Annotated in this window: 111 protein-coding genes and 7 tRNA genes (1 of these 118 only partly in view); 77 read left to right on the forward strand and 41 right to left on the reverse strand. The window is 36.1% G+C overall.

Features of this window, described 5'->3' with window-relative positions:
- From rocD to pdxA, 6 genes are all read right to left on the reverse strand, one after another.
- Positions 1-608, reverse strand: partial view of an ornithine--oxo-acid transaminase gene (gene rocD, locus BAZ10_RS09700; RefSeq protein ID WP_078771898.1) — the beginning only. Its footprint begins 628 nt before the window's first position; only the first 608 of its 1,236 coding nucleotides appear in the window; its start codon is at positions 606-608; the stop codon falls past the left edge of the window.
- Positions 609-788: 180 nt separating this feature from the next.
- Positions 789-2,147, reverse strand: a complete 1,359-nt coding sequence (accC, locus tag BAZ10_RS09705) for an acetyl-CoA carboxylase biotin carboxylase subunit (protein WP_078771899.1) — start codon at positions 2,145-2,147, stop codon at positions 789-791.
- Between the two features lie 90 nt (positions 2,148-2,237).
- Positions 2,238-2,714 (reverse strand): acetyl-CoA carboxylase biotin carboxyl carrier protein, encoded by a 477-nt coding sequence (accB, locus tag BAZ10_RS09710; protein WP_078771900.1) that lies wholly within the window; start codon positions 2,712-2,714, stop codon positions 2,238-2,240.
- Between the two features lie 104 nt (positions 2,715-2,818).
- On the reverse strand, positions 2,819-3,022 hold the full coding sequence (rpmF, locus tag BAZ10_RS09715; protein ID WP_034868008.1) for a 50S ribosomal protein L32: 204 nt from the start codon (positions 3,020-3,022) through the stop codon (positions 2,819-2,821).
- Between the two features lie 38 nt (positions 3,023-3,060).
- Positions 3,061-3,600, reverse strand: a complete 540-nt coding sequence (locus BAZ10_RS09720) for a YceD family protein (RefSeq protein WP_078771901.1) — start codon at positions 3,598-3,600, stop codon at positions 3,061-3,063.
- Between the two features lie 48 nt (positions 3,601-3,648).
- Positions 3,649-4,737, reverse strand: coding sequence for a 4-hydroxythreonine-4-phosphate dehydrogenase PdxA (gene pdxA / locus BAZ10_RS09725; protein WP_078771902.1), 1,089 nt, complete (start codon positions 4,735-4,737; stop codon positions 3,649-3,651).
- Between the two features lie 43 nt (positions 4,738-4,780).
- Here pdxA and BAZ10_RS09730 point away from each other — a divergent pair, with 43 nt between their 5' ends.
- The 3 genes from BAZ10_RS09730 to BAZ10_RS09740 are packed head-to-tail and all read left to right on the forward strand — an operon-like array spanning position 4,781 to position 7,512.
- The gene (locus BAZ10_RS09730) at positions 4,781-5,362 is read left to right on the forward strand and encodes a riboflavin synthase (RefSeq protein WP_034867999.1); all 582 of its coding nucleotides are present in this window, start codon (positions 4,781-4,783) and stop codon (positions 5,360-5,362) included.
- Between the two features lie 3 nt (positions 5,363-5,365).
- On the forward strand, positions 5,366-6,823 hold the full coding sequence (locus BAZ10_RS09735; RefSeq protein ID WP_078771903.1) for a sensor histidine kinase: 1,458 nt from the start codon (positions 5,366-5,368) through the stop codon (positions 6,821-6,823).
- Positions 6,823-7,512: a tRNA1(Val) (adenine(37)-N6)-methyltransferase gene (locus BAZ10_RS09740; protein ID WP_078771904.1), complete on the forward strand. Its 690-nt coding sequence runs from the start codon at positions 6,823-6,825 to the stop codon at positions 7,510-7,512. The genes BAZ10_RS09735 and BAZ10_RS09740 overlap by 1 nt, the downstream gene beginning before the upstream one ends.
- Before the next feature lie 55 nt (positions 7,513-7,567).
- Here the strand turns inward: BAZ10_RS09740 and BAZ10_RS09745 are convergent, their stop codons facing one another.
- Positions 7,568-8,278 carry a cell division ATP-binding protein FtsE gene (locus tag BAZ10_RS09745; RefSeq protein WP_009094372.1) on the reverse strand — a complete coding sequence of 237 codons (711 nt, stop codon included), beginning with the start codon at positions 8,276-8,278 and terminating at the stop codon, positions 7,568-7,570.
- A 171-nt stretch (positions 8,279-8,449) separates the two neighbouring features.
- Positions 8,450-8,605 (reverse strand): 50S ribosomal protein L34, encoded by a 156-nt coding sequence (gene rpmH, locus BAZ10_RS09750; protein WP_009085498.1) that lies wholly within the window; start codon positions 8,603-8,605, stop codon positions 8,450-8,452.
- 150 nt (positions 8,606-8,755) lie between these two features.
- Between rpmH and BAZ10_RS09755 the strand changes: the two genes are divergently transcribed.
- Both BAZ10_RS09755 and BAZ10_RS09760 read left to right on the forward strand, forming a co-directional pair.
- Entirely contained in the window at positions 8,756-9,760 is a 1,005-nt protein-coding gene (locus tag BAZ10_RS09755) for a DHH family phosphoesterase (RefSeq protein ID WP_078771905.1), read from the forward strand.
- Positions 9,761-9,876: 116 nt separating this feature from the next.
- Positions 9,877-12,975 carry a TonB-dependent receptor gene (locus BAZ10_RS09760; RefSeq protein ID WP_078771906.1) on the forward strand — a complete coding sequence of 1,033 codons (3,099 nt, stop codon included), beginning with the start codon at positions 9,877-9,879 and terminating at the stop codon, positions 12,973-12,975.
- A 66-nt stretch (positions 12,976-13,041) separates the two neighbouring features.
- On the opposite strand, the gene BAZ10_RS09765 is transcribed toward BAZ10_RS09760, so the two are convergent.
- The 4 genes from BAZ10_RS09765 to tilS all read right to left on the reverse strand — a co-directional run bounded on the left by BAZ10_RS09765 (position 13,042) and on the right by tilS (position 18,063).
- Entirely contained in the window at positions 13,042-13,809 is a 768-nt protein-coding gene (locus tag BAZ10_RS09765; RefSeq protein ID WP_078771907.1) for a hypothetical protein, read from the reverse strand.
- A 10-nt stretch (positions 13,810-13,819) separates the two neighbouring features.
- Positions 13,820-14,575 carry an alpha/beta fold hydrolase gene (locus BAZ10_RS09770; RefSeq protein WP_078771908.1) on the reverse strand — a complete coding sequence of 252 codons (756 nt, stop codon included), beginning with the start codon at positions 14,573-14,575 and terminating at the stop codon, positions 13,820-13,822.
- A 138-nt stretch (positions 14,576-14,713) separates the two neighbouring features.
- Positions 14,714-16,765, reverse strand: coding sequence for a protein-disulfide reductase DsbD family protein (locus tag BAZ10_RS09775; RefSeq protein WP_078771909.1), 2,052 nt, complete (start codon positions 16,763-16,765; stop codon positions 14,714-14,716).
- On the reverse strand, positions 16,762-18,063 hold the full coding sequence (gene tilS, locus BAZ10_RS09780; RefSeq protein WP_078771910.1) for a tRNA lysidine(34) synthetase TilS: 1,302 nt from the start codon (positions 18,061-18,063) through the stop codon (positions 16,762-16,764). The genes BAZ10_RS09775 and tilS overlap by 4 nt, the downstream gene beginning before the upstream one ends.
- Positions 18,064-18,197: 134 nt before the next feature.
- Here tilS and BAZ10_RS09785 point away from each other — a divergent pair, with 134 nt between their 5' ends.
- The 19 genes from BAZ10_RS09785 to BAZ10_RS09875 all read left to right on the forward strand — a co-directional run bounded on the left by BAZ10_RS09785 (position 18,198) and on the right by BAZ10_RS09875 (position 38,408).
- Positions 18,198-18,845 carry an O-methyltransferase gene (locus BAZ10_RS09785; protein ID WP_078772042.1) on the forward strand — a complete coding sequence of 216 codons (648 nt, stop codon included), beginning with the start codon at positions 18,198-18,200 and terminating at the stop codon, positions 18,843-18,845.
- Positions 18,845-19,564 (forward strand): C40 family peptidase, encoded by a 720-nt coding sequence (locus tag BAZ10_RS09790; protein ID WP_059325986.1) that lies wholly within the window; start codon positions 18,845-18,847, stop codon positions 19,562-19,564. The genes BAZ10_RS09785 and BAZ10_RS09790 overlap by 1 nt, the downstream gene beginning before the upstream one ends.
- A gap of 17 nt (positions 19,565-19,581) precedes the next feature.
- Positions 19,582-19,932, forward strand: a complete 351-nt coding sequence (locus BAZ10_RS09795) for a nuclear transport factor 2 family protein (protein WP_078771911.1) — start codon at positions 19,582-19,584, stop codon at positions 19,930-19,932.
- 25 nt (positions 19,933-19,957) lie between these two features.
- On the forward strand, positions 19,958-21,196 hold the full coding sequence (locus tag BAZ10_RS09800) for a 3-deoxy-D-manno-octulosonic acid transferase (RefSeq protein WP_245803789.1): 1,239 nt from the start codon (positions 19,958-19,960) through the stop codon (positions 21,194-21,196).
- A gap of 87 nt (positions 21,197-21,283) precedes the next feature.
- Entirely contained in the window at positions 21,284-21,736 is a 453-nt protein-coding gene (locus BAZ10_RS09805) for a lipocalin-like domain-containing protein (RefSeq protein ID WP_245803790.1), read from the forward strand.
- A gap of 117 nt (positions 21,737-21,853) precedes the next feature.
- Positions 21,854-24,673 (forward strand): leucine--tRNA ligase, encoded by a 2,820-nt coding sequence (leuS, locus tag BAZ10_RS09810; RefSeq protein WP_078771914.1) that lies wholly within the window; start codon positions 21,854-21,856, stop codon positions 24,671-24,673.
- A 320-nt stretch (positions 24,674-24,993) separates the two neighbouring features.
- The gene (locus BAZ10_RS09815; protein WP_009085523.1) at positions 24,994-25,866 is read left to right on the forward strand and encodes a MotA/TolQ/ExbB proton channel family protein; all 873 of its coding nucleotides are present in this window, start codon (positions 24,994-24,996) and stop codon (positions 25,864-25,866) included.
- A gap of 56 nt (positions 25,867-25,922) precedes the next feature.
- Positions 25,923-26,519, forward strand: coding sequence for an ExbD/TolR family protein (locus tag BAZ10_RS09820; RefSeq protein WP_078771915.1), 597 nt, complete (start codon positions 25,923-25,925; stop codon positions 26,517-26,519).
- A gap of 12 nt (positions 26,520-26,531) precedes the next feature.
- Entirely contained in the window at positions 26,532-27,074 is a 543-nt protein-coding gene (locus BAZ10_RS09825; protein ID WP_078771916.1) for an ExbD/TolR family protein, read from the forward strand.
- 29 nt (positions 27,075-27,103) lie between these two features.
- Entirely contained in the window at positions 27,104-27,940 is an 837-nt protein-coding gene (locus BAZ10_RS09830; RefSeq protein WP_078771917.1) for an energy transducer TonB, read from the forward strand.
- A gap of 130 nt (positions 27,941-28,070) precedes the next feature.
- A complete protein-coding gene (locus BAZ10_RS19365; protein ID WP_255412735.1) occupies positions 28,071-28,199 on the forward strand; it encodes a hypothetical protein in 129 nt (42 codons plus the stop codon).
- On the forward strand, positions 28,189-29,049 hold the full coding sequence (locus BAZ10_RS09840; protein WP_078771918.1) for a PstS family phosphate ABC transporter substrate-binding protein: 861 nt from the start codon (positions 28,189-28,191) through the stop codon (positions 29,047-29,049). Before BAZ10_RS19365 ends, BAZ10_RS09840 begins: the two co-directional genes overlap by 11 nt.
- A gap of 92 nt (positions 29,050-29,141) precedes the next feature.
- Complete coding sequence (locus BAZ10_RS09845) at positions 29,142-30,791, forward strand: tetratricopeptide repeat protein (protein ID WP_078771919.1); 1,650 nt, start codon at positions 29,142-29,144, stop codon at positions 30,789-30,791.
- A gap of 73 nt (positions 30,792-30,864) precedes the next feature.
- A complete protein-coding gene (bshB1, locus tag BAZ10_RS09850) occupies positions 30,865-31,593 on the forward strand; it encodes a bacillithiol biosynthesis deacetylase BshB1 (protein WP_078771920.1) in 729 nt (242 codons plus the stop codon).
- 39 nt (positions 31,594-31,632) lie between these two features.
- Positions 31,633-31,706: transfer RNA gene (locus BAZ10_RS09855), tRNA-His, on the forward strand.
- Between the two features lie 137 nt (positions 31,707-31,843).
- Positions 31,844-32,518, forward strand: coding sequence for a response regulator transcription factor (locus BAZ10_RS09860; protein WP_078771921.1), 675 nt, complete (start codon positions 31,844-31,846; stop codon positions 32,516-32,518).
- 1 nt (position 32,519) lies between these two features.
- Positions 32,520-33,875, forward strand: a complete 1,356-nt coding sequence (locus BAZ10_RS09865; RefSeq protein WP_078771922.1) for a sensor histidine kinase — start codon at positions 32,520-32,522, stop codon at positions 33,873-33,875.
- A gap of 110 nt (positions 33,876-33,985) precedes the next feature.
- Entirely contained in the window at positions 33,986-37,033 is a 3,048-nt protein-coding gene (locus BAZ10_RS09870) for a SusC/RagA family TonB-linked outer membrane protein (protein WP_078771923.1), read from the forward strand.
- Between the two features lie 10 nt (positions 37,034-37,043).
- The gene (locus BAZ10_RS09875; RefSeq protein WP_245803791.1) at positions 37,044-38,408 is read left to right on the forward strand and encodes a RagB/SusD family nutrient uptake outer membrane protein; all 1,365 of its coding nucleotides are present in this window, start codon (positions 37,044-37,046) and stop codon (positions 38,406-38,408) included.
- An 84-nt stretch (positions 38,409-38,492) separates the two neighbouring features.
- On the opposite strand, the gene BAZ10_RS09880 is transcribed toward BAZ10_RS09875, so the two are convergent.
- Together BAZ10_RS09880 and BAZ10_RS09885 are read right to left on the reverse strand one after the other, a co-directional pair.
- Positions 38,493-38,834 carry a DUF3276 family protein gene (locus BAZ10_RS09880; RefSeq protein ID WP_009085547.1) on the reverse strand — a complete coding sequence of 114 codons (342 nt, stop codon included), beginning with the start codon at positions 38,832-38,834 and terminating at the stop codon, positions 38,493-38,495.
- A 108-nt stretch (positions 38,835-38,942) separates the two neighbouring features.
- Positions 38,943-40,631 (reverse strand): ABC transporter ATP-binding protein, encoded by a 1,689-nt coding sequence (locus BAZ10_RS09885; protein ID WP_078403344.1) that lies wholly within the window; start codon positions 40,629-40,631, stop codon positions 38,943-38,945.
- A gap of 108 nt (positions 40,632-40,739) precedes the next feature.
- Between BAZ10_RS09885 and BAZ10_RS09890 the strand changes: the two genes are divergently transcribed.
- Genes BAZ10_RS09890 through yajC form a run of 3 tightly spaced genes read left to right on the forward strand, consistent with a single transcriptional unit; the run spans position 40,740 to position 42,596 of the window.
- A complete protein-coding gene (locus BAZ10_RS09890) occupies positions 40,740-41,645 on the forward strand; it encodes a transcription antitermination factor NusB (RefSeq protein ID WP_078771924.1) in 906 nt (301 codons plus the stop codon).
- A gap of 20 nt (positions 41,646-41,665) precedes the next feature.
- On the forward strand, positions 41,666-42,163 hold the full coding sequence (locus tag BAZ10_RS09895; protein WP_078771925.1) for a DUF1573 domain-containing protein: 498 nt from the start codon (positions 41,666-41,668) through the stop codon (positions 42,161-42,163).
- A gap of 28 nt (positions 42,164-42,191) precedes the next feature.
- Complete coding sequence (yajC, locus tag BAZ10_RS09900) at positions 42,192-42,596, forward strand: preprotein translocase subunit YajC (RefSeq protein WP_078771926.1); 405 nt, start codon at positions 42,192-42,194, stop codon at positions 42,594-42,596.
- A gap of 67 nt (positions 42,597-42,663) precedes the next feature.
- Here the strand turns inward: yajC and BAZ10_RS09905 are convergent, their stop codons facing one another.
- From BAZ10_RS09905 to BAZ10_RS09940, 8 genes are all read right to left on the reverse strand, one after another.
- Entirely contained in the window at positions 42,664-43,599 is a 936-nt protein-coding gene (locus BAZ10_RS09905) for a dihydroorotate oxidase (protein ID WP_059156721.1), read from the reverse strand.
- 63 nt (positions 43,600-43,662) lie between these two features.
- On the reverse strand, positions 43,663-45,417 hold the full coding sequence (aspS, locus tag BAZ10_RS09910; protein WP_078772044.1) for an aspartate--tRNA ligase: 1,755 nt from the start codon (positions 45,415-45,417) through the stop codon (positions 43,663-43,665).
- A gap of 128 nt (positions 45,418-45,545) precedes the next feature.
- Positions 45,546-47,072, reverse strand: a complete 1,527-nt coding sequence (locus tag BAZ10_RS09915; RefSeq protein ID WP_078771927.1) for a S41 family peptidase — start codon at positions 47,070-47,072, stop codon at positions 45,546-45,548.
- 17 nt (positions 47,073-47,089) lie between these two features.
- Positions 47,090-47,296 carry a helix-turn-helix domain-containing protein gene (locus BAZ10_RS09920; protein ID WP_078771928.1) on the reverse strand — a complete coding sequence of 69 codons (207 nt, stop codon included), beginning with the start codon at positions 47,294-47,296 and terminating at the stop codon, positions 47,090-47,092.
- 3 nt (positions 47,297-47,299) lie between these two features.
- Positions 47,300-47,875 carry a DUF2975 domain-containing protein gene (locus BAZ10_RS09925; RefSeq protein WP_078771929.1) on the reverse strand — a complete coding sequence of 192 codons (576 nt, stop codon included), beginning with the start codon at positions 47,873-47,875 and terminating at the stop codon, positions 47,300-47,302.
- 20 nt (positions 47,876-47,895) lie between these two features.
- Entirely contained in the window at positions 47,896-48,492 is a 597-nt protein-coding gene (locus BAZ10_RS09930) for a DUF2975 domain-containing protein (protein ID WP_078771930.1), read from the reverse strand.
- A gap of 142 nt (positions 48,493-48,634) precedes the next feature.
- Positions 48,635-49,312 (reverse strand): DUF937 domain-containing protein, encoded by a 678-nt coding sequence (locus BAZ10_RS09935; protein ID WP_260262807.1) that lies wholly within the window; start codon positions 49,310-49,312, stop codon positions 48,635-48,637.
- Positions 49,290-49,802, reverse strand: coding sequence for a DUF2480 family protein (locus BAZ10_RS09940; protein WP_078771931.1), 513 nt, complete (start codon positions 49,800-49,802; stop codon positions 49,290-49,292). The genes BAZ10_RS09935 and BAZ10_RS09940 overlap by 23 nt, the downstream gene beginning before the upstream one ends.
- 140 nt (positions 49,803-49,942) lie before the next feature.
- Here BAZ10_RS09940 and lpxB point away from each other — a divergent pair, with 140 nt between their 5' ends.
- From lpxB to BAZ10_RS09990, 10 genes are all read left to right on the forward strand, one after another.
- Positions 49,943-51,043: a lipid-A-disaccharide synthase gene (lpxB, locus tag BAZ10_RS09945; protein ID WP_078771932.1), complete on the forward strand. Its 1,101-nt coding sequence runs from the start codon at positions 49,943-49,945 to the stop codon at positions 51,041-51,043.
- 96 nt (positions 51,044-51,139) lie between these two features.
- Positions 51,140-52,915 carry a ComEC/Rec2 family competence protein gene (locus BAZ10_RS09950; RefSeq protein ID WP_078771933.1) on the forward strand — a complete coding sequence of 592 codons (1,776 nt, stop codon included), beginning with the start codon at positions 51,140-51,142 and terminating at the stop codon, positions 52,913-52,915.
- Positions 52,916-53,024: 109 nt separating this feature from the next.
- Positions 53,025-53,687, forward strand: a complete 663-nt coding sequence (locus tag BAZ10_RS09955; protein WP_078771934.1) for a succinate dehydrogenase cytochrome b subunit — start codon at positions 53,025-53,027, stop codon at positions 53,685-53,687.
- A 15-nt stretch (positions 53,688-53,702) separates the two neighbouring features.
- Entirely contained in the window at positions 53,703-55,712 is a 2,010-nt protein-coding gene (locus tag BAZ10_RS09960) for a fumarate reductase/succinate dehydrogenase flavoprotein subunit (protein ID WP_078771935.1), read from the forward strand.
- A 23-nt stretch (positions 55,713-55,735) separates the two neighbouring features.
- Positions 55,736-56,509, forward strand: a complete 774-nt coding sequence (locus tag BAZ10_RS09965; RefSeq protein ID WP_034867900.1) for a succinate dehydrogenase/fumarate reductase iron-sulfur subunit — start codon at positions 55,736-55,738, stop codon at positions 56,507-56,509.
- A gap of 172 nt (positions 56,510-56,681) precedes the next feature.
- Positions 56,682-56,900, forward strand: coding sequence for a hypothetical protein (locus tag BAZ10_RS09970; protein ID WP_078771936.1), 219 nt, complete (start codon positions 56,682-56,684; stop codon positions 56,898-56,900).
- Positions 56,901-57,227: 327 nt separating this feature from the next.
- Positions 57,228-58,739 carry a TlpA family protein disulfide reductase gene (locus tag BAZ10_RS09975; RefSeq protein ID WP_078771937.1) on the forward strand — a complete coding sequence of 504 codons (1,512 nt, stop codon included), beginning with the start codon at positions 57,228-57,230 and terminating at the stop codon, positions 58,737-58,739.
- Between the two features lie 6 nt (positions 58,740-58,745).
- Complete coding sequence (gene rlmD, locus BAZ10_RS09980; protein WP_078771938.1) at positions 58,746-60,158, forward strand: 23S rRNA (uracil(1939)-C(5))-methyltransferase RlmD; 1,413 nt, start codon at positions 58,746-58,748, stop codon at positions 60,156-60,158.
- A complete protein-coding gene (locus BAZ10_RS09985) occupies positions 60,155-60,643 on the forward strand; it encodes a DUF6452 family protein (protein ID WP_078771939.1) in 489 nt (162 codons plus the stop codon). Before rlmD ends, BAZ10_RS09985 begins: the two co-directional genes overlap by 4 nt.
- Positions 60,609-61,283 carry a DUF6048 family protein gene (locus BAZ10_RS09990; RefSeq protein ID WP_078771940.1) on the forward strand — a complete coding sequence of 225 codons (675 nt, stop codon included), beginning with the start codon at positions 60,609-60,611 and terminating at the stop codon, positions 61,281-61,283. The genes BAZ10_RS09985 and BAZ10_RS09990 overlap by 35 nt, the downstream gene beginning before the upstream one ends.
- Positions 61,284-61,482: 199 nt before the next feature.
- Here BAZ10_RS09990 and coaE read toward each other — a convergent pair whose 3' ends face one another.
- The 4 genes from coaE to ruvB form a co-directional block, all read right to left on the reverse strand.
- Positions 61,483-62,085, reverse strand: a complete 603-nt coding sequence (gene coaE, locus BAZ10_RS09995; protein ID WP_078771941.1) for a dephospho-CoA kinase — start codon at positions 62,083-62,085, stop codon at positions 61,483-61,485.
- Between the two features lie 5 nt (positions 62,086-62,090).
- Entirely contained in the window at positions 62,091-62,957 is an 867-nt protein-coding gene (locus BAZ10_RS10000) for an MBL fold metallo-hydrolase (RefSeq protein ID WP_034867882.1), read from the reverse strand.
- Between the two features lie 49 nt (positions 62,958-63,006).
- Positions 63,007-63,648, reverse strand: a complete 642-nt coding sequence (locus tag BAZ10_RS10005; RefSeq protein WP_078771942.1) for an FMN-binding negative transcriptional regulator — start codon at positions 63,646-63,648, stop codon at positions 63,007-63,009.
- A gap of 90 nt (positions 63,649-63,738) precedes the next feature.
- Positions 63,739-64,761, reverse strand: a complete 1,023-nt coding sequence (gene ruvB / locus BAZ10_RS10010; protein WP_078771943.1) for a Holliday junction branch migration DNA helicase RuvB — start codon at positions 64,759-64,761, stop codon at positions 63,739-63,741.
- 77 nt (positions 64,762-64,838) lie between these two features.
- On the opposite strand from ruvB, the gene hutI reads away from it, so the two are divergent.
- From hutI to BAZ10_RS10025, 3 genes are read left to right on the forward strand one after another with little or no spacing between them, the layout of a single operon-like run.
- Positions 64,839-66,062: an imidazolonepropionase gene (hutI, locus tag BAZ10_RS10015; RefSeq protein WP_078771944.1), complete on the forward strand. Its 1,224-nt coding sequence runs from the start codon at positions 64,839-64,841 to the stop codon at positions 66,060-66,062.
- A gap of 1 nt (position 66,063) precedes the next feature.
- Complete coding sequence (hutG, locus tag BAZ10_RS10020) at positions 66,064-66,981, forward strand: formimidoylglutamase (RefSeq protein WP_078771945.1); 918 nt, start codon at positions 66,064-66,066, stop codon at positions 66,979-66,981.
- A 19-nt stretch (positions 66,982-67,000) separates the two neighbouring features.
- Entirely contained in the window at positions 67,001-68,302 is a 1,302-nt protein-coding gene (locus BAZ10_RS10025; RefSeq protein ID WP_078771946.1) for an aldehyde dehydrogenase family protein, read from the forward strand.
- 60 nt (positions 68,303-68,362) lie between these two features.
- Here BAZ10_RS10025 and BAZ10_RS10030 read toward each other — a convergent pair whose 3' ends face one another.
- The 6 genes from BAZ10_RS10030 to BAZ10_RS10055 form a co-directional block, all read right to left on the reverse strand.
- Positions 68,363-69,820: an alanine/glycine:cation symporter family protein gene (locus BAZ10_RS10030; protein WP_078771947.1), complete on the reverse strand. Its 1,458-nt coding sequence runs from the start codon at positions 69,818-69,820 to the stop codon at positions 68,363-68,365.
- Between the two features lie 98 nt (positions 69,821-69,918).
- Positions 69,919-71,364, reverse strand: coding sequence for a pyruvate kinase (gene pyk / locus BAZ10_RS10035; protein ID WP_034867875.1), 1,446 nt, complete (start codon positions 71,362-71,364; stop codon positions 69,919-69,921).
- On the reverse strand, positions 71,357-71,827 hold the full coding sequence (locus tag BAZ10_RS10040) for an IPExxxVDY family protein (protein WP_009085607.1): 471 nt from the start codon (positions 71,825-71,827) through the stop codon (positions 71,357-71,359). Before BAZ10_RS10040 ends, pyk begins: the two co-directional genes overlap by 8 nt.
- Positions 71,799-72,569, reverse strand: a complete 771-nt coding sequence (locus BAZ10_RS10045; protein WP_034867872.1) for a ribonuclease III family protein — start codon at positions 72,567-72,569, stop codon at positions 71,799-71,801. The genes BAZ10_RS10040 and BAZ10_RS10045 overlap by 29 nt, the downstream gene beginning before the upstream one ends.
- Positions 72,569-73,816: a beta-ketoacyl-ACP synthase II gene (gene fabF / locus BAZ10_RS10050; RefSeq protein WP_034867870.1), complete on the reverse strand. Its 1,248-nt coding sequence runs from the start codon at positions 73,814-73,816 to the stop codon at positions 72,569-72,571. Before fabF ends, BAZ10_RS10045 begins: the two co-directional genes overlap by 1 nt.
- 26 nt (positions 73,817-73,842) lie before the next feature.
- Positions 73,843-74,082, reverse strand: coding sequence for an acyl carrier protein (locus tag BAZ10_RS10055; RefSeq protein ID WP_002976354.1), 240 nt, complete (start codon positions 74,080-74,082; stop codon positions 73,843-73,845).
- A gap of 193 nt (positions 74,083-74,275) precedes the next feature.
- Between BAZ10_RS10055 and folE the strand changes: the two genes are divergently transcribed.
- The 8 genes from folE (at position 74,276) to hutH (ending at position 83,581) form a co-directional block, all read left to right on the forward strand.
- On the forward strand, positions 74,276-74,941 hold the full coding sequence (folE, locus tag BAZ10_RS10060) for a GTP cyclohydrolase I FolE (protein WP_078771948.1): 666 nt from the start codon (positions 74,276-74,278) through the stop codon (positions 74,939-74,941).
- Positions 74,942-75,085: 144 nt separating this feature from the next.
- Positions 75,086-76,549 (forward strand): cysteine--tRNA ligase, encoded by a 1,464-nt coding sequence (gene cysS / locus BAZ10_RS10065; protein ID WP_078771949.1) that lies wholly within the window; start codon positions 75,086-75,088, stop codon positions 76,547-76,549.
- 10 nt (positions 76,550-76,559) lie between these two features.
- Positions 76,560-79,214, forward strand: a complete 2,655-nt coding sequence (locus tag BAZ10_RS10070; protein ID WP_078771950.1) for a 4-alpha-glucanotransferase — start codon at positions 76,560-76,562, stop codon at positions 79,212-79,214.
- 123 nt (positions 79,215-79,337) lie between these two features.
- Positions 79,338-79,796, forward strand: a complete 459-nt coding sequence (locus tag BAZ10_RS10075; RefSeq protein ID WP_078771951.1) for a hypothetical protein — start codon at positions 79,338-79,340, stop codon at positions 79,794-79,796.
- Between the two features lie 127 nt (positions 79,797-79,923).
- Positions 79,924-80,907, forward strand: coding sequence for a glycosyltransferase family protein (locus BAZ10_RS10080; protein ID WP_078771952.1), 984 nt, complete (start codon positions 79,924-79,926; stop codon positions 80,905-80,907).
- 100 nt (positions 80,908-81,007) lie between these two features.
- Complete coding sequence (locus BAZ10_RS10085) at positions 81,008-81,427, forward strand: hypothetical protein (protein ID WP_078771953.1); 420 nt, start codon at positions 81,008-81,010, stop codon at positions 81,425-81,427.
- Between the two features lie 78 nt (positions 81,428-81,505).
- Complete coding sequence (locus BAZ10_RS10090; protein WP_078771954.1) at positions 81,506-82,015, forward strand: ferritin; 510 nt, start codon at positions 81,506-81,508, stop codon at positions 82,013-82,015.
- A gap of 72 nt (positions 82,016-82,087) precedes the next feature.
- Entirely contained in the window at positions 82,088-83,581 is a 1,494-nt protein-coding gene (hutH, locus tag BAZ10_RS10095) for a histidine ammonia-lyase (protein WP_078771955.1), read from the forward strand.
- 59 nt (positions 83,582-83,640) lie between these two features.
- Here the strand turns inward: hutH and BAZ10_RS10100 are convergent, their stop codons facing one another.
- Positions 83,641-85,269, reverse strand: a complete 1,629-nt coding sequence (locus tag BAZ10_RS10100) for an acyl-CoA carboxylase subunit beta (RefSeq protein ID WP_078771956.1) — start codon at positions 85,267-85,269, stop codon at positions 83,641-83,643.
- Positions 85,270-85,588: 319 nt separating this feature from the next.
- A complete protein-coding gene (locus BAZ10_RS10105; protein ID WP_078771957.1) occupies positions 85,589-86,416 on the reverse strand; it encodes a TerC family protein in 828 nt (275 codons plus the stop codon).
- A gap of 58 nt (positions 86,417-86,474) precedes the next feature.
- On the opposite strand from BAZ10_RS10105, the gene BAZ10_RS10110 reads away from it, so the two are divergent.
- Positions 86,475-87,365, forward strand: a complete 891-nt coding sequence (locus BAZ10_RS10110; RefSeq protein WP_078771958.1) for a DMT family transporter — start codon at positions 86,475-86,477, stop codon at positions 87,363-87,365.
- Here BAZ10_RS10110 and BAZ10_RS10115 read toward each other — a convergent pair.
- Entirely contained in the window at positions 87,355-88,104 is a 750-nt protein-coding gene (locus BAZ10_RS10115) for a 4-hydroxy-tetrahydrodipicolinate reductase (RefSeq protein WP_078771959.1), read from the reverse strand. The genes BAZ10_RS10110 and BAZ10_RS10115 overlap by 11 nt on opposite strands.
- A gap of 192 nt (positions 88,105-88,296) precedes the next feature.
- Between BAZ10_RS10115 and BAZ10_RS10120 the strand changes: the two genes are divergently transcribed.
- On the forward strand, positions 88,297-89,100 hold the full coding sequence (locus tag BAZ10_RS10120) for a hypothetical protein (protein ID WP_078771960.1): 804 nt from the start codon (positions 88,297-88,299) through the stop codon (positions 89,098-89,100).
- A gap of 37 nt (positions 89,101-89,137) precedes the next feature.
- Here BAZ10_RS10120 and uvrC read toward each other — a convergent pair whose 3' ends face one another.
- The gene (gene uvrC / locus BAZ10_RS10125; protein WP_078771961.1) at positions 89,138-90,940 is read right to left on the reverse strand and encodes an excinuclease ABC subunit UvrC; all 1,803 of its coding nucleotides are present in this window, start codon (positions 90,938-90,940) and stop codon (positions 89,138-89,140) included.
- Between the two features lie 97 nt (positions 90,941-91,037).
- Here uvrC and BAZ10_RS10130 point away from each other — a divergent pair, with 97 nt between their 5' ends.
- Both BAZ10_RS10130 and BAZ10_RS10135 read left to right on the forward strand, forming a co-directional pair.
- Positions 91,038-91,871 carry a GLPGLI family protein gene (locus BAZ10_RS10130; protein ID WP_078771962.1) on the forward strand — a complete coding sequence of 278 codons (834 nt, stop codon included), beginning with the start codon at positions 91,038-91,040 and terminating at the stop codon, positions 91,869-91,871.
- A 137-nt stretch (positions 91,872-92,008) separates the two neighbouring features.
- Positions 92,009-92,830 carry a GLPGLI family protein gene (locus BAZ10_RS10135; RefSeq protein ID WP_078771963.1) on the forward strand — a complete coding sequence of 274 codons (822 nt, stop codon included), beginning with the start codon at positions 92,009-92,011 and terminating at the stop codon, positions 92,828-92,830.
- A 161-nt stretch (positions 92,831-92,991) separates the two neighbouring features.
- Here the strand turns inward: BAZ10_RS10135 and BAZ10_RS10140 are convergent, their stop codons facing one another.
- Positions 92,992-96,123, reverse strand: coding sequence for a UvrD-helicase domain-containing protein (locus BAZ10_RS10140; RefSeq protein ID WP_078771964.1), 3,132 nt, complete (start codon positions 96,121-96,123; stop codon positions 92,992-92,994).
- A gap of 92 nt (positions 96,124-96,215) precedes the next feature.
- On the opposite strand from BAZ10_RS10140, the gene rpsU reads away from it, so the two are divergent.
- The 11 genes from rpsU (at position 96,216) to nusG (ending at position 100,554) form a co-directional block, all read left to right on the forward strand.
- Entirely contained in the window at positions 96,216-96,413 is a 198-nt protein-coding gene (gene rpsU, locus BAZ10_RS10145) for a 30S ribosomal protein S21 (protein ID WP_034869620.1), read from the forward strand.
- Positions 96,414-96,492: 79 nt separating this feature from the next.
- Entirely contained in the window at positions 96,493-97,383 is an 891-nt protein-coding gene (locus BAZ10_RS10150) for a tyrosine-type recombinase/integrase (protein WP_078771965.1), read from the forward strand.
- Complete coding sequence (locus BAZ10_RS10155) at positions 97,380-97,670, forward strand: HPF/RaiA family ribosome-associated protein (protein WP_078771966.1); 291 nt, start codon at positions 97,380-97,382, stop codon at positions 97,668-97,670. Before BAZ10_RS10150 ends, BAZ10_RS10155 begins: the two co-directional genes overlap by 4 nt.
- A 113-nt stretch (positions 97,671-97,783) precedes the next feature.
- Positions 97,784-97,857: transfer RNA gene (locus tag BAZ10_RS10160), tRNA-Thr, on the forward strand.
- 22 nt (positions 97,858-97,879) lie between these two features.
- Positions 97,880-97,962, forward strand: a tRNA-Tyr gene (locus BAZ10_RS10165).
- Between the two features lie 88 nt (positions 97,963-98,050).
- Positions 98,051-98,123, forward strand: a tRNA-Gly gene (locus BAZ10_RS10170).
- A 47-nt stretch (positions 98,124-98,170) separates the two neighbouring features.
- A tRNA-Thr gene (locus BAZ10_RS10175) sits at positions 98,171-98,242 on the forward strand.
- Between the two features lie 228 nt (positions 98,243-98,470).
- Entirely contained in the window at positions 98,471-99,658 is a 1,188-nt protein-coding gene (tuf, locus tag BAZ10_RS10180; protein WP_078771967.1) for an elongation factor Tu, read from the forward strand.
- A gap of 53 nt (positions 99,659-99,711) precedes the next feature.
- A tRNA-Trp gene (locus BAZ10_RS10185) sits at positions 99,712-99,782 on the forward strand.
- 13 nt (positions 99,783-99,795) lie between these two features.
- Positions 99,796-99,999, forward strand: coding sequence for a preprotein translocase subunit SecE (gene secE, locus BAZ10_RS10190; protein WP_034869613.1), 204 nt, complete (start codon positions 99,796-99,798; stop codon positions 99,997-99,999).
- A 12-nt stretch (positions 100,000-100,011) separates the two neighbouring features.
- On the forward strand, positions 100,012-100,554 hold the full coding sequence (gene nusG, locus BAZ10_RS10195) for a transcription termination/antitermination protein NusG (RefSeq protein WP_009085655.1): 543 nt from the start codon (positions 100,012-100,014) through the stop codon (positions 100,552-100,554).
- Between the two features lie 631 nt (positions 100,555-101,185).
- On the opposite strand, the gene BAZ10_RS10200 is transcribed toward nusG, so the two are convergent.
- Together BAZ10_RS10200 and BAZ10_RS10205 are read right to left on the reverse strand one after the other, a co-directional pair.
- Positions 101,186-101,791, reverse strand: a complete 606-nt coding sequence (locus BAZ10_RS10200) for an OmpW/AlkL family protein (protein WP_059156757.1) — start codon at positions 101,789-101,791, stop codon at positions 101,186-101,188.
- 269 nt (positions 101,792-102,060) lie between these two features.
- Positions 102,061-102,432 carry a winged helix-turn-helix transcriptional regulator gene (locus tag BAZ10_RS10205; protein ID WP_024564732.1) on the reverse strand — a complete coding sequence of 124 codons (372 nt, stop codon included), beginning with the start codon at positions 102,430-102,432 and terminating at the stop codon, positions 102,061-102,063.
- Positions 102,433-102,510: 78 nt separating this feature from the next.
- Here BAZ10_RS10205 and BAZ10_RS10210 point away from each other — a divergent pair, with 78 nt between their 5' ends.
- The 5 genes from BAZ10_RS10210 (at position 102,511) to rplL (ending at position 106,252) form a co-directional block, all read left to right on the forward strand.
- Positions 102,511-103,920, forward strand: a complete 1,410-nt coding sequence (locus BAZ10_RS10210) for an MFS transporter (RefSeq protein ID WP_078771968.1) — start codon at positions 102,511-102,513, stop codon at positions 103,918-103,920.
- A 161-nt stretch (positions 103,921-104,081) separates the two neighbouring features.
- Positions 104,082-104,525 (forward strand): 50S ribosomal protein L11, encoded by a 444-nt coding sequence (gene rplK / locus BAZ10_RS10215; RefSeq protein ID WP_009085663.1) that lies wholly within the window; start codon positions 104,082-104,084, stop codon positions 104,523-104,525.
- 11 nt (positions 104,526-104,536) lie between these two features.
- Positions 104,537-105,229, forward strand: a complete 693-nt coding sequence (gene rplA, locus BAZ10_RS10220) for a 50S ribosomal protein L1 (RefSeq protein ID WP_009085665.1) — start codon at positions 104,537-104,539, stop codon at positions 105,227-105,229.
- 13 nt (positions 105,230-105,242) lie between these two features.
- The gene (gene rplJ / locus BAZ10_RS10225) at positions 105,243-105,833 is read left to right on the forward strand and encodes a 50S ribosomal protein L10 (RefSeq protein ID WP_009085668.1); all 591 of its coding nucleotides are present in this window, start codon (positions 105,243-105,245) and stop codon (positions 105,831-105,833) included.
- A gap of 50 nt (positions 105,834-105,883) precedes the next feature.
- Entirely contained in the window at positions 105,884-106,252 is a 369-nt protein-coding gene (gene rplL, locus BAZ10_RS10230; protein ID WP_047099697.1) for a 50S ribosomal protein L7/L12, read from the forward strand.
- Between the two features lie 70 nt (positions 106,253-106,322).
- Here the strand turns inward: rplL and BAZ10_RS10235 are convergent, their stop codons facing one another.
- Together BAZ10_RS10235 and lpxK are read right to left on the reverse strand one after the other, a co-directional pair.
- On the reverse strand, positions 106,323-107,420 hold the full coding sequence (locus BAZ10_RS10235; RefSeq protein WP_078771969.1) for a TlpA family protein disulfide reductase: 1,098 nt from the start codon (positions 107,418-107,420) through the stop codon (positions 106,323-106,325).
- A gap of 95 nt (positions 107,421-107,515) precedes the next feature.
- Positions 107,516-108,547 carry a tetraacyldisaccharide 4'-kinase gene (gene lpxK / locus BAZ10_RS10240; RefSeq protein ID WP_078771970.1) on the reverse strand — a complete coding sequence of 344 codons (1,032 nt, stop codon included), beginning with the start codon at positions 108,545-108,547 and terminating at the stop codon, positions 107,516-107,518.
- 245 nt (positions 108,548-108,792) lie between these two features.
- Between lpxK and BAZ10_RS10245 the strand changes: the two genes are divergently transcribed.
- From BAZ10_RS10245 to BAZ10_RS10285, 9 genes are all read left to right on the forward strand, one after another.
- On the forward strand, positions 108,793-109,650 hold the full coding sequence (locus BAZ10_RS10245; RefSeq protein WP_078771971.1) for a YicC/YloC family endoribonuclease: 858 nt from the start codon (positions 108,793-108,795) through the stop codon (positions 109,648-109,650).
- A gap of 81 nt (positions 109,651-109,731) precedes the next feature.
- The gene (locus BAZ10_RS10250) at positions 109,732-110,499 is read left to right on the forward strand and encodes a methyltransferase domain-containing protein (RefSeq protein ID WP_078771972.1); all 768 of its coding nucleotides are present in this window, start codon (positions 109,732-109,734) and stop codon (positions 110,497-110,499) included.
- A 64-nt stretch (positions 110,500-110,563) separates the two neighbouring features.
- Positions 110,564-111,127 carry a guanylate kinase gene (gene gmk / locus BAZ10_RS10255; RefSeq protein ID WP_078771973.1) on the forward strand — a complete coding sequence of 188 codons (564 nt, stop codon included), beginning with the start codon at positions 110,564-110,566 and terminating at the stop codon, positions 111,125-111,127.
- Between the two features lie 41 nt (positions 111,128-111,168).
- On the forward strand, positions 111,169-112,185 hold the full coding sequence (gene nadA / locus BAZ10_RS10260; RefSeq protein WP_009085683.1) for a quinolinate synthase NadA: 1,017 nt from the start codon (positions 111,169-111,171) through the stop codon (positions 112,183-112,185).
- 77 nt (positions 112,186-112,262) lie between these two features.
- Positions 112,263-112,622, forward strand: coding sequence for a dihydroneopterin aldolase (folB, locus tag BAZ10_RS10265; protein ID WP_078772046.1), 360 nt, complete (start codon positions 112,263-112,265; stop codon positions 112,620-112,622).
- A 13-nt stretch (positions 112,623-112,635) separates the two neighbouring features.
- Positions 112,636-113,778 carry a hypothetical protein gene (locus BAZ10_RS10270; RefSeq protein WP_078771974.1) on the forward strand — a complete coding sequence of 381 codons (1,143 nt, stop codon included), beginning with the start codon at positions 112,636-112,638 and terminating at the stop codon, positions 113,776-113,778.
- 7 nt (positions 113,779-113,785) lie between these two features.
- On the forward strand, positions 113,786-114,292 hold the full coding sequence (locus tag BAZ10_RS10275; RefSeq protein WP_078771975.1) for an RDD family protein: 507 nt from the start codon (positions 113,786-113,788) through the stop codon (positions 114,290-114,292).
- Between the two features lie 68 nt (positions 114,293-114,360).
- Positions 114,361-114,431: transfer RNA gene (locus BAZ10_RS10280), tRNA-Cys, on the forward strand.
- Positions 114,432-114,696: 265 nt separating this feature from the next.
- Positions 114,697-115,293: a glycine zipper domain-containing protein gene (locus BAZ10_RS10285; RefSeq protein WP_024564728.1), complete on the forward strand. Its 597-nt coding sequence runs from the start codon at positions 114,697-114,699 to the stop codon at positions 115,291-115,293.
- Positions 115,294-115,343 lie beyond the last annotated feature (50 nt).

Raw genomic sequence — 115,343 nt, forward strand, 5'->3', positions numbered from 1 at the left:
CCTTGAATAGGCTCGACAAGAAAAGCAGCAATGTTTCCAGCTTCTTTGCTCAGAACTTCTTCTAACGCAGCAATGTCATTATAAGGAATACGAATAAAACCAGGAGTAAAAGGTCCGTAATTTTGGTTTGCATCCGGATCATTGGAAAACGATACAATAGTTGTTGTTCTTCCGTGGAAGTTATTTTCGCATACGATTATTTTTGCCGCATTTTCAGCAATTCCTTTTACTTCGTAGCTCCATTTTCTCGCCAGTTTTACTGCTGTTTCAACAGCTTCTGCTCCGGAGTTCATCGGTAAAACTTTATCAAAACCTAAAAGAGAGGTTATCTTTTGCTCATATTCTCCCAGTTTCGAATTATAAAAAGCTCTGGAAGTTAATGCCAATTTATTTGCCTGATCAACAAGTGCCTCTACAATTTTGGGATGAGAGTGTCCTTGGTTAACAGCAGAATATGCAGAAAGAAAATCATAGTATTTTTTGCCTTCTACATCCCATACAAATACACCTTCTCCTTTGTCTAAAACAACAGGTAATGGATGATAATTGTGTGCTCCGTGTTTCTCTTCAAGTTCAATGAAATATTCTGAATTTTTAATTTCTGACATAATATTTAAAGTTTGAGTGACGAATTTACGGTTTCTATTTCGCCTTCACAAATTCGGTTTTTTAAATATAAAGTGCATGATTATTTGGTGAATTATGTAGATTTTGTATTTAATTCTGATGTAAACAAAAATGGCAGGAACTAATTCCTGCCATTCTTTATTTTGTATGCATATATCACTTTAGAAGTGATTTTCATAATTTTTATCCATTACAAAGCTCTCCATGAACTTTGTTGTGTAATTTCCGGCAATGAAGTCCTCATTATCCAGAAGTTGTCTGTGGAATGGAATAGTAGTCTTTACTCCTTCAATATAAAACTCTTCTAAAGCTCTTTTCATTTTTGCAATAGCTTCTTCACGTGTCTGTGCAGTTGTGATAAGCTTAGCAATCATAGAGTCATAGTTAGGTGGAATCGCATATCCGGAATAAACATGAGTATCTACTCTTACACCGTGTCCGCCAGGAATATTCAATCCTTTGATAAGACCTGGAGAAGGACGGAAATCTGCATATGGATCCTCTGCATTAATTCTACACTCTATAGCATGAAGTTTTGGGTAGTGGTTAATACCAGAAATAGGAGTTCCTGCAGCTAATAAGATTTGCTCTCTGATAAGATCGTAATCAATTACCTGCTCCGTAATAGGGTGCTCTACCTGGATACGGGTATTCATTTCCATGAAGTAGAAATTTCTATGCTTATCTACAAGGAATTCAATTGTACCGACTCCTTCGTATCCGATGTATTCTGCTGCTTTAACTGCTGCATTACCCATTTCTTCACGAAGTTCCGGAGTCATAAATGGAGATGGAGTTTCCTCAATCAGTTTCTGATTTCTTCTTTGGATAGAGCAGTCTCTTTCAGAAAGGTGGCATGCTCTTCCGTTTTGATCTCCTGCAACCTGAATTTCAATATGGCGAGGCTCTTCAATAAGCTTTTCCATATACATGCCTCCGTTTCCGAAAGCAGCAACAGCTTCCTGAATTGCAGAATCCCAGTGGTCTTTAAGATCTTCTTCTTTCCATACAGCACGCATCCCTTTACCACCACCACCTGCAGTAGCTTTAATCATTACCGGATAACCAATTTCTTTAGCAATCTTTACAGCATGCTCATAAGAATCGATAAGTCCGTCGGATCCTGGAACACATGGGATACCCGCAGCTTTCATTGTAGCTTTAGCTGTAGCTTTGTCTCCCATTTTCTCAATTTGTTCCGGGGTAGCTCCGATAAATTTAATACCGTTCTTCTGGCAGATTCTGGAGAAATTAGCATTCTCGGAAAGGAATCCATAACCAGGGTGAATAGCATCTGCATTAGTAATTTCTGCAGCAGCAATAATATTAGGAATCTTTAGGTAAGAATCTTTACTTGGTGCAGGTCCTATGCATACAGCTTCATCTGCGAAACGCACATGTAAGCTGTCTTTATCTGCTGTACTGTATACAGCAACAGTCTTAATTCCCATTTCTTTTGCAGAACGCAAAATACGCATGGCAATTTCACCTCTATTGGCAATTAATATCTTTTTGAACATTGTTTCGAAATTTTAAATTTTAAATTCTGAATCTTAAATTATTTTAAATACAAAAGCATCTAAAATTTATAATTTTTAATCTAAAATTCCTTAAGAAGGATCTACTAAGAATAAAGGTTGGTCGTATTCAACTGGTGAAGCATCATCAACAAGGATTTTTACAATTTTACCGCTTATTTCTGATTCAATCTGGTTGAATAACTTCATAGCTTCGATAACACAAACTGTATCTCCTGAAGAAATTGTATCACCTACATTTACGAACACATCTTTATCCGGAGATGGTTTTCTGTAGAAAGTTCCGATCATCGGAGATTTCACCGCTACATATTTGCTGTCGTCGTTATCAGAAGCTGGAGTTGTAGCTTGTGGAGCAGATGTTACAGGTGCAGTAGCCTGAGGAGCTGTTTGTTGGAAAACGGGCTGTTGAGGAATGTAAGTAACACCTTCTGCAGCAGCACTTGGAGTTTTGATGTTGATTTCAAAATCCTTTGTTTTATACTTTACTTCAGACACTCCGGCCTTAGCAACAAACCTGATCAGGTTCTGTATATCTTTAATATCCATAAAAATAGTTTTTTAGGGGTCAAATATACGAAATAACAACAAAAAACCATTCAATTTCATGGAAATCGAATGGTTTTTGTATAAATTTCAGAGAAAACCGGGTATTAGTTTTCTTCTGTAGTTTCAACTTGTTTTTCAAGTACAACTTTACCTCTGTAGTAAAGTTTACCTTCATGCCAGTGTGCTCTGTGATAAAGGTGAAGTTCTCCAGTTGTAGCGTCTTTAGCTAACTGTGGAGCTACAGCTTTGTAGTGAGTTCTTCTTTTATCTCTTCTAGTAGCAGACTGTCTTCTTTTAGGATGTGCCATTGTCTGATATTTTTAATATTTTTAAATTCTTGTTTTAGTTAATTTTTGCCCTTTAATTTATTAAGTGCTGCCCATCTTGGATCAATCTCGCCTTCTTCATTTTCTTCTGCCTGATCCTCTTCAACTTCTTTCGGGCTGTATTGCTCCAGAGCTTCCAAATCTTCTTCTGTTAAATTGGGAGAAAGCTTCTTCATTGGTATTGCTAATACTACAGCTTCAAATATAAGTTGTGAAATATTGAACTCATATTCATTCTGTGGGATTACAATAACTTCTTCATTGCTATCGTCATATTCTTCTCCGAATTTCACCAATACTTTTATATCATTATGTATTGGATGACTAAATTCTTCATTGCTGATGTCGCAGGTTAACTGAACTGTACCTTCAACTTTAATTTCAAATTCTAAAAAAGTTGAATGTTTGTCCAACATTGCTTTCACTTTAAGATCAGCCTTGTCAAACTCTTGTTCAGTATCAAATAAATTAAAGAACTCCTGTTTTACATCAAAAATAAACTCGTGTTTACCGTTTTTTAAACCTGTAAATGCGATATTGTAGTTTCTGATTTTCTCCATAAAAATGGTTTGCAAAAATAAATTAAATAATTGAGATTACAAAGTAAATTATTCATTTTCTTCAGGTAAGTCTTCATCTACTCCGTTGGCATCGAAGGTTTTCTTCGGCTGTAACTTGTTTTGAAGTAATTCCTGATATTCTCTTCTGTTCTGGAAAATTTTTATTCCCGAAAAAATAGCTTCTTCAAAAGATTGTGCATCTGCAATATTTTTTCCCGCAATATCATAAGCCGTTCCATGATCAGGTGACGTTCTTATAAAAGGAAGGCCGGCACTATAATTTACTCCTTCTTCATAGGAAATAGTCTTGAAAGGCGTAAGGCCCTGGTCATGATACATTGCCAGAACAGCATCATAGGCTTTGTACTTTTCAGGTTGGAAAAAGCTGTCCGCAGGGAAAGGCCCAAAAGCCAAAACTCCTTCATCAAATAATTTGTTGATAGCAGGAGTGATAATTTCTATTTCCTCCTGACCTATGCTGCCGCCATCTCCTGCGTGTGGATTTAGTCCTAAGATAGCAATTTTAGGTTTCTGTATACAGAAATCCTCGCGTAATGTCTGATCTAGTGTCCTGGCTTGCTTTATAATTCTTTCTTTGGTAATCATGGAAGCAACCTCTGCAACAGGAATATGATGTGTAGATACAGCAACCTTTAAGTCTTCGGTTACCATAAACATCAATGCTTTCTGCTTGAACTTAGCTTCCAGATATTCAGTATGTCCTGTATAATTAAATCCTTGTTTTAGCATCTCATCCTTATTAATAGGTGCTGTAACCAGAACGTCAATTTCACCTTTCATCAGGGCTTCGGTGGCTGCTTCCAAAGACTGAATTGCCAAGGCAGTAGATTCTTCAGTGGGTTTACCGAATTCAATGTTTACATTGTCTTTCCACAGGTTTAGAATATTGATTTCGCCATGCTTTAGCTGCGATAATTGTTGTATCAGGTGGTAGTTCTGATTGATTTTGAAAACGTTCTTCTGGTAGGAGAATAGTTTCCCGGAACCAAATATAACCGGAGTGAAAAAATCCAGTATAGATTTTTCTTTCAGTGTTTTAATGATGATTTCCGGTCCAATGCCGTTAAAATCCCCTATAGAGATTCCTACACGTATTTTATGATGCTTAGCACTCATTTTTTGCTATCTTTGAAGATACAAATTTAATATTTTTAAATCAATGTTTACGGGAATAATTGAAGCGATAGGAAAAGTAGAAAATATCGTTCATGAAGACGCTAATGTTCACTTTACAATAAATAGCCCTTTTACAGGGGAACTGAAAATAGATCAGAGCGTTGCTCATAACGGTTGCTGCCTGACTGTAGTAGCGATAAAAGACAGTGAGTATGTTGTAACAGCAATAAAAGAGACGTTGGATGTAACGGCTTTAGACGAACTGAAAGTTGGGAACCTGGTAAATTTGGAGCGTTGCATGATTATGAATAGTCGTTTAGACGGACATATTGTACAAGGACATGTTGATCAGACTGGCTATCTGGATACTATAGAAAATCAGGACGGAAGCTATCTGCTTACCTTTAAATATGATGAAAAGGATTTTACAACAGTTAACAAAGGCTCTATTACTGTAAATGGTATTAGTCTAACAGTTGTAAATAGTCAGAAAGGTCAGTTTTCTGTAGCGTTGATACCATATACATGGGAACATACTAATATGCACCAGTTAAATATTGGTGATAAGGTGAATTTAGAATTTGATATTATTGGCAAGTATGTTGCTAAGCTTATGAATAAATAATATATGGCTCTAGGTCAGAGAGGAATAAGTCTTCAACTTAAAATTTTTTCGGGGTTAATATTAGTGTCTCTGTTATGTGTTGCAGGGACAACTCTTATTTCTTATCTGGTGATTAGAAGAGTAGCGCAGGTACAGAATGAAACTTCCCTACAGAACAAATCTCTGGCGCTTACTACGGCATTGGATTATGCAATTGTCCATTCGCATGTTACGAAAGAGAATATTGCTGCTGAGCTTCGTTATAAACTGATGGAGATTTCGGATATCAATGGATTATTGGATATTATATTATACGACAGTAAAGGAAACTTTTTGGTTTCTAATAGAGATGCTTCGCTGATAAAACAGAAAAAAATACCCACCGAAGTGCTTAGTAAAATATTACGTAGCGAAGGTGGAGCACTGGATTTCAGGTTTTATGACGATAAAAGTAATGCTACAATTACATCTTCATACAGAATTCTTAGAGATGATCCGAGTCTGGAGTCAGAGCCTTTGGCAATTGCTTATTTTCCATCATATTATTTTAACAATCAATATGTAGATATATTCAATAAGCACCTTCAGTTTATTGTTTTAGTTAATGTATTTGCTGTGCTGTTAAGTATATTTATCAGCTGGAGAATTTCCAAAAATATTACCAAAACTATCACTTCTATTTCATCTAAGATAAGCGATGAAGGAAGAGACCTTAAGCCTATAAAGTATTCCAGTCGGGATGAGTTAAGTGTTTTGGTTAGAGCATATAACAGAATGATTTATCAGCTTCGGGAGCAGACACAGCTAAAGGCACAGGTTGAAAGAGAAAAGGCATGGCGGGAAATGGCCAAGCAGGTTGCTCATGAAGTGAAGAATCCTTTGACTCCTATGAAATTGACTATTCAGAATTTCGAAAGAAAATTTGATCCTCAGGATCCTGAAATAGAAAATAAGGTACATAAGATGAGCAAGGTGGTTGTTGAGCAGATTGACCTTATTGCAGAAGTTGCAAGTGCGTTTTCTGAATTTGCTAAGCTGCCCGAAAAAGAAGATACTATTCTTAATCTTAACGAGGAGATCAAGAAGATTGTAGATATATTCGACAAGAACGATATTTTTATACATTCAAATAAGGATAATATCATGCTGAAGTTTGATAAAATCTATATCAGCCGTATTATGACAAACCTTATTACCAATGCACAACAGGCAGGGGTTTACGGAAGAAGACCTATTATCAATATCGATCTTGAACAATTTAATAAAAAAGTAACCATTAAGGTAGAAGATAACGGAAGCGGAATCGAAAAAGAAAAACTGGAACAGATTTTTGAACCTAATTTTACCACTAAAAGTAGTGGGATGGGGCTAGGTCTTACAATGGTTCGTAAGATGATTGATGAATACAGGGGAACTATATCTGTGAAATCTGAACTAGGAAAAGGTACGCAGTTTACTATTAGCTTACCAGTCGGAATTTAATGAAGTCTTTTGTTTTTAAACAGTTTGAAATTCTTCAGGATAAAGAAGTTTTTCGTGTGGGTACCGATGGGGTTGTACTTGGAGCTTTGTGTAATGGTGAAGGAGCTGTCCGTGCTTTAGAGGTTGGCTGTGGAACCGGACTCATTTCTCTTATGCTGGCGCAGCGATTTCCTTCAGTGAGATTCGATGCTTTAGACATCAATACTAAAGCGGTAGAAATTGCAGGGCGAAATTTTAATAATTCTCCTTTTGCTGACAGATTAAATGTTGTTGAAATCAATTATAATGATTTTGTGTCTGCTGATAAATATGATCTTATTGTAAGTAATCCGCCTTATTTTGAATCGGAATCTTCTAAAGATCTTATCGCAAGGCATCAGGTATTACTGTCCTTTCAACAGCTCATTTGTAAAAGTGCCGTGCTCATTTCAGATGCCGGGATTTTATCTGTTATTATTCCGGGTGATGATGCTGAAAGTTTTATAAGTATTGCTAAAGAGAATGATTTACATCTTATTCGTAAAATTGATATTTATGGAATAAAAGGTGGGAAGTTAAAAAGAAATATTCTGGAGTTTTCCAGAAAATTATCAGAATTAGTTTTGGAAAAACTTGTTCTGGAAAAAGAAAAAAGAATTTATTCGGATGAGTATAAAGAGTTGACGAAAGACTTTCATCCGATGTTTTAAAAAATCCCGCTTAATATTACTAAACGGGATTTTTACATTATTTATATCATTTATCTTATTCGAAAAGTTCTGCAGTATTCATTACCGTTACTTTGCCATCTTCACAACGGATTGCTTCGGCTGGGTAGTTCTGAATCATGTGATAATCGTGTGTAGCCATTAGTACGGCACAATTACGCTCTTTTGAGATATTGGTTAATAAAAGCATAATCTCATTAGATGTTTCCGGGTCAAGATTTCCGGTAGGCTCATCTGCAAGGATTAGCTCCGGGTGGTTAAGCAAAGCTCTGGCGATTGCAATACGCTGTTGCTCTCCTCCTGACAACTCATGTGGCATTTTGTGCTTTTTAGTCTTCATACCTACACTGTTTAGTACTTCGTCTATACGGTCAGTGATTAATCTTTTATCTTTCCAGCCGGTTGCCTGAAGTACAAAAATCAGATTCTTCTCAATAGTTCTGTCGGTAAGTAACTGAAAATCCTGGAATACAATACCCAACTTTCTTCTTAAAGGAGGAATGTCGGATGTTCTTAATTTAGATAAGTCGAAACCTACAACTTCTCCAATACCTTGTCTTAATGGAAGATCTCCGTAAAGAACCTTTAAAAGTGAGCTTTTACCGGAACCTGTTTTTCCAATAAGGTAGCAGAATCTTCCTTTCTTAATGTTAAGGTTAACATCCGAAAGTACTGTGAAGTTTTTCTGAATTATTTTGGCATTCTGAAGAATGATGACATCGTCACCATGCTCGTGTTTATGTGGCATATCTTTACTTTTAACAATTGAAATCAGCAACTGGTACTGATTTTAAAGGCTAAAAATACAAAAAACTTTTTTAGAATAAATGAGTTTTTGTACAAATCAGAGTATAAACAAATAAAAATGCCTGAAGTAAAGAATACCTCAAGCATTTTAAAATCTATAATAATACAGAAATTATCTCTTAGCTCTAGACGCGCTAACAGTTAATCTCTTTCTGCCTTTAGCTCTTCTTGCAGCCAAAACTCTTCTACCATTTGGCGTTGACATTCTTTCTCTGAAACCGTGCTTGTTTCTTTTCTTTCTTTCTGATGGCTGGAATGTTCTTTTCATTACCTAAGTATATTTATAGTTAGTAATATTTCTATTGTATATTTTCAGACTGCAAATTTATGTATTTTTTATTAACCTGCAAAAATATTTTTATTTTTTATTAGGGAATGCTGTTAATATCTTTGCAGGATTATATTTTAAAGACCATCTATGTTTTCAAACCAGGAACTTTCCGAAATAAAAAAACTACTTCAACCTGATAAAGAGATTGTTATTGTTACTCATTATAATCCGGATGGAGATGCTATTGGTTCTAGTCTTGGACTGAAACATGCATTGAAAAATCTTGGAATTGACGCTACAGTAGTAGTTCCGAACGACTTTCCGAAGTTTTTAAAATGGATGCCAGAAGCCAAGCAGGTTATGGTCTCAGAGTTTAAAAGAAAAAAAGTTGCAGAGATATTTCATAATGCCGATGTAATTTTTTGTTTAGACTTCAATACACTTTCCAGGATCGGATTTATTGGTGAATGGATTGCCAGATCATCTGCTGTGAAAATCCTTATTGATCACCATCAGATGCCTGAGAAATTCGATTATGTTTATTCGGATACTTCAATTCCGGCAACTTGTCAGATGGTTTATCATTTTTTAGAAGCTTTAGGACTAGATCAGTATATTTCTGAAGATAGTGCAAGATGTCTTTATACAGGTATAATGACAGATACCGGGGGGTTTCGCTTCCGTTCCACAAGTGCAACAACTCATAGAATTGTTGCTAATCTTATAGAGAAAGGAGCAGATCCTGCGCAGATTACTTCAGATACCTGGGATACGAATACAGTAAGTCGTTTGCATTTGCTTTCTTTAGTTTTGGGGAGAATAGAAGTTGTAAAAGATGGGGAGGTCGCAATCCTATGGCTAAAGCGTGAAGAAATGGAGCGTTTTGGTTTTGAAAAAGGAGCGACAGAAGGCTTTGTAAATTATGGTCTAAGCGTATTAGGTGTAAAAATGTCTGCCTTTTTTATGGAAGATATTCAGGATGATTTTATTAAAATATCTTTCCGCTCCAAAGACGATTTGGATGTAAACTTGTTTTCCAGAAGCTATTTCGGCGGCGGAGGGCATATTAATGCAGCTGGAGGACGCTCTGAATTGTCTATAGAAGATACTTTGGAACGTTTTAAAAATATTATCGAAAAAGAAGATTTCTAAATCTTGTTAAACATACGTTAAAGAGTAGGTGTGATAAGTTAATGATTCCTTAAAATTAGCTTATCATTCCCGCAAAATACGTGGGGTACTTTTGTCCGGATTATATAAAAGTATCTATGAAACGTATTAACGTAGCTCTTGCATTTATGCTGCTAAGCTTTGGAAGCATGAGTGTATATGCACAAACAACACAAGCTTCAATCCTGGGGCGGGTAACGAGTCAGAGTAATGCACCGCAGACAAAAGCAACTGTCAAGATTCTTAATGAGTCTACCGGCTTTTCTACAGAAACAGTAACTAACTCCAACGGGGAATATATATTTAAAGAAATTCCTTTAGGTGGTCCTTACAGGGTTTTTGTAAACGGGCATGAAAGAAAAGAAGGTTACAACGTTAATTTCGGTGATCAGCTTACTGTAAATATTAATCTTGCAGATTCTGATGAAAAAAATATCAAAGAAGTTGTTATTACCGGGAACCTAAAAAACAAAGTAGGTAATCTTGGTTCAGCCACTGCAATTACTGCAAAAAATATAAGTGTACTACCTGTTAACGGACGAAACTTTGCTAATCTTACAGAGCTTTCTCCACTAAGTGGGAAAAACGGAAACCTTTCAGGGCAGTTAGGTTCTTCAACAAACTTTACAATTGACGGGATGACCGCCAAGAATCCAACTTCCGCAGGAGCAACAACCAGCAGAAGTGGTGCGCCATATTCTATCTCTATTGAAGCTGTCCGCGAATTTAAAATTACCACAAACCAATACGATGTTACTTTAGGAAGGAGTGGGGGCGGAACTGTAAGTGCAGTCACAAAATCAGGTACCAATACATTTACGGGAAGTGTATTTGAATATCAAAGAGCAGGATGGCTTACCAGTGGTTATGACATCAGAGGGAACAGAGTGAAAAATGATTACTCAACTTATCAGTTTGGTTTCTCTTTAGGAGGTCCGATCATTAAGAATAAATTACATTTCTTCATGGCATGGGATCATCAATTAGATAGTAAACCTCTTATTATTGCTGATGTACAGACCAGAGAAGATGCACTTCGTTTCAATGTGACAAATGAGAAGCTAAATGAAGTGTTGGGAATTGGACGAAAAAGTTATGGTGTTGGGAATACACCTCAGTTTGGAACGTTTGACAGAACAAGAAATTCTGATGCCGGTTTTCTTCGTTTAGACTGGCAGATTAGTCCAAAACATTTATTGACGTTAAGGAATAACTTTACGTATGATTTTAATAAGAATGGGCTTGCAGATAATACCAATATTAACTTTTACGAATCTTATGGTAATGACAAAAACTGGGATAATAGTTTATTGTTAACATTAAGATCTAATTTTAGCCCTTCAATAACTAATGAGCTAAAGTTCCAGCATTTATATACTTTCCAGAATAGTTACCAGAATGACGAATTAGGACATCCTGTTCCGCGTGCTATTGTAGAGCGTGTAGCCTCTACAATTGAAGGAACTAAACTTAATACAAATATTCAGATGGGAGGGCATAGGTTCGGACAAGAATCTTTTAAAAATAATGTATACCAGTTGGTCAACAACCTTTATTATAATACGGATAAAGTGAAGTATACTTTTGGTGTAGACCTGATGTATACACGTGCTAAATCTGTTTACGGAAGTGAAGTAAATGGTAGGTTTCATTTCGATGGAATAGATAATTTCAAGAATATGACTCCTTATAGATTCTACAGGGAGGTACCGTTGTTAGATGATCCTTCTGTGAAGTCCAGTATTTGGAATTTAGGGTTCTATGGCCAAATGATGGCAAAGATTGCGACAGGGCTAAATTTCACAGCAGGGTTAAGATTTGACTACGGTGGTTATCCTAAAACAGAACTTAATCAGAAATTGTATGATGAAATGGGGATCAGAACAGATAACAAAATTAAATCTTTCGTTATTCAGCCAAGAGTTCAGTTTGACTGGGATATCAATGAAAATCATAAAGATTTCATCAAGCTTGGTGGTGGTGTATTCTCGTCCGATATCAACAATTATATGTTGATTAATAATCTGTACTTCGATGGAAGACATTCTGCAACAGTAGATGTTGACCCAAGAACTATCTCGGGTTTTACACCAGATTTTATAAACTATAGAAAGGATTATTCAACAGTTCCTTCATTAGCGCAATATCAGTTGCCAACAATTAATTATACAGGGAAGGATGCTAAAATTCCTATTATTTACAAAGCCAATATTTCCTATAGCCACTTCTTTACCGAAAGATTCCGTGTAGGACTTGCTGCTTATGCTGCATTCGGAAGAAATAACTATTTCTACTATGATAGAAATATGGTAGATAAGCCATTCTTTACATTAGCGAATGAGGATAACAGAGGTGTTTTTGTGCCTGTTAATAGTATTAACACCTCGAACGGGAACTCTAATTGGTTGGATGGGGTTATTAATAAAAAATTCGGAAGAGTCTTGGAGCTTGTGAGTGATGGTAAAGTAAATCAGTATTCCGTAGTTTTTGATACCAGCTTCAAATATTTCAAAGATGGGGAAATTACAGCAAGTTATACATGGGCAGATATTAAAGACAATACTTCTTATAATGGTAATGTAGCAAACTCTGCAACTCTTTCTACAATGGTGAGCAGTGATCCAAGAGATCTTAGGATGGGTTATTCAGATAATCAGTTCAGACATAAAATAGTTGTATATGGTAATTCTCCAACTTTTGAAGGATTTGTTATTGGGGTTAGATATGCCGGAATCGGAGGGACCCGATTCTCGATGACTGCAGGAGGAAACATCAATGGAGACTTTGTAAACAGTAATGATCTTGCTTATGTATTCCCTAATCTTACAGCTTCGTTATTAAGTGATCCGGAAGTTGGGAAAGCTCTTAAAAATTATATCAGCGAGTACAACGGTAAAATAGCTGAGAGAAATGGCGGGATAAATAGTTTCTATGGAGTCTGGGATCTTAGAATAGCGAAGAAACTAAAATTTGAAAAAGTAGGAAATCTTGAATTCTCTGTGGATATTTTCAATGTTGCAAATTTACTCAACAAAGAGTGGGGAGTAAACAAATCTTACGGAAATACAAGTTTATATAAGATTAAGAACTTTGATCCTAATACTAAACAATTCATATACGAATTGAATACAAAAGGTCTTCCTCCATTATCGGGGAATCCATATCAGATTCAGATAGGAGTGAGATATTCTTTTTAAAATTTTTTATAATTCATATTATTAGTTCAGAAAATAGACCGGAATTTTCCGGTCTATTTTTATTATTTAAGGTTCGTCGCAATCAGCTTTTAGTTTGGTGAATATTTTATCAAAACTTGTAAATATTTTTCCGTCTTCCTGTATAGCAGGCCTGAAACTACTGTTAGCACAATTATGGAATCCTATTCCAAGAAGATCAATCAAGGCATAATCATCTTTCTGTGGCGTTTTTAATTTGTTATTAAATTCTTCGATTACTCTTTTGGGGTCATAATTGAGTTTGCTTTGTGCTTCAATATGAATTTTCCATGCATCATACATCTTCTGCTTGTCAGGAGAGGTTACCGCATCAACATAGCTTTTACAGGTTTCATAAAACTGGCTCTTTTTCAGAATAGAAGGATCCGAGTATGCCAGAAGAAGGGTTTTGTTCAGAAGGTATTCACCCTCGAAAGCCTTAATTGTTTCTTCGCGCAGCTTTTTCCATATAGGAGCATCTATTATCTTTAGACTATATAACTCTTTTTTCTTTTCCTGATACTGTTGCTCCAGTTGCTCCAGATACTTTACTTTATTTTTACGGATGTCTTCCAGATCCGAAAGTTTGAAAACAGTGTGACTATCGAAATGAACTCCACCGTATTTATACAGGAGCTTGTGCACACCATCAATCTCTTCTTTTTTATACTTGGCCGGATCATAGTAGCCTTTATTATCACAATTGAAAGTTTGATAAGAATAAAGAACCAGATTGCTTTTTTTCTGGGGAAGTTTTGTCTGTCCCCAGCTCATAGCAAATAGTCCGAGACAAACGCTAACAATAATTTTTTTCATTTATGTAATTTTATAATAATTCGGTTTTGATAATTTCGGTACAAATCACTGGCTTCTCCCAGTGCCCATTGTGTCCGCAATCCAATGTGTAAGCTTTTATATTACTTCTGTCCGGAAGGTTTTCCATAACCTGTCCGCTGTTCACAGCATTGTCAAAGCGTCCCGAAAGAATTAGGATTTTTGCCTCTGATTTTTCCAGAATATGTCTTTTGTCTGTACGCTCAATCATTCCTTTTACCGAAGCAAGCGCACCTTCGCGTGGAGTAGCCAGAGCAACTTGCTTGGCATAGTCAATCTTATCACGAAGTTGTTCTTTTTCATATGGGTTAAATAAGTTTGGAACACCTGCTGCTACATACTTATTATATTCTTCCATAATAATGCGGAATGATTTTCTTCGGGTATTTTTCTTTTCTTCAGTATCTGGGAAGTATGTAGAGAAGAAAAGTGTGATTGATTGTAAATCGTCCGGATACATTTCGGCGTATGCCAGAGAAACATAACCACCCATGGAATGTCCTAATAAATGTATTTTACCATTAACAAGGTCTTTCAATGTAGTTTTCACCTCTGTAGCCATCAGTTCCATGGTCTGCACTTCTGCAGTAAGTTCTGACTTTCCGTGGCCTGGTAAGTCTATTCGTATTATCCTAAAGTGTTTCTCCAGTTCAGGAAGCATGTCATACCATACTTCGGTACTTTCCATAACACCATGAAGTAAGACTAAAGTCTGATTACTATCTCCGGATATTTCGTAATGAAGCATTATAAATTCTTTTTTTACGAAAATACAACTTTAGTCTGGGAACAAAAAGCTGACATATGTTTTGCGGGAAAAGTGAGAGAGGTTTGAAAAAAAAGCGGCCGGAAATTTTCCGGCCGCCTTTAGCATCAGAATGCTATATTATTTATTCTTCTTGTAGTAGCTGATTCCGCACTCTAAGAATTTTTTAAAGTCTTCTTTAGGCATATATCCTGAAACAGGAGCGTTTATAACTTTCTGGTCGGGTGTTACCAGCACATAATGCGGCTGAGAGTTATTATTAAAGTTTACTTGTTGGAACATAGACCATTTGTCTCCAATTGTTTTAATCTTCTTTTTCTGGCCATTCCCCATATCTATGGATGTTTGCTGGTCAGCAGGAAGCTCCTCTTTGTCATCTACATAGACAGATGCCAGGATAACTTCATTCTGAATAATTGGCAGAATGTCTGCTTCACTCCATACAAATTCCTCCATTTTACGGCAGTTTTCACAACCATATCCGGTGAAGTCAATCAGTACAGGTTTGCCTTCTTTCTTCGCCAATTCTATTGCTTTGAAGTAATCATGCTCTGGTTTTAGCCCCAGAATACCATCTTCTTCACTTTTGTAAAGACTCACATTCATAGGAGGTAAAATACCGCTTAATGTTGCCAGTCTTGGTTTTTCAGAAGGTAATAAGCCCGGAATTAAATAGAGAATAAACCCTATTCCCAGTACACCTAATATTTTTCTGGTAATGGATATTTTAGGATTTTTATCATCATGCGGGAATCTTATTTTCCCGAATAAGTATAGCACTAATCCAATTGTAATAATAATCCATAGTCCTATAAATACTTCTCTTTTCAAAAGGAATGTTTTGGAAACCAAGTCTGCTTTGGAAAGGAACTTTAATGCTAGTGCAACTTCTATAAAACCTAATACAACTTTCACAGTATTCATCCAGCCACCAGATTTTGGTAATGACTGTAATGCTTGTGGGAATAAAGCCAGTAATCCGAAAACAATAGCCCATGCCAGACCAAATCCACCTAAAGCGAAAGTTAATAATACCGGAATATTTTTAGCACTGGAAGCGACGCCCCCCAGTAAACTTCCCAAAATAGGACCTGTACACGAGAATGAAACAATAACCAGCGTAAGAGCCATAAAGAATATACCGACTATACCTCCGGCTTCCTCTGCTTTTGCAGATTTGTTAGCAATCCAGTTTGGCAGTGTGATCTCGTAGTATCCGAAGAAACTCAGTGCAAAGAATAAGAATATTGCAAAGAAGAACAGGTTTAGCCATATATTGGTAGATATATCGTTGAAAATATTTCCGCTGATACCATCCAGAATATAAAACGGAATACTCAATGCCACGAAAATAAGCAGAATGAAAAGTCCGTAAATAATAGCATTTCTTTTTCCCTTTGCTTTGTTAGCTGCTCCTTTTGTAAAGAAAGAAACAGTAAGTGGAATCATTGGGAATACACAAGGTGTAAGAAGGGCGATAAGTCCACCAAGGAAACCAAGGACAAATACCAATCCGTTGCCGGAGTCCTCTTTTACCTGCTCTGTTCCACAATCTACCAAAGGTTTTCTGAAATCCAGACTGTTTACTCTGATTCCGTCTGTACTTGCAGGCATTTTTACTTCCACATCGGCAGTTGTGCCGGTTTCGGTAATTGTTGTAGATGCAGGCATTGTATCCTGTGCTTTAATCTCTTCCTTTTCATCAGCTTTAGCTTCTGTGGTTGCAGCAACCTCTTTCTCGAATTCTAAAGTATTCGGAGCAAGACAAACACGGTCATTACAGGTTTGGAAAGTAATTTCTGCGACTACTTTAGCGGCCTTTTTAGGATCTTTTAATTTGAACTTCTGAATAAATTTAGCAGAATTGGAATAGTATACAATCTGGGCTCCGAAAGCCTCGCTAAACTCTTCAATTTTTTTGCCACCTTCACGGAAGCCTCCAATAGTTTGTATGTCTTTGGAGGTCACTTTCATTTCGGTCGGGATACCACTGTCCGGAGGTAAATCTTTGGAATAAATATGCCATCCACTCTCCATTTTAGCAGTTAATACTGCTTCATACTCATTATCACTAACCTTGTTTAGTTGGTAGGTCCATTTTACTACATCTTTAATCTGGGCACTAAAGCCAGTGTATACAAATAGTAAAAATAGCCAAAGCCATTTTTTCATAAATACAAATATATTTTTGGGTTATTGTTTTCTGGCAGAAATCTTCCGTCTTGTCGATAATTGATGATTCCAACGACATTTTCCTCCGAATCTGAAAGTAGCCAGACTTTTTGCCTTGCTAAAATAGAGATTTTTTCGTCTTTAAAGAATTTTGAGACTAACTTTTTGCCTTTCATTCCTTTAGGGTAAAAAAAATCCCCGCTTTTTGCTCTGCGTAATTTTAATGGTAAAACTACCTTTTGAAGATCGATTTCCCAATAAGGTTTCTGATTTAGTTTATCTTCAGAAAGTAACATTTTTTCAGGAAAGTCAATTGCTTTACCTGGGGTCAGAATTATTTCCTGTATTGGTTCTCCCTCAGAAATATTCTTATGGGTTATAATAAGTTGATCTCTGTGAATAAAGAGATTGAACGTATTTCCTTTAAACTGACTTCCTGAGCCAGACTCGAAAATCTTTTGTTGTTCAATGGAATTTGTAAATCCATATTTTTTCAAAATTTCGTAACGAACAAAATCCGTCTGAGAAGCTAATTTTTCTTTATCCAGAACGAGTTCATCATTTGTTTCAGAAATAATGATATCAGCAAGTATTTTTTGAAGTTGCTCTTCAATAAAGCTTTTTGCCTGATTGAGAAAAGAGATACTCTTATCAAAATTCTCCCAAAAATGAGGATTTGTTTTCTCCATTTCAGGGGAAATGTCATGCCGGATTTGGTTCCGAAGGTAGTCTCTGCTCAGGTTTGTGTGATCCTCCCGGAAATTAACACTGTTTTCCTTCGCAAATTTATAGATATCTGCTTTCGTTATATGAAGTAGGGGACGGAGTATTTTGTTGTTGTTTTCCGGAATCCCACTTAGACCTGTAATACCAGCAGCTTTAGAAAGATTGATAATGAAAGTTTCCAGTTGATCATTCAGATGGTGTCCCATTACAATAAAATCCAGCTTTTGTTCTTTTAGAAGGCGGAAGAAAAAGTCATAACGTATTTCCCTGGCCCATAGTTCTATTGAATTTTCAGGTTTGTTGTCCTTTTCAGATACATCATATGTATGAAGAATAATATTGTGCTGTCTGCAAAAATCTTCAACGACCTGCTGATCCAGATTAGAGTCCTCTCCACGCAAATGATAATTGACATGAGCTGCTTCAAAAGAAATTTCTGCTTTCAAAAACAAATCAGCCAGGACCATGCTGTCCGCACCACCACTTAGAGCAAGCAGAAACGACTGAGTTTCTGTAGTGTTATGAAGACTTTGTAAGTGTTCTTTCAGATATGTAGATGTTAGCTGGGGCATATACAGGTTTAAACAACAAAGGTAGGATTTTGCTAGTTGCAAAAATAATCTGAAATTTGTTAAATAGTTTTTACCCATTTGTCTTAATTGTATTGTGGTTAAAAGCTATTATTAACCTGTATATAAAAAGAAAAATGGCTTTATTTGAAGAAAAATTCCCGGAAATAGAAAGGTATCTGGAAGATAATGCTTCTGCAGAACCTGATATCCTGAAACGACTGAGAAAAGAAACTTTTCAGAAAACGACACAGCCGCATATGATTTCCGGCTATCTTCAGGGACGTTTTTTAAGTATCTTATCACATATTCTGAATCCTAAGAATGTTTTGGAAATCGGAACATTTACCGGATATGCAACATTGAGTATGGCTGAAGGGCTGGCTGAAGACGGAAGGATTTACACGCTGGATAAAAATGAAGATCTGGCCTACCTGCCTCAAAAATATTTTGATGAAAGTGAATATAGTGCTCAGATTGAATTTATTTTGGGAGATGCTAAAGAAGAAATTAAAAAATTAGATGTAACTTTTGATTTAGTATTTATCGATGCTGACAAAGAAAATTATGCAGCTTATATAGAACTTATAAAACCAAAACTCCGAAAAGGAGGGGTAGTGCTTATAGATAATGTATTATGGTATGGAAAGGTGATAGAAGAAAATCCTAAAGATAAATCTACCCAACAGATTAAATTGGTTAATAAAATTGTAACAGAAGACCCGGATTTCGAAAATGTAATTCTACCTTTGCGGGACGGTGTACATTTAATTAGAAAAAAATAATGGATAAAGGAGTTTGTAACGTATCTGTAGCTCCGGTGCGAGCTGATAAAACAGATAAAGCGGAGATTGTTACAGAGATGCTGTATGGAGAGAGTGCGGATATACTGGAAGTAATAAATAACTGGACCAGAATCAAAATGCATTACGATGGCTATGAAGGCTGGATTGACACCAAGCAGATTACTTTAGTGACAGATGATTTTTTGGCAAAAAGAAAAACCCATCTTGTTACAGAGCCTTTTCAGTCCCGTGTGATGGAGAGCGGAAAAATGTTGTTGTCTATGGGGTCTGAAGTTTCTTTTGAAACTGTACATGCACAACGTGGTGCAACAGTACGTCAGAGTATTGTGGAAACAGCTAAAGAATTTCTGAATGTTCCATACCTGTGGGGAGGTAAGAGCTTTTTTGGAGTCGATTGTTCCGGATTTACACAGCTAGTGTTAAAAGTACATGATATAAAATATCCCCGTGATGCTTATCAGCAGGGAGAAGTAGGAGAACCCTTAAGCTTTATAGAAGAAGCGCAGCCAGGGGATCTTGCTTTCTTTGAAAACTCTGAAGGGCGTATCATTCACGTTGGTTTTATGTTAGAAAATAATCAGATTATTCATGCACACGGTAAAGTGCGTATTGATACGCTGGATTCATCAGGTATCTTTAATAAAGAACTGAATAAACATACTCATAAACTAAGATTTATCCGGAATATTCTTGGATAAACTATAAATTTCAAGTGATGTCTAAAGCTCAACAATTTGCCGAAATCTGGATTGAAGCCTGGAATTCCCATGATCTGGATATCATTCTAAGTCATTATTCAGAAGATATAGAGATTACTACACCTATGATTAAGATGGCATTGGGAGAAGGTGATGGAAGTCTGAAGGGTAAAGATGCTGTTGCTGATTATTGGAAAAGAGCGTTAGATAAAATGCCAGATTTACATTTCGAGCTTTATGATGTAACAGAAGGAGTTAATTCTGTTGCGCTTTACTATAAATCAGTAATGGAAAAAAAAGCTGTTGAAGTGATGTTTTTTAATGAAGAAGGTAAGGTGAACAAGATGATTGCACACTATACCGTTTAGAATAAATTCAGTTTCCGGATAAAGAATGTTTTTTTTATACGATATATCTATCTCGCTAATGGCCTTCGGGATGAAGATTGCTTCGCTTTTTAATGAGAAAGTGAAGAAAGGTGTGGCCGGGAGGAGAGATTCCCTGAAAAATGTTCAACAGGCACTTGCTAAAGATGATAGAGTTATCTGGATGCATGCCGCCAGCCTGGGCGAATACGAACAAGGACTTCCTGTTCTTGAAAGATTAAAAATTCAGTATCCTGATTATAAAATTCTCGTTAGTTTCTTTTCTCCATCGGGTTATGAAAACGTAGTGAAGAAAAAGCATATTGCTGATGCGATCTGCTATCTTCCATTTGACAAAAAAAATACAATCCAGCAGTTTGTAAACTCATTTCAGACCGCTCTTTTTTTTACTGTAAAGTACGATTTCTGGTATCGATTATTGGAAGTGCTGAACCAAAAGAATATACCAGTTTATGTGGTTTCAGCATTGTTTTATGAAAAACAAAAGTTCTTTACATCTGGAGGACGCTTCTTTGTGGAACAGCTCCGAAAGAATGTCAATATCTTTTTTCATCAAACAGAACATTCACTGAAACTCGCAGAATCAATAGGGCTTACCAATTCTATGTATACAGGAGATACAAGATACGACAGGGTAAAGCAAAATGTAAAGAACTTTACGGAAGTTCCGCTTATTCAAAATTTCATTCAGAACAAACCAGCTTTGGTTATTGGTAGCTCCTGGGAAGCTGAAGAAAATTTGGTTGAAAAATTTATTAATGAAAATTCGGAGACAAAAATAATTCTAGCCCCTCATGACCTGAAACGTGTTCCACAGATTAAACAACGCTTTGGAGATAAGGCTATTTTGTATAGTAAATTAGAGAATAGCCAGTCATCAGTTATCAATCGTCAGTTATTGATTATAGATAATATAGGAATGTTGTCCCGTCTTTACCATTACGCAAATGTAGCTGTGGTAGGTGGAGGTTTCCATACTTCAGGCTTGCATAATATACTGGAAGCGGCTGCTTACGCTGTACCTGTAATTTTTGGTAATCAGTACAAGAAAAATCCTGAAGCCGATGCTTTGATTGAAGCTGGTGCTGCAAAAAGCTTTTCCGACGAAAACGCGGCTGTTGATTTTCTTCTTCAATTGTTCCGGGACGAAGATAAAAGAAAAAGTATGGGTTCTCTAGCAGGTGAATTTATAGCTGGTCAGCCCGACGCAGCTACTATTATTCTTAATAATATTCACGCTAAATAATATTTATGCTTTCTTGTGAATAAGTTGGAAGGTGTATATCTTTTTATTTAATTTCACGGCGTAGAGAAATATTAATATCGAATAAATATGAAACTAAAACTATTCTTTTTATTTATTGCTGCTTTTTTAGCAATCGGATCATGTAGTTCCAGAGATAATGATAACAATTATCTTGTGGTTGAACCTGCTGAGGTTTATGGAAATTGGAAGCTTGAATCTCTTACTATTGAAGGTAACGGACAGAGAAAGGTTTTTAATGACGAATGCTTCCGCAGATCTACAATTTTATTTAATGGCACAGATGGTAAGGGCGTAGAGCGTGGTTACGAAAGCATTTCAACACCCGGTATCTGTAAAGATTCCGGAAATCTTAACTTTACATTTAGTGTAGAAAGAGGCACAATTTATCAGGCTTATACAAACGGGCAGAAAGATGAAGCAAGAGTAGAAGAAGTAACAAATACAACGCTTGTGGTTTCACAAAATAAGACTATTGATAATATAAAGGTGAAAGCTACAATGAAGTATATCAGGTTTTAACAAAAAAAACAATACCCAGTATAATTTAATAGATCTCCACAAGCTTTTGTGGAGATTATTGTTTTTTATATTGTACTTTTGTGAAAGTCTAATTTTAATAAAAAATAATTTTATAAAGTGTATTACGATCATAACCAGATTGAAAATAAATGGCAGCAGTATTGGGCCAAAAATGAAACTTATAAGACCGATGCGAAATCTACAAAGCCTAAATATTACGTACTCGACATGTTCCCTTATCCTTCAGGAGCAGGACTGCATGTGGGACACCCACTAGGCTATATCGCTTCGGATATTGTAAGCCGCTACAAAAGACATCAGGGATTTAGTGTCCTGCATCCTATTGGTTATGACAGCTTCGGATTACCTGCAGAACAATATGCAATTCAGACAGGGCAGCATCCGGCTATTACAACAGAAGAAAATATTAACCGTTATGAGAAGCAGCTGAAAAGAATTGGTTTCTCATTCGACTGGTCAAGACAATTCCGTACTTCAGATGCTAGTTATTACAAATTTACACAATGGATCTTCATAGAGTTGTTCCATTCGTGGTATAATAATGATACCGACAAAGCTGAAGCTATTGATACTTTAATAAAGCACCTTTCTGAAAAAGGAACGGAAGGCTTAAATGCAGTTCAGACTGGAAAAATAGAATTTACAGCAGCTGAATGGAATGCAAAATCTGAGAAAGAACAACAAGAGATTTTATTAAACTATCGTTTGGCTTTCCGTGCAGAGACCACCGTGAACTGGTGTCCGGGACTAGGAACTGTATTGGCAAATGATGAGGTTATTAATGGTAAGTCAGAACGTGGAGGTTTCCCGGTGTATCAGAAAAAAATGATGCAGTGGAGTATGAGAATTACGGCTTACTCTGAAAGACTATTACAAGGATTAAAAACATTAGACTGGCCACAACCGTTGAAAGATGCTCAGGAATATTGGATTGGTAAATCTCAGGGAGCAGAAGTTAACTTTGGTCTTGAAAACTCTGATGTACAGATAAAAGTGTTTACAACACGACCTGATACTGTTTTTGGTTCTACTTTTATGGTATTGGCACCAGAAAGTCCATTGGTACAGGAGATAGTAACAGCTGAGCAGAAAGAAGAAGTGCAAAATTATATAGAGCAGACTTCTTTGAAATCAGAAAGAGACCGTATGGCAGACGTAAAGACTGTGTCAGGTGCTTTTACCGGAGCTTATGCGGTTAACCCGTTTACCGGAAAACAAATGCCGGTATATATTTCCGATTATGTATTAATGGGTTATGGAACAGGAGCTGTAATGGCTGTTCCTGCGCATGATGAGAGAGATCACCGTTTTGCAAAGAAATTCGGATTAGAAATTACCGAAGTGGTTGAAGGTGGTGAGAATATTCAGGAAGAACCATTCATTGCTAAAGATGGTATTTGTATAAATTCAGATTTTCTGAATGGTCTGAAATATGAAGAGGCAAAGGCAAAAATTATTACTGAAATTGTTGACCGTGGTTTAGGAAATGCTACAACCAATTACCGTCAGAGAGATGCTATCTTCTCCCGTCAGAGATATTGGGGGGAACCGGTACCTGTATATTATAAGGATGATGTTCCTTATACTTTACCTGCTTCTGCATTGCCATTGGAATTACCAGAAGTAGAAAAATACCTTCCGACTGAAGATGGAGATCCACCATTAGGAAATGCTAAAGATTACGGATGGGATGAAGCTAATCAGAAAATTGTAGCGACCGATCTTATCGATAATAAAACTATCTTCCCATTAGAGCTAAGTACAATGCCAGGTTGGGCTGGTAGTTCATGGTATTTCCTGCGTTATATGGATGCTCATAATGACTCCTATTTTGCAGACAAAGAAATGACAGACTACTGGGGGCAGGTAGACTTATATATAGGTGGTAGCGAACATGCTACTGGTCACTTATTGTATTCCCGCTTCTGGAATAAATTTTTAAAGGATCGTAATTATATAAAACAAGAAGAACCTTTCCAAAAATTGATCAATCAGGGAATGATCCTTGGAATGAGTGCTTTTGTATTCAGGATTGACGGGACAAATCAGTTTGTTTCAAAAAATCTGGCTAAAGATCATGCTACTCAGAAAATCCATGTTGATGTATCCTTATTAAAAGGAGCAACAGATGAATTGGATACTGAAGCTTTCAAAAACTGGAGACCAGAATTTAAAGATGCAACATTTATTTTAGAAGACGGAGATAAATACATTACCGAGCGTGAGGTAGAAAAAATGTCCAAGTCTAAGTTCAATGTTGTAAATCCTGATGATATTTGTGATGAATACGGTGCAGACTGTCTTCGTTTATATGAAATGTTCTTGGGTCCGTTAGAGCAATCCAAGCCTTGGAATACACAAGGGCTTAGTGGTGTTTATGGTTTCCTAAAGCGTTTATGGAATTTATACTTCAATGCCAATGATGAGTTTGAAGTTACAGATGAAGAACCAACAAAAGAAGAATACAGAGTTCTGCATACTCTGATTCAGAAAGTTCTTTTTGATATCGAGAATTTCTCGTTCAATACTTCTGTAAGCTCCTTCATGATTGCAGTGAATGAACTCACTAAATTAAAAACTAACAAAAGACAAATATTAGAGCCTTTAGCTGTCATTATTTCTCCTTATGCTCCACATATTACAGAAGAGATATGGTCTCTTTTAGGGAATAAAGAAAGTATAGAATACGCTCCTTTCCCGGTATTTAATTCACAGTATTTGGAGCTGGATGAGATAGAATATCCGGTAAGTTTTAATGGTAAAATGCGTTTTAAGGCAGCATTATCGGCAAGCCTTACACCGAAAGAAGTAGAAGAAGCAGTGCTGAAACTTGATAAAACAATTGAAATCTTAAACGGGGCAATACCTAAGAAAATCATCGTTGTGCCTAAAAAAATTGTTAATTTCGTTATTTAGTTTATTAAATTTTGGTATATTTATCTTTTATACGATAAAATATGTTGTATGAAAAATAACACAAAAGTGAATAAAAATTAACATTGGCTAATTGATAAAAAATAAGGAGGTTTGTTTTTGATTTTTAAACGATTCTTTGTTATTTAACAAATTTAGTCCCGATTTTAGATCGATGGATTATCTGAGAAAAACAAAAATAGTTTTCAAAAAATGACAAAAATCATCATTATTGAAATTGCGTCTTGCATTTTCCAATAAAATGACTTTAATTTACAACCTCAAAAAAATGAAGAAATAAACAATAAATAATTTAGATTAATATGGAAATGAATGTTTCAAACACAGAGCACGAAGTTGTTGCTAAAAAGAAGGGAGGTTTAAATCCTGCAATTGTAATCCCTATTTTATTTGTAATTGGTATTGCAATTTATTTATTTGTATTCGGTAACCCGAGTAACTTTAAGAAAAACCCTGCTTTAGATGGAGTAGCGTCTGTAGCCCTTGCGGATATTAAGTCCACAGAACTTCACCCGGCTGAAGGAAAGCCAATGGGTATCGTTTATATGGGTGGTCCAATCGTACCTATTCTTCTTACTTTCATGATTACAGTAGTTGTTTTCTCTTTCGAAAGATATTTCGTTCTTAAGAAAGCTTCTGGTAGCGGTAACTTAGATAACTTTGTTAACACAGTTAGAGGATACCTTAACAGAAACGAAATCAACGCTGCATTAGAAGAGTGCGACAGACAACAAGGTTCTGTAGGTAACGTTGTAAAAGAAGGTCTTACAACTTACAAAGCTCTTGAGCATGATAATACAATGAACAAAGAGCAAAAGTTAGTAGCTTTAGGAAAATCTCTTGAAGAAGCTACAACTCTTGAAATGCCAATGCTTGAAAAGAACATGATGATTCTTTCTACATTAGGTACAGTTGCAACGTTAGTAGCACTTTTAGGTACGGTAATCGGGATGATTAAAGCGTTCTCTGCTTTAGGTTCTGGTGGTGGTACTCCTGACTCTGCTGCATTATCAGTAGGTATCTCTGAAGCACTTATCAACACGGCTTTAGGTATTGGTACTTCTGCTGTTGCAATTATTCTTTATAATTTCTTTACTTCTAAGATCGATGGATTAACTTATAAGATTGACGAAATCGGAATGAGCATCCAACAGTCTTTTGCTGAGCATAACTAATCAGGACAGAATATAATATTCTGTTTAACAATAAATAAATTATAAAGAATTAAGAAATGGCGAGAGTTAAACCAAAACGACATGGTGTAGTTACCGATATGACGGCAATGACGGATGTTGCTTTCCTACTTCTTACGTTCTTCATTCTGACAGCGCAGTTCAAGAAGCCAGATGCTGAGGCTATTACAACGCCTTCATCTATTTCTACAACTACGTTAGATGATACTAATTTAATGACGATTAGTATTACTCCGGACGGGAGGTATTTCTTTACACCTATTGATAATAATTCTGAGAAATCTCAGATATTAGATAAAATGGCAGGGCAGTACAGAGTTGGATTCTCTGCTGCTGAGAAAAATGCATTTCTTAAATTGCCAATGGTAGGTGCCTCTATGGCTCAGATGAAAAGTTATCTTAACTTACCGGATGATCAGAGAGCGAATGTAAAAGGTGCTACAATCCCAATGGATAGTGTGAATAAAGAACTAGTAGATTGGGTAAAATATAGTTTGGAAGTAAATCCTGATGCCAGACTTGCAATTAAAGGTGATGCAAAAGCGCAATACCCTAAATTCAAGGCTTTGTTTGAAGGATTGAAAGATATTAAGTTTTATAAATTCGTTCTGATTACTTCTTCTGAAAATCAGTAAAAAATATTCAACATGGCAGAAGTACAAGTACAGGATAAAGGAGGCAAGGACGGCAAAGTCCGCTCCAAGAAAGTAAATGTAAGGGTCGATATGACCCCGATGGTAGACTTAGGTTTTCTTCTGATTACATTCTTCATGTTAGCAACTACTTTAAGTAAGCCTAACACGATGGATATGAAGTTACCTGCGAAGCCAGAAAAAAATCAACCGATAGATATTCCTGAGATTGATCTTACAAACTCAATCACATTCTTATTAGGAAAAGATGATAAAGTATATTATCACCAGTTAGACCAGACAGGTTTAACAGATCCAGGTAAGCTTCAGGAAACTACATTTGATAAAAATGGCATTGAGAAGGTGATTGATGATGCTAAGAGAAGAGCTCGTAAACCAGATATTTTTACAGTAATTATTAAGCCTACAGATGACTCTAACTACAAAAACTTTGTAGATTTGTTAGATGAAATGGCAATTACGAAGAGTGAAAGATACGGTATCGGTGAAGTGAAGCCTTGGGAGCAGAAAATCTATGATCAGAAAATAGGTAAGTAATTACCTTTTTTAACAAAAATAATTTAATTATGTCAGTAGATAATATTAATGCTTCTTACGATAAACCAATTGAATTGGACGAAATCGTATTTGAGCATAGAAATAAAGAGTACGGGGCGTATGATCTGAGAAAAAGTTACAGACCTATACTGACAAGATCTTTACTAGTAGGTTCAGCATTATTTCTTTTTGCTGTACTTGCACCCTTAGTTTATTTAAAAATAAAAGAAGGGCAACAAAAAGAAGAGACTAAAGTGTCAGTGGACTTAACAGATATTAAAGATATCCCACCGCCGGTAGAAGAAAAAGAACTTCCGCCACCGCCACCACCGCCACCAGTTGAGCCTCCTAAGCAAGAAATTGTAAGGGATATGATTCCGGAGCCGAAACCAAACCCTAAAGTGGAAGAACCACCTAAGAAAATTGAAGAGGTAAAAGAAACTACAATTGGTACAACAAACCAGGAAGGTGAAAAAATTGCTAAATACACTCCACCACCGCCACCAGCTAGTACAGGTGCAGGTAAGAATGTTGAAGCTCCTAAGCCAGTAGGTAACGAAATCGTTGACAGGGTTGACCAGGAAGCAGCATTTGCAGGAGGTATTGAGAAATTTAGAAATTTATTTACAAGTAATTTCGATAACTCTTCTGTAGAAGGTGAAGGTACATTGAAAACTACAGTTACTTTCGTTGTAGAAAGAGATGGTTCTCTTTCTGATGTTAAAGCTTCAGGACCTAATTCTGACTTTAACAGAGAGGCTGAAAGAACAATTAGATCAATCAAAGGGAAATGGAGCCCAGGTAAGCTTAACGGTGATCCGGTAAGATCCAGATTCAGATTCCCGGTTACAATGAACTTTGAATAAGTTTATATCCAAATAAAAAAAGAGAAGCTGCTATAGCTTCTCTTTTTTTTGTATTTTTGTTTCCATGACGTTTAATTTGTTATCAATTGTTGCAGGAATTTGTTATATCACATTAGGTATTTTTGTGATTATGTATAAATTTTTCATTGTAGAATTAGGAGAGGCTGCTGCGTATCCATTGGGAGGACTACTTATCATATATGGTGTTTTCAGACTGATAAGAGTGGTAAATAAATTCAGAAAGAGAAATGAAGAATAGCCTATTTTTATTAGTATTATTAATCATATTAGGATCATGTAATAATGATAAAAAAAATGATTATGCTACAGGCAGTGTAGTTATGGCTACAGACCCCTCTTTCTTTAACGTTGCCGATGCGCTTTCTTACCGCTATATGAAAGTATATCCGGAGGCGAAGATCGAGCTGAAACAAATGAAAGAAAAAGAAGCCTTAAAAGCTTTAATTGATAATAAAGTTTCTACTATTGTAATGTCACGTGAACTAACGGAGACAGAGAAGCAAAGTTTTCTTAGCAACATCAAATTAAAAGCAGTACCGGCATATTTTGCGGCAGATGCTTTGGTTTTTGTTGTACCAAAAGAATCTTCAATTGAGAAGATTTCTGTGGATGATATTGCAAAGATGCTGACTGATGAAAAAAGAACTTTGATTTTTGACGGAGCTAATACAAGTAATACAGATTATATTGCTGAAAAGCTTAAAATTGATCCTGCTAAAATGCAGTATTCATCGTTAAAGTCCAATGAAGAAATCATTCAAAATCTGACTAAATTCCCCGGTCATATTGGAGTAATTAGTCTTAATACTATTAGTAGACCTTATGATGAAAAAGCTAAAGAATTAAGATCAAAAATTAAAATACTTAATATTACAGATGCAAAAGGGGAATTTGCTCCCAGCAGAGAAAATCTGAGGTATCAGAAATATCCGTTTACACGTATTTTATATTTCCTTACCAATGAAGGTAATTTTGGTGTTGGGAACGGGTTTATAAGATACTCTTGCAGCCAGGTTGGTCAGCTTATTGTTGACAAAAATGGATTACAACCCTATCTGCTGTATAAGAGAATGGTAGAAATAAAATAAATATTAGTATTTTTTTAACATTAGTTCCGCAATATATGGAATAGTAATTGTGTTTATATTTAAGAAGAATAATTAATAAAAATAGAATAATTATGAAAGAGAGATTTGGATTATCAAAGAAAATAGTGTTAGGTGCAGCTGCTTTTTTTGCCATGAATATGGTAGGAGCACAGACAGTTGCAGAAGGAATTAATGATATTGACGGCTATAAATTTGGTAAAGCTAAAGAAGTCTACACAGCACTAGTAAACAAAGAACCTTCAGACGCTAACTATTTCTATTTAGGAAATGCTTACTTAGTTCAGTCTGAACCAGATTTTGATAAAGCAGCAGAATATTTTAATAAAGGTGTTGCTTTAGATGCTAAGAAATCATTCTTCAGCAGAATAGGTCAGGCATCAGTTAAATTAGGAAAAGGAGATCAGGCAGGAGCTATTGCAGACCTTAACCAGGTTGCTAAGGACTCCAGAGAAAAAGATCCTGAAGTATTATACAGAATTGGTGAAGCTTTAGCGCTTTATCCTAATCATAACGATCCTAAACTATCGATCGAATATCTTAATAAAGCAGTTAATCTTGCTGAGAAAAAAGGAGTTCCTGAGTATTATTATTATACTTTAGGAGACGCTAACCGTCTTAACAAAAACTGGGGTGAGGCAATGAATGCATATGACAGAGCATTAGAGGTTGCTAAAAACAAAGCTGCAGTTTATACAAGAATTGGTACATTATGGACTTCTGCAAAACAATGGGAAAGAGCTAAAGATAATATTGATAAAGCTATCCAGGCAGATGCAAGCTATGCACCAGCATACAAAGCAAGAGGTGGATTCAACATCGTATACCAAAAATACGATCAGGCTGCATTGGATTACAAGAAATATTTAGATCTTGCAGATTCAGATCCTAATACAGTTTTGGATTATGCTAAATTAGCTTTCCTTGCAAAAGACTACACTAATGCAGGATCTGCTTTAGATTCTGTTTTTGATAAAATCAATGACCCGATTAAATATAGAATTAAGGCTTACTTACAGTATCAGTCTAAAGATTATGCGGGAGCAAAAACAAGTTTAGAGACTTTTTTAAGCAAAGCTGAAAAATCCAGAATTCTTCCGAGTGATTCAGGTTTAGAAGGTTTAATCTTAGCAGCTATCGGTAAAGAGAAAAAAGATGCAGCAATGCTACAACAAGCACAGCAAAAAGTTGCTGTTGCTAAAGCTGCAAAAGATGAAACTTTTGACTGGGATGCTGAACTAGCTTCTGCTAGTGGTACAGCACCTAAAGTAGCTTCTGGTGAAGGAGGGCCTACAAATGCTGCAATTGATGCACTGAAAAAGCAAGTAGCAGCAGATCCTAAAAATACGGATCTACTTTATAAATTAGCAAATGAATATCAAGGTGTTCAAAACTGGGGCGGAGCAGCTTCTGCATGGTCTCAGATGGCAAATGTATTACAAACATGGGAACCTGCTTACTACAGTTTAGGTTATGCATTACAGAAAAGTGGTGATGCGGCAGGAGCAATCGCTGCATACCAGAAATATATTGATGTATTGGCAGCTAAGCCAGCAGCAGATCAGGCTAAAGGAAAAGAGTTATTGGCTAACTCATACTACAATATGGCAAGCTTAACGGCAAATGCTGACAAAGCAAAAGCATTAGAGTATGTAACTAAAGCTCTTGAAGCTAACCCTGCAGACGCAGATGCAGCAAAACTAAAAGAAAAGTTGAGCAAATAATTTCTATTAAAAGAAATGAAAATATCAAAAACTTCTGGTCCTATGGATCAGAAGTTTTTTTTAATTTTAGATCATGGTAAAGAAAGTAGATATATTAGCTATAGGAGCTCATCCTGATGATGTTGAGCTAAGCTGTAGCGGAACTCTCGCCAAACTTATTTCTGAAGGAAAAAAGGTGGCGATTGTAGATCTGACACAAGGAGAACTGGGAACAAGAGGAACTTCGGAAATCAGGCATCAGGAGGCAACAGAAGCAGCAAGAATCTTAGGTGTTGAATACCGAGAGAATCTGAAGCTGAAAGATGGTTTTTTGGTAAACTCAGAAGAATATCAGCTACGCATTGTTGAAGCTATTCGTAAATATCAACCAGAAATAGTGCTTTGTAATGCATTGGATGATAGACATCCGGATCATGCTAAAGGAGCTAAATTGGTATCTGATGCGTGTTTCCTATCCGGATTAAGAAGAATTGAAACATCCATAGACGGGCAGGATCAGGCAGCATGGAGACCTAAACACGTTTTCCATTATATTCAATGGAAAGATCTTCAACCGGATTTTGTTGTAGATATCACTGGGTTTTTAGATAAAAAAATTGAATGTTGCGCAGCATATTCATCGCAATTTTATGATCCAAATTCTAAAGAACCTGTTACACCTATTGCTACAAAAGACTTTTACGAGAGTATTACATACAGAGCGCAAAACCTGGGTAGGCAGAGTGGTGTAGAGTTTGCAGAAGGTTTTAATACCGCAAAATTAATTGCATTGAAAAATTTTGACGGAATTATTTGCCAGTAACGAATAATAGTGTATCTTTGCACACACAAAACCAAAACGGTGGTTGTAGCTCAGTTGGTTAGAGCGTCGGATTGTGGTTCCGAAGGTCGGGGGTTCGAGACCCCTCATCCACCCAAAATAAAAGCTGTCATTTATGACGGCTTTTTTTATGCCTAAAAGTTTCAGTTTCATTTATAAAATTGATTAGAATTTTCTAATAATCATTTATTCTCAGCACTTTTCTGCTAAATTTGGAGAAAATTGCCATATTATGAATATTCTGCTAATAGAAGATGAAGCTGGTGTTTCCAATTTTATTAAAAAAGGTCTGGAAGAAAGTCAACACCATGTAACCCTTGCGTACGAAGGTACGATGGGGCTTCAGCTAGCTATGGAGCAGGATTTTGATTTGATTATTTTAGATGTAATCCTTCCACAGGTGAATGGCTTTGAAATATGCTCGGAAATAAAGCGTTTTAAGCCCGAAATTCCAGTTTTAATGCTGACGGCACTCTCTACCATACAAGACAAGCTGAAAGGTTTTGATAAAGGCGCAGATGACTATCTTACAAAACCATTTCATTTCGAAGAATTACTGGCAAGGATTAATGTGCTAAGCCGGAGAAATCAGAACAGCCTTCCGGTGCTAACTTATACTGCGGACGATCTTGTAATGGATTGCTATAAGAAAGTTGTAAAAAGAGCCGGGCAGGAGATTACGCTGACAGTAAAAGAATACGCTTTGTTAGAATATCTTCTGGTAAATAAAAACAGAGTTATTAATCGTGCAAAAATTGCAGAAGCAGTGTGGGGAATTGGTTTTAACAGAGGAACGAATCTTATAGATGTCTATATTAACTATGTAAGGACAAAAGTGGATAAAGGTTTTCAGAAGCAACTTATACATACTGTCGTCGGAATGGGATATATACTGAAAGACGAATAGTATGAAACTACAGAGACGCTTATCATTAATTTTTACAGGCTTATTTGCCGTACTGCTAATAGCTGTGCTTACTTCAGTTTATTTTATTGTAGCACAAGACTGGCAGAATAATTTCCGAAAGCAGTTAGAAGATCGTGCTTATACGGTAGGACATAATTATCTTGCTCAGGATAATTTTTCTAAAGTAGAATTTGATGAAGTACTTCGTAAGCTTCCCAGAACCTTACCTAAAGAAAAAATAAGAATCTACGATACCAATTTTAATCCGGTTTTTATAAAGGAAAATACAACAACCTGGGATGGGAAAATCTTGCAGCAGGTGGCCCAGAAGAAGGCTCTTTTTTATAAAAATGATCATAAATATGTTGTAGGTATTTACTACGTAGATAATTCCGGAGATTATATTGTAATGGCTGAAGCAGAAAATGCTTCCGGAGAAAAGTCTCTGCAGGAGCTTCGAAATGTAATGATTATAAGCCTTGTAATAGCTTTAGGGATTTGCGTAGTACTTGGAGAATGGCTCTCATATCTTTGCCTGAAACCTATTAAGAGGATTAACCACAGAATGGAGAAGATTCAGGCAAGCAGTCTGGATTACAGAATTCCTGTAGAAAAAGGAAGTAAAAATGAAATTACTGTTCTCAGCTCTACAATTAATGATCTTTTACAAAGACTTCAAAACTCATTTGAAAGCCAGCAATCATTTGTTTCCAATGCTTCCCACGAATTAAAAACACCTATTGCCTCTTTATTGGGAAATGCCGAAATAGCATTGCGAAAAGACCGGGAGACTGAAGAGTATAAAGAAATTCTTGAAGGAGTCCACCGTGATGCTACCCGTATGGATAGTATTGTGAGCGATCTGCTTATGTTGTCACAATTGGAACATTCTTCGTATCCCTTATATAAAATGGCTCTGGAAGAATTTATCTGGAAGGTTACAGATCAATATATGGAAGATACTTCCGGTACACGTCTGAATATTGAAATCGAAAACCCGGATAAATTCCAAACGACATTTATAAATATTAATTCAGGTCTAATGGAAATCGCCATTAGCAATCTTATTTCTAATGCATACAAATTTTCACAGAAAGAAGTAGAGATGAGAATTCGTATTAATAAAGATGCCGTTCTAATATCAGTTATCGATCAGGGAATAGGAATCGCACCACAGGATATAGAAAAAATTACCCGTCCGTTTTATCGAAGTCAGAATGCTTATGGCATTAAAGGTTTTGGCCTGGGGTTGTCATTATCATCTAAAATCATAGAACAAAACAAAAGTAAACTGTTATTTCAGTCTGTACTGGGATTTGGGACTACTTCTATAGTTGAAATACCTGTTCTTTTATAATAAACTGGTTATTAGAAATTTTTAATGACTTTCTAATTGGTCTTTAATATTGTTTTAAAATCTTCCTAATCCCCCATATTTACTTTTGCTCTGTAAAAAAGTAATTAAATATGTTCGGAAACAGGAAAATGATTCTGGCCGCGGTTTTCTTTCTCGGGATAACAGCAACACTAAAGGCTCAGGAATCTGTACATGATATTATTGTGCGGGATAAAACCACTCAACAGCCTTTATCCAATGTAAGTATTAAAGATACAGCAACAGGAAAGGAGATAGTAACGGACGGAAACGGAAAAGTAGCTATTGAAGTTAAAACAGATCCGAAGACTTATGTTATTTCATTAGAAGGTTATATTGCTCAGGATATTGCTTTAAGCGCAGGAAAGCTACCGGACAGTATCTATCTATCGCCCGAAACAAAACAACTGGAAGGCGTTGTATTAACCGGTTATACAAGACAGTCTAAGGCTAAGACAACAGGTGCTGTATCTAGCATAAAGGCAGAAGTTATTGCAAAGACTCCGGTTGCTTCATTAGATCAGGCGTTACAAGGGCAGGTCCCGGGATTGTATGTGGCTTCTCCTTCCGGACAACCGGGAGCAATGGGCAGGGTAACGATCCGAGGTATTGGTTCTGTACAGGATGATAAAACAAATCCATTATATATACTGGACGGAATGCCTATCAGTCCGGAAGTTTTTGCTGTGCTCAATCCCCTGGACTACGAGGATATAGTGGTGCTAAAAGATGCTTCTGCTACCGCACAATATGGATCCAGAGGAGCAAATGGTGTGATACAGATTACTTCTAAGAAAGGAAAGAATAATGATAAAGGACATTCTCAGTTTTTTTATCAGAATCAGTTCGGAATATCTTCTGTAAATAATCAGAAATGGGATATGATGAACAGTTCTCAAAGATTAGAATTTGAAGAGATTCTGCAGGATCCAAATTTTCCTGGCTGGGCTTATTCCAGAAAAAATCCATATAAAATTGTCAACGGGCAGAAAATTGCGAAAACAGAATCCGATTATACAGAAGGCGATCAGAAGTTATCAGATTTGCGGGCAACAAATACAAACTGGAGAAAGTTGCTTTTAAGAAACGGAGTCACCAATTCCCATTATCTAAGTATGGGTAGTGGTGACCAAAAGACCAATCATTATTCATCGCTTTCCTATTTTAAGCAAGAGGGGGTATTACCAAACTCCGGAGTTGAAAGATTTAATATTAATAGCGGGGTGAATCATAAGAGTGGGCGTTTTACTTCTTCTTTTAATCTTAATTTAACCGGAGGGCAGACACAACTTTCTGAGTCCGATTTTGATGTAAGCGAAACCAATCCTGTGGCGTCTCTTTATTTTGCAATGCCATATGAAAAACCATATGATAAGGATGGAAATCTTACACCAGGTGTAAACCGGTTTGGAGCAAATGCTTTAACCATGTACCAGGATATTAATAGGAAAGAGAAACAACTTCAGGGAGTGCTGTCATCTAACCTTTCATTTGAAATTACTAAAGATCTGAAACTGACCAGTACATTGGGGGTGAACCATCAGCAAACGAGATTTACGAGAATTATAAAACCGGATACATACTTCGGAAGTATGGTAGATCCTGGTGAGCAGGGACTCTATGAAAGGATTAATACACAGAAAACCTCCTACATGGCCAATTTTGGGTTCAATTATAAAAAGAGATGGGGCTCCAATGAAGTCGAGGCAATTGCTCTTGCCGAGTTCAATAAATACAGTACCAACTACGATGGTTTTACAGGTTACGGACTTATACCCGGACTGGAGAATACTCCGGGAGGAATTACACCCGGAACACCAGATAATAATTTTATTCCAAAAATAAGTGGTGGCGCTTCCGAAAATATATTAGTATCACAATTAGGAATGCTTAGATATTCTTATGCAAATAGATTTACATTATCTGCTAGTATCAGACGTGATGGATCCTCCAGAGTTCCTTCAGAAAACAGATATAAATATTTTTATGCTTTCGGGGCAACCTGGAATATGAAGAATGAAGAATTCCTGAAGAATTGGGATGCTTTAAGTACACTTAGATTGAGATTAAGTCATGGACTAACAGGAAATGCGAGTGGTTTTGCCAGTGATTTTGGCTATCGTCAGCTATACAAACCTCAGCATTATAACGGTTATACTGCTTTTATTCCGATATCTCCGGGTAATCCCAATTATAACTGGGAGATGAACAAGATATCTGATGTGGGAGTAGAATTTGGGCTATTTAAAAACAGAATTATCGGAGAAGTTGATTTTTATAACAGAATAACAAGCGATTTGTTTATCAACCGTAGTCTGTCTATGACATCTGGTTTCGAGTCTATTGCAGACAATATGGGGAAAATCAGAAACAGAGGTGTAGAGTTTCGTTTATCCGGAGACGTCTTCAGAAACGATAATTTTAGCTGGAATCTGGGGCTTAATCTGGCCTACAATCAGAACAGGATCCTGAGTCTGGGATCCGAAGATGAGATTGTTACAGAAAATTATTCTATACACAAAGTAGGCTCAGCTCTTGGGCATTTTTATATGGTAAGATGGGCAGGAGTAGATCCTGCTACCGGAGCGCCATTGTATTATGATAAAAGTGGTGCTGTAACCAAAGAATATAATCCGGAAAATGCTGTAATGGTTAAAGGATCCTATGATCCACCAATTAAGGGAGGAATAACAACATCATTTACTTATAAAAACCTTCAGGTCAATGCCTTATTTACTTTTGTAAAAGGAATGTACAGACTCAATACTGCTGAGTTGTACAGAACTTCAGCCGATCCTAACTACAGAATTTATAATCAGTCCGCTGATATGCTGAATATGTGGCAGAAGCCAGGGGACGTAAGCCAGAATCCGGGAGCTCAGTATGCAAGATATATGACAGATCGGGAATTGCAATCTGCGGATTATATAAAGCTGAGAAATGTTAGTATCAATTATAAGCTGAAAGATTTAGGCAGTCTGAACAAATTCTTTAAAGAGGTAAACATTTTTGCTCAGGGACAAAACTTGTTGACTTGGACAAAATGGAAAGGGCAGGACCCTGAAGATGATAACAACTGGTATCAGTATGAATATCCTTTGCCAAGGACAATTACATTAGGCTTTAATGTTTTATTTTAAATGATAAGAAATGCGTAAAAATATATTAAAAGTAATGCTGTGCGCCTGTCTGGGTATAAGTATGGTAAGTTGTAATAATGTGCTGGATGTAGATCCACAGGATGCTTTGGATACAGAGAGAGTTTATTCCTCTGTGAGTAACTTCGAAAAAGGAGTGTTGGGTAGTTACAGCCTTTATTCTCCTGAATATAGTGTTCTTATAGGATCTGTGATGGCTGATGAATGTCGTCTGAATTCGCAAAATAATGGTGTAAATGGTTTCGGAAACTTACTGAACCGCTGGGAGTATACTTCTGAAGACGATATTTTGCTAAAAGCATGGAAAAACTACTATGCGGATATTTACAGTATTAACCTGCTTCTGGAAAATGCGGCTAAAGTACCGGTCCGGAATGAACAGGAGAGAAATAAGCAGAAGTCTTTGGTTGCAGAATTATACGGATTGCGAGCAATGGTTCATTTTGAGTTACACCGAAATTTCGGTGCATCTGATTCCGACGGTAATGAGGCTTTAACTATTCCTTATATTACAGATACCGATGTTAATAAGAAACCTGGTAAAATCAGTCTGTCAAAATTTTATGAATATCTATGGCTGGATTTGGAAAAAGCAAAAGATGTAGATGAAACCATAGATTTCCGAATGAATAAAAATGCGGTTACAGCTTTGGAAGCAAGAGTTGCATTGTATCAGAAAAATTATATTGTTGCTCTGGCGAAATCCACTCAGATTATTAATCAGTTTCAGCTATCAGATATAAGTCAGTATGAGAATCTTTGGAAAGATAAATCTCCTTCGGAAGTCATCTTTCGTCTGAAGAGAAGTAATGACAATAAACTGAGACCAAATACGCTATGGCAGGATTATACAGCTGGACGTAAATTCTTTCAACCTTCTTATAAATTAATGGATAGTTATACAGAATCCGATATCCGCCTAAGTAATTTTAGTAAAGATGGGGATATAGAAGAAGAGTTTATTAATAAATATCCGGGGAATGATTTTAGTGATAAAGTAAATGATGTTAAAGTTTTCCGTGTATCGGAAATGTATTTAATTCGTGCTGAAGCCAATTATTTTCTGAACAGAAATGATGCCGCCTTGCAGGATATTAATGAGTTAAGAAAGCACAGAATTAGCAATGGCGGGCAACTGAACACTATTGATCTGAATACCATACTAAACGAAAGATATCTCGAACTATCTTATGAAGGACATCGCTATTATGACCTGAAAAGATTAAAGCTCCCGGTTCAAAGGTTGGAAAAAGATCTGGCTGCTGAAGGGGATCAGAGCGAATTAAGTAGCGGCAATAAAGCTTATATTTTGCCCATACCGTTGAAGGAGACTATTGTCAATCCCAATCTGAAATAAGAAGCTCAGTCTTCATATTTTTCAATTATACTTTTAAACAAGAAGAGACAGCCCACAGGCTGTCTCTTTGTTTTGAAATTCTTTCTATAATTCTTCGTCAGTATCTATTGTGAAAGAATTAGTAGTTGTTTTGTAGTCTTTGTTATGTCTTTCAGAGATAACCTCTTCTCCTTTTTCATCCAGGATGAAGTTTGTTGATTCATTGAATAATTCTGAAAAACTTTTGAAATCTTCTTTGTAAAGGTAAATTTTGTGTTTCTCGAAGCTTGCTTCTCCATTTTCTGAGAAATTCTTTTTACTCTCTGTGATTGTCAGGTAATAATCTCCTGCTTTTGTTTCTCTCACATCGAAGAAATAAGTCCTTCTACCTGCCTTTAACACTTTTGTGAAAATCTCATTCTCCTGGCGTTCCTTGTAATCGCTCATTGTTCTAACATTTTAAGATTCGTGCGTTAACAAATATAGAAGAATATTCTGAATATCAAAGAATTTTTATTAAATATTGTTAATTACCTTGTTATCAGTAATGAAAATTTATTGAACACGTACGAAATCAGTAATTACGCCATCATTTAGATGAAGAATTGCATGCGCATTTTTGGCGCTGGATTCACGGTGAGTGATGATTATGGACGTTGTTTGTTTAATTTCCTTTTCAATATTTCGTAAGATATTTTCCTCTGTTTCTGTATCTAGTGCAGAAAGGCTGTCGTCAAAAATCAGGATTTTAGGTTTTTTAATCAATGCTCTGGCGATGCTTATTCTTTGTTTTTGTCCACCAGACAGCATTACACCTCTTTCCCCAACCATCGTATTATATTGGTCTTTAAAACCAACGATGTTTTTGTGTACATCAGCTACCTTAGCAAATTCTTCGACTAAAGCTTTTGTAGGATTGTCTATTGCAAATCCGATGTTATTCTCAATAGTATCAGAAAACAGATAACTTTCCTGAGGAATGAAACCTATATTTTCGCGATAAACGCCAAGGTTGTGCTCTTTTAGATTTTTACCGTCTATCAGAATTTCTCCACTGTCCGGATCTAGTAAGCGGCATAAGAGTAATGCAATAGTAGATTTACCACTTCCGGTTTTACCCATAATGGCTAAAGATTCTCCGGCTTTAACTTTGAAACTTACATTCTTTAAAGCCTGAATGCCGGTGTTAGGATAAGTATAGCTTACATTACGGAATTCAATATCACCAGTAATGTTATAAAGATCGTGATTGCTGTTTCTGATTTCAGACTTCATATCCAGGAACTCATTGACACGTTGCATGGAAGCCTCCGCACGCTGATTAACAGACGTTACCCAGCCGACCATACTGAAAGGCCAGATCAGAATGTTGATGTACATGAAGAAGTCTGCAATAGTCCCGACAGATGTCTTTCCACTGATGTATTGTTCCCCACCAATATAAAGGATGGCAACATTCAGGAGTCCGATAACAAAAAGAATAATGGTAAAAAAGTAGGCTTCAGTCTTTGCCAGATCCAAAGCTTTTACCATATAATCTCCAACCTTATTGTTGTAGTTCTTTTCAATATACTTTTCCTTGTTAAAGAACTTTACGACACGGATTCCCGAGAAACTATCCTGAACAAAAGTCGAAATTGCAGACTGACTTTTCTGCATTACTTTGGACTTTTTGTTGATGATAGAACTTACCTTATATATAACAAAAGATAATATAGGAAGTGGGATTAGTGTCCATATCGTCATACGTACATCAGTAAGCAGCATATAAGTGGTTGTAATAATCAGTAATACCGATAAGTTTACCACATACATTACACCAGGGCCAAGGTACATACGTATAGCCACAACATCTTCACTCAGTCGGTTCATTAAATCTCCGATGGTCGTATTTTTGAAAATAGTCAGAGAGAGATTCTGATAATGAGTGTAAATTTTATTTTTCAGCTCATATTCGATTCTACGGGAGGCTACGATAATAGTCTGCCTCATCATGAATGTAAAGAAGCCGGATAATACAGAACTGCCGACAATAATAGCTGCATTAATAAGTAAAGCCTTGAACAAAGAATCTTTCGATATATGTTTGTTGGTCAGTACTTCTTGAATGACATTGACGGATTTTCCGATAAATTGTACTTTATAAATAGCAAAAAAATTGCTGAGTATAATGAAAAGTAATCCCCAAGCCAGTAATACACGATGTTTGTAGAAATAGGGATTAAGTGTTTTTAGTGCTTTCAACTTCTGAATTTTGTTTATTTAAAAACGTTCCGTTACGAATGACAAAATTAAGGTTTTTTATGCAAAGAGAAATGCGTAAATTTGTGCCTTAAATTTAAGTTCTTTGAAATGGTAGGAAGAAGACAGCTCCGCGAAAAAGTAGTGCAAACGCTTTATGCATATCAGCAAAACCCTAAAAGTGTCGATGTAGTTCTGAAAAATATGATGAAAGAAATAAGCAAAATCTATGACTTATATGTCTATGAGCTTAACTTTTTGGTCGCAATTCATCAATTAGCTGAAGAGCAAATTGAAATCGGAAAAAGAAAATACATCAAATCTGAAGAGGAAGCTAATCCCAATCTGAAGTTTGTTGAAAATAAGATATTGCTTCAAATCATTGAAAACGATGAAAGAGGAGAGTATACAGCAAACAACAAACAGCTGATGTGGGACACTAATGACGATCTTGTTGTGAAAACCTACCAGAGAATAAAAGCCGGAAAACGATATAAAGATTATATGGAATCGGCTGATAATAGCTTTGAAGATGATCAAAAATTCATTGGAAAACTTTTTCTTCGTTATATTGCGGAAAATGAAGATCTTCATGATTTCTTAGAAGGAAAAGAAATGGCATGGGCAGATGATATTCATATTGCAAATTCATTAATCCAGAAAACAATTGGATTTATGAAAGCAGAGCAGGAGACGCATACCCTTATCAAGATTATTAAAAATTATGATGATGAAAGCTTTGCTAAAACATTATTAGCTCAGACTGCACTTAACTGGGATAATACTGAAAAGAAACTAGAAGAAAGACTTCAGAACTGGGATCTGGAAAGAGTTTCTTTAATGGACAAAGTAATCCTTATTACTGCGCTTAGCGAAATGGATGAATTTAAATTGACTCCTTCTTCAATTATTATAAACGAATATATAGAGATTGCAAAAGTATACTCTTCTGACAAATCTAATGTATTTATTAATGGTATCCTGGATAAGTATGCCAAAGACAATTCGAGAATATAGAATAAAATAATACCTTTCACATGAAAAGACTTACCTACCTACTGATGATTTCTTTTTCTGCCATGGCTGTGGTAGCATGTAAAAAAGAAGAAAAAAAACTGGTTGTTTCAGAAGATCAGTCAGCTTTGAGTACATCGGGATTGCAACCTCTTGCTGCTGAGCAGACACAGGCGGATATAGTTGCAGAAGCTAAGAAGCTTCCATTAACAACTTTGGCAATTTCAGAAAATAATTTCAACTTTGGGGATGTTAAGAAGGGGGATCATGTAGAGCATACTTATACTGTGACTAATACAGGAGATAAGCCTTTGGTAATTTCTACAGTAAAGCCTGGATGTGGCTGTACTGTTCCGGAGTATACTAAAGACCCTATTCTTCCGGGACAAAAAGGAAAAGTAACGCTTAAATTCGATTCAAGTTCTTTCGAAGGATTACAAAACAAATATGCTGAGGTGTATACTAACACGGAAAAGTCTCCGGTGGTACTTAACTTTTCAGCTAATGTTCTAAACAAATAATTTTTTATTAATCTATTAAACCCATAATATGCTAACAATTTTTTTACAGGCGCAACAGCAAGGTGGTGGTTCTATGATGTTCATCATGATGGCTGTAATGCTGGTTGGATTCTATTTCCTAATGCTGCGTCCGCAAATGAAAAAACAAAAACAGGAAAAGAACTTCCAGGAAACTATAAAGCCGGGGACCAGAGTTGTTACAACTTCAGGAATGCACGGTAAGATTGTAAATGTAATGGAAGACGGGGTGATCATCGAAACAATGTCGGGTAAATTAAAGTTTGAAAGAGCTGCAATTTCCAGAGAATTTACTGAAGCTCGTTTTGGAGATAAAAAAGCACCTGCTGCTAAAGAAGCTCCAAAAGAAAATAAAGTAAAAGAAGTAGCGAAAGAGGAAAAAGAAAATGTTACAGACGAAACAGAAACTAAATAATTTTTCTTTACAGATATAAAAACGCCGCAGATATTTATCTGCGGCGTTTTTGTTATATTGTAACTGATTATAAACTTTTCAGCTTACCTCTGAAGTCTTCTATGCTGGTATAGCCTTTCTCCTGCATAATTGCTTTCAGCTCTTCCAGTATTCTGTCGAAAGCGCCAGTACCTTCTTTCATCAGCTGGGTGCCAACCTGTACCATTTGTGCTCCACAAAGCAGATGTTCAAAAGCATCCTTTCCGTTTTCTACTCCTCCGCATCCGATTACAGCGATATCACTGTTTAGTCTTGTGTAGAAAGCTCTTACGTTAGCCAGTGCAGTTGGTTTTACATAAGCGCCTCCAATCCCTCCGAATCCGTCTTTTGGCTTAATTACAACTTCTTCGTGATCTACATCTATATAAAGTCCGTTTCCGATAGAGTTGATGCAGTTAACGTACTGAAGTGGGAATTTATTTAGAATTTCAGCCATCTGATCGAAATGCGCAATATCGAAGTATGGCGGAAGTTTTACACCAATTGGTTTCTGGAAGAATTCGAAAGCTTTGGTTAGAACCTCTTCAGTTCTTTCGAAATCATATCCTACCTGTGGTTTCCCGGGTACATTAGGACAAGAAAGATTTAATTCAGTAATTCCTTTGAAATCGGAATCATTTATTTTCTGTAGCATCTCCAGGTTGTCTTCCATAGACATTCCTGCAATTGAGATGAAATTGATTTTTCCCGGATTTTCATTCTGAAAGTTAAGAGAGAAATCCAGATAAAAGTCAAAACCTTTATTAGGCAATCCCATGGAGTTGATGCTTCCTAAAGGCACATCTACATATCTTGGGCTTGGATTCCCTTCTCTGAAATCTGGTGTAGCACTTTTAGTTACAAAAGCACCTGCAGAAGATCTTAGTAACTGATCCAGTTCCATTTCGTCATAACACATTACGCCGGAAGCGTTCATGAATGGATTTTCAAATTCGTAATTGGCAATTCGGGAGGTAAGATTCATTTTTTACTTTTTTATTCGTATTTCAAATTTAACAAAAAGCGGGAGAGTATCCCGCTTCTATTTTTATTCGTTAATGTTAATTGTAAGTGCTAACTCATCGAGCTGCTCATTGGCAATGGATGCCGGAGCGTCGATCATTACATCTCGGCCACTGTTATTTTTAGGGAAGGCGATATAATCTCTGATAACTTCATTTCCATCTAATACAGCTACAAGTCTGTCAAATCCGAAAGCCAAACCGCCGTGTGGAGGTGCTCCGTATTTGAAGGCATTCATCAAGAAGCCAAACTGTGCTTCTGCTTCTTCCGGTGTGAACCCAAGAAGGCTGAACATCTGAGCCTGAAGATCTTTATCAAAGATTCTGATAGATCCACCGCCGATTTCGTTACCGTTGATAACTAAGTCATAAGCATTAGCTCTTGCTTTTCCTGCTTCATTTTCCAGTAAGTGGACGTCTTCCGGCTTAGGAGAAGTAAAAGGGTGGTGCATTGCGTGGTATCTCTGTGTATCTTCATCCCATTCCAAAAGCGGGAAGTCAATAACCCAAAGCGGAGCGAATTCATTTCCTTTTCTTAGTCCAAGGCGGTTACCCAATTCCATTCTTAGTGCAGATAGCTGTGCTCTTACTTTATTCTCGTTTCCGGAAAGTACAAGGATTAGGTCACCTGGCTTAGCACCAAATTCTTCTGCGATTTTCTTTAAATCGTCTTCATTATAGAACTTGTTAACAGAAGAAGTTACAACACCATCGGCCTGATATTTTATCCATACCATACCTGTAGCACCTATCTGTGGACGTTTTACCCAATCGGTTAATTCGTCGATTTGTTTTCTCGTATACTCTGCACAACCTTCTACATTGATACCAACAACCAATTCTGCTTCGTCAAAGATTTTGAAATCTTTACCTTTTACAAGGTCATTCAGTTCATGGAATTCCATTCCGAAACGAATATCCGGTTTGTCATTACCATATTTTTTCATAGCCTCTGCAAAAGTCATTCTCGGGAACTTTCCAAACTCCTGACCTGCAATGTCTTTCAATAAGTTCTGAGTAAGACCTTCGAATATATTCATAATGTCTTCCTGCTCTACGAAAGCCATTTCACAGTCTATCTGAGTAAACTCCGGCTGTCTGTCGGCTCTTAGATCCTCGTCACGGAAGCATTTTACAATCTGGAAGTATTTATCCATTCCGCCAACCATCAATAATTGTTTGAAAGTCTGCGGAGATTGTGGCAGTGCATAAAACTGGCCCGGGTTCATTCTGCTAGGTACAACAAAGTCTCTGGCACCTTCAGGTGTGGATTTGATAAGAACCGGTGTTTCTACTTCAATAAATCCTTGGTCAGAAAGATAGTTTCTTACCTTCTGAGCTATTTTGTGACGGAAGATTAACTTATCTTTCACCGGATTTCTTCTGATATCCAGGTAGCGGTACTTCATTCTAAGTTCTTCACCGCCATCTGTTTCATCTTCAATAGTGAAAGGAGGTAGTTCGGAATTGTTCAGAATAGTTAATTTTTCAACCAGAATTTCAATTTCTCCGGTTGGTATTTTAGGGTTTTTACTAGCTCTTTCAATTACTTTTCCGTTAACCTGAATTACAAATTCACGGCCTAGTTTTTTTGCTTCTTCCAGTAATGCAGCAGAAGAGCGATCCTGATCGAAAACCAGCTGTGTTATTCCGTAACGATCTCGTAAATCTATCCAAATCATAAAACCTTTATCACGGATAGTTTGTACCCATCCTGAAAGTGTTACTTCTTCGTTTAGATTCTTCAGAGATAATTCTCCGTTGGTGTGCGTTCGGAACATTTTATTGTATTTAAAATTTGATTTTTTTGTTTCATTCAGGTAATTAGCCTGGTAGAATTTTTCAGGTGCAAAGATACGGAATTTAAAGAAAAAGCCTTTTAGAATTTTACTTCCAAAAGGCTTTTTTATTATTGCTTGATCCATTGAAGCGCTGCGAGGATTTTCTTATCGTTTGAGAGGTCTTTGAAGTTATCTCCGCCAATTATTTCTACATCTGGTGGAATACTTTCTTTATATTCCTTATTGTTTCTGTCTGCTTCATAAGAACTGGACAATAAATAATAAAGGTCTTCTGAGATTTTGATGCTGTTATTTGCAGAAACCAGTCCTGTTGTTTTTTCTCCGATTAGTTTTACATTCTTTTTACCAATGAAGGATATTGCAGTTGCTTCTCCGGAGCTGGCAGTTGCAGGGCCAATTAGTAATGCTATTTTAATATTTTTGCCAGGGTTACAATTGTTTTGTAATGTAATGTATGCATTGTCATTTACCAGTAAGCTTCTGTCCTTAATAAACCATGAGTTGAGTATTTTGCCATTGTCTACGAAAGAGCCGGCTTTCCCGTTTCCTAATAAAGGCGCAATCCCCGAAATCATTGGATACATATTGCCACCCGTATTTAACCGCAGATCTATAATAATTCCTTTTAAATCTTTTAGATTCAGTTTGCAAAGAGAATCCCGTAAGGCTTGGCCTAGTTTCTTAACCTGTTCTTCTCGTTCTCCATCTTTCTGAGAAGTACTCATTCCCGGAATAGAGATATAACCAATCTTTTTTTCTAATTTTTGAATATTAATAGTGCCTTTAGATGTATTGAGTGCCTCCATTGTCTCCTGATTGACTCTGCTGTACAGATTTACCGGATTTAAACGGCCAACCGATGCGTTTTTAGATTTCAGAAAAGAATGATTATCATTTAATTTGCCCAGCATTAGTGCTACGGCAGGCTTTACAGCATTAAATACATTGTTAGCATTTGGGTTTAGTGCTTTCTGAACTTCTGGTATAAGTTCGTTCCAATTAACATTGTTTTTATATATACTATTGTTTTTAGTGGCTTCTATGATACTATTAAGCGTATCTAATGCTTCTTTCTGATCAACAGTTTTAATAATAAATTTTGCATCCTTAATATCTGTTCCGTCAATTGTTACTTTAAAGTTATCAATCCACATTTTACCACTCCCTGATAGCATTGCGCCAATGAGGATCTGGTCTGTTGCGTCGGGATTTAAAGAAAGTGTAATTTCTGCTTTTTGCCAGTCGGTTGTTCCTTTTATACCCCTGTCCTGCATATTGTCAAAAGCTATTTTCGGATCTATACGCATCCAGAGAGCAGCTTGTCCATCTGAAATATTTTCAGTTTTAATATATCCGGAGAAAGTAATTTTTTTTCCGGTATAGTTATGTGGTAGTCCTAAAGTTATGATTTTGTATCCTCCATTGCCTTCAATGAGTAAAGCATTCTTGCCGTTCTGAACATTTTTGGTGTCTATGCTTACCTTATATGAAGGGCTTCCAGAAATATACCATCCCTTGGGAAGACTGTTTTCGGTCTCTTCAAAGCTAAGATTTAATGGAGGGTTAATTTGATTTTGGGCATAAGTATTCCAGCTCAGGAATAGGCAAGCCGCCAGAGCTAATAGTTTTTTCATAATAATATTTATTGATTTTAGTCTTCTGTATATTCTAAAAGGTCTCCAGGCTGACAATTCAAGGCTTTACATAAAGCTTCCAGAGTTGACAGTTTTATAGCCTTGGCTTTTCCTGTTTTCAGGATAGAAAGATTGGCCTGTGTAATGCCTATTTTTTCTGCAAGTTCCTGAGACTGCATTTTACGCTTTGCAAGCATTACATCTACATTAATTATGATAGGCATAGTCTAAATAGTTAATTTATTTTCAGATTGTAAATCGTAACCCTTTTTGAAAAATGCATAAGCAAACAAGGTGATGAAAAATACAAACAGGAAAGGTATTAGATGGGAAATTATTTTTGTAACTTCATTAAGCTTGACCTCTCCAAAGAAAAAAGTATAAATGAGTCCAAGAATAATGTTAAAGCCAAGAAATAATCTTGTCCATTTTAAAAGATTCAGGCTGAAAATATTCTCGCTGCTTAATGCTCCAAATATTTTTTTCAGACAGTAAAAATAAAATGCAAAACCAGCAAAGCCAATTAAACCTTCAAAAAATAAACGGGAAGAAAACACACCACTAAAAAAGTTTAAATCGATAAAAGGATATTTTATGCTGAAAGTATTCTCTTGTATTCCGGTATATAACTTTATTCCGGTAGAAAAAGTACTAGCCATAATCTTGCTGTCACTAGTGTTATTATAATAACAGATGGTATAGCCTAATAAGAAATAAATAAGGTGTATAAAAAATAAAAAGAAGATAAATGTAATGCCCCAGTTGATATATCTGGCTAATGAATTTTTACCAATAATTTTCATGATTTTATGTTTTGGTGTATTTAGATTGTTAAATCGTTTTCAGATTGAAGTTTATATCCTTTTTTAAAGAATTCAGCAGTAAATGCTGCAATAATAGCAATGAATATGTACGTGAAACTTGAAAAGAAAAGTGAGCCACTAAAGGGTATCTTAGATATAATTACCCAATTAATGATATACAGGGGAACGAAAATAAATATTGAGATGTAAAGTCTCTTTAGTAATCTGATAATTTCTTTACTGAATATATCTTCTTTACTCAGTGCCTTTGAAATCTTGTAACCATATAATAGAAATGTGCTCCAGAAAATTCCAACAATGGTATGATTGAAAAATATACCAAGAGTATAGTTTCCTGTAAGCATTTGTTGATCTGAGAAAGGGTATTTGAATCTGAAAAATAGATGGTTGGGATTGGTGACAGCTTTTCCACCCCAATCAATAGAATGTCCAACATAAAAAGTTTCCGACAAAAAGTTATTATTTGTCTTTAGGTTGATATAAGTAATAGCAAATCCTAGAAGTTCATAAATGACATGGAAGGCAATAAATAGAAAAAGTACCAGAAACAAATAGCTTAAATATTTTGCCAGTGAATTTTCACCTATAATTTTCATGTTTAATATTTTAATTATATCGCAAATGTATAAATTTTTATTGTATTGCGATAATTTTTTTTATTTAAAAATAAAAACAAGATTTAGTGTAAATAAAAAAACCGGAACAAAGTCCCGGTTTTGTATATGTGGTTAACAATAATTACTTACCGAATAAGCCTCCTAGAAGTCCTCCAAGACCACCACTTTGTCCCTGTTGTTGGTTACCTCCACCTAAAACACTTCCTAAAAGATCAGTGATTGGGTTTCCGGAAGAAGCTTGTGCTTCGTTAGTTGCATTTCCCATAATGCCTCCTAATAAATCGCCAAGGCCACCAGCTCCTGTATTGTTAGCTTGTTTTTGTTGTCCGATATATCCCATAATAATTGGTGCAAGCATTGCTAATGCCGGACCAATTTTGTCCATAGAGATTCCTGTGCTTTGAGAAAGCTGGTTTTCAACATTTTGTTTGTCACTTCCAAAAACATGATTCAGAATAGAGCCACCTTCGTCTTGTCTGTTTAGAGCCTGACTAGGATCATTTAAAATGCTGCCATCATGATCTTTGTCTAGTGCATTATTTAGAGCCTCAGCATCAGCTGCATTTTTAGATTTGTTTCTAAGATAAGATATTACTAAAGGAGCGGCTACTGCCAATAGTGCAATAATCTGACTTTTGCTGATTCCCATTTTATTTTCAGCTTGTTCAGCAACCTGGTTGCCGGTGTTACCTGTAATAAGGTCTAATAAACTCATAGTGTTTTTATTTTGTTGTTTACCCAACGAATTTAAAAAAAAAATAATAGGAGTTTGGCATTTATTTTTTGAAAATCGGAACATTACTGCAAGCTTCCCCAAACATCAAGGACTTTACAATAGGGCGAAGCTTTTCTACCAATTCTACGTAAGCATTTTCCGGGATGCTGAAATCAGAGCATCCTTTTACCAAAACTCTTTTGTCCTGCATTTCGGAAAAGTCATGTTCCTGAATCGCATCATGGAAAAGAAGTAATTCCAGTTCCTTTTGCGAGCCATAGACTACTTTTTTAGCAGAAAACATTAATTTGTCTCCAAGAAGGAAGTAAGCCCATAGCGGAACAATAGCATCTACAGAACAGTAGATGTATACATAACAGTCTTTATATGGTTCTGTATCCAGATCTGAAATCATTTGGCGAAAATCCTTTTCCCTCAAAATAAGCTCCTGAAAAAGGAAGTCTTTTATATCGATTCCGATTCTTTTTCCTTTGGGTTGCAGGCTTGCCAGGTCAAAATTAACCAGACTAGTGTTCTCAGCTACTTTATTGCGAATTTCAAATTCTTCTGACATTTTTTATTTTTATCTTTACACAAAATTAAGTCAAATTAATTTAGAAGAAAATAATACCAGATTTAGATACTGTCAATTAAGTATGAAGTATGCTTACAGAATGGATATCTGAATGAATAACATCTAATAGCTGATTACCTTTGAAATATTACCTTATTGCTGGAGAGGCTTCCGGAGATTTACACGGTTCAAATCTTATGAAGTCCATTAAAAAGAAAGACGCTGACGCAGAATTTAGGTTCTGGGGCGGAAACTTAATGGAAGTACAAGGCGGAACATTAGTAAAGCATTACCGCGATCTGGCATTTATGGGATTTGCTGAGGTCATTCAGAATCTTGGAACAATACTGGGGAATATAAAGCTGTGTAAAAAAGATATTCAGGACTACAAACCCGATGTTTTGGTACTGATAGATTATCCGGGATTTAATTTACGAATTGCAAAGTTTGCTAAATCACTTGGAATAAGAGTTGTTTATTATATCTCACCACAATTGTGGGCATGGAAGGAAGGGCGCGTTGAGATTATTAAGAAGTATGTGGACGACATGCTGGTGATTCTGCCTTTTGAAAAAGATTTTTATAAAAAACATCAGATAGACGCTCATTTTGTTGGGCATCCACTACTAGATGCTATACATAATCTACCAGATTTGGATACACAAAAATTCAGGACTGAAAATAACCTTACAGATAAAGAGATCATTGCATTATTACCAGGTAGTCGTAAGCAAGAGGTAGAGAAGATGTTAGAAATTATGCTTTCTGTCAGGCCTTTCTTTCCGGACCATCAGTTTGTGATTGCAGGAGCACCTTCGTTGGAAAAAGAATTCTATGAGCAGTATGTGGACGATCAGGTTCATTTCGTTTCCAATAAGACTTATGATCTTCTAAGGTCTTCCAAAGCAGCTTTGGTAACTTCCGGGACTGCAACATTGGAAACAGCATTACTAAATGTTCCGGAGGTTGTATGCTATCGTGGAAGCCAGATTTCTTATGAAATAGCTAAGCGACTTGTAAAGCATATAAAATATATTTGCCTGGTTAACCTTATTATGGATAAAGAAGTAGTAAAAGAGTTGATTCAGAAAGAGCTGACCACAGATAATTTAAAAAAAGAATTATCTTTAATTCTTTCGGGAGTAAACAGAGAACGGATTCTGGATGAGTATTATATCCTTCGAGAGAGGCTTGGTGGTGCTGGAGCTTCAAATGAGGCGGCAAGTATAATTGTTAAATAGTTTTATTTTTCTATATAAATTTCTTTTTGTTTTATTTTTTTAATTAAATTTAAGATTGATATGTATTGAAACTAAGTTTAATTAAAATGATTGTTAATGAAAAAGCAGCCAGTTTTCTGTCTTTTCATTTCTTTCTCAATTGGAATTTTCGTCGGAGATGAATTTTCTGCAGACAAAAGTGCTGCAGGATTCTTTATGCTTGTTGTTGTAGCTTGTGTATTGACTTCTTTTTGCTTTAAAAAGGGAAAAGTTATAACATTTATACTATTCTTTATTTTTCTGGGACAGCTCTCACATTCTTTTAATACTCCGGATAAAAGCATTTCTGACTTTAAGGATAAACTTGCTATCAATTTTCAGATTATAAAAAAGCTTAATAGCACGGAAGAAAACAGACGCTATATTATATATGTATCTGCAATCGGCGGAAAAGAGAAGTTGGTGCAACCTTTTTATGCTGTCTATAGCCTGAAGAAAGATAAGAATGGATTAGATTTTATGCATACTTATTCAGGAATTTACTACATCAATAAAATTAAACCTCCACAGAACGATTATCAGTTCAATTATCAGAAATATATGTTGCGGAATAATGTGGCCTATCAGATCTATTCAAAAGAAGAGCCTGTAGCCATGACGAAAAATACATTGTTAGAAGATAAAGTGAAACAGATTCGTCTTGATTTTTTAAAGTGTATTGATAATTCAGCACTTTCCACAGAGTCCAGAGATTTTCTGAAAGGTATAATCCTTGCGGATAGAACTGATATGGATGCAGTTGTGTCAGCTGATTTTACTAAAACAGGTCTTGTTCATTTTTTAGCAATATCCGGAACTCATATGGTGATTATTTTCTGGTTATTAATGTTTATTCTGAAAAGATGTATTCCGTTAAAATTCAAAAATATTGCTGTCATAATAAGTCTGATATTAATATGGGTTTTTGCAGTATTCATAGATTATGGAAGTTCGGTTGTAAGATCCTGCCTCATGCTCACGTTTTATTATGTCATGATACTTTTACAACGAAAACCAGATTTATTGCACTCTATGGCATTGTCTGGACTGATAATTTTGATAGCAGATACTCAGCAATTGTTTGATATAGGTTTTCAATTAAGCTTTCTGGCGGTATTCGGAATTTATTGGTTAAATCGTCCTGTTTTAAATTGTTTGCCAAAAGCCCGAAATAGTGTTCATGATTTTTTTCTTCAGGTATTCAGTATTACACTTTCTGCGCAGTTCATAACCTTACCACTTATTTTGTACTATTTCCATCAGTTTTCCTTAGTTTCTGTTGTTGCAAATCTGGCTGTAGTTCCGCTCTCAGAAATTATTATTGTCTTTTCCTTGTTAATGGTTCTCGTATTAAATTTTTTTGGAGATATTTTTGTGTTTAATTTCCTTTATGATCAGCTGATTATTCATTTGCTAAAACTCATTCATTTTTTTGCTCAGGCTGATTTTTTATTTTTTGAAGATATACCAATATCTTTACCTGAAGTTATATTGCTTTTTGTGCTTTTGTATTTGCTGAGGTTTTTGATAAAAGAAAGAAGGAATAAGGTTGTCCTTCAGTTTGGTTTTGTAGTTTGTTTTTTCTTTTTGTTGAGATTGGGGCTAAATATTCATGCTTTTTATAAAGAAGAATTTTTGTGTCATCAGTATTTTAATCAGAAGATTTTTTCTGTCAGAAAAAATGCTAAAGTTACCTTCTTTTTTGCTGATAATCTGGATAAAAACAAGATTGAAAATTACTTAGTTAAGCCTTATATCGTTTCCCGAAGAATTAAGAATTATGAAATGATTTATTTTAACACTAAGGAATTTGATAAGTTGAAATATAGAAATGAGATAAAATCTGTTAAATAATGTTAATTATTTAGATTCAATATAAACTAAGGTTTAATGATGAATCTCATTTACTACACGCACAAGAATTGTTAATTTTGTGAAATTAGAAAAATAATATAATTAGACTATGGCAGGATTGACATCTTCATCAATCGGGAGAAAATTCCTTATGGCTTTATCAGCGATGTTTTTGCTGATATTCCTTATTATGCACCTTTCTGTAAACCTTATTTCGGTTTTTAGTCAGGATGCCTTTAATGAGGCGTCTCATTTTATGGGATATAACCCGCTTGTACAGTTTTTAATGCAACCTATTTTAGGGTTTGCAGTAGTGTTTCACTTTGTAATGGGCTTTATTCTTGAGGCGAAGAATAACAAAGCACGTCCGGTAAAATACGGTTACAGCAACAATGGAGCTAATGCTACATGGGTATCCAGAAATATGATTATTTCAGGAGCAGTAATTTTAGCTTTCTTGGCATTACACCTTTACGATTTTTGGATTCATGAAATGGATTTCAAATATGTAAAGCATTTGTCACCAGAGCCTACGCGTTACTGGGAAGAGCTTCATCACAAATTTGCAGATCTGTGGAGAGTAGCGCTTTATGTAGTTTCATTTGTATTACTAGGTCTTCACTTATCTCATGGATTCCAGTCTTCTTTCCAATCGGTTGGGGCTAATCATCCAAAGTATTTACCAGCAATTAAAACTATCGGAAATGTTTACTCAGTAATCATTCCTTTAGGATTTATTTTTATTGCTATCTTTCATTATGTAACTCAATAACCAATAAATATTATTATGGGTTTAGATTCTAAAATTCCAGCAGGGCCATTGGCTGATAAATGGAAAAATCATAAAGATCACATGGAACTTGTTGCGCCAAACAACAGGGATAAAATTGATATTATTGTTGTAGGAACAGGTCTTGCGGGAGGTTCTGCGGCAGCAACTTTGGCAGAACAGGGCTATAATGTAAAAGCTTTTTGTTATCAGGATTCTCCAAGAAGAGCTCACTCTATTGCGGCTCAGGGAGGTATTAACGCAGCAAAAAATTATCAAAACGATGGTGACTCTGTCTATCGTTTGTTTTATGATACTATTAAAGGTGGTGACTACCGTGCAAGAGAAGCTAACGTATATCGTTTGGCTGAAGTTTCTGGTAACATCATAGATCAGTGTGTATCTCAAGGGGTACCGTTTGGTAGAGAATACGGTGGTATGCTGGATAACCGTTCTTTTGGTGGGGTTCAGGTAAAAAGAACTTTCTATGCAAAAGGGCAAACAGGTCAGCAGCTTCTTCTAGGCGCTTACGCAGCAATGAGCCGTCAGATTGGTAAAGGTCGTATTAAAATGTACAACCGTCACGAGATGATGGAACTTGTTATTGTAGACGGAAAAGCAAGAGGTATTATCGCAAGAAATCTTGTGACAGGAGAAATCGAAAGACATTCTGCTCACGCAGTTGTTATCGCTTCCGGTGGTTATGGTAATGTTTACTTCCTTTCTACAAATGCAATGGGATCTAACGTTTCTGCTGCATGGAAAATTCACAAAAAAGGTGCTTACTTCGCAAATCCTTGCTACGTTCAGATTCACCCTACTTGTATTCCGGTACACGGAACACAGCAGTCTAAACTGACGTTGATGTCTGAATCTCTAAGAAACTCAGGAAGAATCTGGGTGCCTAAAAAGATTGAAGATTCTATTGCTATCCGTGAAGGAAAGAAAAAAGCAAAAGATATTGCTGAAGAAGATAGAGACTACTATTTGGAGAGAAGATATCCTGCGTTCGGTAACTTAGTACCGCGTGACGTTGCTTCACGTGCTGCTAAAGAAAGATGTGATGCTGGTTTCGGTATCGAAAATAATGATACTAAAGAAGGGGTGTACTTAGATTTCTCTACGGAGATTATGAAGAAAGGTAAGGAAGCTGCAACCGAACAAAATATACACAATCCTTCTTCTGCGCAAATTTATTCTTTAGGTAAAGCATGGGTTGAAGAGAAATATGGAAACCTTTTCCAGATGTATGAGAAAATTACTGCGGATAATCCATACGAAACTCCAATGAAGATATATCCAGCAGTACACTATACAATGGGTGGAGTATGGGTAGATTATAACCTGATGTCTACTATTCCTGGATGTTTTGTTATAGGTGAGGCTAACTTCTCTGATCACGGTGCTAATAGATTGGGAGCTTCTGCTCTAATGCAAGGTCTTGCAGATGGTTATTTTGTACTGCCATATACAATCGCTAATTATCTTTCTGCAGATATCAGAACTGGTGCTATACCAACCAATACACCTGAATTTGATCAGGCTGAAAAGGAAATTAAAGACAAGGTTGAATTCTTCCTTACCAATAAAGGTAAACATTCTGTAGATCATTTCCATAAGCAATTAGGGCACATTATGTGGAATAAGGTTGGTATGGGACGTACAGCTCAGGGGCTTCAGGAGGCGATTAAAGAAATTGAAGAGGTAAGAAAAGATTTCTGGCAGAACGTAAGAGTTCCGGGAGATGCAGATAACCTGAATCCGGAATTGGAAAAAGCTTTCAGAGTTGCAGACTTTCTGGAGCTTGGTCAGCTAATGGCAATTGATGCACTAAACAGAAATGAATCTTGTGGAGGTCACTTCCGTGAAGAGTATTCTACACCAGATGGTGAGGCTCAGCGTGATGACGTGAACTACAAATATGTTGCTGCCTGGGAATACAAAGGAGCAGACATCAACCACGAGGTAATGCACAAAGAAGATCTTGTTTACGACAATATCGAAGTTAAAACAAGAAGTTACAAATAATCTCCAACCTTAAAATAAAAGTTATGAGTGAAAAAAAAGGTCTCAATCTTACACTGAAAATTTGGAGACAAAAAAATAATAAGACAAAGGGTCAGTTCGAAACCTATAAAATATCAGATGTTTCTACAGACAGTTCATTCCTTGAAATGTTAGATATTCTGAATGAAAATTTAATAAACGAAGGAAAAGACCCTATCGCTTTCGATCACGACTGTCGTGAGGGTATCTGTGGTATGTGTTCTCTATACATCAATGGTAGAGCGCATGGTCCTGATACAGGTATTACTACTTGTCAGTTGCATATGCGTCACTTCAAAGATGGTGAGACTATTCATATCGAGCCATGGAGAAGTGCAGCCTTTCCAGTGATCAAAGACTTGGTAGTAGACCGTTCTGCATTTGACAGAGTGATGGCTGCCGGTGGTTTTATTTCTGTGAATACTTCAGGTAGAACAACTGACGCTAACAATATTCCTGTGCCAAAAGAAGATGCTGATAAGGCCATGGATGCTGCAGCGTGTATCGGATGTGGAGCTTGTGTAGCAACTTGTAAAAATGGTTCTGCAATGTTATTTGTAGGAGCTAAAGTTTCTCAGTTTGCATTATTGCCACAAGGTAGAGTTGAGGCAAAGCGCAGAGTGCTTCATATGGTAAAACAAATGGACGAAGAAGGATTCGGTAACTGTTCTAATACAGGTGCTTGTGAGGTTGAATGTCCAAAAGGTATCTCTTTGGAGAATATTGCAAGAATGAACAGAGAATATCTAAGTGCTAACTTTACAACAGCTAATCACTGAGATTACAACTTCTCTATAAATAAAAGCCGCGAATAAGCGGCTTTTTTTATTTGTAAATCTGATCTTTATGGTGATGTTTTTATTATTGAAATGTTAAATTTTATATTTTTTAATTATTTAATATATAACAATAAATATTTATTTATAAATTAGTATTACCAAATCTAAACATATGGAAAATAAAAATTTAGAGACCAAATTGAATTTTGGCGGAAAAAAATTATCCTCTAAAGAACTGAACAGTATAGTTGGAGGTGGGCTTCTAGGTAACATCTTTGGAGGTCTTGACAAAGAGTTGAGTAAAATCGAACAAGAACTGAAAAAAGTTCGTGACGGTATTATTGGTGGTATAGACAAAGTTATAGACGGCGTTATACCTCGTAAACCTTAATTTCGTTTTTTAATCATTTTTATTCAGTTCCAAGACTGTACTTAATAAATTAAAACAGCCTTTAGCTGTTGGAGGAAATGAGTAACTATCATCCTCGTATAAATATAACCGCTGGATTCAGCGGTTTTTTTTTGATAATAAAGTCGAATAACATCATTTTAAATCTGGAACTAGTTGTTTTATACAATGATATTGTGTGAAACAAAATTATTTTAGGTCTTAAAGCCACTGTGAAAACAAAAGTAAGCGTTAAATAATATTAAAAGATGACAAAATCGGGGATATATATGGAAAAAACGTTATTTTTGCTTCTATTAAAATTTTGAGATGAAAAAACTATTATTAATAGTATTATGCACTTTATTTATAGTGTCTTGTTCAAACAAAAAGACAGTTGTTATCTCTGGTAAAGTTATCGGAGGCTCGCCATTGGAAAGGATAGAAATTGTTGACATGTCAGGTGTTGCAACACTGCCTATCGCTAACTTTGGTGTAGATGCACAAGGTAATTTCTCTGATACGATCCAGATTCCTAAAAATGGTGTATATACACTTTCTTACGGAGGTAACTATGGTACTGTTTATTTAAAAGGTGGTGAGAATGTAAGGCTTTCCGGTAATAGCGCAGCTGGTTTCCCAAAAGTATTTACTGTTGAAGGAGATTCGAAAAATAATGTGTTTTTACAAAAAACACAAACTTATTTAGATAATTATTTTTCTAAAATTCAGCAAGATATTATCACTCAGGATGAAGCTAAATTCATCGATCAATTGAAGAAATTCAGATCTGACCTGAATAAAGAGATGGATAATCTTGCAAAGTCTACAGGTGCTGATAGCGATTTAGTAAAATGGAAAAAAGATGAACTGGATGTTAATCTTCTTTCTTTCTCTGGAAAATATATAGAGCTGCATGGACAGGTTACAGGAAAACCTGATTATAAAGCATCTCAGAAGCTAAAAGATTATCAGAAAGAATTAAAAGGAGATGAAGATGCTAAAATCAAAATGTATCCTTCATACAGAGGTTATATGCTAAGTACTCTTGGTCAGGATTTTCAGGCTTATGCTATGAAAAACCAAAAGCCAGATGGTACTACAACTGAAGTGTTCATTAACTATATCAAGGATAAAAAAGATTATTCTCAATTGGTTAAAGACTACCTGATTTCTTTTGTTGCAGGTATGGATATGCACCCACAACAAGCTAACTCAGAAAAATTAATGAAGTTATTAAATGATAACATTAAAGATTCTGAAGTTAAAGCGGGATTAGAAAAAGTAGAAAAAGCTGTTTACGGTCTTAAAGTTGGTACAGCTGCACCATCAGTAGACTTTATTGATGTGAGTGGTAAAAAAGTATCTTCATCATCATTCAACGGAAAACCGACATTGATTATGTTCTACGCTTCTTGGAATCCATATATTGCAGAATCTGTAGTGCCAATGCTTAAGGAAGTTACTAATGCTTATAAGAGTAAAGTAAATTTCGTATTTATTGATGTGGATGACAATGCAGCTCAATTCAAAAAAACAGCTGTAGCAATGCTAAACGGAACTGAAGGACAGAAACTATATGCAAAAGGAGGTCTTAAATCTGAAATGGCACAAAAATATGCACTATACGGATTTAAATTGCCAAGCTTTTTAATCTTAGATAAAGATGGTAAAATAGCAAGCAAGAGTTTCATGAGTATGATGGAACCAGACTTCAAGACTGCTTTAGATAAGGTGTCCGGAATTACCGGACCAGTTATTACTCCGCCACAAATGCAAGTGCAGCCTGCACCAGCACCTGTGGATTCAGCAAAAGTAAAGACAGAGGCGAAAGCTAAATAATATAAGATGCAGAAAAAAAAGAAGAATGTAATTCTTGAAAATATCAAACTCCTTTCAGCCGGTGCGAAAGGAGTTTCTGTTGGTAAAACAGAGGATGGTAAAACCATTTTGGTGAGTGGGGCTGTACCTGGAGATCTGGTGAATGCTCGTATGAAAAAGTCGAAAAAGAACTATATTGAAGCTGAAGCAATAGAGATTCTGGAGGAATCTCCTGACAGGGTAGATGCCAAATGTATACATTTCAGCGTATGTGGAGGATGTAAATGGCAGAATCTTAGCTACGAAAAGCAATTAGCGTTTAAAGAGGATGAAGTACTGAACAACATTCGTAGAATTGGTGGTATTGAAGGTTTTGAAGCGCTGCCTATTCTAGGATCTGCTGAACAGTATTTTTATAGAAATAAAATGGAATTTTCTTTCTCTAACGCACGTTGGCTTACATTGGAAGAAGTAAATTCTACTGAAGAAATAGCCGACAGGAATGCATTGGGATTTCATATCCCGGGACAGTGGAGCAAAATTCTGGATCTGAAGGAGTGCTTCCTGCAAGAAGATCCGTCCAACAATATTCGTCTTGCTGTAAAAGAATATGCCGAGGAAAATAATCTTGAATTCTTTGATGTAAGAAATCAGGAAGGTTTTCTTCGTACGTTAATGATGCGTCAGAACTCTAAAGGAGAATGGATGGTTTTATTCCAGCTTTTTGAAGAGAACGAAACCGAGCGTGTAAAGCTTCTTGATTACTTATTACAGAAGTTTCCGCAAATCCATACATTACTTTATGCAATTAATCCAAAAGGAAATGATAGTATATATGATCTGGATATTCAAACCTATTACGGAGAAGGATTTTTGTATGAAGAAATGGATGGACTTAGATTTAAAATAGGACCAAAATCATTTTTTCAGACCAACTATAAGCAGGCTTTGGAATTGTACCGTAAAACCCTCGAATTTGCTGATCTGAAAGGAGATGAAGTTGTATACGATCTTTACACAGGTACGGGTACGATTGCACAATATGTTGCCCGTAATGCAAAACAAGTAATAGGCATAGAAGCAGTACAGGAGGCTATAGATGCGGCTAAAGAGCATGCAGAACTGAATGGTCTTACCAATTGTACTTTCTACTGTGGAGATATGAAAGATATCTTCAATCAGGAGTTTTTGGAATCTCACCCTAAAGCAGATGTTTTAATTACTGACCCGCCAAGAGACGGGATGCATGCTAAAGTTGTAGAACAGATACTTAATCTGTCACCGGAGAAAATTGTATATGTAAGCTGTAATTCTGCAACGCAGGCCAGAGATTTGGCTATGTTAAAAGAACATTATAACTTAGTGAAGGTTTTGCCGGTAGACATGTTCCCGCAGACCCATCACGTAGAGAATATAGCACTGCTTATTAAAAAATCATGAAGTATATAAAGTTTATATTTTGCTTTGTTCCTTTGTTGCTGGCTGTAGTAGCCTGTAATCAGGAAGATGATATATGTACTGAGGGAGGTTCTCCTAAGATGAAAGTAAAGTTTAAAAGAGCTGCAGATGGTAAGCTTACCAAAATGGACAGCCTCACAGTCCGTATACTATGGGGTACAGATACCCTAATGGTAGCGAATAACTCCAAAGCGGTAGATTCAGTAATGATACCGCTGAAAGTTACCGGAGACGGCTTTACAGATATTCTGGTTCAGACCAACCCAAAATCAAAAACAGAAATCTCTAAAATCAAAGTAAAGTATACTGAATCTTCAGAATATGTTTCACCAGGCTGTGGAATAAGAAAATTGTATGATAATCTTACAGTATCACCTATTGAAGGACTAAATCCGGTGAAAAGTGTTGACATTAACTCTAATCAAATTCATAATGAAGTTAAGACTGTTCTATACTTTAATTTTTAGTCTTTTTATTTCCCTAAGCTTTGCGCAGGAGAAGAAAAAGATAAGCAGTGATACCCTTGCTGCTAAAAAATGGAAATATAAGCCTAATGTAATGATTGGAGTAGATGTACTTCACCTAGGACTAATGGCTTTTACTGATCAGAAATTATTCCAGGCTTTTGCTACATCGCGTATACAACCAAGGCTTCACCTGGTAGCTGATGTAGGCTATGAAAAGAATAAGTATGACAAAAACGGATACGATGTATCAGCAAAAGGATTGTTCGTTAAAGCTGGAACATTATACATGCTAAGCCCGGACCCTGAAAATAAACAAAACGGATTTTATGCTGGCGGAAAAGTGGCAGCATCTTTTTATCAGCAGGAAATGAGATCTGTTCCAACCAGAGGATATCAGGGACACGATTCTTATGCTTCATTCCCGACATCATCTCAGTCTGCTTATTGGCTGGAAGGAGCTATTGGAGGAAGGGTAGAACTTTTCCATTCCAACTTCTATATAGACGCGCAAGTACAGCCAAAATATATGATCTATACAACAAAACAAGAGAATATAACTCCAATGGTAATTCCGGGATTCGGGACCGATGCCAATAAGTTCAAACTTGGCTTTATGTGGAGCATAGCTTACCTGTTTTAACATAAAAAGCCTCCTGAAAAGGAGGCTTCCAATCACTTATTACTTAAACATTTTAATCTACTCATCAATTGTGAGCTAAAACAAAATGCTTCCAAAAATAATAAAAAAAATAATATGAATTTTTTAATATTCAATATTATTTTACCAAAGTTTTTTATATGTATGAAAATTAGAAAACCCTTACAGAAAGGGTTTAGTTCTAAATTTTATGCAAATCGCTAATAAGAGATGTCATAATTTTTTCGGTACTCAAACGAAGGTGCTGCATATCCGAATTATTTTCAATGACGTAATCTGCAAGCCGTATTTTCTTTCTTTCCGGCATTTGATTATCTATTACTTTTTCTACTTCACGATAGGTTTTTGAATCCCTGTCCATTACCCTTTTTATTCTTATACTTTCATCAGCTGTTACCAGCAGACTTTTGTCACACTGCAAGTTTAATTTCAGTTCAAAAAGTAGCGCTGTTTCTTTAAAAATAATTTCACGGGATTGTCTCTTTACCCAGTCATGAAAGTCCTTGTTAACTGCAGGATGAATAATTGCGTTCAGCTGTTTTAGTAATTCATCATTGCTGAAGACTACAGAGCCAACATATTTTCGGTCATAGAGCCCATTTTTATCATAAGCTTGTGATCCTAATAGCTGAATAATAGCTGCTTTCAGATCATCATTTTCATTTACCAGATCTTTTGCTTTTGTATCAGAATTATAAACAGGATATCCCATTTCTTCTATGAAACGAGCTACAGTTGTTTTTCCAGAACCGATACCACCTGTAAGGCCAATGATTTTATGCATATTTATTAGTATCCGAATATATCATTGAACTTATGAATTTCATCTAAACGAGGCCCTTTTTCTGTCATTTTTAATGTTGCCAGCTCGTTATGAGCATCGTGTTCGAAGAAGAGAATATATTCATTATCCACAGCCTGCTTCAGGAATTTTTCTTTTTCAGATACTGTTAAAAGGGGACGCGTATCATAACCCATTACATATACTAATGGAATATGGCCTACAGTAGGAATAAGGTCTGCTGCGAAAACAATTGTTTTTTCCTGATATTTGATCACCGGTAACATTTGTTTTTCAGTATGACCGTCCACAAAAATAATATCCATTTTAAGGTCAGGTGCAAATCCATAGTTACCCGTTGTAGGTAATGGCACAAAATTAAGCTGGCCGCTTTCCTGGATAGGAAGAATGTTTTCCTTCAGGAAGCTTGCTTTCTCTCTTGGATTAGGTTCTGTTGCCCATTCCCAGTGGCTTTCATTACTCCAGTATCTGGCATTTTTAAATGCAGTACGATAACCGCTTCTGTCATCATTCCATTCTATAGAGCCTCCACAGTGGTCGAAGTGCAAATGGGTAAGAAAAACATCGGTAATATCGTCTTTAACAAAACCATATTTTGCCAAAGATTTATCTAAAGTAGCATCTCCCCATAGGTCGTAATGCCCAAAGAATTTATCGTCCTGCTTATTACCAAGACCATTATCAATAAGAATAAGGTTTTTTCCGTCCTCAATCAGCAGACAACGCATACCAAGATCGATAAGATTTTTGCTGTCCGCAGGGTTTGTTTTTTGCCAGATAGATTTCGGAACCACACCAAACATGGCACCGCCGTCCAATTTGAAATTTCCGGTTTCTATAGGATATAGTTTCATAAAGAATCTTTTGGGTTAAGATAGTAATTTTTCCGGAAATGATCGGCACTTATTGATCTTTTTGTACTTCCTGATCTTTGTCAGCCGCTACTTTTAGCATTTTATCTGCTATAATCTTAGCATTGATGTCACCAGAATCCTGTAGGTTTTCGATAATCATATCAAGGTTCTTTTTATTGCGATTCTGAGAGAGTTTGCTTTTAATGAAAATTTCGTCCGGAATAATATTTATACCAGAAGCTCCTTTCATTTCTTTCCTTACAAAGTTATCCCCCATATTCTGAACATACATTGGGCACTTCTGATATTTTTCATATTTAGTTGTCAGTTTCTCCAGATGTTTGTAGAGCTCTTCATCGGTCATTGTTCTTATTGTACCGCGAACCTGCACTGCTTCATAATTCCAGGTTGAAACGTTTATATGATCGTACCATGAGGATGAAATATAGGTGTGTGCACCAAGGAAATCACATAATACCTGATCCCCGTCTTTCAGAGCTTTAGCCTGAAAATTAGCTTTAGAAATATGGGTTTCCAGCATAAAATCTTCATTGGTATCATTCATCAAAAACATAGAATGGGTGGCAAACAGTTTTTCTTTGGAAGAAATCAGAAGACCAAAGGAATGATTAGTGATAATCTCCTTTAGCAAACCAAAATCCTCACTTTTATAGAGTTTAGGAATATGCATGTATATAAGTTTTTATCTGAAACAATAGATTTTGACAAAGTCCTTAGGAGACAATGCTATACTATAAAGATAAGTTAATAAACTGATAAATTAAAAAAGCTCGTCTGGTCTCTTAGGCTTGGCCATATTCAGATGCTTATAGGCTTTTTCTGTTACTTCACGCCCTCTCGGAGTACGGATAATAAAGCCTTCCTGAATAAGAAAAGGTTCATAGACTTCCTCCAACGTTTCCGGATTTTCTCCAATAGAAGTAGCCAAAGCACTGATACCAACGGGGCGTGCCTTAAAGTTTTCGATCATGGTTCTCAATATCTTGTTATCCATTTCATCAAGACCATATTCATCAACTTTTAATGCATTCAGAGCAAATTTGGTAATTTCAATTTCAATATTTCCGTTGCCTTTTATTTCTGCAAAATCACGAACCCTTCGCAGCAAAGCATTAGCTATTCTTGGGGTACCACGACTTCTTCTGGCAATTTCTATTGAAGCGTCTTCATAGATTTTGATGCCCATAACCCTTGCACTTCTTTGTATAATCGTAGAAAGCAATTCGATGTTATAATATTCCAGTCTGGACTGGATACCAAATCTGGCAAGTAATGGTTTTGTTAACATACCGGAACGCGTAGTTGCGCCTACCAGTGTAAAAGGGTTTAGCCCTATCTGTACCGAACGTGCATTGGGACCGGTTTCCAGCATAATGTCGATCTTAAAGTCTTCCATAGCAGAATACAGGTATTCTTCGACTACAGGAGATAGTCTATGAATTTCGTCAATAAACAATACATCATTTTCCTCCAGATTTGTTAGTAATCCTGCAAGATTTGCCGGTTTATCCAATACCGGACCAGAAGTCAGCTTGCAGTTAACGCCAAGCTCATTGGCAATAATGTGTGCTAAAGTCGTTTTTCCTAATCCCGGCGGGCCATGTAATAAGACGTGATCCAGAGAACTGTTTCTGGATTTGGCTGCCGCAACAAAGATTTCCAGGTTTTCCAATGTCTGGCGCTGCCCAGCAAAATCTCTGAAACTTTGCGGACGAATATGATCTTCCTGAAAAAGCTCATCATCGGAAAAATTCTCTTTATCGGGGTGAAGGAAGTTAGGCATAACTAAATTTGTGTAGAGTCAAATTTATAAAAAAATAAAGCGCAATCAAATTTCTATTTTTATCGTAAATTAGTGAGATGAAAATAATCGGACCTTTTAAGCAAGTAGTAACACTTGCCAACTTACCTCTACGAGGTAGTTTAAAAGATGAACAGCTGGAAATTATAGAGAACGCCGGGATATTAATTGAGTCATGTAAAATCGTTAAAGTTGACAATTTTGAAACTTTAAGAAAAGAATTTCCAAATGTTACTTTGGAAGAAATGGAAGGAGACCAAATTGCTATGCCTGCATTTACAGACTGCCATACACATATCTGCTTTGCCGGAAATCGCGCCAATGATTTCTCGATGCGTAATAGTGGAAAAACATATCTGGAGATTGCAGAATCCGGAGGTGGGATATGGAGCTCTGTAAAGCATACCCGTGAAGCAACGGAAGAAGAATTGCATAAAACACTTTGCACTAGAATAGATGACCTTGTTCGTCAGGGAATCACAACGATAGAAATTAAAAGTGGTTATGGATTAAAGCTGGATTGTGAGCTGAAAATGCTGAGAGCTATTAATCATGCTAAAGAAAAAACACCAGCGAAATTGATACCTACGTGCCTTGCAGCACATATGAAACCTAAGGATTTCATCGGAGATTCTGAAGAATACCTTAACTACGTATTAGAGTATATCTTGCCTGTTGTTCAGGAAGAGCATCTGGCAGAAAGAGTAGATGTATTTATTGAGAAATCTGCTTTTCAGCCGGAGGAGAGTAAGAGATTCTTACAAAAAGCAAAAGCAATGGGATTTGAAATCACAGTTCATGCGGATCAGTTTACGCCTGGAAGCTCGCGTATAGCAGTAGAATGTGGTGCTAAGTCTGCCGATCATTTAGAGGCAACTTCTGATGAAGATATTGACTACTTAGCAAAATCAAATACAGTTGCGGTGGCACTTCCGGGAGCAAGTATTGGTTTAGGAGATTCTTTTGCTCCGGCCCGTAAAATATTAGATGCAGGCGGAATATTAGCTATTGCTACAGACTGGAATCCTGGTTCAGCACCAATGGGTAAGCTGGTTACACAGGCTTCAATTCTCGCAGCATTCCAGAAGTTATCTACAGCAGAAGTTTTAGCGGGGATTACATTCAGATCGGCTTATGCTTTAGGGTTTGAAGACCGTGGTGTATTATCCGAAGGGAAAAGAGCAGACATGGTTTGCTTTAAAACAGATAACTATCAGAATGTATTATACAGACAGGGTGCATTAGAGCCAAGTGCTGTTTACATCAAAGGAGAAAAATACTAATATGGAAAGAATCTGGTCTGGCCGTTTTGATGGCGAAGACTTATTAAGCAGAAGGCTTTTTCAGGCAGTTGAAGATATAGCAGATTATAAAGAGATTATAGATAACAGCTTTTTTTTGCATGGCTTTGCAGTAGACGAGGGCGTGAAAAGAAATAAAGGCAGGGTAGGAGCAGCAGCAGCCCCCAATGTTATCCGAAAGAATATGAGTAATTTCCCGGTGGTATCACCTAGCTTAAGGCTTTTTGATTTCGGGGATATATACTGTCCGGATGAAAATCTGGAAAAAACACAACAAAGCTTGGCAGATGCTGTAGCCAGCGGATTGCTAAATAAGGGTAAAAGTATTGTATTAGGTGGCGGGCATGAAGTTACTTATGCACATTACTCAGGTATAAAAAAAGCTTTTCCGGGTAAGAAAATTGGCATTATTAATTTCGATGCTCATTTTGATAACAGAGAACCGGAAAATAATTTAGCTTCGTCCGGAACAGGATTCTGGCAGATTGCTAATGAGGGAAAAATCCACTCTCTGCATATTGGAATTCAAAGAAATAGTAATACTCTGAAATTATTTGATGCTGCACACCAGTATGGGATGAAGTATATTCTTGCAGATGAGCTCTTTTTCGAAAATCTGGCACAGCTATATCCAAGGATAGATGAATTTTTGGACGGAATAGATGTGCTGTATGTTACGATATGCATGGACGTTTTTAATGCGTCTATCGCACCTGGTGTAAGTGCTTCAGCCTATAACGGAATTTTTACGGATCAGGCATTTATGCTGTTATACAGACATATTTTACGGAATAATAAATTAAAAGCTTTAGATGTTGCTGAAGTAAATCCTGTCTATGATATTCAGGACAGAACAGCGCGACTGGCGGCATCTTTAGTAAATGAATGGTTAATGATATAGAAAATATATAAAACAGAAAATGCTTACAACAGAACAAATTGAGAATAAGTTGCTGGAAGCTGATAAAGCTTTTGGAGAATGGAGAAAGGTAACTTTTGAGGAAAAGCAGGAATTGTTGGCGAAAGCAGCACAGCTGCTGTTAGATAAATCCGAAGAATACGGAAAGATCATCACACGTGAGATGAATAAGCCTATTTCTCAGTCTATAGCTGAGATTGAGAAATGTGCTTTGATGATGAATTATTATGCGAAAGCAGAGAATATATTAAAGCCGGAAGAAGTAAAGACTAAATTCAATGTGTGTGAAGTTCATCATACACCAATGGGAGTTATACTTGGTGTAATGCCATGGAATTATCCTTTCTGGCAGGTGCTTCGTTTCGCTGTTCCGGCATTACTGGCAGGGAATACAGTCGTGGTAAAACATGCTTCGATCTGTTTTGAAAGCGGAAATACTATAGAAAAAATACTAACAGAAGCAGGATTTCCTAAAGGAGTATTCCTGAATCTGGAAGCTGGACATAAAGAAATTAAGGGGATTATAGAGAACCCTGTGGTACAAGGGGTAAGCCTTACCGGAAGTGAACCTGCCGGAGCATCTGTTGCGTCTATTGCAGGTACAAATATTAAAAAATCAGTTTTAGAACTGGGCGGAAGCGATGCTTTTATTATTCTTGAAGATGCTGATTTCGATAAAGCAGCAAGAGTAGGAGCGGAGTCAAGGCTTCAGAATTGCGGACAAACTTGTGTAGCCGCAAAAAGATTTATTATCCATCAGAATGCTGAAAACGAATTCCTTCCTAAATTTATTGAAGAATTCAAAAAATATGTTCCGGGAGATCCTAACGATAAAGAAACTAAACTTTCTGCAATGGCCCGTAAAGATTTAGCCGATGATTTGGAAGCTCAATATAAAAAGGCACTGGATAATGGAGCTGAACCAATAGTTCCATTAGAGAGAATCTCGGATATTGTTTTTAAACCAGGCTTGATGAGAGTGAATGAAGGCAATCCTATTCTTGAAGAGGAGCTTTTTGGCCCCCTAGGAATGGTATTAATCGGAAAGAGCGATGACGACTGTTTACAGCTGGCAAATAATACAAGGTTTGGATTGGGGAACTCAATCTGGACAAGGAATAAAGAGAAAGCTTTCTTTTTTGCTGAAAATCTGGAATCCGGAGCTGTAGGTGTTAATGAAATGACTAAATCTATGCCTGATATGCCTTTGGGAGGCGCTAAGCGTTCAGGATATGGTACAGAGTTATCCTTATTTGCGCTAAAAGAATTTACAATTCCTAAAAGTATTATAGGAACACTTTAATAAAAAAAACCGACAGTCAGCTGTCGGTTTTTTTTATATAATGGAATCTATTCCAAGAAATTATTTCTCCCAAAAGTCAGCATTTTTAATTCCTGCTTCTTTGGAATTAAAATACATATTCCCGGATTTCTTTTTAAGCTTATAGTCTTTCCACACTTTTAGGGTAATATTCCCCAGAAGGAGAATGGCCATAATATTTACCCATGCCATTAATCCTACTCCAAGATCTCCCAATGCCCATGCAATTTTAGCTTCTTTAACGGTTCCGAAGTATGCCGCAAACAAGAAGACAACTCTTAAAATCCAAATATATGTTTTCTTATTGCCGGATTTAATCAGATAAGAAATATTAGTCTCCGCGTAATAGTAATAAGCCATAATAGTAGTAAAGGCAAAGAAGAATAATGCAAAAGCAACAAACTGTTTACCAATACCAGGGAAAACATGAGAGACTGCGGCCTGTGTAAAGCCTGTATAATCAATTCCCGGAACATTTTGTACCAAATATGTATCGTTCGGACCTAATACGTTATACTGCCATGTAAACAGGATAATAAATGCCGTTGCAGAACATACAAATAGTGTATCTATATAAACTGAAAACGCCTGAACAAGACCTTGCTGAGCAGGATGTTTTACTTCTGCAGCCGCTGCAGCATGTGGTGCCGTTCCCTGACCTGCTTCATTAGAATAAATTCCTCTTTTTACTCCCCAGGCTATGGCCATCCCGAAGATCCCGCTAAAGGTAGCATTCATATTGAATGCAGAACTGAAAATAAGTTTTAAAACGGAAGGAACTTCTTTAATGTTGAGAACAATAATAATGACTGCCATTAGAATATAAATTCCTGCCATAAACGGAACTACAAATTCGGCTGTTTTTCCAAGTCTTTTTACACCCCCAAATATGATTAATGCCAATAGGACAATAATCAGGATTCCAACATAGTTTACCGGCAGCTCTCCAACCAGAGGAAAATTATAGTGTTCTGTTCCTATAGAAAAAGAATTGTTTACTGCAGAAGCAATACTGTTGCTCTGTACACCCGGAAGTAATAAGCCTGTACTGATAATGGTAAGAACTGCGAATAACACTGCATACCATTTTACTCCAAGTCCTTTTTCTATATAATAAGCGGCTCCACCACGATATTCACCATTAGATTCCTGTTTGTACAATTGTCCTAGAGTAGCTTCTACGAAAGCAGATGCAGAGCCCAAAAATGCAATGAGCCACATCCAGAATACAGCACCCGGGCCTCCCATAGCTATAGCTGTGGCAACTCCCACAATATTTCCGGTACCTACACGCCCCGAAATGGCCAATGAAAATGCCTGAAATGATGAAATCCCTTTGTCAGATTCGTTTTTACTGAAGAGAAGTTTCACCATATCTTTCAGATAGGTAACCTGAAGAAATCCTGTTCGGATAGAAAAATAAAGACCGGTAATTAAGCAAAGATAAATGAGAGCATCGGACCATACAAGGTCGCTAAAAGAGTGAATAATTTTGTCCATGTATTAATTTGTCCTAATATACAATTATTTAGTGATGGACTAAAAAACGAAAAATCCCTGTCTGCTGACAGGGATTGTATATAAAAGAATAGATCTTCTTAGATTGTCGTTAAACGAAGTGTATTTGTTTTTCCACCTTCGTGAACCGGCATCGCGTTAAGGTTAACTACGAAATCTCCTTGCTCTACAAGACCATAGTTCCATGTAAGCATATTAACCTGAATAACAGTTTCATCCGTAGATTTTTTCATGTCATAGAAGAATGCTCTTACACCCCAAAGAAGGTTTAGCATTGTAAGTACACGCTTGTTAGAGCTGAATACTACGATGTGAGAATTCGGTCTGTGAGATGAAATCTGGAATGCTGTATAACCAGAGTAAGTAAGTGTTACAATCGCTTTAGCATCTGTTTTTTCAGCAATTCTTACAGCTGAATAACAAACAGAATCTGTAATGAAACGGTCGTCTACACAGTTAATCTTTTCTATAGGCTCATTTCTTGTACTGTACATCTGAGTATTCTCGATGTTGCTTACAATCTTAGCCATTGTTTTTACAACGTCTACCGGATATTTACCCACAGATGTTTCACCAGATAGCATTACCGCATCCGCTCCGTCTAATACAGAGTTTGCAACGTCATTTACTTCGGCTCTTGTAGGAGTCATGCTGTTGATCATTGTCTCCATCATCTGGGTTGCAACGATTACAGGCTTAGAATATTTTCTTGCTTTTTCAGCTAGTTTCTTCTGAATTAATGGAACTTCTTCCATAGGAACCTCTACACCAAGATCTCCACGTGCCACCATTATACCGTCGCATTCTGCAAGAATTTCGTCGATATTTTTCACACCTTCAGGCTTTTCAATCTTAGCAATAATTGGTGTACGGAATAATTTTCCGTTCGGGTGATTAGAAATAAGTTCTTTCAGGTCTATGATATCCTGTGCATGACGTACAAATGAAAGAGCGATCCAGTCGAATTCATTATCCAAGATAAAGTTAGCGTCCTGGATATCTTTTTCAGTCAATGCAGGAAGAGATATCTGAGTATTAGGAAGGTTTACCCCTTTCTTTGAACTTAGAGGACCTCCTTGTATTGTTTTTGCTTTAACAGTGTCTTTACCATTAGTGTCAATAACTTCTAAAACAAGCTTTCCATCGTCGATAAGGATTCTTTCTCCTACTTTTACATCCAACGGGAATCTTTCATAAGTCATGTACACTTTTGTAGAGTCACCTTCTACTTTTTCATTTGTGAAGGTAAGTACATCTCCAGGATTCAGGTAAGAACCCTCTTTTACAACACCTACACGAAGCTTTGGTCCTTGAAGGTCTCCTAAAATAGACGTAGAGAAACCATACTCTGCATTAATCTCACGGATAAGGTTAATGTTTTGTTTTACCAGATCGTAATCAGCGTGTGAAAAGTTAATTCTGATAACATCTGCTCCGGCTTGTACCATGCGCAGGATTGTCTCTTTATTTGAGGATGCAGGCCCAAGGGTTGCAATAATTTTAGTTTTCTTTAGATATTCACTCATTTTCTTGAATATATTGGTATATTAATTCTTCAGGTTGAATTTGATATTCCTGAATTGGAAAGATCACATTTTCAGGAAACAAAATTAAGGAAAAATCGGGAAACGAATCCTGAGTTTTTATTAAGAAATCGACATCTTGGTGTTCTTCCAGCAGATAATGTATCTCCTGTAAACCTTCAAAGAGGTTAGACGGCGTGTTTTCTTCCTTTTTGAAGGATTTATTAGCTATTATCTGATAACAGTTTTTTTCACCTTTATCATATCCCTGCATGGACAAGAATTCATATTCTGTTAATCCGTTTTGGGTTATAAAGTCTTCTGTTCTGTGAAATTGGAATTCGTTACAACGATTAATGTCAAAAAAAAACTGATGGTATGAAACGGGTTTCGTCAAGCGGATAAGCCCGACGGTTATAGCTTCATCATCATCAAAATCAAGGCGTATTTTTTTTACTTTCGCCATTAATGTTTTCTTTTTTTTGCAATGCGTAGTAAGCCCGCTGTGCAGCTTTTTCCTCAGCTTTTTTCTTGGAAGCTTCGGATGCATTGGAAATTTGTCTGTCCTCCATCCATACGCTGCTACGGAAATGAACAGTCTTGTTGACATAGTTCTCCTCAGTAGTTTCGAAACGGAGATGTATTTTTTGCTTTTGACCCCACTCCAGTAATAATCCTTTGTAGCTGATAATCTTATTTTCCAGATTAAGGATGTCCTGTTTAGTCAGAAGCTGGCCCAAGATTATTTCTCTACATTTATCATAGTCTATGTCCTGATAAATAGCGCCAACTAATGCTTCGAAAAGATTACCGTGGATATTTTCACTCAAAGTGGTGTTCTCTTCTTTATTTTGTAAAAATCTGGTAAGTTCCAAACGCTCTCCCAGTGCATTCAAATTTTTACGGTTTACCACTTTAGATTTCATCTGTGTAAGGAAACCTTCATTGGCATTAGGATATTCATGGAAAATGTGACAGGAAACAATACTTCCTAATACAGCATCCCCCAGATATTCTAATCTTTCGTAGTTGAAGGCTTCTTTTGTGGTGTTCGGAGATTTTAACGTGAAGGCCTCTTTGAATAATCTAAGGTCATTCACTTTGTAGCCCACCAGTCTATTAATGGCGGCTTTAAAATTTTTATCTTTATCGGATAAAGTTTTGGTTCGTTTTTTTAAAAGATTGGAAAAATAGCTTTTAATCTCCATTAAATCTTTTTGAATAAAACGCAGGCATTATGCCCTCCAAATCCAAAAGTGTTGCTCATTGCAATATTTACTTCCTTCTTCACTGCTGTGTTGAAAGTAAAGTTAAGTCTGCTGTCCAGTCTCTCATCATCTGTGAAATGATTGATCGTTGGAGGAACAATTCCGTGGATAATAGTGCCTAATGCTGCTATAGATTCTATAACTCCGGCTGCACCTAATAAATGCCCCGTCATAGACTTAGTAGAATTGATCTGAATATCAAATGCGTGTTCACCTAATAATTTAGCAATTGCCTGAGATTCCGCAATGTCTCCTAATGGAGTAGAAGTACCATGCATGTTGATGTGGTCTACTTCATCAGTAGTAACTCCGGCATCATCCAGACATCTTTTCATTACTAAATAAGCACCTAACCCTTCCGGATGTGGAGCTGTCATGTGGTGAGCATCTGCACTAAGACCTCCACCCAGTAGTTCGGCATAAATTGTAGCGCCTCTTTTTACAGCGTGTTCGTATTCTTCAAGAATGATACATCCAGCTCCTTCACCCAATACAAAACCATCTCTGTCTTTGTCGAATGGACGGGAAGCTGTTTTAGGATCGTCATTTCTTGTTGAAAGTGCATGCATAGCATTGAAGCCACCTACACCACTAGCTGTTACAGCTGCTTCAGATCCTCCACAAACAATAACATCCGCTTTGCCTAACTGAATAAGCATTTTAGCATCAATAATTGCATTGGCAGAAGAAGCACAAGCTGAAACTGTGGTATAGTTAGGACCATGGAATCCAAATTCTATAGAAATATTCCCCGGCGTAATGTCGGCGATCATTTTAGGAATAAAGAAAGGGTTGAATCTTGGGATGCTATTTGACGCAGCGTATCCTAAAACTTCAGTTTCAAAAGTTTCAAGCCCGCCAATTCCGGATCCCCAGATAACACCTACACGGTCTTTGTCTACATTGTCCTCAATAATACGACTGTGAGCAATCGCCTCACGTGCAACAACCTGCCCTAATTGCGAGTTACGGTCCATTTTTTTAGCCTCCTTCTTGTCGAAGTGGTTTAAAGGATCGAAGTTTTTAACCTCGCAGGCAAATTGAGTTTTAAAATTAGTGGAATCAAAAAGAGTAATCGGCGCTGCTCCACTTGTACCTTTTACAAGGCTCTCCCAGTACTCATTTGCATTATTTCCTATCGGTGTAAGGGCTCCGAAGCCAGTTACTACTACTCTCTTTAATTCCATAAATTTTCTTTAATGTTCTTCAACAATTATTTGTTGACTACTTCTTCAATATAAGCGATTGCGTGTCCTACTGTTGTAATTTTTTCAGCTTGGTCATCAGGAATCTGAATGTTGAATTCTTTTTCGAACTCCATGATCAACTCAACAGTATCCAGAGAATCTGCTCCTAAATCGTTAGTGAAGCTAGCTTCTGGTGTTACTTCAGTTTCTTCCACGTCTAGCTTATCAGCGATGATAGCTTTAACTCTTGATGCGATGTCTGACATAGTAAATGTATTTTAAAAATTGTTAATCCAACTGCAAATATATAAAAAATCGAATCATTTGCTATTTTTTTACTCAATTTTGATGATTTACGTGGTTTGAAAAATTAAGGTTCTAAAAACGAATTATTTAAAATTTAATCTGGATTCTTTCATCCTGATTTTATTCATTATTTTTGCTTGAAAATATTACAGAATGAATGATTTTTTTGATAATGACGATGATATTTACGACGGAAATCAACATACACCACTAAGAAAAGATGCTTTTAAGCTGTCTGCAGATGAAAAAGTTCAGAAGATTGAAGGTCTTTTCAGTGAGATAATGGAAACACTTGGACTGGATATGACGGATGATAGTCTGAAAGATTCACCTAAGCGTGTAGCGAAGATGTATGTCAATGAAATCTTTGGTGGATTACTTCCTGAAAATAAACCCGGAATATCTACTTTTAAGAATCAATATAAATATAGACAGATGTTAGTAGAAAAGGATATTACTGTTTATTCTTTCTGCGAACATCACTTTCTTCCTATTATAGGAAGGGCCCACGTAGCTTATATATCCAATGGTAAAGTAATCGGACTTTCCAAGATCAACAGAATTGTAGATTATTATGCAAAGCGTCCGCAGGTACAAGAGCGTCTTACAATGCAGATTGTAGGAGCGATGAAGGAGGCTTTGGGAACTAAAGATGTAGCTTGTATTATAGATGCAAGACATCTTTGTGTAAATTGCAGAGGTATAAAAGATACAGCAAGTTCAACAATTACCGCAGAACTAAGTGGTATTTTCAGAACAAATCCTATCACAAGACAGGAATTCCTTCATTATGTAGGGAGCCATGCAAAACTGGATTAAAGTAATATAAAATGATAAAATTTAAAAAAGTTTCGAACCGGATTTTTCTAGCTACAATTATTTGTTGTGGCAAATAGTAATTATATTGGGAGAAAACTACAACAAGATCATTTTAATCTTTCACTTTAAACAACATTATAAATAATGCAACTTAAAATATATAACTCGCTTACAGGAGAAAAAGAAGACTTCAAACCCATATTGGACGGAAACGTCGGAATGTATGTCTGCGGACCTACAGTGTATAGTAATGTTCATTTAGGAAATGTAAGAACTTTTCTTTCCTTCGACTTTATATATAGATCCCTGCAATTTCTGGGATATAAAGTAAGGTATGTAAGAAATATTACGGATGCTGGGCATTTAACGGATGACGGGAATATAGATAATGACCGTTTCATTAAGCAATCCCGACTGGAAAAATTAGAACCAATGGAAATTGTACAGAAGTATACGGTCGATTTCCATGAAGTACTAAAGAAATTTAATTTGCTTCCGCCTACAATAGAGCCAACAGCAACAGGTCATATCATCGAGCAAATTGAACTGACAAAAAAGTTAATTGAAAAGGGATTTGCTTACGAAAGTAATGGATCCGTTTATTTCGATGTTCTGGAATATAATGCAAGAGGACTTAATTATGGGGAACTAAGCCGCAGAAATATAGAAGAGCTTTTTGCCAATACCCGTGATCTGGATGGACAGGGCGAGAAAAAAAATCCACAGGATTTTGCACTTTGGAAAAAAGCATCTCCACAACATATTATGCGTTGGATTTCTCCCTGGGGAGAAGGTTTTCCGGGATGGCACCTGGAATGTACTGCAATGAGTACTAAATATCTTGGAGATAAATTCGATATTCACGGTGGCGGAATGGATCTTAAATTCCCACACCACGAATGTGAGATTGCCCAAGGGAAAGCTTGCAATGGTACAGAGCCGGTAAATTACTGGATGCATGCCAATATGCTAACGATGAATGGGCAAAGAATGAGTAAATCTACAGGTAATTATATTCTGCCAATGGAGTTAATTACCGGGAATAATAGCTTCTTCGAAAAGCCATTCCATCCAAGCGTTTTACGTTTCTGTTTTCTGCAGGCACACTACAGAAGTGTGTTAGATATTTCCAATGAAGCAATGCTAGCGAGTGAAAAAGGCTTTAGCCGTTTGATGGACGCTGTAAAAATGTTAGATGAAATTCAACCATCCGATGCATCTACGGTTAATGTTATGGAGTGGCTGGATAAAGCATATTCTGCGCTTGTTGACGACTTTAATAGTCCGATACTTATATCGCATCTTTTTGAAGCTGTAAAATGGATTTTCCTTCTTAAAGACGGGAAAGAAACAATTACAGCAGATGACCTTGCATTGCTAAAAGAAAAGCTGAATGCTTTTGTATTTGATGTGCTGGGATTACAAACGATAACAGAAGAAACGGGAAGTGATAAACTGGATGAAACATTACAGTTATTGATTGAACTGAGAAATCAGGCAAGAAAGACTAAAAACTGGGAGTTGTCGGATCAGATAAGAGACCGCCTTCTGGAAAAAGGTATTGAACTAAAAGACGGAAGAGAAGGGACATCTTATACGATTAACTAGATCATCCGGAATGAAGAAAGTACAATTCAATATTCACTACAGAACCGCTATAGGGGAGAGCCTTTTCATTAAAATAAAAGAACCAGGGACAGGTAAGGTATCAGAAGAAGAGCTTAACTATGTCTACGACAGTATCTGGCGTTTTGATAAGGAAATAAAAGAAGGTGATGCTGAATACCATTTTTTGGTAAAAAATGTTGCCGGAAGAATATTGAATGAAGAAATGAACGGACATGTGCTTAGCACATATTCCACATTTGATAACTATTGTATTTTCGATTCATGGAACAATAAAAATTTTCCTGAGAATTATCTTAATAATAAGATTCTTCATAATACTTTAAAAGGCAGGGAATTTCAAAAAATACAGCCTGAACAGAAAGAGAGTCATCTTTTCACTGTTCAGGCTCCTTTATATAATAAGGAAGAAAAAATTGTACTTCTGGGAAGTGCACCAGAGCTGGGTAACTGGGATCTGAATCATTATATAGAGATGCATCAGACAGATACTGTTACATGGGAAGTATTTGTTGATCTGTCGGATAATATATATGTTGAGTATAAATATGCAATTCTCGATATAAAAACAGGAGAGATCGTCTATGAGAATGGGCCAAACCGTAAAGTTCGGACAGCTCCGAATCCGGATACTCTTAATGTTCTGCATGATCATTATTTCAAATTTCCTGTAGAAAAATTGTGGCGTGCAGCAGGGGTAGCGGTACCTGTATTTTCATTGCGTTCAGAAAATAGTTTTGGAGTAGGCGAGTTTGCAGACCTTAAGCTGCTTGCAGACTGGGCAGAACAGACAAAACTATCAATGTTACAGATTCTGCCGATTAATGATACAACAGCCACCCATCAGTGGACAGATAGTTATCCTTATGCAGCAATTTCGGTATATGCACTCCATCCACAATATTTGTCGTTGGATAATTTAACTTATCCGCTTTCAGAAACATTAAAAGAAGAATATGTAAGCGAAAAGAAACGACTGAACTTATTATCTCAGGTCGATTATGTAGCCGTAATGAGTGGGAAGTTGAAATATCTGAAAGCTATATTCAACGGGAATAAGAACAATATCTTTATAGATAAAGACTTTCAGAATTACCGTATACAAAACTCATACTGGTTAAATGCTTATGCTGTGTTTTGCACATTAAGGGATATATACGGAACACCGGATTTTGGCAAATGGAAAATACTTTCAGTTTATAATGCTGAAGAGGCAAACAGGTTTTTAGATCCAGGTCACCCGGATTATACTACCGTGATATTCCACATTTGGGTACAATATCAGTTGCATTTACAGTTAGCAGCAGCTATAGATTATATACATAGTAAAGGACTGGCTATAAAAGGTGATCTCCCTATTGGAATCTACCGCCATAGTGTAGAAGCCTGGACAGAACCTGAATTGTTTGGTATGGACTTTCAGGCAGGAGCTCCACCGGATGAATTTACAGATCTGGGCCAGAATTGGGAATTCCCGACTTATAACTGGGAAGTCATGAAAGAAAATGCTTATCAGTGGTGGAAAAACAGATTTACAGCCTTATCCCAATATTTCGATGCCATGCGCATAGATCATATACTGGGTTTCTTCAGGATATGGAGAATGCCGGCATCTGCAGTACAGGGAATACTGGGTAGTTTTTATCCGGCAATTCCGGTAACTGTGGAGGAATTGGAAGATAAAAAAATCTGGTTCGATCGTGACAGGTACTGCAAACCTTTTATCAATGCTGATATTCTTCAGCATGTATTTGGGGATTTAAATGATGATGTGATTGATACTTTTTTTATAAAGGATAATGAACTTTATCGCTTCAGACCTGAATGCAATACACAGAGAAAAGTAGAAGCTTACTTTAAAGAACATAATGATTCGCTGAAGATTAAAGATCAATTGTATTATCTGTTGGCAAATGTACTTTTTCTGGAAGAAGAAACGGAGGAAGGTATCGTTTATCATCCAAGATTTAATCTTTCAAAAACCTTATCATACCAATATCTTGAAGAAGAGATAAAAGGTAAACTATTTGGTCTGTATATCAATTATTTTTTCTATCGTCAGGATCAGATGTGGAAAGAAAATGCAATAGATAAACTGCCTGTGTTATTACAGGCAACGGATATGCTTATTTGTGGTGAAGATTTAGGGCTTGTGCCGGAAGTAGTACCAGAGGTTATGGATGATCTTGCTATTTTGGCTCTGAAAGTACAGCGTTCTCCTAAAGAAAATATTGCTTTTTATAATCCCCGAAATGTAACTTATCTTAATGTAGTTACAACATCATCACATGATACCAGTACGTTGAGGCAATGGTGGAAAGAGGACAGTGTGCTTACTCAGAAATATTATAATGAGCAGCTGAACCAAAATGGTAAAGCTCCCGAAGAGTTAACACCTTATCTGGCAGAGATAATTATAAAACAACATTTGCATACAGAGGCAATGTTGGCGATATTCCCGATTCAGGAATTTTTCGCAACAGATAAAGAGCTTCAGAATCCGGATGAAAATGCAGAAAGAATTAATGTTCCTGCAATCTTTCCTCATTACTGGAGGTACAGAATGCATATTGGATTAGAAGATTTATTAAAAAATAAAAGTTTTAATCAAAAGATAGCTAATTGGATCACTACTTCCGGAAGATAACCTTTTTACATCCCGATTTTTCTTAATTCGAATATCGTATACTGAAAATAACAAATTGTAATTAAAACCGTTATATAAAAAATGGTACACTTTTGGGTATGCATCTTTAAAGTAAAATTGATTATGAAAAAGTTATTAACAGTATTAGCGTTAGGAGTATTTGCACTAGGCTTTTCACAAAATTATTATGACGACTACAGGGGAAGTGTTTCTTCTATCAACTGGAGAGATGTTGCTTCTTATTTGGGTCTAAACGGAAGACAGATAGCAGCTATTGATGTATTGAATAACCGTTATCCAACTTATGATTCCTGGGATCGTGCTTACAGAGGTACACCAGACAGATGGTACAGAGACCGTTATGGAGAAATGGAGCGTATTATGACGCCTGCACAATATAAACGTTTCTACGATCGTTATTACAGAGGACAAAATCCAGTATGGATATACGGTAAAAACTACGATAAGAAATACTATAAAGAAAGAGATAAGTATTATAAAAAACAGTGGAAAGAATATCGTAAACATTACAAAGATGATGACCATGGAAGAGGATGGGGTCGAAGAGATCATGATGATTAGTTAGAAGGCAGAAAGAGATTATCAATCAAAAAGAACCGGAAGAACAATCTTTCGGTTTTTGTTTGTTTCTGTGTTAAATTTTGTTAGCAAAAAACATCACATTAAGAAATGTATTTATCTTCGTAAGATGAAGATTTTGTATGCGATACAAGGTACAGGGAACGGACATGTAAGCCGTGCAAGAGAAGTGATACCAATTTTACAGCAATATGGAGATGTGGATCTTCTTATTAGTGGTACCCAGGCGGATGTAGGCTTGCCCTATTCTATAAAATATCAGCTAAATGGCTTTGGATTTGTCTTTGGAAAAAAAGGAGGTGTCGATTTTCGGGAAACGTGGAACAGGTTCAATACAAAAGCCTTTATATCGGATATTAAAAATCTTCCCTTACATGAATATGATGCAATTATCAACGATTTCGAACCCGTCACTGCATGGGCGTGCAAAAGAAAGGGTATAAAGAGTGTTGCTCTGAGTCATCAGTCTTCATTTTTGTCAGATAAAACACCGATGACAGAAGGTTTCCATTGGGGAAAGTTGATTCTGAAAAATTATGCACCAGCAACTTATCAGATAGGCTTTCATTTTGAGAAATATGATGACTTTATCCATACACCCGTTATAAGAAATGAAATCAGAAATCTGAATCCGCAGGACAAGGGGCATTATACAATTTATCTTCCTGCCTATAATGACGATTTTATTATTAACAAGCTTCAGAAATATAAGGATAAGGAATGGCATATTTTCTCTAAACATTCATCTCAGGCATATGAAAAAGAGAATATAAAAGTGACTCCTGTAAATAATGAGTTATTCAATAAATCCTTAGAAACCTGTAAAGGACTTTTAACCGGTGGGGGATTTGAAGGCCCTGCTGAGGCTCTGTATCTGGGAAAGAAACTGCTTTCTGTTCCTATGAAAAATCAGTTTGAGCAACAATGCAACGCTTTGGCAATGGAAAAAATGGGAGTGCCGGTTATTTGGAAAACTGCAGATTGGGAAAAAAAGCTGGATGAATGGATTTTCGATTCGGATGTTATTAAAGTTTCCTATCCGGATGAAACAAAAGACATTATCAGTAATATGTTTGAGCGCTATTTTAACTAAAATTCTGTTTTTTTAACGATAAATAACAAGAGGGTTCTTTAACAGAACTCTCTTTTTTTTATCAAACACATACAATTTCAATAATTAAAAACAGAACAAAATGAAAAAAATAGTTTTCAGCCTAATGTTAATGGGCGCTACAGGATTCGCATTTGCACAACAGACTACTGAGCCTATGAAGGCAGATCGTCAGGCTAAGAGACAGGAAATGATACAAAAACGTCAACAAAACTGGGATCAAATGAAAAAAGATCTTAATCTGACAGCTGACCAGGAAAATAAAATTAAAGCATTGCACGAGAAAAACGCCGCCGACATGAAGCAAAAAATGGCTGAGCGTAAAACCGACAGAGAGAAAATGAAGCAGGAAATGAAAGCTAAAAAAGAGCAGAATGATGCTGAAATGAAAAAAATTCTTTCTCCGGAACAGTATGCTAAATGGAATGATATAAAGGCTCAGAAAAAAGCTGAACGTCAGAACAGGATGAAAGCTTACAAAGAGAAATCAAAAAACATGTAAGAATATCATTTAAAATAAGAGAGCGAGAATTTTTCGCTCTTTTTTATTTTCCTTATTTTTGATATAAATATCTAAACTATGATCAGTACAAAAGTTGAATCTTTAATTAACGAGCAGATTGCTAAAGAACAGTATGCCGCACAATATTACCTTGCAATGTCTGCATGGTTTGAAACTCAGGATCTTGAAGGACTGGCTAATTATTTCAGAGTCCAGTCTAAAGAAGAGTTAATGCATGCTGATAAAATGTTTGACTATCTTAATGATGTAGGTGGAAAAGTAATTTTACAAACTATTCCGGCTCCTCCAAGTGAGTTTGCAGATGCACTGGATATTTTCGAGAAAGCATTGGCACATGAAAAAGAAGTAACCAAGAGTATTTTTAATATTGTAAAAGTTGCAACTGAAGAAAATGATTTTGCAACAACATCTTTCTTACAGTGGTTCATCAACGAACAGGTAGAAGAAGAAGCAACAGCTTCACAATATGTTTCAAAAATTAAAATGGTAAAGGATAATCCATCGGCACTGTATCTCTTTGATCAGGAACTGGCACAAAGAGTCTTTAACGCTGATGCAGGAGCATAAAATAAACCGCCGAAAGGCGGTTTATTTTTTTTAGTATGCCTGATTTTCTTAAATTTAAACAAAATAAAATTTATGAAGACTTACGGTGTAGATTACCTTCAGTATGAGGACATTATTAAGATTATAGAGGCTCCTGAAAAAGCAGAGATGTCTGCGAAAGCAATGCTGCAGGTTAAAAAATCGCAGGATAATGTAAAGAAAATCATTGCAGACGGGAAAACTGTTTACGGAATTAATACCGGTTTTGGTCCTTTATGTGATACTAAAATTTCTGATGACGAAATTTCTCAATTACAACATAACCTTATAATCAGCCATAGTGTAGGTGTAGGAAAACCTATCGATAAGAGATTGTCTAAGATAATGATGGTGGCAAAGATTCATGCTTTATCTAAAGGTTTTTCCGGAATCTCTCCACAGGTTGTGGAAAGACTTCAGATAATGGTAGAGAATAATATCATCCCGGTGATTCCTGAGCAAGGATCTGTAGGTGCTTCCGGAGACTTAGCGCCCTTATCACATATGGTATTGCCTCTTTTAGGTTTAGGAAAGGTATGGAATGGTGATCAGATTGAAGAAACTAAAACAGTTCTTGACCAGCACAATCTTGAGCCATTAAAGCTGGGACCAAAAGAAGGATTGGCTTTAATTAACGGAACTCAGTTTATGTTAGCTCATGGTGTTGCCGGTTTAGATAAAATGAAATATCTGTTGGATCTTGCAGATCTTGCAGCAGCAATGAGTCTGGAAGCTTATCAGGGATCAGCAAGTCCTTTCAAAAAGGAATTGCATGAAATAAGACCATTTGAAGGAAGTCAGAAAGTTGCTGAAAGAATGACTAAGCTTTTAAAAGGTTCTAAAAATCTTAAAAATCACGAAAACTGTGATCGTGTTCAGGATCCTTATTCTTTCCGTTGTGTACCGCAGGTGCATGGAGCAAGCCGTAATGCATGGCTGCATTTGAAAAGCGCTATAGAAACTGAATTGAATTCTGTAACCGATAATCCAATTGTAATTAGTGATGAGGAAGCCATTTCTGGCGGAAACTTTCACGGTCAACTGATTGCTCTGCCATTAGATTATGCGACATTGGCAGCTGCCGAGTTGGGGAATATTTCTGACAGAAGAAGTTATTTGTTGCTGGAAGGTAAATACGGACTTCCAAAATTATTGGTTGAAAGTTCAGGCCTGAATTCAGGATTTATGATTCCGCAATATACCTCTGCAGCATTGGTAACGGAAAACAAAACATTATGTTTCCCTGCATCTGCAGACAGTGTACCAACTTCTTTGGGTCAGGAAGACCATGTATCTATGGGAAGTATCAGTGGACGAAAATTCAATCAGGTTTTAGGTAACCTCGAAAATATTCTGGCAATTGAATTAATGTTTGCTGCCCAGGGCTTAGAATTCAGAAGACCATTGAAATCTTCCGCGATTATAGAAGAAGCTTATGACCTGATTCGTACCAAAGTTGCAAAACTGGAAAATGACCGTGAAATCGGAAAAGATATTCTTGCAATTGCAGACCTTATAAGAGAAAGAAAATTCAATGTGAATATCTAACAAGAAATAAAAAAGACATCCGTTTGGATGTCTTTTTTATTTAATCACAAATTATCTGATCAAACCTGGATAACTCCCAGGTTAAATTTCTCTGTAATAGGAGAGTGGTTGGCAGCCTCAATTCCCATGCTAATCCATTTTCTGGTATCAAGCGGGTTGATAATAGCATCTGTCCATAATCTGGCAGCTGAGTAAGTAGCCTGAGTCTGCTTATTATAATTCTGGGTAATTTTGTCCAGAAGTTCCTGATGTTCTTCAGCGGAAAGTTCTTTTCCCTGTTTTTTTAATGTAGCCTCCTGAATCTGTAATAAAACTTTTGCAGCCTGTGCTCCTCCCATTACAGCCAGTTCAGCCCAAGGCCATGCTACTATAAGACGAGGGTCATAAGCCTTTCCGCACATCGCATAATTCCCAGCTCCGAAAGAATTACCTGTAATGATAGTAAATTTAGGAACTACAGAATTAGAAACAGCATTCACCATTTTAGCTCCGTCCTTTATAATACCACCATGTTCAGATTTGGATCCTACCATAAAACCTGTAACATCCTGTAAAAACACCAACGGAATTTTTCTTTGGTTACAGTTTGCGATAAAACGAGTCGCTTTATCCGCACTGTCGGAATAGATTACACCGCCAAACTGCATTTCGCCTTTTCCACTTTTTACAAGTTTTCTCTGATTGGCAACAATACCTACTGACCAGCCATCAATTCTTGCTGTAGCACAAACAATGGTTTTCCCATAGTCTGGTTTGTATTCTTCATACTCACTGTTATCAACAAGTCTTTTAATAATATCATATGTATCGTATTGCTCCGCTCTGGAAGCCGGCATAATTCCAAAGATATCATCGGGATTCTCTTTTGGCTGTGCAGGTTCAATTCTGTCGAACCCTGCTTTATCATAATCACCAAGAGATTTCATGATATTTTTAATTCGGTTTAAAGCATCTTTATCATCCTTAGCTTTATAATCAGTTACACCAGATACTTCACAATGTGTTGTGGCTCCTCCTAGTGTTTCATTATCTATATTTTCACCAATAGCAGCTTTTACAAGATAGCTTCCTGCTAAAAATATACTTCCGGTTTTATCCACAATCATCGCTTCATCGCTCATAATTGGAAGATAAGCGCCACCAGCTACACAACTTCCCATTACTGCAGCAATTTGTACAATTCCCATGGAACTCATCTTAGCATTGTTGCGGAAAATCCGTCCGAAATGTTCTTTATCCGGAAATATTTCATCCTGCATAGGAAGATATACACCGGCAGAATCTACCAGATAGATTATTGGTAAACGGTTTTCCATTGCTATTTCCTGAGCCCGAAGATTCTTTTTCCCAGTAATCGGAAACCATGCTCCGGCTTTTACAGAAGCATCGTTGGCAACAATGATACATTGGCGTCCAGAAACATGCCCCATCATTACCACTACGCCACCACTAGGACATCCGCCATGTTCGGTATACATTTCATAACCTGCAAGAGCTCCAATTTCAATAGCGTTTTCAATATTATCCAGAAGATATTCAACTCTTTCACGGGCAGTCATCTTGCCTTCATCACGAAGTTTTTGCAAACGTTTTTCTCCACCACCTTTTTTTACCTGGTTCAGTACCTGATTAATTTCTGAAAGTTTTAATTTATTCTGATCTTCTCTTTTATTGAATTCTATGTCCATTGGGTTTATTTTATCCTCTAAATATAAGCTTTTTCAGAGGATTTTAAAATGATAGATTTTAGTGTTTTAAATTATTGATAAACAATATGTTATTTTAATATATTTTAACTTTTATTCTGTTGCATATGGATCGTGTTTTGAATAACTTTGCATGTAGGAAATGAGTTACGGTAAGAGGTAATTCATAAATTGTGTCTTAATAAAGATCAATTCCTAAGTTTATTTTTTTAATAGTTTATTATTTGAAGATCCCGAGTACTGATAAGGTACCCGGGGTTTTTTTATTGAAAAAACTTCAGAATTTCTGAAGCTTTTAGTTTTATAGTTTATCTATTGTCTCTGAGTTTTTCAAAGCCACGGGAGTGGTACTTTTCCGTAGTTTCATATTAATGAATTCTACAGCGAGCGAGAAGAAAATGGCAAAATAAAGATAGCCTTTAGGAATAACACCGACTTCCTGTTCGAATATTACAACATGTGCCAGGTGAGAAGATTCTGCAAGAAGCATTACCCCGATAAGAATAAGGAAAGATAATCCCAGAATCTGTATAGTGGGGTGTCTGTTTACAAAATGGCTTACAGGTCCTGCAAATGCCATCATAATGAAAATAGAAATAATAACCGACAGAATCATTATGGATAAAGCTCCGGTCTCACCAAACTCTTTAAAGCTCACAAGACCAACAGCGGTAAGGATACTGTCAAAAGAGAAGACAAGATTAAGAAGCGCAATTTGTACAATTGCACTATTGAGCCCTACTTTTTTAGTGTTTTCTGTTTTTAGTGCTTCCTCTCCCTCCAATTTATGATGGATTTCTGTTACACTTTTATAAAGTAAGAAAAGACCACCAAGGAAAATAATGATACTTTGTCCTGTTATTTTGCCATGGAACCAGCTGAGGTTAACTTCCAGTAAAACGGAATTCAGGCTAAGTACCCATTTGATTCCGAACAAAAGGGCTATTCTGAAAACCATTGCTAATCCCAAACCTATATTTCTGGCTTTAGGCTGGTCTTTGGGACTTAGTTTAGAAGATACGATAGAGATAAATACGATATTATCTATCCCCAGAACAATCTCTAAAAATGTTAGTGTTAGTAATGCAACCCATGCATCTGTAGAAGCGAAAACACTCAGGAAATCCATATTAATTTTTTGGGTAAAAATATGAATAATTCGCTAATTTTGTATTTTAATAATTATGATGTTCAGGTCTTCGCAGTTTCGGTTGCATTTAATCGTTTTTTTATGGGGATTTACGGCGATTTTGGGAAAACTGATTACAGTTGATGCCCTGAAGCTTGTATTTTTCCGGATGTTATTTGCGGCTTTATTTCTTTATCTTTTCATTAGGATTGTGAAGAAACAATCTATGAAAGTTTCCCGTAAACTATTCTGGCAGTTGATTGGTGTTGGCGGACTAATGGGTGGGCACTGGTTGTGCTTCTTTTATTCTATTAAGATATCCAACGTATCTATCGCATTGTCTTGTCTGGCTACAGTTACATTATTTGTATCTATACTGGAGCCCATTATTTACCGTAGGAAACTGGATTGGGTGGAGCTGTTGCTCGGACTTATTATTGTGTCCTGTATGCTGCTTATATTCAATGTTGAATTTGAACACAAAATAGGAATTATTTTTGGGGTGATATGTGCTTTCTTAGGTGCTACTTTTACGGTACTAAACGGAAAACTGTTTGGAAAAACATCCTCAGAAAATATCATTTTTTATGAAATCTTCGGAGGATGGATATTGGTTAGCCTATTTTTACTTGGATCTGGTGAAATTGGGTCTGTAGTAAATATAGACTGGAAGAATATCTTATTGCTTTTGCTTCTGGCCAGTTTTTTTACAGCCTATCCAATGTTGGAATCAGTAAAGCTCATGAAATACATCTCTCCGTTTACATTGGCACTCACTGTAAACCTGGAGCCTGTCTATGGAATTATTTTGGCTTATTTTATTTTTGGCAAGTCTGAAGAAATGAGTCCTGTATTTTACGGAGCTTCAGCAATTATGATTTTAGCTATTATCGTAAATGCTGTTATCAAAGCCAGAAGAAAAAAGACGGCGGAAGCTGTTATACATTAAAATAAGGATGTAATAAATCTTCGAATTTGTAGAATCCCGATTTTTTATCTGCAAGATGTTCGGCTGCAAATAGAGCACCATTACCAAAAGCATCTCTGGAAATAGATTCATGAATTAACCGTACCGTTTGAAAAGGAAAACCGAATATAACTTCATGTTTTCCTACAATGCCTCCTGCTCTTACAGTGTTTATGTTTTCGTCTTTTATATCTAAAGCATCTGCGATTCGTATAGCAGTGCCCGAAATCCCCTTTTTGTCTTTGAAGTGTTCTTCAATAATCTCGATATCAACAGAGGGCGCTATTTTTTTAAGAAATGTAGAGGCATAAAGTAAATAGTTGATTCCAAGTGTAATATTGGGTGACCAGAATACGGTAGCCTTTTTTGCCAGTTTTTTCAGAAAATTAATTTCTTTGGTGGTGTAATGAGAAATTGCAGAAATTATTTTTACATTCTTCCTGGCAGCAGCGTCTCCGTAAGTATATATTCCGTCCGAAGAAGAAAAATCTATGATTGCATCAACAGGGTGTTCGTCTAATAACTTTTCTATGCTAAGATTGTTTTCAGAGTAAATATTACCAGCGTCTGTACTTTCTATTCCGAAAAATTCAGAAGCACTTCTGTTATTTAGTCTGTTTGTTTTCCGGTAAATCCATTGCAAGGAATGTTCTTTATTCTGAAGAATAACAGATGCAACTGCTTTCCCCGTTTTTCCGAATCCAAAAAGTCCTATTTTCATAATAAAAGGTTTTAGTTAATATTCAGTGAATCTGTATAATCCAGAAATGGAATGTATTTATATAGTGTAAGTTACTAAAATATAAATAAAGCCTTTTACGGTTATTTTTATAATAAATTGAAAGATTCGGTGGTTAGAGTTTGTTTTTTGATTAATTTAGTTCAAAATTTTATTAGGTAAAATACCCATGTTATGAAGAAGTTATTATCAATATTCCTTATCAGTAGTGTAGTTACAGCTTATGGTCAAAAAATAAGTGACTTTCAGTACATCTATGTTCCGAAGACATTTGAAAAAGAAATGAACAAATATGATCTGAACAAGCAATTGGTAAAAGGATTAGAGAGTAAAAATTATAAGGTTATTCAGGAAGAGAAGGAAGATTGGCCCGCAGAATTATCACAAAACAGATGTAGTGTAGCACGTGCAAACCTTCTGGACAATAGTAGCATGTTCCGAAACAGAGTTATTGTAAAATTTAGCGATTGTAATGATAAGGTATTACTAGAGTCTAAAGGCATGTCTATGCAAAAAGAATATGAAACAGGTTTTCCGGATGCTTTAGAAATTTCTCTAAGAACGGTACCTGTATCTAATCCGTCTCAGACAATCAGTATTGTAGAAAATACGAAGAAGCCTAAAGAAGAAGCTGTAGCTAAAGTTGAAAAAGTTAAAACAACAGAAGCTGTTTCTGCTCCGGTAGTAACAAAATCTGAAGCTTCTTCACCTATTGCAACAACAAATAAAGCTGAAGTCTTCAGCAACGGAAAGATTAGTGTACAGAAGATCAATATGGGATCCGGTCAGTTTATTCTGGCAAGCGGAAGCAGCTCTTCTCCATATGCAGTATTTACTGAGACCAGCAAGCAGGGTGTTTACCGAGTGAAGATGGAAAACGGTGCTACAGCATTAGGCTACGCAGAGAACGGAAGCTTAATCATTGAAATTCCTCAGGCTAACGATACTTATCAGAAAGAAGTTTTTCAGAAGAAATAATGAGAATAAAAAAGCAGTGAATTAATCACTGCTTTTTTTATGTATTTTCGTTTCCGTTAAAATATTCGAATACCATTTTGGCTTTACTTTTTCCCAGAATTTCTTCCAGTGTTTCCATGTTGGCTTCACGGATTCGTTTTACCGATTTCATTTTGGACAGAAGTAATTCTATACTTTTGGGGCCTACACCCGGTATTTCTTCCAGTTCCGATTTTATAGTCGAGTTTTTTCTGCGGGTGCGATGGTGCTTCACTCCAAAGCGGTGGGCTTCATCTCTTACACGCTGCAATATTTTTAAAGTTTCCGATTTTTTATCCAGATATAAAGGAATAGGGTCTTCCGGGAAGAAAATTTCTTCCAGCCTTTTTGCAATACCAACAATTGTTATCTTACCATATAGTCCAAGAGTTTTCAAACTTTTTATTGCAGAGCTAAGCTGACCTTTACCTCCATCTATCAGGATTAACTGTGGTAAATCTTCTCCTTCATCTAAAAGACGGCTATACCTGCGTAGAATAACTTCTTCCATCGTAGCAAAGTCATTAGGACCTTCCACCGTTTTTACATGAAATATGCGGTAATCTTGTTTACTAGGCTTGCCATCTTTAAATACAACACACGCAGATACGGGATTTGTACCTTGAATATTCGAGTTATCAAAACCTTCTATATGTCGAGGTTCAACAGGCATGCGCAGATTTTTCTGCATTTCTGCCATAATACGGTTGGTATGTCTTTCCGGATCTACAATTTGTACCTGCTTTAGCTTTTCCAGGCGATATTCGCGGGCATTCTTTTCGGAAAGTTCTACAATTCGTTTTTTATCACCAACCTTCGGGACAATAATCTTTGCACCCGGAATTTCTACTGAAAGATGGAATGGAAGATAGATTTCTTTGGATTTTGAGCTAAACTTCTGACGAATTTCTACTAAAGCCTCTTCCATAATTTCTTCGTCACTTTCCTCCAGAACTTTTTTAATTTCTGTAGTAAAGGATTGTACGATGGAGCCATTATTAATCTTAAAGTAATTGACATAAGCTGCAGATTCATCTGAGAAAATTCCGAAAACATCCACATCATTTATATAGGCATTTACAACCATACTATGCGTTTGGTAATCTTCCAGGATTTCGAGTCGCTCTTTTACCATTTGAGCATTCTCGAATTCCATTTTTTCTGCAAAATGCATCATTTGCTCTGTCAGATACTGCCGGGCAATCTTGTAATCACCTTTTATAATCCCACGGATGGCTTTAATCTTGTCATTGTATTCCTCTTCAGATTCCAAACCTTCACATGGGCCAAGGCAATTCTTAATATGGTATTCCAAACATACTTTGTATTTTCCATCATCAATTTTGTCCGGACTAAGATTGAGGTTACAGGTTCGTAGTTTATAAATCTTCTTAATAGTATCGATCAGAATTTTTGCCTGCCGGGGCTTGGCATAAGGTCCATAATATTCGGATCCGTCTTTTATAACATTTCGGGTAAGAAAAACTCTGGGAAAAGACTCATTTTTAATGCAAATCCAAGGATAGGTTTTATCATCCTTTAGCATTACATTATAATATGGATTAAGCTCCTTAATAAGGTTGTTTTCCAGTAAAAGAGCATCATACTCACTATTTACAATAGTGGTTTCAAGGCGTATTATTTTGGATACCATAATACGGGTACGGTAGCCACCATGATTTTTATTGAAATAGGAGAGGACTCTTTTTTTTAGATTTTTGGCCTTACCTACATATAATAAGTTGTTGTCTTTATCATAATAACGATAAACACCTGGATCTTGTGGTAAGGTTTTTAGCTGAAGTTCTAAGTTGGGATTCACAGAGTAAAATTACGAAAAAGTACTTGACGTTAATGATTTAAAAAGGTATAAGCAAAAATTATATCTTTATCAAAAGTTATTGCTACCAAATTATAAAATGAAAAATCAGACCTTAATATTTTTATTTTGCTTTTTAGCAAGTCTCATTAAATCTCAGAAGATTGAGTTTAATGGAGAAATTCCAATGAGATTCTTTTCTTTTAGTGGAGAGACGCTGGATAAGAGCCAGCAAAATATATACTATGAATTCTCTTTTATTAAGAGATCGAAATCCAAGATACAAACGATATGCGTTTTAGAATTGGGCAAATCAAAATCAAAATTTTCTGATCTTAATAGTATTAAGTCTGATTCCCTGACGAAGATTTATAATACCCAAAAAAGGGTTACAAATGAAGAATTTAATAAATTGTTTCAAATGAGAGGTAAGTGGAATAATGTTTTGATAAAAGATAGGGATAATAAAACAATTATAGTTCAGGATCGTGTTCTTAACGCTTATCAATATGATGAAAAGCAACCTGATTTTAATTGGAAACTTGAAACTGAAACTAAGATAATACTAGGATACAATTGTAATAGAGCTACAACGCAATACCGAGGACGGAAATATGTAGCCTGGTATACTACTGAAATTCCTATTAGTAATGGACCTTATGTTTTTGAAGGACTTCCGGGACTAATTATGGAAATAGAAGATAATAAAGATGAGTTTCATTTTAAAGCGGTTGCAATGGATAAAATACCAAGAGAAATCTATAGAAGAAATGATAAGGAAATTCGAATTGTTACCCGAGAGCAATTCAGGAAACTTGCAAAGGATTATCATGAAAACCCAGGTTATTATTTGGGAGAGACTTATGATGCAGCTGGAAACCAAATACGAGACAGAGGAAAGTCTATTCCCTATAATCCGATTGAAAAAGAATAATTTTAAAAGTATTAAAAATAGTTTTTTGTTATAAAATATGATCAACTATTCACTTAATATTTATAGGAAAAACATTTCCGTAACACTAAAAAATTAGTTAAATTTAATTTTCACAAAATCAGATTTAATAATATTATATGAATAGAAAAATTACACTTTTTATTTTCCTTTTAATTATCAATCAATATTTTACCCAAAATATTAAAGAGGAAAATATAAACAGATTCACGTATGAACTTGCCTATAAAATAGATTCAACAGATTTAGGAGATGTAAGAAAAGAACTTTTTTTTCTGGATGTCTTAGGAAAAGAGTCGCGTTTTGCCAGTAAGAATAAGCTGATGAAAGATTCTGTTATTTATTCTGTCGCTGTTACCAACGATGCCACAGCAGCGCTTGCGATGATGGGGCGGATGAAAACAAAGTTTAATTATAATATTTATACTAATCCGGATAAACAGGAACAGATGATTGTAGAGACAATTGGTATGAAGAATTATAAATATCAATTTCCACTTTCAAAAATGAATTGGAAGATAGAAGATGAGGTTAAAAAAATAGGTGTATACAATTGTCAGAAAGCAACGTTGGAAATAGGTGGTCGGAATTGGACAGCATGGTTCACACCAGATATTCCATTAAATTTCGGTCCATATAAATTTCAGGGATTACCGGGACTGATTGTTTCAGTTTCGGATGAAAAATCCCATTACTCCTTTATGTTGCAGGGAAATAAAAAAGAAAAAGTACTCTTTTCCCCACTGACAATACAGCGTGTAACGGAGATAAAACCTAAAGATTTAGCAAAGCTGCGGGAGAATGCTAATGGAGTAGGAGTATTTAATATGAGCGGATTTCAGCTAAGCCCTGAAATGCAGCGTGAAGCAGAGAAAAGATTGAAGGAAAGAGAAAAGAAAGAAAACAATCTTCTGGAGTTAAAGCCATTTGAAGTATTTTAAGAAGTGGTCTCAAAAGAAGCCATGTTGTGCCTGTCGAAACATTTCCAATTACAAAGCACTGATCGTTAAAAAATACTTCGATAGTGCGTCGGACTCATTACCGACTTGGCTCAGGATGGCAAAATAAAATACTGATGACCTTTTTTGAGATAATCTCTTCATTATATATATAACACTTCTACTTTCCAGACTTTTTCTCCGGATTTTTCTAATGCCTTTTTATAGATATCGATCTGGGCTTCATATTTTTCACGTTCAGCCCCTGTTTTAAAGTCTATAATAATCCAGCCTTCAGGTGCTTTTAGCAGACGGTCGGTACGTAACAAACGGGATTCTCCCTTATCGGAAAACAGAATATCCCGTTCATTGATAACTTCATAATGACCATCGAAATACTGTGGATATGCTTCGAATAATTTATTCAGCCTAATCTGTACAGCTTCAAATTCAGACTGAGTAATAGTACCATCCAATAAATATTGTTTCAGAACATATGGTGCATCATCTTTCGTAACAACTTTTTCGAGAATCTGGTGCGTGAATATACCCGTTTTTACACTTTCATTTCGTTCCTGATAGCTTTTGGAAGGTGTTGCAATTTTTATTTCAGTACTGAAAGTTTCATCTGAAGCTCTTAACGAACCAATGTGAAGATCCTGTCCGGTTTGTTGCTTTGTTTTTTTATGCTGTTTTAGTAAATGCTTCTCATCTGTTTCGAAAAAATCGAAACTATCTTCGTCAGTATTCTTTTGCCCTGCAATAAAATCATATATTTCCAGATATCCTGAAGTTTTCCCAGGTTTTTGAATATAGAAAAACATTTGCTCTACCGCTCTTGTCGTTGCTACATACTGAATACAAAATCTGTCGATTTTATTTTTATAGGTGTTTTCTTCATTAAAAGATGTCATGCCCTGATCGTATTGTGCAAGATCTTTATTAAAAGAAGTAAGGTTTACTGTTTGTAAAGCCTGCTCTCTGGAATCTGAAATATCATACCAGTCATTAAACTGTGTATCCTTATGGCTGTTCCTCATAGGAAGAAAAACCACAGGGAATTCGAGTCCTTTGGATTTATGTATTGTCATCAGATTAATGGCATCTGTATTTTCTGAAGCCTGAATACTGATAGAATGGCCTTCTTCCTGCCAGTATTGAAGGAAATCTTTTAGTGTGGCTGCCATATTTTGGAAGAAGCCATATAAAAGTTCCAGAAAATTGATGAGGTAATCGGTTTCCTTTCCTTTTACCGAAAATTCCTGTAAAATACTTTCAATAAAACTATAGGTATTGAGATTTGGAATATCGGAAGTAAGCTTCAGTTTGTATTTTTCTTCCACCTTCTCCTGCAGGGACGAGGTATTTTCAGCCAATAGAATATCAGAAAGCTCAGCACTGAAGTCTTCAATACTTATACGGCCCGATTTATTCAGATAATAAAGGCAAAGAACAAGGTATCTTCTGTTTTTCGGAAACGAATACCATAGCAGATATTGGATAACAGCATTAATGGTTGAAGAAAGATCCAGTGTTAATCCTTTTTCTGAAATAGTCCGGATAAATTGTTTTTCATTTTTATAATCTACTTCCAGAGCCGAAAGCGACTGGGAGAACTTCAGGATATCATTATTACCTCGGCATAATATGGCAATATCCGAAAAGCCAAAACCATTGTCCAGGCATTCCTGAATATCATTTTTCATTTTTTCGGCTACATCATCAAAGAAAACATCTGCACTATTGTTTTCTACAAGGTTTACTTTTACGCGGCCTGCATTCTCCGAATGTGGTTTCTGCTGTGCCAGAGTACCAAATATGTCGCGGTAATCTTCCTGTACAAAATCAGAAAGATACTTGTATAGTTTATTGTTAAATTCTACAATGTTATAACTACTTCGGTAATTATGCTCCAGATTATGAATGTCTGCATATCTGGGAGTCTGTTCCTTTTTATTAATAATGTCCAGCATCAGTTGTGCATCTCCACCCCGGAATCTGTATATACTCTGCTTCGGATCGCCTACAAGAGTAAAACTGGTACTTTCTTCGGAAAGGATATGATCCCGAAGAGGAAGAAAATTCTGCCATTGCAGAAATGAAGTATCCTGGAATTCATCGAAAAAATAATGCTGATATTGCTCACCAACTTTTTCATAGATAAATGCAGAAGGCTCGTTACGAAGCTGTTCGTTGATCAATACATTGAAGCGGGAGAGCATTAACAAGTCGTTCTCGTCTTCAATAAATTTTAACTGATCCTGTATCTCTTTATTTACTTTCAACGGAAGGAGAGCTGTATGAATTTTCTTCTTCTTCTCTATTTCCAGATGATTAAGAATAATGTTTTTTCTATTATCCAGCAGGATAGGGAGAATAGCAGCAATTTCATCTGCACGGTTTTTAGATTTTGCACCGGATAGTTTATTGTAGTTTTCCAGAGCCTTTTCTTCAGAATTGGTAGGAAGGGCAGGGGATTCGGTATTCAGATATTTCTCAAAAAAAACAGCAATACTGTTTACCTTACCACCGGCAAAGTCTTCTGTTAACAAATCGCGGGACTTTATGAGCTCAACAGACGAAAGAGCTCTTTCTTTAGCATCTTTCATCAGTTGCTTTATTTCTTTTCTCAACTTTTCTTTTTCATCAGAATAAGCATCCCAGTCAAAATTCTTATTCTTTCCTAAGGTAAAATAATGAATGTCACTATTAAAGTTCTTTGCACTATCGAATAAGGTCTTCTGTAGGTTTTCCCGCTTCTGATTATCCAGATTGTAGTTGACATAATCCATAAATGCTACAGAAAGCTGTTCGTTATCACCAATTTTATCCAGTGTCTGGTCTACGGCTTCCAGAAGAAAGGGGGCAGCATTAATTTCCAGATTGAAATTCTGAGGCAATCCCAGTTCGTAGGCAAAAGAGCGAATTAATCTGGTATTGAACTTATCAATAGTACTAATATTAAGTGCTGAATAATGATGTAAGATATAATCCAGTAAATTTTTCGATCTCTGATGAAGGTCTTCCAGAGTCAGGTGAATGCCTTCAGCTTTTAATTCTTTCTGAATATCGGCCAATGCCTGAATATCCATGTAACGATCCGATGTAAAATCCCCAAGCCATGACAGAATCCTTTCCTTCATTTCATTGGCTGCTTTATTGGTAAAAGTAAGCGCCAGAATATTTCGGATAATTTCAGGTCTGTTATTGCGTAGGCAGATCTTCAGGAGATTTTTAATTAGACTATAAGTCTTCCCGGAGCCTGCAGAGGCATTTATAACGGTGTAAGTGTTCATTAAAGAATTGAGAATTAAGGTTTAAATTTAAAAATAAATTTGCGCTTTCAGAAATTTTATTTACTTTTGCATTCGAAAATGAGATGTAAAATATGTTAATAATTCCAGTAAAAGACGGAGAATCTATCGATAGAGCTCTAAAGAAGTACAAAAGAAAATTTGATAAAACAGGTGTTGTAAGAAAGCTAAGAGCTAGACAACAGTTTGTTAAACCTTCTGTGACTCATAGACAAAAGATTCAAAAAGCAGCTCACAAGCAAAGAGGCGTTAGCCAGGAGGAACAGGCATAAGCTAATTTTTCCAGGTTTATTAGATACAATCACTTTCCGAATGTTTATATTTGGAAAGTGATTTTATTTTATAGCTATTATGACACTCATAGATAAGTTTCTCGAATATATAAGAGTTGAGAAGCGTTACTCGGAAAACACAGTTACGAGTTACAAAAAAGATCTCCATGATTTTATGGCTTTTCTCATGGATACGGAAGGGATGGAAGATACCTTGCGGGTTGATAAAAAGATTGTACGGAACTTTATTATATCTCTGAACGAAAAAAAGCTTACCAATAGAAGTATAAATCGTAAACTGTCCAGTCTGCGGAGTTACTATTTGTTTCTGATGAAAGTGGGAGATATTAAAGTATCACCATTGGAAGCCATAGATTCTTTAAAGTTCTATGCCGAAAAACAGATTCCGATGTCTCAGGAAGAGATGGAGGAGTTACAGCAGGTTTTTACAGAAAAGCAGGATATCCTTACAAAAGCAATTATAGAAACCCTTTATCAGACCGGAATGAGAAAATCCGAATTATGTACACTGCAATTTCACGATGTGGATTTTAGCAGCCGGATCCTGAAAGTACATGGTAAAGGAAATAAACAAAGACAGATTCCGATGTCTCCGGATCTGGAAAATATCCTTCAGGAATACCTTGCGGAAAGGAATTCTCTACCTGATTATAATCATCTCTTTTTTGTTAATCACAGAGGGAAGAAACTGACTGAAAAGTTTGTTTATTCCAAAGTAAACTTCTATCTTAGTTATGTTAGTTCTAAGAAGAAGAAAAGCCCGCATATGCTTCGGCATAGTTTTGCAACACATGTGTTGGATAATGGTGCAGAGATATTCGCGGTAAAAGAAATCTTAGGTCATGCTAGCCTTGCAAGTACGCAAGTGTACACTAATGCAAGTATTGAACAGTTGAAAAAAGTGATTAACCAGGCTCATCCAAGAGCCACAAAAAAAGATGAATTATGAAAATTACTGTACAATCCTTTGGATTAACCCCTCATGCTCCGTTAGAAGAACATATTGAGAAAAAAGTAAACAAGCTGGAAACATTCTATGACAAAATACAGTCATGTAAAGTTCTTTTAAAAGTTGAAAATACTGCGGATAAAGAAAATAAAACTGCCGAGGTTCTTTTGGATATTCCAGGGGAAGATATCGTTGTTAAGAAAACAACAGCAAGTTTTGAGGAAAGTATTGACAGTTGCGTGGATGCGGCTAAAAAGCTGTTAATCAAGAAAAAAGAAACTGCGTAGAAAAAAAAATGAAAAAAAGTTTAAAATAATTTTGAAGATTTCAAAAAAACGTTCTATATTTGCACTCGCAAAACGGATACAAATATAGATTAGTTGTTCTTTTGAAATCTTTTGCCTCCATAGCTCAGTTGGCCAGAGCACGTGATTTGTAATCTCGGGGTCGTGGGTTCGAATCCCTCTGGAGGCTCAATATATTTAAAAAAAAAACTGGGGAGATACCAGAGCGGCCAAATGGGACGGACTGTAACTCCGTTGTCGTGAGACTTCGCAGGTTCGAATCCTGCTCTCCCCACAATTTTTAAATAAAATTTGCAGTTTTGAATTTTTGTTGTATATTTGCAAACGCTTACCAACAGGCGTAAATATTCAAAACTTAATAAGCGGAAGTAGCTCAGTTGGTAGAGCGTCAGCCTTCCAAGCTGAATGTCGCGGGTTCGACCCCCGTCTTCCGCTCAAGAAAAAAATCACAAACCCTTGCGGAATGTGATTTTTTTTTACCTGCCGATATAGCTCAGGGGTAGAGCGCTTCCTTGGTAAGGAAGAGGTCTCGGGTTCAAATCCCGATATTGGCTCAGTGCAAAGATTGGAAGTCTTCTCTTAATGAATGGGAGGGTTTTTTGTTAAAGCTCATTTAGTCTTTTTGTTTTTAAGAAGATTTTTGAAAGTATTTAAAAAACCTTTTGTGTTTTTTAAGGAATAAAATAGATATAAAATTTTTCAAAAAAAATTTTGTTATCTAAAAAATGACTATATTTGCACACTGAAAAAAATCAATTAGTTAATAATTAAACATTAAGATCATGGCAAAGGAAACGTTTAATCGTAACAAACCACACCTTAACATTGGTACTATTGGTCACGTTGACCATGGTAAAACTACTTTGACTGCTGCTATCAGTAAAGTATTATCAGATAAAGGTCTTGCTGAGAAAAAAGACTTCTCTGCAATTGACTCTGCACCTGAAGAAAAAGAAAGAGGTATTACTATCAATACTGCACACATCGAGTATGAAACTGAAAACAGACACTATGCTCACGTTGACTGTCCAGGTCACGCCGACTATGTAAAAAACATGGTAACTGGTGCTGCTCAAATGGACGGAGCTATCTTAGTATGTGCTGCTACAGATGGTCCTATGCCTCAAACTAGAGAACACATCCTACTTTGCCGTCAGGTAAACGTACCTAGAATTGTTGTGTTCATGAACAAAGTTGACATGGTAGATGATCCAGAATTGTTAGAGCTTGTTGAGCTTGAACTTAGAGATCTATTATCTACTTACGAATATGATGGTGATAACTCTCCAGTAATTCAAGGTTCTGCTCTTGGTGCTCTTAACGGAGATGCTAAATGGGTAGCTACTGTAGATGCTCTAATGGAAGCTGTTGATACTTGGATCGAGCAACCGGTAAGAGATTCTGATAAGCCATTCCTTATGCCAATCGAAGACGTATTCTCTATTACAGGTAGAGGTACTGTTGCAACTGGTAGAATCGAGGCTGGTGTAATCAATACAGGTGATCCTGTTGACATCGTAGGTATGGGTGACGAGAAGTTAACTTCTACTATTACAGGTGTTGAGATGTTTAGAAAAATCCTAGACAGAGGTGAAGCTGGTGATAACGTAGGTCTATTGTTGAGAGGTATTGAAAAAACTGACATCAAGAGAGGTATGGTTATCGCTAAGAAAGATTCAGTTAAGCCACACAAGAAATTCAAAGCTGAGGTTTATATCCTTTCTAAAGAAGAAGGTGGACGTCACACTCCATTCCACAACAAATACCGTCCTCAGTTCTATGTAAGAACTACTGACGTTACAGGTGAAATCTTCTTACCAGAAGGTGTAGAAATGGTAATGCCTGGTGATAACTTAACTATCACTGTAGAATTGTTACAACCAATCGCTCTTAACGACGGACTTAGATTCGCGATCAGAGAAGGTGGTAGAACAGTAGGTGCTGGTCAGGTTACTGAAATCTTAGACTAAGATTTAAAATAATATTAAAGCTTCCGCAAGGAAACTTGCGGAGCTTTTAATCTACGGGCATCGTCCAATGGTAGGATACCGGTCTCCAAAACCGTTGATCTGGGTTCGAATCCTAGTGCCCGTGCAAATTAATAATGATGAGTTTAATAAGTTTTCTTAAAGATTCTTTCATAGAATTTAAAGATAAAGTAGAATGGCCAAAGTGGCCTCAGTTGCAGTCTTCTACTACGGTAGTTGCGATAGCTACTATTCTGCTTGCTGTTTTTACTTTCGGGATAGATACGCTTTTTAGTGAAGCTATCAAGAATATTTATACTCTATTAATTGGTGCTTTTAACTAAAAATTATTTTCTATGAGCGAATTGAAATGGTATGTTATAAAAGCTATCAGTGGTCAGGAAAATAAAGTTAAAAACTATATTGAAACTGAAGTTAAAAGACTTAGTCTGGAAAAAGACGTATCGCAGGTAGTAATACCAATGGAGAAGGTAATCCAGATGAGAAATGGAAAGAAAGTTCCAAAAGAGAGACCTTACTATCCAGGTTATATAATGATTGAGGCAAATCTTGTTGGGGAGATTCCACACATCATTAAAAACATTCCGGGAGTGATTTCATTCCTGAGTTTAACAAAAGGAGGAGATCCTGTTCCGATGCGTAAAGCTGAAGTGAACAAAATGTTAGGAAGAATGGATGAGTTGTCCGAGTTTGCACAAGATGCAGGTATCCCTTACACAGTAGGAGAGAATGTAAAAGTAATCGACGGACCTTTCAACGGATTCAACGGAACAATAGAAAAAATCCACGAAGACAAAAAGAAACTGGAAGTTATGGTTCTTATCTTCGGAAGAAAGACTCCACTAGAACTAAACTACATGCAGGTAGAAAAGAACTAAGGTTCTTGAAAATATATAAACCGAAAGTTATGCTTTCGGTTTTTTTTATGCTTAATTGTGTTGAGGATTCTGTGTAAATATCAGGAGCAAAAACTCAGCATTAGGCAAGCAGTTTAGCTGATAGGAGGTTGAAATATTTAATCTAAAGTTTTTTGATTTTCATCTGAATGATTTTCGCTTTCCGAATTAAGATAACGTTCTTCCGGAACGTTCTGGAGGTTCATAATTGTAATCTTTAGAGATAAAGCCTCTAACGGAGCTTATTTATTCAGAAAGATTGAAAGATGCTCCCCTGAAGCATTATCTGTGTAAAAATAAGTATATTAGAAAGTAAGTATTCCGTAGGAATGCTATCTAACAATAGGAATATTATTTTTTCCTCTAGATTTGTGCCTGATCCAGGCGGGGCATATAAGTATGAGTTTCTGAGAATCTTATTCAGAGTAAGATCAGGAATGAAACATTAGATATAAAAAAGACTGTCATCAGAATCCTGAGACAGCCTTTCTATCAATTGGCCGGTTTTTAACTCCTAAAAATGTCCTTGAATTTTTGCTATTACTTGTTTTAAAGCCGTTGGTAACTGAATAGCATTGGCCATTGATATTTATAAATAACGAGTTTAGTTTATCTAGAATTTCATTCCCACACCAAATCCCCATAAAAATGGATCCAATGTTACTTTTGCGGGAATATTGGTTCCGGCAGCATCTACTGTTACATCGGTTTTCAGGAATATCTTTTTCATATCGAAGTTGACAAAAAACTTATCATTGATCATATAGTCTATACCTCCCTGTAATGCAAAACCTGCATTGTTTTTGTAATCTACATGGGTAACATCACCAGGCTTGGAGCTGTAGAAGAAGGTATAGTTAATACCGGCACCTACATATGGCTTTATTGTTTTTGTTGGATAGAAGTGGTATTGGAGTGTAAGAGTTGGAGGTAGCAGCCATACACTGCCCAGATTCACATTTCCCAAAGAAGTGTTCTCAGCATTTACATTATGCTTTGTAGTTCCCAGAATTAATTCTGCCGCGATATTTTTATTGAAGAAGTAGGTGAAATCCACTTCAGGAATGTAAGAGTTGGAAACATTTGCATTTCCTCCGATTACATCAATAGTAGATTTCTCATTAGGCTGAACGCTAATTCCTCTTAATCTTACCTGCCAGTTCTGAGCACTTGCTCCCACTGATAAAAATAATCCTGCTAAAATAAAATACTTGTTCATCTTTTAAATAATTCATTGTTTACAGTGCTAAATTATATATTAATTATAGTGGTTGTTTGATGATATTTTTCATAGGGAATAATCATGTGCTGAAAATCATACAATAGAAGTTTTTCTACTAAAGAAAATTTGAATCAGTAGTTATAGGTCGGATATAAGTTTTAACTTATACGTTTTTTGGCTTTCAAATAGTGAGATAATTATTAGTAAATGACTAAAAAAGACCTTCTGTAGAGAAGGTCTGTATATAAATTATTGTTGTTTTTTTTCTATTTGTTTTTTATACAAAGCGAATAATCCTGCCACCAGTTTTCCAGTTCAGAGATAATAGGAAGCAGAGTTATTCCCAGATTACTTAGTTTATACTCTACTTTGGGAGGTACTTCTGCATATATTTTACGGCATATAAGTCCGTTCTCTTCCAATTCACGTAATTGGGTAGTAAGTGTTCCCTGAGACATGGAATCCATATCTTTCCGAAGTTCCCCAAATCTTTTAGGACAGCTTTCGGCAATAGATTTCATTATTAATATCTTCCATTTACCACTAATCAGCTGAAGAGTATTGAGGGCATCATAATTTTTTTCTGATTTTTCTGAATATGTAATGCACTCATTCTCTGGATTAGTACTGTTTTCCATACTATGTATTGTTTTTTTACCTACTTGACTTTGGCACCTTTTCAATGCTATAATTGTAACAAATTTATATATAAAATTATGAAAAGTTTTAGAAATATTTGTGTTTTGCTGTTGCTGTCCATGAGTATATTTTTAGCTGTAATAGACCTGTTTGTAGTGAATGTAGCTGTGCCAAGTATAAAAGAAAGTTTGAACGGAACTAATTCCGGAGCTATGTTTATTATTGTTGCTTATGTTCTGGGGTATGCCGCTTTTCTTATAACAGGTAGTATTGCCGGTAATACATGGGGTAAGAAAAAAGTATATGCATGGGGAATGTTGCTGTTTACAATATTTTCTTTTTTTTGTAGCATTGCACAAACTACATTTCAGCTCAATATACTTAGATTTTTTCAGGGAGTAAGCGCTGCTTTTATGGTGCCGCAAGGTGTTGGAATGATTCCCTATGTTTTTCCGGACTTTAAGGAACGCACAAAAGCTTTTGGAATTTACGGAAGTATTGCCGGAGCAGCATCTGTTGTCGGGCAGTTTTTGGGAGGCTTTTTACCAGAACTGAGTGTATTGGGAATTGAAGGCTGGCGGCTTATTTTTATGATTAATATTCCTTTGGGCGGAATTGCTTTTGTTCTGAGCATTTTAAAATTGACAGAAGTACCGGTTATTAAACAAAAATCTTTTGATGGATTTGGTTTGCTCTTATTAACTGTCTTTTTTATAACCTTAATTTATCCACTCATTGTTGGCGGAGATATACATTGGCCAATATGGAGTATTGCAATGCTCCTGTCTTCCTTTGTTCTTCTGCTTCTCTTCTATTTGTATGAAAAGTATAGGCTTACAAAACAAAATACGGTTCTGATAGATGTTAGTCTTTTTTCGCTTAAAGAATTCAATATTGGTATAATGGCGGCGGTATTCTATTATATTGCTCAGGATTCTTATTTTTTTCTAAATGCTATTTATTTGCAAAACCACCTGAATCTTTCCTCTTTAGAGGTTGGAAATATGTTTGTATTGCAGGGAATCGGTTATTTTATTGCCTCGTTATTTTCGGTAAGAATGGTTATGAAATACGACTATAAAGTGATGCTTGGCGGCAGTTGTATTATGATTGTTGCTTTGGTACTTCACATCTGCTACTTTACAAGCGAGCACATCAATAGTTTTTTAATTTACTTCATACTATTTTTATACGGTATAGGATGCGGAACCATGTTACCATCTATGATGACGATGGCACTCCGTAAAATTTCTTCGGACCTTACCGCTTCTGCGTCCGGAATCTATTTAACCGTACAACAGGTTTCTATAGCCTTGGGCGTAAGTATTATTGGTGGCATCTTCTTTCTTTTACAAGGGAAGGAAGGCGATATTCTGAAGGCAACTCATGCCTATCATTATAGTACTTACGCTAATATAGTATCATTATTTGTGGTTGGTGGAATATTTTTATTCCTAAGCAGCTGGAAAAATCGGGCTAAAGAATAAAAAAATAAAATCTTTTTGATTTTTAAGTTATTACATATTGCTAATTCAAAAATAATTTATAATTTTGCAGTCCAAATAGTAGGGTTAAACATGTGAGAATATTAACCCTCTGATTTATAAATGCTTCCACATTATAAATTTAAAATTTTAAAAAAGCTAAAATGGCAAAGAAAGTCTTTAAAATGGTTAAGCTTCAGGTGAAAGGAGGTGCAGCAAACCCTTCTCCACCAGTAGGACCTGCTTTAGGTTCTGCAGGTGTTAACATCATGGAGTTTTGTAAGCAATTTAACGGAAGAACTCAAGATAAGCCAGGGCAAGTTTTACCTGTAGTAATTACAGTATACGAAGACAAGTCTTTTGAATTCGTAATTAAAACTCCACCTGCAGCAATCCAGTTAATGGATGCGGCTAAAATCAAAGGAGGTTCCGGAGAACCAAACAGAAATAAAGTAGGAAGTGTTTCTTGGGATCAAGTTAAGAAGATAGCAGAAGACAAAATGTCGGATCTTAATTGCTTCACAATGGAGTCTGCTGTAAGTATGGTTGCAGGTACTGCAAGATCTATGGGTCTTAAAGTAACAGGTACAAATCCGTTTAACGCTTAAAAATTGATTTCATGGCAACATTGACAAAAAAACAAAAAGAAGCTGTAAGCAAAATCGAAAAGAACAAAGTATACACTCTGGAAGAAGCTTCTGCTTTAGTAAAAGAGGTAAACACTGCTAAGTTCGACGCTTCAGTAGATATCGCCGTAAGATTAGGCGTAGACCCAAGAAAAGCTAACCAAATGGTAAGAGGTGTTGTATCTCTTCCTCACGGTACTGGTAAAGATGTAAGAGTTCTTGCTCTTGTAACTCCAGATAAAGAAGCAGAAGCTAAAGCTGCTGGTGCTGATTATGTAGGTCTTGACGAATATTTAGATAAAATCAAAGGAGGTTGGACAGATGTTGACGTTATCGTTACTATGCCAGCTGTAATGGGTAAATTAGGTCCGTTAGGACGTGTATTAGGTCCAAGAGGATTAATGCCAAACCCTAAATCAGGAACTGTAACTTTAGAAGTTGGTAAAGCTGTATCTGAAGTAAAGTCTGGTAAAATTGATTTTAAAGTAGATAAATATGGTATTATCCATGCTGCAATTGGTAAAGTATCTTTCGATGCTGACAAAATCAGAGAAAACGCTCAGGAATTAATCCAGACGTTGATCAAATTGAAACCAACTGCTGCTAAAGGAACTTATGTAAAGAGTATCTATATCTCTTCTACAATGAGTCCAGGTATTGCGATTGATTCTAAATCTGTAAACTAAAATCTGAAGAACAATGACTAAAGAAGAAAAAGTACTAGTAATACAAGAGATCAAAGAATTACTACAAGACGCAAAAGCTGTTTATGTAGCTGATCTTGAAGGATTGAACGCTTCTCAGACTTCAGATTTCAGAAGACAAGCCTTCAAAAACAACGTTCAATTAAGAGTTGTAAAAAACACATTGCTTCAAAAAGCAATGGAGCAAATCGAAGGAGTAGATTACTCTGAAATGTTTGAAACATTCAAAGGTAACTCTGCTTTAATGATTGCTGATACTGCAAACGCTCCTGCAAAGCTTATCCAGGGTTTCAGAAAGAATGCTGAAAAACCAGCTTTGAAATCTGCTTATTTGCAAGAAACTTTCTATATCGGAGATAACCAATTATCTACTCTGGCAAACATCAAGTCTAGAGAAGAAATGATCGGAGAAATCATCGGATTACTTCAATCTCCAATCCAGAGAGTTGTTTCTGCTCTACAGAACAAACCAGAAACTGTTGAAGCTAAAGCTGAAGAAGCTGCTCCTGCTCCTGCAGTTGAAGAAACACCTGCTCCTGAGGCGGCAGCTGAAAGCACTGATGCTCCTGAAGCAAGTGCAGAATAATAGACACTCAAGAAAAAATATAATCGTTCAACAATTTAAAACATTTAAAAATGTCAGATTTAAAAAATTTAGCGGAAACGCTTGTTAACCTTACTGTAAAAGACGTAAACGAATTAGCTGCTATCCTTAAGGATGAGTACGGAATCGAGCCTGCTGCTGCTGCTGTAGTTGTAGCTGCTGGTGGAGCTGGTGAAGCTGCTGAAGAAAAGACTGAATTCGACGTAATTCTTAAGTCTGCAGGTGCTTCTAAATTAGCTATCGTTAAATTAGTTAAAGATTTAACTGGTGCTGGTCTTAAAGAAGCTAAAGATATCGTTGATGGTGCTCCGGCTCCAATCAAAGAAGGTGTATCTAAAGACGAAGCAGAAGCTCTTAAGAAGCAACTTGAAGAAGCTGGTGCTGAAGTTGAATTGAAATAATTCATTTTACATATACAAAAAAAGACTGCTGTAAAGCGGTCTTTTTTGTTTATGAACATAACTATAAAGTTTACTTATTTGTAGCCCTGCTCACCTCTTTTAATAATGAAATAACCTGGTCACTTCCATCTGCAACTTTAGTAATAATACCTTCTTTATCTATCATATATAGAACAGGATAGCCCGAAATTCCATATCCTGTTTCAAGATCCTTTCTGTTCGTAATTATAATATTATTTGCTTGTTTGTTTCTGAAATACTTTGTAACATTTTCTATGGAATCCGAGCCAAATATATTGATTAATGTGATGTTATTGTTCAGTGCATAATCCGCTTGGCTAACATAATCATTTACAACTTTTGAAGCACCACAATTGGTAGAAGAAAATAAGAGTAATTTCCTTTCTGTTGGAAATGTATTCAGATATACTTTATTTCCGTTAATATCTATAGCTTCAAAGAGAGGAGCACCTGTATTTTCTCTTAGTGGCTTCAGTTGTTCAATTCTTTCAAAATATTTTAAAGAATAATTTCTTGGTAGAAAGTAGTTAAAAGGATCTTTTTTGTTTGAAAAAGTATAGTTACTAAATATGTATGTTACGGTTTGTCCTAACTTGTTATCTACATAACTTTTCCTTTCGAATTTTGAGATAGAATTATCCGGTGTAATGTAAAGGTGAAATATAGTTTTAATGATTTTACCCTTGTATTCATGCTCATCTTCTATAAATGAATAATGTGACTGAAGTTTTTCATCAGCTGATATGTCTTCTATATGCTTCCATTTATGTTTTAGGAGCGCTACGGGACCATATTGTGCTAAACGAGAGGACTGCATTGCTTCATCCTGATTCTGTTTATTTTCATACTGGTAATAAGCTTTTTCTGACTTTTTAATCTCCGTGTAAATCCCATTTTTATAAATCTCTTCGGTATCGTCATTTTGACTATGAAAATCAAAAGCCATGTTTTTAAGATTATAAATAGTATAAAAAACGCTGGAAGTAGTAATTTCGTCTGTATCAGGATTAGGATAAAAAGCTGTTGATCTATAACTTATAGAAGTGGCGCTATTATATTTCTGCCGGGTATTTTCTAATTTTATATCATTGGCATATACAAATGCTGTACTTACTAATGCGAATGATAAGGTAATAAATTTGCTCATTAGTATCTGATCTTATTTAATAAGATGAAAATACAAAAAATAAATCCTTATTTCATCGAAATAAGGATTTTACTATAGCTTTATACAGGACGTTATTACTGCTTATTTTCGGAATATGCCAGTATCATCTCATTAAATTCATTTTTCTTGTCTATAACCACATTAATAGGCCAGTAATAGAGTTTGTCCCGAAGGTAATCGAAAGTCTTTAAACGGACATAATCCTTTTCTGTAGTTAAGATCAGTTTATATTCACCAAGTTTTTTATACTCACTGGCAATTTTCTTAATATCTTCTTCAGTAAATGAATGATGATCCTTGAACTTAAGGTGTTTTACACGCTGTGAATATTTGCTTAGTTCTTTTAGTAAATGTTTAGGATTTGCAATTCCTGTAATGAGTAGAATATCGTAATAGTCTAAGTTATTTGTTGGTAAATATTTGTCTTTGGAATATACTTCATCCGCATAATCAATAGAGGTGAAGAATATTTTCTGGCCGTATTGTGGCTTTATTCTCGAAATATAGTACTGCTTTTTTTCCTCTGTTAAATCTTCAGGGCATTTTGTTACCAGAATCATGTTGGCTCTTTTATAACCACTTCTGGATTCACGTAAATCTCCTGCAGGAAGTACAAAGTCTTTAAAGAAAGGATCGGAATAATCTGTTAATAAAATATTGAAGCCCGGCTTTATATAACGATGCTGATAGCTGTCATCCAATACAAGAACATTAAGATCCATATCTTCTATCAGTTTTTTTGCTCCAAAAACACGGTCTTCGCAAACGGCGATGACAATACGGTTTTTAAAACGTTCGAACAACTGCATCGCTTCATCTCCAACCAGTTTATAGGTAGATTCATAGTTCACGACTTCATAGCCTTTGGTATGTCGTCCGTAACCACGTGATAAAACTCCGGTGCGTTTCTGATGTTTGGAGAGAATATCTGCCAGATACATAACAATTGGAGACTTACCGGTTCCACCCACAGAAAGATTACCCACGCCTATAATCGGAGTGCGGAATTTTTTGCTGGAAAGTATGCCTATATTAAAAAATAAATTCCGGACAGAGGTTACAAAACCATAGCCCAGAGAAAAAGGGTAGAGGTACCATCTCTTCATAACTGCAAAAATAGAACTTTATTATCAATATTCAGGACTCTTAAAGATGAATTTAAATAGTTTGTATATCATTACTTTAAATAACTTCGGATGTCTGATATTGCTTGCTGTAAGAGCTTTCTGTATTTATTGAAGTATTCGTTGCGACAGGCTTGTAGCTGGTATATAATCTTCTGTATTATATTGTACAGAACGAAAGTGATAGATTGGTATATTCATTCGTATATTTGCAAAAATCTAAGAATATGATTTTATCTATGACAGGCTTCGGCAGAGCAGAAGGTATATGCGGAGGCAAAAAGATAAGTATTGATGTAAAGTCGCTGAACAGTAAAGGTTTCGACTTAAATCTTAAAATTCCTTTTCGCTATAAAGAAAAAGAATTTGATATCCGCAAAATATTGAGCGAAAGAATAGTTCGTGGTAAAGTCGATTTCTATTTAAACGTAGAAATTATCGATGGAAAGACCGATACAACTCTTAATAAAGACGTTATCAGAGCCTATATGGATGAACTTTCAGATATCGTTACAGCTGCTGACAGAGTAGAACTTCTTAAAATTGCAACAAAGCTTCCTGATGCTGTTTCTACATCCAATTCAGAACTTACTGAAGAAGAGTGGAGCGAATTGTTGTTGATTATTGAAAAAGCCATCGATAATTTTATAGACTTCAGAATTACAGAAGGCAAATCTCTGGAAACCGAACTTAGGTCTTATGTTAAAAATATTGAAAGCAACCTTAGCCTTGTTGCTCCTTTTGAAGAGGCCAGAATAGAGGTAACCAAGGAAAGAATGCTGAACAATCTTAAGGATTTCAGAGATGTGGATGAAAGCCGCTTCTATCAAGAACTGACTTACTATGTTGAAAAGCTTGATATTTCCGAAGAAAAAGTAAGATTGGCGCAGCACTGTAAATACTTCACTGAGGTATTGAATGAAGAAGATAATAATGGTAAGAAACTAGGATTTATTTCCCAAGAAATAGGCCGTGAAATTAATACTTTAGGTTCTAAGGCAAATCATCAGGAAATCCAGAAACTGGTAGTACAGATGAAGGATGATTTAGAAAAAATTAAAGAACAAAGTCTTAACGTACTTTAGAATACTGATATAATCAGCTCTTTTGTAATGGAAGAGCTTTTTACCGGGCTAACAGAATATAAAACATAAAAGAACAGTGTTATGGCATGGAATCCGGATGTTTACGAGAAATTTAAAAATGAACGTTATCTTCCTTTCTATGATCTGCTAAGTTTGGTTCAGGTGAAAGAAAACCTGAAAGTTATAGATCTTGGATGCGGAACGGGAGAACTGACGGCCAAACTGGCAAAAGAATTACCCGGAAGTAAAGTCCTGGGTGTTGATTCTTCTGCCGAGATGCTGCAAAAAGCAAGAGTCTATGGGGGTAATAATCTTCATTTTCAGCAAAGAGATATAGAACAAGCTCTTTCTGATGTAGAGAAATATGATCTTATCTTTTCTAATGCAGCACTGCAATGGCTGAACGAACATGAAATAGTTTTTCCTAAAGTGATTGGCCTGCTTGAAAAAGGCGGACAAGTAGCAATACAGATTCCTTCCAATCATGATCATTTTACACACAGGCTGATAAGAGATCTTGCTTCCGAATCCCCATATAAAGAAGCATTGAATTCATGGGTTAGACCATTGACTGTACTAAAGATAGAAGATTATGGTAAAATCTTTTTTGAAAATGGTCTTAGTGATATTTGTATCTTCGAAAAAATATACCCACATATCTTACCAAATGCAGATGCTCTATATGAATGGACATCGGGTACGGCATTGATTCCCTATATGGAAAAACTTCCGGAGCACTTACAGGAACAGTTCAAAGAAGAATATATTAAACGGTTACGCAAAGAATTTCCGGAATCGCCTGTATTTTATCCCTTCAAAAGAATGCTGATGTCCGGTATCTTAAGCTAAAAAAATATTAAATAGAAATAATAACGATTATTGACCGTTTCATACGATCAATCAATACAATATAATGAATAAAGTAATCATATTTTCAGCGCCATCAGGAAGTGGCAAAACTACATTGGTAAAGCATTGTTTAGGGCAATTTCCTAAACTTCAATTCTCGATTTCTGCAACAACCCGTGCTCCCCGTGGAGAAGAAAAACACGGAATAGATTATTTCTTCCATACACCGGAAGATTTCAGACAGAAAATAGCTGAAAATGCGTTTGTAGAATTTGAAGAAGTATATACTGATAAGTATTATGGTACGCTGAAAACGGAAGTGGAAAGAATATGGAATTACGGAAACGTAGTTATATTTGATGTAGATGTAAAAGGAGGAGTTAATCTGAAAAAGATATTCGGAGAACAGGCTCTATCTATATTCATTGCACCACCTTCCATTGAGGAGCTGGAACAAAGACTGATTAAAAGAAATACAGATGACGCAGAAACTATTAAAATCCGTGTTGCTAAAGCCGAAGAAGAGATGGCTTATGCAAAGAATTTTGATAAAGTAGTGGTAAATGATGATCTCGCAAAAGCAAAAGAAGAAATTGAAGAGCTGATCGAAGCATTTATTAAAGCATAAAAATTAGTACCTTTAACTATACAATAAAGAACACGTTACTTATGAACGAAACGCTGGAACAAGCAAAATCCAATCTTCCTGTACAGGGATTTTTAAAATATAAGGATCTGATTATTCCTCAGGGAGAAGAGCTGAAACAAGCTATTCTGGATTTGAAGAAAGAAAAGAATGCAGTTATTCTGGCTCACTATTACCAGCCGGGAGAGATTCAGGATATCGCAGATTTCTTAGGAGATTCTTTGCAATTAGCACGTCAGGCAAAAGAAACAAATGCAGACATGATTGCTTTTTGCGGAGTACATTTTATGGCAGAAGCTGCGAAGATTCTTAATCCGACTAAAAAGGTCGTTTTGCCAGATACATTGGCTGGTTGCTCACTGGCTGATGGTTGTAGTGGTGAAGGACTTCGTAAAATGCGTGAGCAACATCCGGATGCTTTAATTGCAACTTATATCAACTGTAATGCGGAAACTAAGGCAGAAAGTGATATTATTGTAACAAGCTCCAATGCGGAAACAATTATCAAAGCTCTACCAACAGATCGCCCGATTATTTTTGCTCCGGATAAAAACCTGGGAAGATATCTATCTAAAAAAACCGGAAGAGATATGATCTTGTGGGATGGAAGCTGTATTGTACACGAAGCATTCTCCATGGAACGTATTGCGCAACAATTAGCAGATCATCCTAATGCAAAACTAATTGCTCACCCGGAAAGTGAAACACCAGTATTGGATCTGGCTCACTTTATCGGATCTACTTCCGCATTGCTGGATTATGTACAGAAAGACGATTGTCAGGAATTCATTATTGCAACTGAAGAAGGGATTCTACACGAAATGAAAAAACGTGCACCTCATAAAACATTAATTCCGGCATTGGTATTTGATGAAAGTTGTAATTGCTCCGAATGTTTCTATATGAAGAGAAACACAATGGAGAAATTATACTTGTGTATGAAATATGAGTTGCCAGAAATCTTAATCGATGAAGAACTGCGTTTAAAAGCACTGAAGCCTATCGAGGCGATGTTGGATCTATCGAAGAGTATAAAATAAAATTAAAACAAACTATTAAAAATATTAAAAAAGTTTTGTTCAGTAATTGGCAAAACTTTTTTAGTTTTATGACCATTATGATTTCAAAAATTATTTTAGAAAATATCAAGATTTATGCTTATCATGGTGTATTACCGGAAGAGAAAATTCTGGGAACTTATTACTTGATTAATGCAGAAATTCATGCAGATTTGTGGAAAGCAACTAAAAGCGATGATCTGAAAGATACCATTAACTATGCATTGGTAAACGAGATTATTCATCAGGAAATGAAAATACCATCTCAGTTGTTAGAGCACGTTATTGGCAGGATTATGAAGCGTATTGCTGCAGAATTTAAACAGGTAAACTTTATTAAGATTAAACTGACTAAAGTACAGCCTCCGATGCCTGGTGAAATGACAGGAGTAAGCCTGGAGATGGAAAGAGCATTCTAACAGCATATTAAGGATGAAAAAAGCTTTATTTTGTTTAGTATTCCTGTGTTTACTTTTTTCTTTTTCGTTTGGACAGAAGGGGAGGTATATTCTGGAGGGGAATATTGGGAAGTTACCTGTTGTTTTCATGCTGGACGATTATGGTAATAATGATCTGTCGGCAAAATATTATTATAAATCAATGCTTCGGGATATCAGGCTGGAATATGAAAAAGCAGACAATGGAGATGTCATTTTTAGCTTTGCCGACAACTACATAAAATACAATGAGAAGTTCGTGCTGAAGAGAAAATCGGTAACGATCTTTGAAGGAATATGGAGAGATAATAAGAATAAAGAATTACCGGTTAGTTTGCACGAGGCAGATTTATCACAAGTTAAAAATCCTTTTTTGGATAGTGATTATATTCAACAACTAAAAACAGAATCACCAGAAGATTTTATCAGATCCTCTTATATGGTTTTCAGAAAAGATTCGATATCAGATTATAACGGACACAAGTCTGATTGGTATTCCGAAAAATTCTCAAAAACAAGTTTTATGAGAATATCGGTAACTGAAAAGTCAGAAGCCAGAAGTAACATTAATAAGAAGTTATTTGATATGCACCTGAAAATGGCTATTGGTCAGCTTAGTTGTTCCAATTATTCAGCATATAACGATGCTAAAGGAATAGATTATTCTACAAAAATTTCTTATTGGGATAGCAATCTTTTGGGGTTTAGTAATTTTTCAAGCTACTTCTGTGGTGGGGCACATCCTGACTTTGGTTCTGAAGGTTATCTTTTCGACTTACATAGCGGGAAAGAATATGAACTGGATGATATTATAGCATTTGACAAATCAGTTACCACAGAGGCTAAAACCAATTTTACAAACTATTCTGCTTACAGATCCAATTTTTTTGCTCCAATTTTAGCTAAGCTTATGATAAAGCAGTACAAATTCGAAAAACCAAAAGATGACGAAGAAGACCCTTGTGACTATACAAATGTTGAATATTGGAATTTTCCCAGCTGGACTTATACAAAAGAAGGAATAGTATTTACGCCGATATTTTACCGTGCAGCGAGATCTTGTGAAGATTCATTTCTTCTTCCTTTTAAAATACTAATACCTTATAAAAATAAAAACTTCAAATACCAACTCAAATAAATATTCTATGACAAACAATTACACCCTTGTGGAAAAATCCCAGGCAACTAAATGGACACGATTTTTTAATTACATTATAGATGCTACTATTTTTTATATTTTAATTTTTCTGTTCGGAGGCCTATTGGGAGTATGGTATTCCTTAACACAATCCGAATTGGCATATTCTATTATACAAGCTATGACTAACGCCAGCAGGCTGGTGGATCAATTTGTTACAATGATTATGTATGCTACATTTATGTTCGTGCAGGAATGGATTTTTAAAGGCAGATCGATTGGTAAGTTTATTACAAGTACCAAAGCTGTTAATGAAACGAATCTTCCCCTAAATGTTATTGACTTGCTAAAGAGAAATTTTACAAGGGCTGTTCCTTTTGAAGCATTCTCATTTTTCGGGCAAAACGGTTTTCATGATAAATGGTCCAATACACGAGTGGTCAATATCAAGCAATTTGAAGAAAGTCTCAAACTTAGAGATGAAATGGAGGAAATAGGGCAGGTTGTGGTCTGAAATTTTAAAAGATTTTGAGGAAACATTTTATCTTTAAAGAAATATTGCTATATTTGCAGACCTAAAACGGTGCTTTGGCCGAGTGGCTAGGCAGTGGTCTGCAACACCATCTACAGCGGTTCGAATCCGCTAGGCACCTCTTAAAAACCTCTGATTATTCAGAGGTTTTATTTTTCTAAAAATTTTGTATCTGTAATACAGCTATATACGAAATTTATTTTTTTACTATAAAAATAAATTTTCTTTCCGATACTAAAACCTAATATTTATCGTTGTTTCATTAGATCAATGACTTTTTGTCCATAATAATTAACATTTCTTAACGATAGAATGGAATCAATATTGGAGAGCATAGGAAATAAATGCTTTGAAAAGTCTTTTTTTTCAGAGGTAAAACGAGAGATATGAAAAATATAGTATTAACCGGATTGGTAACAACATTGCTATTGGCTTCTTGTAATAAAGGAGATCAGAAAGTAGAAGGACCTACTGTAGCACAGCAAAAACTAGATTATCAGGCAAAGCAACTGGAAATTGAAAAGCAGAAGCTGGCCATAGAGAAAGAAAAATTTGCTTTTGAGCAGGAGAAGAAAGCAGATAGCCTGGATAAAGCTAAGAAAACAGCAGTAGCAGCATCTTCTGTAGCTGCCGGAAAAGCTAATTACGCAGGAAATACAAATTATACACCAAGAAAGAAACGTACAAAGAGAAGCTCATATAGTGGCAACTCTGGTTACAATGGTGGATATGCGAATAACGGAAGCTCAGGAAACAGCGGTTACTCCAATGCAGGAGTACAGCAGCCACAAAAGAGAGGTATGTCTTCAGCAGCTAAAGGTACCATTATCGGTACTGTAGGTGGTGCAGCAGCAGGTGCATTGATCAGCAAAGGAAACAGAGGAGCCGGAGCTGTAATTGGTGGTATTCTTGGAGCCGGAGCAGGATATGCAATCGGTAGAGCAAATGACAGAAAGACAGGTAGAGTACAACCAAGATATTAATTTACTTTTACTTAAATTAAGTATAGTTTCGGAGGGATGCAGAGATTGCA

Origin of the sequence: Elizabethkingia occulta, assembly GCF_002023715.1 — a bacterium.
In the GTDB taxonomy this organism is placed as follows: domain Bacteria; phylum Bacteroidota; class Bacteroidia; order Flavobacteriales; family Weeksellaceae; genus Elizabethkingia; species Elizabethkingia occulta.

Coding starts and splice junctions, on each gene's coding strand:
- BAZ10_RS09925 (WP_078771929.1), bottom strand. CDS start 47,875: ATGAAAATTATTGGTAAAAATTCATTAGCCAGATATATCAACTGGGGC.
- rpsU (WP_034869620.1), top strand. CDS start 96,216: ATGTTAATAATTCCAGTAAAAGACGGAGAATCTATCGATAGAGCTCTA.
- nusG (WP_009085655.1), top strand. CDS start 100,012: ATGAGCGAATTGAAATGGTATGTTATAAAAGCTATCAGTGGTCAGGAA.
- BAZ10_RS09720 (WP_078771901.1), bottom strand. CDS start 3,600: ATGGAGAAAATCAGAAACTACAATATCGCATTTACAGGTTTAAAAAAC.
- BAZ10_RS09745 (WP_009094372.1), bottom strand. CDS start 8,278: ATGCCACATAAACACGAGCATGGTGACGATGTCATCATTCTTCAGAAT.
- pyk (WP_034867875.1), bottom strand. CDS start 71,364: ATGAGTGAATATCTAAAGAAAACTAAAATTATTGCAACCCTTGGGCCT.
- BAZ10_RS09890 (WP_078771924.1), top strand. CDS start 40,740: ATGGTAGGAAGAAGACAGCTCCGCGAAAAAGTAGTGCAAACGCTTTAT.
- BAZ10_RS10270 (WP_078771974.1), top strand. CDS start 112,636: ATGAAAAAAGCTTTATTTTGTTTAGTATTCCTGTGTTTACTTTTTTCT.
- BAZ10_RS10115 (WP_078771959.1), bottom strand. CDS start 88,104: ATGAAAATAGGACTTTTTGGATTCGGAAAAACGGGGAAAGCAGTTGCA.
- BAZ10_RS09960 (WP_078771935.1), top strand. CDS start 53,703: ATGGGTTTAGATTCTAAAATTCCAGCAGGGCCATTGGCTGATAAATGG.
- BAZ10_RS10105 (WP_078771957.1), bottom strand. CDS start 86,416: ATGGATTTCCTGAGTGTTTTCGCTTCTACAGATGCATGGGTTGCATTA.
- BAZ10_RS09875 (WP_245803791.1), top strand. CDS start 37,044: ATGCGTAAAAATATATTAAAAGTAATGCTGTGCGCCTGTCTGGGTATA.
- BAZ10_RS09970 (WP_078771936.1), top strand. CDS start 56,682: ATGGAAAATAAAAATTTAGAGACCAAATTGAATTTTGGCGGAAAAAAA.
- BAZ10_RS09975 (WP_078771937.1), top strand. CDS start 57,228: ATGAAAAAACTATTATTAATAGTATTATGCACTTTATTTATAGTGTCT.
- BAZ10_RS09825 (WP_078771916.1), top strand. CDS start 26,532: ATGGCAGAAGTACAAGTACAGGATAAAGGAGGCAAGGACGGCAAAGTC.
- aspS (WP_078772044.1), bottom strand. CDS start 45,417: ATGTTCCGAACGCACACCAACGGAGAATTATCTCTGAAGAATCTAAAC.
- BAZ10_RS10210 (WP_078771968.1), top strand. CDS start 102,511: ATGAAAAGTTTTAGAAATATTTGTGTTTTGCTGTTGCTGTCCATGAGT.
- BAZ10_RS10070 (WP_078771950.1), top strand. CDS start 76,560: ATGAAGAAAGTACAATTCAATATTCACTACAGAACCGCTATAGGGGAG.
- BAZ10_RS10140 (WP_078771964.1), bottom strand. CDS start 96,123: ATGAACACTTACACCGTTATAAATGCCTCTGCAGGCTCCGGGAAGACT.
- BAZ10_RS10275 (WP_078771975.1), top strand. CDS start 113,786: ATGACAAACAATTACACCCTTGTGGAAAAATCCCAGGCAACTAAATGG.
- pdxA (WP_078771902.1), bottom strand. CDS start 4,737: ATGAGTGCTAAGCATCATAAAATACGTGTAGGAATCTCTATAGGGGAT.
- BAZ10_RS09760 (WP_078771906.1), top strand. CDS start 9,877: ATGAAACGTATTAACGTAGCTCTTGCATTTATGCTGCTAAGCTTTGGA.
- BAZ10_RS10030 (WP_078771947.1), bottom strand. CDS start 69,820: ATGGACAAAATTATTCACTCTTTTAGCGACCTTGTATGGTCCGATGCT.
- BAZ10_RS10085 (WP_078771953.1), top strand. CDS start 81,008: ATGAAAAAAATAGTTTTCAGCCTAATGTTAATGGGCGCTACAGGATTC.
- cysS (WP_078771949.1), top strand. CDS start 75,086: ATGCAACTTAAAATATATAACTCGCTTACAGGAGAAAAAGAAGACTTC.
- BAZ10_RS10000 (WP_034867882.1), bottom strand. CDS start 62,957: ATGAAACTATATCCTATAGAAACCGGAAATTTCAAATTGGACGGCGGT.
- BAZ10_RS09955 (WP_078771934.1), top strand. CDS start 53,025: ATGGCAGGATTGACATCTTCATCAATCGGGAGAAAATTCCTTATGGCT.
- BAZ10_RS09990 (WP_078771940.1), top strand. CDS start 60,609: ATGAAGTTAAGACTGTTCTATACTTTAATTTTTAGTCTTTTTATTTCC.
- BAZ10_RS09930 (WP_078771930.1), bottom strand. CDS start 48,492: ATGAAAATTATAGGTGAAAATTCACTGGCAAAATATTTAAGCTATTTG.
- folE (WP_078771948.1), top strand. CDS start 74,276: ATGAATGATTTTTTTGATAATGACGATGATATTTACGACGGAAATCAA.
- BAZ10_RS09805 (WP_245803790.1), top strand. CDS start 21,284: ATGAAACTAAAACTATTCTTTTTATTTATTGCTGCTTTTTTAGCAATC.
- BAZ10_RS10205 (WP_024564732.1), bottom strand. CDS start 102,432: ATGGAAAACAGTACTAATCCAGAGAATGAGTGCATTACATATTCAGAA.
- BAZ10_RS09985 (WP_078771939.1), top strand. CDS start 60,155: ATGAAGTATATAAAGTTTATATTTTGCTTTGTTCCTTTGTTGCTGGCT.
- BAZ10_RS09755 (WP_078771905.1), top strand. CDS start 8,756: ATGTTTTCAAACCAGGAACTTTCCGAAATAAAAAAACTACTTCAACCT.
- BAZ10_RS10025 (WP_078771946.1), top strand. CDS start 67,001: ATGCTTACAACAGAACAAATTGAGAATAAGTTGCTGGAAGCTGATAAA.
- BAZ10_RS09915 (WP_078771927.1), bottom strand. CDS start 47,072: ATGAAAAAACTATTAGCTCTGGCGGCTTGCCTATTCCTGAGCTGGAAT.
- BAZ10_RS09735 (WP_078771903.1), top strand. CDS start 5,366: ATGGCTCTAGGTCAGAGAGGAATAAGTCTTCAACTTAAAATTTTTTCG.
- BAZ10_RS10135 (WP_078771963.1), top strand. CDS start 92,009: ATGAATAGAAAAATTACACTTTTTATTTTCCTTTTAATTATCAATCAA.
- BAZ10_RS10250 (WP_078771972.1), top strand. CDS start 109,732: ATGGCATGGAATCCGGATGTTTACGAGAAATTTAAAAATGAACGTTAT.
- BAZ10_RS19365 (WP_255412735.1), top strand. CDS start 28,071: ATGTATAAATTTTTCATTGTAGAATTAGGAGAGGCTGCTGCGTATCCA.
- rplJ (WP_009085668.1), top strand. CDS start 105,243: ATGACTAAAGAAGAAAAAGTACTAGTAATACAAGAGATCAAAGAATTA.
- BAZ10_RS10075 (WP_078771951.1), top strand. CDS start 79,338: ATGAAAAAGTTATTAACAGTATTAGCGTTAGGAGTATTTGCACTAGGC.
- BAZ10_RS09895 (WP_078771925.1), top strand. CDS start 41,666: ATGAAAAGACTTACCTACCTACTGATGATTTCTTTTTCTGCCATGGCT.
- gmk (WP_078771973.1), top strand. CDS start 110,564: ATGAATAAAGTAATCATATTTTCAGCGCCATCAGGAAGTGGCAAAACT.
- secE (WP_034869613.1), top strand. CDS start 99,796: ATGAGTTTAATAAGTTTTCTTAAAGATTCTTTCATAGAATTTAAAGAT.
- BAZ10_RS09730 (WP_034867999.1), top strand. CDS start 4,781: ATGTTTACGGGAATAATTGAAGCGATAGGAAAAGTAGAAAATATCGTT.
- folB (WP_078772046.1), top strand. CDS start 112,263: ATGATTTCAAAAATTATTTTAGAAAATATCAAGATTTATGCTTATCAT.
- tilS (WP_078771910.1), bottom strand. CDS start 18,063: ATGCCCCAGCTAACATCTACATATCTGAAAGAACACTTACAAAGTCTT.
- BAZ10_RS10045 (WP_034867872.1), bottom strand. CDS start 72,569: ATGGAGATTAAAAGCTATTTTTCCAATCTTTTAAAAAAACGAACCAAA.
- BAZ10_RS09935 (WP_260262807.1), bottom strand. CDS start 49,312: ATGTTCCGATTTTCAAAAAATAAATGCCAAACTCCTATTATTTTTTTT.
- BAZ10_RS10040 (WP_009085607.1), bottom strand. CDS start 71,827: ATGGCGAAAGTAAAAAAAATACGCCTTGATTTTGATGATGATGAAGCT.
- BAZ10_RS10130 (WP_078771962.1), top strand. CDS start 91,038: ATGAAAAATCAGACCTTAATATTTTTATTTTGCTTTTTAGCAAGTCTC.
- BAZ10_RS09845 (WP_078771919.1), top strand. CDS start 29,142: ATGAAAGAGAGATTTGGATTATCAAAGAAAATAGTGTTAGGTGCAGCT.
- BAZ10_RS09965 (WP_034867900.1), top strand. CDS start 55,736: ATGAGTGAAAAAAAAGGTCTCAATCTTACACTGAAAATTTGGAGACAA.
- BAZ10_RS09830 (WP_078771917.1), top strand. CDS start 27,104: ATGTCAGTAGATAATATTAATGCTTCTTACGATAAACCAATTGAATTG.
- BAZ10_RS10235 (WP_078771969.1), bottom strand. CDS start 107,420: ATGAGCAAATTTATTACCTTATCATTCGCATTAGTAAGTACAGCATTT.
- BAZ10_RS09940 (WP_078771931.1), bottom strand. CDS start 49,802: ATGTCAGAAGAATTTGAAATTCGCAATAAAGTAGCTGAGAACACTAGT.
- BAZ10_RS09920 (WP_078771928.1), bottom strand. CDS start 47,296: ATGCCTATCATAATTAATGTAGATGTAATGCTTGCAAAGCGTAAAATG.
- hutH (WP_078771955.1), top strand. CDS start 82,088: ATGAAGACTTACGGTGTAGATTACCTTCAGTATGAGGACATTATTAAG.
- BAZ10_RS09785 (WP_078772042.1), top strand. CDS start 18,198: ATGGCTTTATTTGAAGAAAAATTCCCGGAAATAGAAAGGTATCTGGAA.
- BAZ10_RS10245 (WP_078771971.1), top strand. CDS start 108,793: ATGATTTTATCTATGACAGGCTTCGGCAGAGCAGAAGGTATATGCGGA.
- rplL (WP_047099697.1), top strand. CDS start 105,884: ATGTCAGATTTAAAAAATTTAGCGGAAACGCTTGTTAACCTTACTGTA.
- hutG (WP_078771945.1), top strand. CDS start 66,064: ATGGAAAGAATCTGGTCTGGCCGTTTTGATGGCGAAGACTTATTAAGC.
- BAZ10_RS09820 (WP_078771915.1), top strand. CDS start 25,923: ATGGCGAGAGTTAAACCAAAACGACATGGTGTAGTTACCGATATGACG.
- yajC (WP_078771926.1), top strand. CDS start 42,192: ATGCTAACAATTTTTTTACAGGCGCAACAGCAAGGTGGTGGTTCTATG.
- BAZ10_RS10150 (WP_078771965.1), top strand. CDS start 96,493: ATGACACTCATAGATAAGTTTCTCGAATATATAAGAGTTGAGAAGCGT.
- BAZ10_RS09775 (WP_078771909.1), bottom strand. CDS start 16,765: ATGAAAAAATGGCTTTGGCTATTTTTACTATTTGTATACACTGGCTTT.
- accC (WP_078771899.1), bottom strand. CDS start 2,147: ATGTTCAAAAAGATATTAATTGCCAATAGAGGTGAAATTGCCATGCGT.
- hutI (WP_078771944.1), top strand. CDS start 64,839: ATGAAAATAATCGGACCTTTTAAGCAAGTAGTAACACTTGCCAACTTA.
- BAZ10_RS09740 (WP_078771904.1), top strand. CDS start 6,823: ATGAAGTCTTTTGTTTTTAAACAGTTTGAAATTCTTCAGGATAAAGAA.
- rplA (WP_009085665.1), top strand. CDS start 104,537: ATGGCAACATTGACAAAAAAACAAAAAGAAGCTGTAAGCAAAATCGAA.
- BAZ10_RS09815 (WP_009085523.1), top strand. CDS start 24,994: ATGGAAATGAATGTTTCAAACACAGAGCACGAAGTTGTTGCTAAAAAG.
- rpmF (WP_034868008.1), bottom strand. CDS start 3,022: ATGGCACATCCTAAAAGAAGACAGTCTGCTACTAGAAGAGATAAAAGA.
- BAZ10_RS10055 (WP_002976354.1), bottom strand. CDS start 74,082: ATGTCAGACATCGCATCAAGAGTTAAAGCTATCATCGCTGATAAGCTA.
- bshB1 (WP_078771920.1), top strand. CDS start 30,865: ATGGTAAAGAAAGTAGATATATTAGCTATAGGAGCTCATCCTGATGAT.
- tuf (WP_078771967.1), top strand. CDS start 98,471: ATGGCAAAGGAAACGTTTAATCGTAACAAACCACACCTTAACATTGGT.
- BAZ10_RS10005 (WP_078771942.1), bottom strand. CDS start 63,648: ATGCATATTCCTAAACTCTATAAAAGTGAGGATTTTGGTTTGCTAAAG.
- BAZ10_RS10120 (WP_078771960.1), top strand. CDS start 88,297: ATGAAGAAGTTATTATCAATATTCCTTATCAGTAGTGTAGTTACAGCT.
- BAZ10_RS09905 (WP_059156721.1), bottom strand. CDS start 43,599: ATGAATCTTACCTCCCGAATTGCCAATTACGAATTTGAAAATCCATTC.
- BAZ10_RS10285 (WP_024564728.1), top strand. CDS start 114,697: ATGAAAAATATAGTATTAACCGGATTGGTAACAACATTGCTATTGGCT.
- BAZ10_RS09860 (WP_078771921.1), top strand. CDS start 31,844: ATGAATATTCTGCTAATAGAAGATGAAGCTGGTGTTTCCAATTTTATT.
- BAZ10_RS09790 (WP_059325986.1), top strand. CDS start 18,845: ATGGATAAAGGAGTTTGTAACGTATCTGTAGCTCCGGTGCGAGCTGAT.
- ruvB (WP_078771943.1), bottom strand. CDS start 64,761: ATGCCTAACTTCCTTCACCCCGATAAAGAGAATTTTTCCGATGATGAG.
- BAZ10_RS10110 (WP_078771958.1), top strand. CDS start 86,475: ATGTTCAGGTCTTCGCAGTTTCGGTTGCATTTAATCGTTTTTTTATGG.
- BAZ10_RS09950 (WP_078771933.1), top strand. CDS start 51,140: ATGAAAAAGCAGCCAGTTTTCTGTCTTTTCATTTCTTTCTCAATTGGA.
- BAZ10_RS10080 (WP_078771952.1), top strand. CDS start 79,924: ATGAAGATTTTGTATGCGATACAAGGTACAGGGAACGGACATGTAAGC.
- BAZ10_RS09865 (WP_078771922.1), top strand. CDS start 32,520: ATGAAACTACAGAGACGCTTATCATTAATTTTTACAGGCTTATTTGCC.
- BAZ10_RS09870 (WP_078771923.1), top strand. CDS start 33,986: ATGTTCGGAAACAGGAAAATGATTCTGGCCGCGGTTTTCTTTCTCGGG.
- BAZ10_RS10100 (WP_078771956.1), bottom strand. CDS start 85,269: ATGGACATAGAATTCAATAAAAGAGAAGATCAGAATAAATTAAAACTT.
- BAZ10_RS10155 (WP_078771966.1), top strand. CDS start 97,380: ATGAAAATTACTGTACAATCCTTTGGATTAACCCCTCATGCTCCGTTA.
- fabF (WP_034867870.1), bottom strand. CDS start 73,816: ATGGAATTAAAGAGAGTAGTAGTAACTGGCTTCGGAGCCCTTACACCG.
- BAZ10_RS09770 (WP_078771908.1), bottom strand. CDS start 14,575: ATGCTTCATTACGAAATATCCGGAGATAGTAATCAGACTTTAGTCTTA.
- rlmD (WP_078771938.1), top strand. CDS start 58,746: ATGCAGAAAAAAAAGAAGAATGTAATTCTTGAAAATATCAAACTCCTT.
- BAZ10_RS09795 (WP_078771911.1), top strand. CDS start 19,582: ATGTCTAAAGCTCAACAATTTGCCGAAATCTGGATTGAAGCCTGGAAT.
- BAZ10_RS10200 (WP_059156757.1), bottom strand. CDS start 101,791: ATGAACAAGTATTTTATTTTAGCAGGATTATTTTTATCAGTGGGAGCA.
- BAZ10_RS09800 (WP_245803789.1), top strand. CDS start 19,958: ATGTTTTTTTTATACGATATATCTATCTCGCTAATGGCCTTCGGGATG.
- coaE (WP_078771941.1), bottom strand. CDS start 62,085: ATGCATAAAATCATTGGCCTTACAGGTGGTATCGGTTCTGGAAAAACA.
- lpxK (WP_078771970.1), bottom strand. CDS start 108,547: ATGAAGAGATGGTACCTCTACCCTTTTTCTCTGGGCTATGGTTTTGTA.
- nadA (WP_009085683.1), top strand. CDS start 111,169: ATGAACGAAACGCTGGAACAAGCAAAATCCAATCTTCCTGTACAGGGA.
- rplK (WP_009085663.1), top strand. CDS start 104,082: ATGGCAAAGAAAGTCTTTAAAATGGTTAAGCTTCAGGTGAAAGGAGGT.
- BAZ10_RS09880 (WP_009085547.1), bottom strand. CDS start 38,834: ATGAGCGATTACAAGGAACGCCAGGAGAATGAGATTTTCACAAAAGTG.
- BAZ10_RS09840 (WP_078771918.1), top strand. CDS start 28,189: ATGAAGAATAGCCTATTTTTATTAGTATTATTAATCATATTAGGATCA.
- BAZ10_RS10090 (WP_078771954.1), top strand. CDS start 81,506: ATGATCAGTACAAAAGTTGAATCTTTAATTAACGAGCAGATTGCTAAA.
- rpmH (WP_009085498.1), bottom strand. CDS start 8,605: ATGAAAAGAACATTCCAGCCATCAGAAAGAAAGAAAAGAAACAAGCAC.
- BAZ10_RS09765 (WP_078771907.1), bottom strand. CDS start 13,809: ATGAAAAAAATTATTGTTAGCGTTTGTCTCGGACTATTTGCTATGAGC.
- accB (WP_078771900.1), bottom strand. CDS start 2,714: ATGGATATTAAAGATATACAGAACCTGATCAGGTTTGTTGCTAAGGCC.